Here is a 115,343-nt window from a genome sequence, read left to right on the forward strand (position 1 = left end):
ATCACGCAGATCAGCGGCGCGTCCGCGGTGCCGGTCCCGCTGGACGCCGAGGAGACGCACGACCTCGACGCGATGGCGGACGCGATCACCGACCGCACCCGGCTGGTCTTCGTCTGCAACCCCAACAACCCCACCGGCACCGTGGTCCGCCGCGCCGCGCTGGAGCGCTTCCTGGACCGCGTCCCCTCCGACGTGCTCGTCGTCCTCGACGAGGCGTACAAGGAGTTCATCCGCGACCCCGAGGTGCCCGACGGCGCCGAGGTCTACCGGGACCGGCCCAACGTCGCCGTGCTGCGCACCTTCTCCAAGGCGTACGGCCTGGCCGGCCTGCGTGTCGGCTTCGCGATCGCGCACGAGCCGGTGGCGGTGGCGCTGCGCAAGACCGCCGTCCCCTTCGGCGTCAGCCAGCTCGCCCAGGACGCCGCGGTGGCCTCGCTGCGCGCCGAGGAGGCGCTGATGGACCGGGTGGACGCGCTGGTCGCCGAGCGGGCCCGGGTGTACGAGGGGCTGACCGCGCAGGGCTGGACGGTCCCGGTGACGCAGGCCAACTTCGTGTGGCTGCGGCTGGGGGACCGTACGGCGGACTTCGCGGCGCGGTGCGAGAGCGCGGGGGTCACGGTGCGTCCGTTCGCCGGTGAGGGCGTGCGGATCACGATCGGTGAGACCGGCGCCAACGATGTGCTGCTGCGTACGGCCGAGGCCTTCCGCAAGGAGCTGTAGCCCCCGGCGCTTCCTCCCTTTTGCCCCCTCCCACCCCCCGGTGCGAGGGGGCAAAAGTGTGTACGTCATACTGAGCTTGTGAATGCGTTCACTTTCACAAGCTCATCTAGACAGGAGGCGTGACGTGGACCTGGCACTGGACCCCGTCGTCGTCGCGCGATGGCAATTCGGCATCACGACCGTCTACCACTACCTCTTCGTGCCCCTCACGATCTCCCTCGCCGCCCTGACCGCCGGCCTCCAGACGGCCTGGGTGCGCAGCGGCAAGGAGAAGTACCTCCGGGCGACGAAGTTCTGGGGCAAGCTCTTCCTGATCAACATCGCCATGGGGGTGGCCACCGGCCTGGTCCAGGAGTTCCAGTTCGGCATGAACTGGTCGGACTACTCGCGCTTCGTCGGCGACGTGTTCGGCGCCCCGCTCGCCTTCGAGTCGCTGATCGCCTTCTTCTTCGAGTCCACCTTCATCGGCCTGTGGATCTTCGGCTGGGACAAGCTGCCGCAGAAGCTCCACCTGGCCTGCATCTGGCTGGTCTCGCTGGGCACCATCCTGTCCGCGTACTTCATCCTCGCCGCCAACTCCTGGATGCAGCACCCGGTCGGCTACCGCTACAACAAGGTCACCGGCCGCGCCGAACTCACCGACTTCTGGGCCGTGCTCACTCAGAACACCACGCTCGTGGTGGTCTTCCACACGCTGACCGCGGCCTTCCTGACCGGCGCCGCCTTCATGATCGGCATATCGGCGTACCACCTGGCCCGCCGCAAGCACGTCGCCGTCATGCGCACCTCGCTGCGCCTCGCCCTGGTCACCGCCGTCGTCGCCGGCCTGCTCACCGCGATCAGCGGCGACCGGCTGGGCAAGGTCATGTACCAGCAGCAGCCGATGAAGATGGCCGCCGCCGAGGCCCTGTGGGACGGCCAGTCCCCGGCCCCGTTCTCGATCTTCGCGTACGGCGACGTCGAGAAGGGCCACAACACCGTGGCCGTCGAGGTCCCCGGCCTGCTGTCCTTCCTCGCCCACGACGACTTCAGCTCGTACGTCCCCGGCATCAACGACGTCAACAAGGCCGAGCAGCAGAAGTACGGCCCCGGCGACTACCGGCCCAGCGTCCCGGTCGCCTACTGGGGCTTCCGCTGGATGATCGGCTTCGGCATGACCTCCTTCGCGGTCGGTCTGGCCGGACTCTGGCTCACCCGCCGCAGGTTCTGGCTCGCCGAGGACCGGCGCACCGGCGACGACGAGCCACCGCACCTGATGCTCACCAGGAACACCGCCCTCTCCCCGACGCTGTCCCGCTGGTACTGGCGGATCGGGCTGCTCACCATGGGCTTCCCGCTGATCGCCAACTCCTGGGGCTGGATTTTCACCGAGAACGGCCGCCAGCCGTGGGTCGTGTACGGGCTGCTGCGCACCGAGGACGCGGTCTCCCCCGGCGTCTCCACCGCCGAGATGCTGACCTCGCTGGTCGTCCTCACCGCGCTCTACGCCGTCCTCGCCGTCGTCGAGGTCAAGCTCCTGGTCAAGTACGCCAAGGCCGGGCCGCCCGAGCTCACCGAGGCCGACCTCCATCCCCCCACGAAGATCGGCGGCGACGCCGACGCCGACCGCCCGATGGCCTTCTCGTACTAGGGAGAGACGGCATGCACCTCCACGACGTCTGGTTCGTCATCATCGCCGTCCTGTGGACCGGCTACTTCTTCCTCGAGGGCTTCGACTTCGGCATCGGCGTCCTCACCCGGCTGATCGCCCGTGACCGCCCCGAGCGGCGGGTGCTGATCAACACCATCGGCCCGGTCTGGGACGGCAACGAGGTCTGGCTGATCACCGCCGCCGGTGCCACCTTCGCCGCCTTCCCCGAGTGGTACGCCACCCTCTTCTCCGGCTTCTACCTGCCGCTGCTGGTGATCCTGCTCTGCCTGATCATCCGGGTCGTCGCCTTCGAGTACCGCGCCAAGCGCCCCGACGAGCGCTGGCAGACCACCTGGGAACGGGCCATCTTCTGGACCTCCCTCATCCCCGCGTTCCTGTGGGGCGTGGTCTTCGCCGACATCGTGCACGGCGTGGCGATCGACCGGTCCGGTGACTACACCGGGCAGGTCTGGGACCTGCTCGGTCCGTACGCCCTGCTCGGCGGCCTGGTCACGCTCAGCCTCTTCACCTTCCACGGGGCGGTCTTCGCGGCGCTCAAGACGCTCGGTGACATCCGCGCACGGGCCCGCCGCTTCGCCACCGGCGCCGGTGCGGTCACCGCGCTGCTCGCGGCGGCGTTCCTGGTGTGGACGCGAGGCGACGGCGGGGACGCCGCGAGCCTGGCCACCGCGATCGCCGCCGTCCTGGCGCTGCTCGGGGCGCTCGGCGCGAATCTGCGCGGACGGGAGGGCTGGGCGTTCGCCCTGTCCGGGATCACGGTCGTCGCCGTCGTGGCGACGCTCTTCCTGACGCTCTTCCCGGACGTCATGCCCTCGTCGCTGGACCCGGCGTGGAGCCTGACGGTCGAGAACGCGTCCTCGACCCCCTACACCCTGAAGATCATGACCTGGTGCGCGGGGATCGCGGCACCCCTGGTCGTGCTCTACCAAGGGTGGACGTACTGGGTGTTCCGCAAGCGGATCGGCACCCAGCACATCGCCGAAGCGCACTGAGCGACACGAGGGGCTGTTTCACGTGAAACCCGTCGACCCGCGGCTGCTGCGGTACGCCCGCGCCACCCGCGTCTTCCTCGCCGTCTCCGTCCTGTTGGGCCTCGCCGGTGCGGGGCTGGTCATCGCCCAGGCGATGCTCCTCGCGAAGATCGTGGTCGGCGGGTTCCAGGACGGCCTCGGCACGGGGGAGTTGCGCACCCCGCTGCTGCTGCTCGCCGGGGTCGCGGCCGGCCGCGCGCTGGTCTCCTGGCTCACCGAACGGTGCGCCCACCGGGCCGCGGCGGAGGTGAAGTCCACCCTGCGCACCCGGCTGATCGACCACGCGACCCTCCTCGGCCCGGCACAGCTCACCGACCGCCGGACCGGCGAACTCACCGCCCTCGCCACCCGCGGAATCGACGCCCTCGACGGCTACTTCGCCCGCTACCTGCCGCAACTCGGGCTCGCCGTCGTCGTTCCCGTCGCCGTCCTCGCCCGCATCGTCACCGAGGACTGGGTCTCGGCAGCCGTCATCGCCGGCACCCTGCCCCTCGTCCCGCTGTTCATGGTCCTCATCGGCTGGGCCACCCAGGCCCACATGGACCGCCAATGGCAGCTGCTCGCCCGGCTGTCCGGGCACTTCCTCGACGTCGTCGCCGGCCTGCCCACACTCAAGGTCTTCGGCCGTGCCAAGGCGCAGGCGGCGTCGATCCGGGCCGTCACCGCCGACTACCGGCGGGCCACGATGCGGACGCTGCGCATCTCCTTCCTCTCCTCCTTCGCCCTCGAACTGCTCTCCACGCTCTCCGTGGCCCTCGTCGCGGTCGGCGTCGGCATGCGCCTCGTGCACGGTGAACTCGACCTGTACACCGGGCTGGTCATCCTCGTCCTCGCACCCGAGGCCTACCTGCCGCTGCGCCAGGTGGGCACCCACTACCACGCGGCCGCCGAAGGGCTGTCGGCCGCCGACGAGGTCTTCGCCCTGCTGGAGACCCCGGCCCCGCGGCACGGGGACGCCGCCGCCCCCGACCCGCGGACCGCGGCCGTCGAGGCCGAGGGCCTCACCGTGGCAGGCCGCCTCGGTGCGGTGTCCCTGCGGGTCTCCCCCGGTGAGACGGTGGCGATCACCGGGGCCAGCGGCGTCGGCAAGTCCACGCTGCTGAGCGTGCTCCTCGGCTTCACCCGGCCGACCGCCGGACGCGTCCTGGTCGGCGGCACCGACCTCGGCGCCCTCGAACTCGCCGACTGGCACCGCCACATCGCCTGGGTCCCGCAGCGGCCCCACCTCTTCGCCGGCACCATCGCCGACAACGTCCGGCTCGCCCGCCCGGACGCCGACGACGCGCAGGTGCGCGCCGCCCTCGACGACGCGGGCGCCCCCGAACTCGAACCCGCCCGCCGGCTCGGCGAGGCCGGCTCCGGGCTCTCCGCGGGGCAGCGCCAACGGGTCGCGCTCGCGCGGGCGTTCCTCGCCGACCGGCCGATTCTCCTGCTGGACGAGCCCACGGCGGCGCTGGACGGCGGGACCGAGGCCGCCGTGGTCGAAGCGGTCCGGCGGCTCGCCGTCGGCCGCACCGTCCTGCTGGTCGTCCACCGGCCCGCGCTGCTGGCGATCGCGGACCGCGAGGTGCGGCTCGGCGACGGACCGGTGCGCACGGACATCCGGACCTCCGGGGTGGCGGGGTTCTCCCCGCGTCCGCCGGCGCCCGCCGAACCTGCCGACACGGACACGGACACGGACACCGGCGCCGGCGCGCCCGCCCGTTCCACCGGGACCCGGCCGGGGGAGACCGGCGCGGCGCGGCGCATACGGGCCGCGGCGTCGCCGCTGCGGCCGCGGTTCGTGCTCGCGCTGGTGCTGGCGGCGCTCGCGCTGCTGAGCGCGGCCGGCCTGATGGCGACCTCCGCATGGCTGATTGCGCGGGCCTCGCAACAGCCCCCGGTGCTCTATCTGATGGTCGCGGTGACGGCGACCAGGGCCTTCGGTATCGGACGCGCCGCGTTCCGGTACGCGGAGCGCCTGGTGTCGCACGACGCGACGTTCCGCGCGCTCGCGGACCTGCGGGTGGCCGTCTACCGCCGCCTGGAACGCCTCGCGCCGGCCGGGCTGCGCGACATCCGCCGCGGGGACCTGCTCTCCCGCCTCGTCGCGGACGTGGACTCCCTCCAGGACTACTTCCTGCGCTGGCTGCTGCCCGCCTCCGCGGCCGCGCTCACCGGCGCCGTGGCGGCCGGTTTCACGGCGTGGCTCCTGCCGGAGGCCGGGGCCGCCCTCGCCCTGGGGCTGCTCGCGGCGGGCGTGGCGGTACCGGCACTGTCGTCCGCGCTGTCCCGCAGGGCGGAGCGCGCCCTGGCCCCGGCGCGCGGGGCACTGGCCACGCAGGTGGTCGACGTGCTCACCGGCACGGCCGAGGCGGCCGTCGCCGGGGCGCTGCCCGCACGGCGCGCGAAGGCCGCGGACGCGGACCGGGCGCTGACCCGGATCGCGGCCCGCTCGGCGGCGGGGGCCGCGCTCGGCGCGGGCCTGAGCAGCCTGCTGACCGGGCTGACCGTCGTCGTGTGCGCGTTCGCCGGGGTGCAGGCCACCGCTGCCGGCCGGCTGGACGGCCTGGAGCTCGCGGTGGTCGTGCTCACCCCGCTCGCCGCGTTCGAGGCGGTCGCGGGTCTGCCCCTCGCGGCCCAGCACCGCCGCCGCAGCCTGCGCGCCGCACAGCGCGTCCACGACGTCCTGGACGCCCCCGAGCCCGTACGGGAGCCGGAGCACCCGGCGCGGCCGCCGCGGGCACCGCACCCGGTGGTGCTGCGCGCCCTGACCGCGCGGCACCCCGGGCAGCCGGTGCCCGCCCTCGACGGCGTCGACCTGGAACTGACCGCCGGCCGCCGCCTCGCCGTCGTCGGCCCGTCCGGCGCGGGCAAGACCACCCTGGCCCACGTCCTGCTCCGCTTCCTGGACCCGGAGTCCGGCGCCTACACCCTCGCGGGCACCGACGCGACGACCCTCGACGGCGACGCCGTCCGCCGCATGGTGGGGCTGTGCGCCCAGGACGCGCACGCCTTCGACAGCACGGTCCGGGAGAACCTGCGGATGGCCCGCCCCGGCGCCGCGGACGCCGAGCTGACGGACGCCCTGGCCGCCGCCCGGCTGGACATCGGCCTCGACACCCCCGTGGGGGAGCACGGCACCCGCCTGTCCGGCGGCCAGCGCCAGCGCCTCGCCCTCGCCCGCGCGCTGCTCGCCGGCTTCCCCGTCCTCGTGCTCGACGAGCCCGCCGAGCACCTCGACCTGGCCACCGCCGACGCCCTCACCGCCGATCTGCTGGCCGCGACGGCCGGCCGGACGACCGTCCTGATCACTCACCGCCTCACCGGACTGGCCGAGGTCGACGAGATCGTCGTCCTCGACCGCGGCCGGGTCGTGCAGCGCGGCACCTACGACGAGCTGGCCGTCGCCGAGGGCCCCTTCCGCCGCACGCTGGAGCGCGAACGCGCAGCTGACACGCGGACCGCGGCGCTTCCCGCACCGGCGTGAGGGCCGCTCCCGGCCTACGCTCGCCGTATGGCAGAACGACTCGCCAAGCTGCTCGACGCGGTCGGCTCCGTCACCACGGCACTGCTCGGCAACCCGGGGGCCGGGGCGCTCGACGTCGTCGCGGAGCAGGCCCGTGGGCTGGTGGAGGCCGACGCCGGGCTCGTTCTGCTGCCGACCGCCGAGGCCGGCCTGGAGGTCGTCGCGGCTTCGGCCGACCATCCGGCGGGCCTGGTCGGCACCGTCCTGGAGGGCGACAGCCCGGCCGTCGGGCCCCTGCTGGCGGGGGAGCCGGTCCACATCGAGGACGCGGCCACCGACGACCGCATGGGCGCGACCATCACGCCCCGCTTCGGGCCCAGCATGATGCTGCCGCTGCTGAGCAGCGGGCATGTGATGGGGGCGCTGGCCCTGCCACGGGTGCGCGGCGCCCCGGGCTACACCGAGGACGACCGCATGTTCGCCACGCAGTTCGCCGCGCAGGCCGCACTGGCGCTGCTGCTCGCCGAGGCGCAGCGGGACCGCAACCGGCTGGCGGTGTACGAGGAGCGCGACCGTATTGCCCGCGACCTGCACGACCTGGTCATCCAGCGGCTCTTCGCCACCGGGCTGATGCTCCAGGGCGCCATCCGCAAATCGGTGCCGCCCGAGGCCGAGGCGAGCATCGCGCACGCCGTCGACGAGCTGGACGCCACCATCCAGGAGGTGCGCACCGCGATCTTCGCCCTCCAGCAGGAGCCCGGTGACGACGCCCCGGCGGGACTGCGCGCCCAGGTGCTGCGGGAGACCTCCGTGGTCGCCCGGGGCCTGGGCTTCCCGCCGTCCGTGCGCTTCGTCGGCCCCGTCGACTCACGGGTCGGCGCGCTGAGCGCGCGCAACCTGATCGCCGCGCTGCGGGAGGCGCTGTCGAACGTGCTCCGGCACGCCGGGGCCACCCGGGTCGAGGTGGTCGTGGACGCCACCGCCGTGCTCGGCGACGGGCTGGAGGGGGTCCGGCTCATCGTCTCCGACGACGGGGTCGGCATCCCGGAGACCGGGCGGCGCAGCGGCCTGCGCAATCTGGCCCGGCGGGCCGAGGCGCTGGGCGGCGAGTCCACCTTCGGACCGGGCCCCGACGGCAAGGGCACCACCCTGGCCTGGGAGGCGCCCCTGTGACGGTGGCCTGGGCAGCTCAGCGGTCGCTCAGCGCTTCGAGAGCATCCGCTCGATGACCCGCGCGACGCCGTCGTCCTCGTTGGCGGCGGTGCGGTGCGTGGTGGCCGCCAGCACGTCCGGATGGGCGTTGGCGACGGCGTACGAGGTGCCCGCCCACGACAGCATCCCCAGGTCGTTGGGCATGTCGCCGAACGCGACCACCTCGTCGGCGCTGATCCCGCGGTCGGCGCAGCAGCGGGCCAGTGTGGTCGCCTTGCTGACGCCGGTGCCGCTGATCTCCAGCAGCGCGGAGGGGCTGGAGCGGGTGATCTCCGCGTACTCCCCGGCCGCGGCCAGCGCCGTGCGCAGGAAGACGTCCGGGTCCATCGACGGGTGCTTGGCCAGCAGCTTCAGCACCGGCTGACCGCCTCCGGCCGCCCCGACCAGCTCCTCCACGGGCGCCACGATCGCGTCGGGCACGGGTGAGTACGGCGGGTACTCCGGCTCGTACGCGAAGCCGCCGGTCAGTTCCACGGCGAAGGTCGTACCGGGCACGGTGGTGCGCAGGGCCGTGACCACGGACAGCGCGTCGCGCGCGTCGAGCGGATAGGCCGCGAGCAGCCGCCCCCGGTGCAGGTCGTAGACGGCGGCGCCGTTGGCGCAGATGGCCATGCCGTGGCCGGCGGTGTGCTCGGCGACGACATGCATCCACCGGGCCGGACGTCCGGTGACGAAGAAGACCTCGACACCTGCCGCCTCCGCGTCCGCGAGCGCGGCGATCGTCCGGTCGGAGACGGTCTTGTCGTCGCGCAGCAGCGTGCCGTCCAGATCGGTGGCGATCAGCCGCGGTACGGGGACCGAGAGGAGGGAGTCCGTGGAGGGGGGAGGCTGGGTGGCTGAGGTCACCGCCCCATGGTCGCTTATCCGGCCGCGGATGGCTGCAGCCGGGGACCGGGTGCGATCACCGCCACATTCCGCGCCGCGGCATTGTCAGTGGCGGCTGTCACCATCACGGCATGGCACTCATGACGCGTTGTGAGGAACAGCCCGACCGGGAGCCGGTGCTCCTGGCCGATGCCGTGGCGACCGTCCTGGACGGGATCGGCTTCGGCTCCCGCGGGGAGATTCCCGCCCAGGTCCCCGTCCAGGTCCGCGTCGCCGATCCGGCGGCCGGCACCCCCGCCACCTGCGCCCGGTGCGGCTCCGCCGCCGTGTCGCACCGTACGACCGGTGGCCGCCGGGCCGGCCACGCCGACGTCTGCCCGGCGGGGCCACCGCCGGGCGCGCCGGCGGTGCCGCTCGCCCGGTGGCGGCGGCGGGGGACCGGGCACAGCCTCAGCTGAGCTGCGCGGGGGCCTCGGTGGCGATGCGCTCGAAGACCTTCTCGTCGGCCGCGTAGACCGAGTCCGCCACCGGCCAGTGCAGGACGATCTCGGTGATGCCGACCTCCGCGTAGCGGCCTGCGAAGTCCACGAAGGCGTCCAGGGACTCCAGTGGGCGCTCCGCCGTGGACCCGGTGAGCAGCACCCGCTCCAGCTCGCCCGGATCGCGGTCGATCTCCGCGCACGCGATCTCCAGCTTGTCGAACTGCCGGGAGACCACCGTCGGGCAGTCCTCGACCGGCACGTCGGCCGGACCCCTGGGGTCGCCGTACGTCACCCACGCCTGCCCGTAGCGCGCGGTCAGCTGCATCCCGCGCGGCCCCGTGGCCGCCACGGCGAACGGGATCCGCGGCCGCTGCACGCAGCCGGGGATGTTCCGCACCTCTCGCGCCGAGTAGAACTCCCCCTCGTAGTCCGCGACCGGTTCGGTCAGCAGCCGGTCCAGCACCGGCAGGAACTCCCCGAACCGGTCCGCCCGCTCCCGCGGCGTCCACGCCTCCTGGCCCAGCGCCGTGGCATCGAAGCCGGTCCCGCCGGCGCCGATGCCCAGCGTCAGCCGGCCGTCGCTGACGTCGTCCACGGTGATGAGTTCCTTCGCCAGCGTCACCGGGTGCCGGAAATTGGGCGACGTCACCAGCGTGCCCACGCGCATCCGCTCCGTTGCCGCGGCCGCCGCCGTCAGCGTCGGCACCGCCCCGTACCAGGGGCCGTCCCGGAAGCTCCGCCACGACAGGTGGTCGTAGGTGTAGCCGGTGTGGAAGCCGAGTTGCTCGGCCCGCCGCCACACCTCCCGTCCCTGCGCGGCCCAACGGTAGATCGGCAGAATCACAGTGCTCAGACGCATGGAACGACCATACGGCCCGGCCCTCGGGCCTCTCCCCGTGTCCACCGGCCGACGCCGCCGGTCGTCCCTGCCGAAGCCGCCGATGGGGGAACGCGGCGTCCGTCCGGCCATGCCGCCGCAGCCGTGCACGGCGCGTGCGACCCCGCGCATCCGCCACCGGAAGCCGCGCCGGGGCTTTGGGCACGTCGGGTGGTCCTCGGCGCGGACACCGCCCGAGCGGAGCGGTCGGGAAGGCCACCACGGCCTCCCGCCCCTCAAGCCGGGCCTTGGGACCGTCGGGAAATAACACCGGTGTCCATGACCCGCAACTCGGGAGATTGTCAGGTGAGCGGGCCTCCGAACGGGGCTGAGGGGGCCCCGCTTGGGCCACCCGGGTGGTGTTGATCCGAATATCGCCACTCTCGAGGTGCGCTTCCGGGCATTTCGTGCTCACTTCCGCATCATCGGACTAGTCGCTCCCCGACTCACGAGGAAGTGAGAGGTCATGGCTGCCAACAATTACGCCAAGGCGTTCTGGAACGCCTTCGTCACGCTCCTTCTCAAGATGATCGCCGGTCTCGGCTTCGCCGTCCCGGCGGGCCGTACCACCGCCGCCGTCGCCCCGCGACCGGAGGCCGCCCCGCTCTCCCTGGTGGAGGCGCTGCTCGCCGAGACCGCCAGGGAGGTGAACGCACCACCCACGGGCGCGGCAGCGGAACGCCGCGAACCCGTCCTTCCGCCCCGGGTGCGGTCGGCCCGCCATCTCGTTCCCGCCGCCCGGCCGCGGCCCCGGCCCGACCGGGCGACACGGCAGGCCACCGCGCACCGCGCCGCCCTCGCCCGCCGTGCGGCCGTCCCGTCGCCGTCGGCCGGCTCGCCAGGATCCACCGCGTCGCACGAGTCGTCCGCCGCGCACGCCCTCGTCCCCCGCATCGCCGAGTGCCTGCGCGAGCTGTCGCTGCCGCCCACGATGAAGCAGCGCATCCGCGCCGAAGCCCACGGCGCCTCCCCGGTGGCACGCAGTGGTTCGCGCCGGGTCCGTGAGAACGCGTCCGGTCAGCCGGCGATGGCCGGTGCCGACGAGAGCTCGGCCAGGACCGCGGCCGAGGCGCACGCCCGCACGGCCGACCGCCGCCGCGACTGGGCCCTGTGCGCGTGAGCGTCGCGTACGCGCTGCCGCGGACCGCGGGACCGGTCGTGTCGCCCGGACCATCCGGGAGAGCCGACAGCCCGCACAACCCGCACAGCCCCGACAGCCCCGACAGCCCCGACAGTCCCGTACGGCGCCAAGGGCCGGGCAGGAGAAGCCGGTCAGACCGGCTGACGTGCCACCGCCCGCTGGTAGAGCGTCATGCGGTAGATGCCGGAAACGGTCGCGGAGAGCAGGCCCGTCGCGAGGAACAGCGCGACGACGCAGCCCGCCGTGGCGACCAGGACCGTCACACTGTCCGACTCGACCGCGAGGATGAGTGCGATGATCGCGACGACCACCACCAGGGCGGTTGTCAGGGCCAGGCGTATCCCGCCGGCCACCCAGTTGCCCAGCTCCGACCGGCCCAGTGCCATTGAGCGGCGCAGGCCGGTGAAGAGGCCGGTGCCCTCGACGACGATCACGGGCAGTGCGAAGAAGGTCCACAGCGACCAGGACGTGCCGGCCAGTTCGAAGATCCAGGACACCCCCGCGGTCGACTCCAGGACCCGCAGCACCATCCCCAGACTGCTGCCCAGCAGGCACCACGCCAGCAGCGTCGGCAGTCGCCGCAGTGCCGCCCGCAGCGAGACGCGTACGGCCGGGCGCAGGCCCTGCCCCAGCGCGTGCACGGAGTGCAGCAGCGCCGCGTTGAAGTACGTACTGGTGCAGGACACCAGGAAGAACACCACCAGGAGCGCGATGAACTGCCCCGCGGTGGGCGACTGGTCGAGCCGCGCACGCTCCCAGATGCCCCGCAGCGGCTGAAGCCACGCGGTGAGCAGGACGACCCCGAGGGCCCCCGCGCTCAGCGCGGGAAAGCACAGCAGCGCCGGTCTGCGGCGCAGCACCCGCAGGACCGTCCCGACGATCCCCCGTTGCCCGCTCCCCGAGCCCGGCGAGCCGGCCGAACCGCCCGCGTTCCCCCGACGTTCCCCGTTCCCGACGCTCTCCACGACCGTCCCGCCCCTCCCGTACGAACTCCCCGCCGGCCGCAATGTATCCGGCGATCCCCCGTCGATCACCCGTCCCCTACGGGAACGTCAGTCCCAAGGACGACGGACAACCGCCCCCGAGACTGACGACGGGTGTGGCTCGCACCACTAGGTTCGTGGTGTGACTGTGATCGCTGCTGAAAGCCTGACGAAGCGGTACCCGAGGGTGACCGCTCTGGACCGGCTCACCGTGGACATCGAATCCGGGGTGACCGGGTTGGTGGGCGCGAACGGAGCCGGCAAGTCGACTCTGATCAAGATCCTGCTGGGGTTGTCGCCGGCCACCGAGGGCCGTGCCGTCGTGCTGGGCATGGACGTGGCGACCCAGGGCGCGGACATCCGTGCCGCGGTGGGGTACATGCCGGAGCACGACTGCCTGCCGCCGGACGTCTCCGCGACGGAGTTCGTCGTGCACATGGCCCGTATGTCCGGGCTGCCGCCGACGGCCGCGCGCGAGCGGACCGCCGACACGCTGCGCCACGTCGGGCTGTACGAGGAGCGCTACCGCCCCATGGGCGGCTATTCGACGGGCATGAAGCAGCGCGTGAAGCTGGCCCAGGCCCTGGTGCACGACCCACGCCTGGTGCTGCTCGACGAGCCGACGAACGGGTTGGACCCCGTCGGCCGCGACGACATGCTCGGGCTGATCCGGCGCGTCCACACCGAGTTCGGCATCTCCGTGCTCGTCACCTCGCATCTGCTCGGTGAACTGGAGCGCACCAGCGACCACATCGTGGTGATCGACGGCGGCCAGCTGCTGCGCGCCTCCTCCACCAGCGACTTCACGCAGGCCACCGCCTCTCTCGCGGTCGAGGTGACCGACCACGAGGAGGAGCTGCTGAGCAAGCTCACCGCCGCGGGGCTGAACGCGCACGCCGACGGCCATCTGCTGCTCGTCGACATAGAGGGCGACGAGACCTACGACACCGTGCGCGACGCCGTCGCCGAACTGGGCTCCGGCCTGGTCCGGATGGAGCAGCGCCGGCACCGCATCGCCGAGATCTTCCGGGGAGGGGACGACCGTGACGCAGCTTGAGGGACGCGGGCCTGCTGCCGGCGGCGCCCAGGACGTCATTCACGACATCGGGTACCGCCACTACGACGGGCCGCGGCTGGGCCGGGCGTACGCCAGGCGCTCGCTGTTCACGCAGAGCCTGCGGGGCGCCTACGGACTGGGCCGTTCGGTCAAGTCCAAGGTGCTGCCGATGACCCTGTTCGCGGTGATGTGCGCGCCCGCCGCGATCATCGTCGCGGTGGCGATCGGCACGAAGATGACCAAGTTGCCGATCGAGTACACCCGGTACGCGATCATCATGCAGGCGGTGATCGGCCTCTTCCTGGCGGCGCAGGCCCCCACGGCGGTCTCGCTGGACCTGCGCTTCAAGACGACGCCGCTGTACTTCTCCCGCCCGATCGAGGCGGTCGACTACGTCGCGGCGAAGTTCGCGGCGCTCACCTCGGCGCTGTTCATCCTCACCGCGACGCCGGTGCTGATCCTCTACATCGGCGCGCTGCTGGCGAAGTTCGACTTCTCCGACCAGACCTCGGGCTTCGCCAAGGCCCTGCTGGCCGAGCTGCTGCTGTCGATGCTCTACGCGGGCGTCGGCCTGGTGATCGCGGCGCTCACCCCGCGCCGCGGCTTCGGCGTCGCGGCGATCATCGCCGCGTTCACGCTCCCGTACGGCGCGGTCAGCAGCGTCCAGGCGGTCGCCTCCGTCCAGGGCGACAAGGACGTGGTCGGCTGGCTGGGCCTGTTCTCGCCGATCACGCTGATCGACGGGGCGCAGACCTGGGTGCTGGGCGCGTCGTCCTCCTTCGTCGACGCCGCGGGCCCGCCGAACGCGGCGGCCGGAATGGCCTACGTGGTTGTCCTGCTCGTCGCGATCGCCGGCTCCTTCGGCCTGCTGATGCGCCGCTACCGAAAGGCCGTTCTGTCGTGACCACCTTGTCCATCGACCATGTGTCCCGCTGGTTCGGCAACGTCGTCGCCGTCAACGACGTGACGATGACCATCGGCCCCGGCGTCACCGGTCTGCTCGGCCCCAACGGCGCCGGCAAGTCCACGCTGATCAACATGATGGGCGGCTTCCTGGCCCCCTCGGTCGGCAGCGTGACCCTCGACGGCACGGTGATCTGGCGCAACGAGCAGGTGTACCGGCACATCGGCATCGTCCCCGAGCGGGAGGCGATGTACGACTTCCTGACCGCCCGTGAGTTCGTGGTGGCCAACGCGGAACTGCACGGCCTGCCCGACCCGGGCGCGGCGGCCCAGCGGGCGCTGGCCACCGTCGAGATGGAGTTCGCCCAGGACCGCAAGATCGCCACCTACAGCAAGGGCATGCGGCAGCGCGCGAAGATGGCCTCCGCGCTGGTGCACGAGCCGTCGGTGCTGCTGCTGGACGAGCCGTTCAACGGCATGGACCCGCGCCAGCGGCTCCAGCTGATGGACCTGCTGCGGCGGATGGGCGACGAGGGCCGCACGGTGCTGTTCTCCTCGCACATCCTGGAGGAGGTCGAGCAGCTGGCGAGCCACATCGAGGTGGTCGTGGCCGGCCGGCACGCCGCGTCCGGCGACTTCCGCAAGATCCGCCGTCTGATGACCGACCGGCCGCACCGCTACCTGGTGCGTTCCAGTGACGACCGGGCGCTGGCCGCCGCGCTGATCGCGGACGGCTCCACGGCCGCCATCGAACTGGACTGGCACGAGCGGGCGCTGCGGATCCAGGCGATCGACTTCGCCGGTTTCACCGAACTGCTGCCGCGGGTCGCCCGCGAGCGCGGCATCCGGCTCTACACGGTCTCGCCGTCCGACGAGTCCCTGGAGAGCGTGTTCTCCTATCTGGTCACGGCATAGGGCGAGGAGCTTCCCGTGTTCCCACTGTTCAATCCCACCGTGGCCCGGCTGACCTACCGGGGTCTGCTCGGCCGGCGCCGGGCCCTGGTCCTGTTCGCCCTCCCCGCGCTGCTGCTCCTCATCTCGGCGGCGGTGCGCGCCCTGACCGGCGCGGACGACTCGACCGCCACGTCGGTCCTGGGCGGCTTCGCCCTGGCGACGATGGTGCCGCTGGTCGGCGTCTTCGCCGGCACCGGGGCCGTCGGCCCGGAGATCGACGACGGCTCGATCGTCTACCTGCTGGCCAAGCCGGTCCCGCGGCCGACGATCATCGTCACCAAGCTGCTGGTCGCGATCGGTGTCTCGGTGGTCTTCTCCGCCGTGCCGACGCTGATCGCCGGTTTCATCCTGAACGGCAACAGCCAGGGCATCGCGGTCGCCTTCGCCGTGGCCGCGGCCGTCGCCTCGGTGACCTACGCGGCGGTCTTCCTGCTGCTGGGCGTCGTGACCCGGCAGGCCGTGGTCTTCGGCCTGGTGTACGCGCTGATCTGGGAGTCGCTGATCGGCTCGCTGGTACCGGGTGCCCGCACGCTGAGTGTGCAGCAGTGGGCGCTGGCGCTGGCCCAGCGGATCGCGGGCGAGGGGCAGATCACGTCCGACGTGGGGCTGCCGCTGGCGGTGGTGCTGCTGATCGGCGTCACCGTGCTGGCCACCGCCTACGCGGGGCAGCGGATGCGCGCGCTCACACTGGCCGGCGAGGAGTAGCCCGCCGCGCCGCGGACTCGGCCGCCCGGGTGGTCTTCACCGCCCGGGCGGCCTGGTGTGTTCGGGTCGTCGCGCATCGGATTGTCTGATGTGCTGAGTGACGTCCGAGACTCCGCTGCTCTGCGCCGTCGGTGTGTTCCTGGTCGCACTGGGGTTGCTCATCGCCCTCTTCCGCCCGGAGCTCGCCGAGCGCATCGACCTGCGCCTCGCCACCCGTCGCCGGCGTCGGAGGCGGTTCCTTCCGTTCCCTCGAAAGTGGGCTCCGTCACGTTCCTCCTTGAAGTTTCAAGGGAATGCCGTTACGGTGCAAGAGGTTGAAACGTAAACCAACCCCCCGACGAGGAGTAACCCACCATGGGCCTGTTCAGCCGCAAGACCGACGCCGAGACCGCGGGCACCCCCGACGCCGTGGCCACCGCCGACCTGGCGAACCTGACCGGCGAGTACACGATCGACCCGACGCACAGCGAGATCGGGTTCTCCGTCCGCCACGCCATGGTCACCACCGTGCGAGGCCAGTTCACCGAGTACGAGGGCTCGCTGAAGCTCGACGGTACCAAGCCGGCCAACTCCTCCGCCGAGCTGAAGATCAAGGTTGTCAGCATCGACACCAACCAGGCCCAGCGCGACGAGCACCTGCGCACCGGCGACTTCTTCGACGCCGCCACGTACCCGGAGATCACCTTCCGGAGCAGCTCCGCCGAGCAGGTCGACGCCGAGACCTACCGCATGCACGGTGACCTCACCATCAAGGACACCACCAAGCCGGTCTCCATCGACTTCACCTTCAACGGCTCGGCCACCGACCCGTACGGCAACCTGCGCGTCGGCTTCGAGGGCTCGACCACCGTCAACCGCGGTGACTGGGGCCTGACCTACAACGCGGCCCTCGAGGGCGGCGGCGTCCTGATCAGCGACAAGGTCAAGCTCACCTTCGACGTCTCGGCGATCAAGGCGGCCTGAACCGGCTGAGTGCCTCGGCCGTCCCTGTCGCAAGATGGTGGGGATGGCATCGAACGAACCGGCGCACGACGCCGGTGGCAGGCGACGCCGCGTCGCTCCGGGCGACGCGGCGCGCCTGCTGTTCTCCGAGGCCCGCGCGTGGGTGCGGTCCACTCCCGGCACCCACACCTGGCTGGCCGTCCTCGCGGTGACCAGTGGAATCCTCGCGGCCGTCTCGCCGCACATCCGTGCCTTCCTGCTGCACCACAACAGCACCAACCTGGAGGAGCTGGGCAGCCACCCGGTCCGCGTGCTGATCGTCAGCGCCCTGTGGATCGAGTCCCCGCCGGCCTTCCTGCTGTACTTCGTGCTCTACGAGACGGTGCACGCCCCCGCCGAGCGCCGGCTCGGCACCCGCCGCTGGCTCGCGGTGGCCGCCGTGGCCCACGTCGGCGCGACGCTCATCAGCCAGCAGGCCGTCTTCCTGGGCATCCACGCCGACCGGCTGTCGCCGTCACTGGCGCACACGGTCGACATCGGCGTGAGCTACGGCCTCGCCGGGGTGGCGGGCGTGCTCACGTACTTCCTGCGCCCCCCGTGGCGATGGGCGTACCTCGCCGCCGCCGTGGGATTCCTCGCGTACCCGCTGCTGCAGTCCGGACGGACGTACACCGACCTCGGGCACGTCACCGCCCTGCTGATCGGACTGGCCTGCCGCGGGCTCACACCGCGGGGAACAGCCGCTCCAGCACCACCGCGATACCGTCCTCGGCGTTGGAGGCCGTGACCTCGTCGGCGGCGGACTTCAGCGACTCGTGGGCGTTGCCCATGGCGACGCCGTACCCGGCCCAGTCGATCATCGGCAGGTCGTTGGGCATGTCCCCGAAGGCGATGGTGTCCGCGGCGGTCAGCCCCAGCCGGCGGGCGGCCAGCGACAGGCCCCTGGCCTTGGACAGTCCCAGCGGCAGCAGTTCGACGATGCCGGCCCCGGACATCACGACCCCGACCAGGCCGCCGGCGGCGGCCGTCGCCGCCTCGGCGAGCTCGTCGTCGCTCAGCCGCGGGTGCTGGATGTAGAGCTTGCTGATCGGCGTCGTCCACAGCTCGTCCAGCACCTCGACCTGGCCCACCGGCAGTTCCGACTCGAAGAGCCGGTAGCCGGGGCCGAGGACGATGTCGCCGTCCATGCCGTCGAGGGCGGCCGCGACGGCCAGCCGGCCGGTCGTCGCCTCGATCTTCTCCAGCGCCAGCCGCGCCGTCTGCCGGTCCAGCGTGACCGAGGTCAGCAGCCGCTGCTCGCCGGCGTGGTACACCTGCGCGCCCTGCATGCAGACCGCGAGGCCCTGGTAGCCCAGCGACTCCAGCACGTGCCGGGTGCGGGCGACCGGGCGCCCGGTGACGACGATGTGCGCGGCGCCCGCCTCGGTGGCCGCGGCGAGCGCCCGGCGGGAGCGCTCGGAGACGGTGTGGTCGGGGCCGAGCAGCGTGCCGTCGAGATCGGTGGCCACGAGGCGGTAGGGCAGGTGCGGGAGCTCGGCAGTCACTTGGCGACCGGCTCCAGCACCTCACGGCCGCCCAGGTACGGGCGGAGCACCTCGGGGACCCGGATCGAGCCGTCGGCCTGCTGGTGGTTCTCCAGGAGGGCGACGATCGTGCGCGGGATGGCGCAGAGGGTGCCGTTGAGGGTGGCCAGCGCGCGCGTGCCGTTCTCGTCCCGCATCCGGATGGACAGCCGGCGGGCCTGGAACTCCGTGGTGTTCGAGGTCGAGGTCAGCTCGCGGTACTTGCCCTGGGTGGGGATCCACGCCTCGCAGTCGAACTTCCGCGCCGCCGAGGAGCCGAGGTCACCCGAGGCCAGCTCGATCACCCGGAACGGCAGCTCCAGCGAGGTCAGCCACTGCTTCTCCCACTCCAGCAGGCGCTCGTGCTCGGCCTCGGCGTCCTCGGGGCGGGTGAAGACGAACATCTCCACCTTGTCGAACTGGTGCACCCGGATGATGCCGCGGGTGTCCTTGCCGTACGAGCCGGCCTCGCGCCGGTAGCAGGGCGAGAAGCCGGCGTAGCGCAGCGGCAGCTTCGCGCCGTCGATGATCTCGTCCATGTGGTACGCGGCGAGCGGGACCTCGGAGGTGCCGACCAGGTACAGGCCGTCCTTCTCCAGGTAGTAGACGTCGTCCTCGACCTGCCCGAGGTAGCCGGTGCCGGCCATGGCCTCGGGCTTGACCAGCGTCGGGGTCAGGACGGGGGTGAAGCCGGCCGCGGTGGCCTGCGCGATGGCCGCGTTGACCAGGGCCAGCTCCAGCAGGGCGCCCACGCCGGTCAGGTAGTAGAAGCGCGAGCCGGACACCTTGGCGCCGCGGTCGACGTCGATGGCGCCGAGCAGTTCGCCGAGGTCGATGTGGTCCTTGGGCTCGAAGCCCTCGGCGGTGAAGTCGCGCGGGGTGCCGAGCACCTCCTTGACGACGAAGTCCTCCTCGCCGCCGACGGGGGCGTCGGGGTGGACGATGTTGCCCAGCTGGAGCAGCAGGCGCTGCGCCTCCTCGGCGGCCTCGTGCTGCTCGGCGTCGGCGGCCTTGACCGCGGCCTTCAGCTGCTCGGCCCGCCCCAGGAGCTCGGCCCGCTCGTCCCCCTGGGCCTTGGGGATGAGCTTGCCCAGCGCCCTCTGCTCGGCGCGCAGCTCGTCGAAGCGGGTACTGGACGACCTGCGCCGCTCGTCGGCGGAGAGCAGGGCGTCGACGATGCCGACGTCCTCTCCACGGGCGCGCTGGGAGGCGCGCACACGGTCGGGGTCCTCACGAAGCAGGCGAAGGTCAATCACGGGGACAGGCTACCGGTGGAACGGGCCCGGACGCGACAAGTTAAGTGCTTTATGTAGCGTTATGTCCGATTTCAAAGAACGGACCCGGGAAATGCGGGGCGGCCGGAAATGACGTCGAGGTGACCGTCAACCGAATTCCGAACGTCCCTCCCCCGAGGGCATGTGGCCTGTGGACAACGGCAGTTGGGCCAGGTCCGGCAGGACGGGTTATCCACAGGGGGTCGGGTATTCCACCACCTTGTCCACAGCGGGTGTGGATGGACTGTGGAAGGCGGAGCAGATCATTCCGTCAGCCGGTCGTGGGCCCATGGATTCCCCGGTCAAACCCGACTCACACTCCCTTTCGAGTGAGAATTCTTCCCCCTATCGAGTTGTTCGAAGGTATTGGGGTGACGAATGCCGACCTGAGGGTCTGTGCGGTGGGATGGCGCTCCTGTGACGATTTGTCGATCTGATCCCTACTCGTCATCCCTGCTCTGTCGACTTATCCCCAGCTTGCTCCCAAGGCCTGTGGATAACGCGGTGGACAACCGAGGGGCCCACCGGTTGTTCACCGGCGGACCCCTCGGGACGTGCGGAGCGCAGGGTCAGGCCCGTCCGTCCAGAGCCCTCCCCAGCCAGTCCGCGGCCGCGATGAACTCCTCGTCCGTGGTCCCCTTGCGCTGCTGCGCCGCGACCCGGTCCGCACGCGGGTACGAGCCGAGGAAGCGCACCTGCGGGCAGATCCGCTTCAGCCCCATCAGCGCCTCGCCGACGCGGCGGTCGGTGATGTGCCCCTCGCAGTCCACGGAGAAGCAGTACCGGCCGATGCCCTCGCCCGTCGGGCGGGACTCGATGCGGATCAGGTTGACCCCGCGCACCGCGTACTCCTGGAGCAGTTCCAGCAGCGCACCCGGATGGTCGTCGCCCAGCCAGAAGACGGCGGAGGTCTTGTCGGCCCCGGTCGGCGCGACCGGCCGGGCCGGTCGGCCGACCAGCACGAAGCGGGTCTCGGCGTTCACCGCGTCGTGGATCCCGGTGGCCAGCGCGTCCAGTCCGTACGTCGGGCCCGCGAACTCGCCCGCGAACGCCGCGTCGTGCCGGCCCTCCGCGACCAGCCGCGCGCCGTCCGCGTTGGAGGCGGCCGATTCCCACTGCGCGTCCGGCAGGTGCTCCGCCAGCCAGCGGCGCACCTGCACCTGCGCCGCCGGGTGCCCGGTCACGGTCTTGACGTCCGCCAGCCCCGTGCCCGGCCGCGTCAGCAGCGCGAACGCGATGGGCAGCAGGACCTCGTGGTAGATCATCAGCGGGGTCCCGGCCGCCAGTTCGTCGAGGGTGGCGGTGATGCCGCCCTCCATCGAGTTCTCGATCGGCACGAGCGCGGCCGCGGCCTCCCCGGTGCGTACCGCGTCGAGCGCGGCCTGGACCGACACCGCCGGCACCAGCTCCCGGGTGGCCGCCTCCGGGAGTGTGCGCAGCGCGGCTTCGGTGAACGTGCCCTCAGGACCCAGATAGGTGTAGCGGCTCGCCGGCGACATGAAGGTCAGCCTAGGCCCGGTCCTCACCTTCCCGCCCCCGGCTACCGCTGGGGGAACCGCGGGTTCCGCCCTCCGGGCGGCAGGCGCCCATGTGACGACAGGACCCGGCGGCGACCCGTGGCGCCGCCGACGCGCGGTGCGCTACGCCTCCAGCAGTCGCTGCCCGACGTATTCGCCGGGCGCCGCCCCGCCCGGCACCGCGAACAGCCCGCTCGCCTCGTGCCGCAGGAAGCGGGAGAGCCCGTCGCCCCGGTCGAGCTTGCGCTGCACGGGGACGAAGCCCGTCAGCGGATCGGCCTGCCAGGCCACGAAGAGCAGTCCGGCGTCCGGGGCCCCGTCGTCGCGGAAGCCGTCGTGGTACGAGAAGCCGCGCCGCAGCATCGCGGCGCCGCCGTTCGACTCCGGCGCGGCCACGCGGACGTGGGCGTCGGCGGCGATGGCGAAGGTCCGGCCGTCCGCCTCGATCCTGTTCAGATCGGGCTTGGTGGTCTCCGTGCCGCCGGACAGCGGCGCGCCGTCGGACTTGCGGCGGCCGATGACCCGCTCCTGGCGCTCCACGGAGAGGTGGTCCCAGGTGTCCAGCAGCATCCGGATGCGCCGCACCACCGCGTACGAGCCCCCGGCCATCCACTCCGGCTCGCCGGAGGAGGGCACGAAGACCCGCTGCCCGAAGTCGGGGTCGGACGGCTTGGGGTTGTTGGTGCCGTCGATCTGGCCCATCAGATTGCGGGTGGTGCGGGGAACGGCGGTGGCCCCGGGGGCACGGTTGAAGCCGTTCATCTGCCAGCGCGGCGCCGCCGTTCCCGCCGCCTGCTTCTGCAGCACGCGCAGGGCGTGGAAGGCGACCAGCGGGTCGTCCGCCCCGATCTGGATCCACAGGTCGCCCTCGCCGCGCCGCGGGTCGAGCGCGTCGGCGGAGAAGGCGGGCAGCGGGCCGAGCGCCTCGGGCATCCGCGCCCGAAGCCCCGTCCGTGCGAAGAAGGAGCGGCCGAAGCCGAAGGTGACGGTCAGCGAGGACGGCCCGGCGTCCAGGGCGATCTGGTCGTCCCCGGCGGGCGCCCGGCCCGCGGTCATCGCCTCGGCCGCCGCCGACCAGCGGCGCAGCAGAGCGGCCGCGCCCCCACGTCCGGCGCCCGCGGCCAGGTCGAAGGCGACCAGGTGGCCGTGGGCCTGGGGGGCGGTGACGATGCCGGCCTGGTGCACGCCGTGGAAGGGCAGGCGTGCCGCGCCCACCGAGGCGAGCGCGGCCGGTTCGTCGCGGGCCGCGTTCGCCGCGACGGCGGATCCGCCGCCCACGGCCAGTCCCGCGGCGCCGGCCGCGCCGGCGGTGCCGAGCAGGCGGCGCCGCGAGATGTGCCGGTGGATCGGGTCGTTCGTCAACTGATCTTCACTGTCCTGGTGCGGGTGACCTGGTCGATGTCCGAGGTCCGTACGGTGACCGAGAGCGTCCACTGCCCGGGGATCGGGATCTGCACGTTCTCCGCGCTCCAGTGGCCGGTGTCGATCTTGCCCAGGGTGACCGGGATCGGGCCGATCTTCTGGGCCTTCAGCGTGAAGGAGACCTTCACCTCGGGCACGTCGCGGGCCTGGCCGTCGGGGGCGGTGATCAGCAGGTGCAGCTCGTTCTCGGCGGTGCTGCCGGGGTCGAGCGTCACCTCGGCCTCGCCCTTGCCGTTCGGGCCGCCGGTGTCGAACGGGATCCGCACGTCAAGGGGTTCCGGGACCGAGGTGACCGGGGCGGTCGCGCCCGCCGCCGCGCTCTCCTCGGCCGCCCGGCCCGGCTGCGTACCGGTGAGCAGGGTGGTGACGCCCAGGATCACGACCGCGACCGCGGCCTCGGCCAGCACGGACCTGCGCAGGCCCGCGCGCTCCGGGTCGGCGTCGCGCGCCTTGCGGTCCCGCTCCTTGGCCAGCGCCGCCTCCTGCCGGGCCAGCTGCGCGGTACGGACCGCCGGGTCGCCGCCCCGCCCCGCGGCCACCGGCTGGGCGACGGCCGCCGCGGCCCTGGCGCTCTTCGCGCTGCGCACGGGCTGCACGGCCTTGGCCTTCTCCGCGAGCCGCCCCGTCCAGCGCCGGGAGAGCCAGGCCAGCTCCAGCAGCAGCACGACCAGGCCGATCTTGACCAGCAGCAGCTGCCCGTACCCGGTGGAGACCAGGGCGTCCCACGACCCGAGCTGACGCCACGACTGGTAGACACCGGTGGAGACCAGGGCCGCCACGGCCCAGAAGGCGATCCGGGAGAACCGCCGCACCGCCGACCGCTCCACCGGCAGCCCCCGCCACAGCGCGACGAGCAGCGTGGCCAGGCCGCCCAGCCAGACCGCCATGGCCAGCAGATGCACGATGTCGACCGGCATGGCGACCGACGCCTGGATGCCGACCGAGGCGTGCTCGGCCATGGCCCAGGTCGCGGCGAGGCCCACGGCCACGACGGTGCCGCCGATCGACAGACCCCAGGCGAGGTCCTGGCGCTCCACCGGGTCCTCGCGCTTGGCGAAGCTGCCGAAGAGCACGGCGATGAAGACCGCCGACGCCGCGAGCAGCAGCAGCCGTGACAGCAGCGCGGCTCCGGGCCGGGTGTCCAGCACGTCGCTCACGCCGCCGAGGTCGAGGACGTCGCCGATGGAGCCGCCGCCCGCGTACGGGGCGCGCAGCAGCAGCAGCGCTATCGTCGCGGCGACCATGGTGGCCCAGCCGCCGGCGACCAGCCGGCGCAGCGGGCGCTGCTGGGCGCCCGCCGGCCAGCACACGCCCAGGAAGAAGGCGGAGCCGGCCATCAGGGCGAACCCGAGGTAGGCGGCGTAGCGCCCCACGTCGTACAGGGCTCCGACCAGGCCGCCGCCCGCCTCCTGGGTGGGCAGGCTGACCGTGGTCTTCGAGGGCGCGCCGATGGAGAAGACGAAGGCCCCCGCCACCGGGTGGCTGTCGGCGGAGACCGCCTTCCAGGCCACGGTGTACGTGCCGTTGCCCAGTCCGGGCCGCAGCGCGACGACCGCCGTGTCGTTCCCCTCGCCGCCGTTGCTCGCGGCGCCGGTGTCGGCCCGCCGTCCGTCCGGTCCGAGGACGCGGACGGCGTCGGACGCCAGCAGTACGCCCTCGGAGAAGGTCAGCCGCACCTGCTGCGGCGCGGTCTCGACCACCGAGCCCTGTGCGGGGTCGGTCCTCACCAGCGCGGCGTGCGCGGAGGCGGGCGCGGCGCCGCCGAGCAGCAGGCCGAGCACGGTCAGTGGTACGGCCAGCAGTCGCAGCCCGGCCTTCGTCAGCTCCTTCATGGCGCCCTCCTCAGTCCCCCGGGCGATAGCCCGCCGGCTTGACCGGGACCCGTACGTCGATGGGGTCGGCGTCGTCGAAGCGCAGTTCCACGGACACCTCCTCACCGGCGACGGGCTTGTGCGTGAGCTTCATCAGCATCAGGTGGTTGCCGCCGAGCCCGAGGACCAGCCGCCCGCCGGCCGGCACGGTGAACGAGGTGACCCGCCGCATGGCGTTGCCGGCGGTGGAGTGCAGGGTCACCTCGCCCGCCAGGTCGCTGGTCACCGAGGTCAGCCGGGCGTCGCGGTCACCGGTGTTGGTCACCGTGAAGTACCCGGCCGCCATGTCCGCGAGCGCGGGCTGCGGTATGTAGGCGCCGCTGACCCGGAGTTCGGGACCGTCCGGTGAGGAGTCGCAGGCCGTGGCCCCGAGCCCCGGCCCAAGGGCGAGTAGGGCCGCGGCCGCCGGCAGGAGCGCGCGCCTCACGGCGTCCGCCCTTGGATGATCTTCGGCAGGTCGGCGGCGAACTGCTGCGAGGTGGTGCCGGACATGTAGAGCACGTGCGCCTTGTCGTCCTTCGGCGAGTACGCCACGACCTCGGCGCCGTGCGTGACGGTGATGCTGCCGTCCTTCTCCTTCACGGGCTTGTCCACGGCGATGCCGAGGGAGCGGGCGCCCGCCTGGATCGTGGCGAAGTCGCCGGTCAGGCCGACGAAGGAGGCGTCCATCGCGTCCAGCCAGGCGCCGAGCCGCGACGGGGTGTCACGCTCGGGGTCGGTGCTGACGAAGACCACGGTGAGCGCGGCCTGTTCGGCCTTGGTCAGCTTGGACTTGGCGATGGCGATGTCGCTCATCGTCGTCGGGCAGACATCGGGGCAGTGGGTGTAGCCGAAGAAGAGCAGCGTGGGCTTGCCCGCGGTCTCCTTGACCAGGTCGTACTTCGTGCCGTGCGTGTCCGTGAGGATCATGTCCGGCTTGTCGAAGGGCGTGTCGAGGACGGTCGAGGCCTTCTGTGTGGCGTCGGTGGACACCAGGGGGGCATCGGCGCCGGCGTCCGTCGAGCCGTCCGAGCCGCCGCAGGCGGTCAGGACGAGGGCGAGCGCGGCGGCGGCCGCCGCGGCGACCGCGCGGGTGGTGGTGGTACGCATCAGGGTTCCCCAGGAAGTTCGGTACGACGCCGGGTGACCGCCGCCGCGCACGGCGGCGGTCACCCGGCGATGCTGCGTCAGACGGCGGGGGCGCCGCCACCGGCGCCGCGGCGGCGGCCGGCGAGCACGCCGAAGCCGACGCCCAGCACGCCGACAACGATGCCGACCACGCCCAGGACCCGGGCGGTGGTGTCACTGGAGTCGGCGGACGCGGCCTTCTCGGTGGTGGCGCTCTTGCCGTCACCACCGGCCTCGGTGTCGGCGACGGGAGAGGGGGAGGAGGCGGCGCCGTGGCCGTGGCCGCCGTCCGCGTCGTCGGAGAGCGTCAGCACGGGAGCCGGGTGCTCCGGCTCGGCCTGGCCCTCCTGCTGCTCCTCGATCCAGCGCACGACGTCCTTGTTGTCGTACGTCTGGACGGCCTTGAAGACCAGTTGGTCGGCGTCCTCGGGGAGCGGGCCGAACGAGACCGGGAACTGCTGGAACTCGCCCGGGGCGATCTTCCCTCCGGTCCAGGTGATCTTGGTGACGGCCTCGGTGATGCTGCCGTCGTCGCTCGTGATGGGCTTGGCGAGCTTGTTCTTGACGACCTGAGCCGTCCAGCCGGGGACGGGCTGGAGGGAGACCGACGCGATCGGGTGGTCGGCCGGAAGGTTGACCTCGACCTTGATGGTCGACGCCTTGTCCTCCTCGTTGGGGACCTTGAAGGCCACCGTGCTGTAGCTGCCCTTGGCGGCGGTGCCCGGCTGCACGGAGACGTGCGCGAAGGCGGGCACGGCGGCGGCGAGGACGGCCGCTCCGCTGAGTCCGGCGAGGGCGACGGCGCGGCGCATGGCGATGTTCATGGGTGCAGACACTCCACGGGTGAAGGGGTGAGGGATGACGGATGGCACGCGTGCGGCGCGCGACTCCGTCTCCTCGGATCCGTGGAGCGGGTCGCGTTCAGGCCGCGAGGGCGTGCACCGGAGGCCCGCGCCGGGCGAGGCTGTGCCGCAGCGCCGCGGTGCGCGGCGGCCCGGAGGCGGCGGTCCGGCGGCGCGGCCCACCGGTGACGGACGGCGCGGTGAGCGCTCCCGCCACCAGGGCGCGCACCAGCGCGACCGCCTGCCGCAGGGCGGCGCCGGTGAGTTCGGCGAGACCGCGCATGCCCAGGGCGACCATGCGCCACAGCGCGGCCTCGCCGCGGCGCAGCAGCCAGCCCGCGGCGAGCGCGGCGAGCAGGTGCCCGAGCAGCATCGGCAGGCTGTAGGCCAGCATCGTGCTCTCGGTGTGAGCGTGCGTCATGCCGGTCATACCGGCCATGCCGCTCATGTGGCCCATGCCGCCGAGCGGCAGGGTGTGCGGGTCGATGCCCGCCTGGCGCACGATCTGCTGAGCCGTCGCCGGGGCGAGCGGCAGGGCCTGGTGGGCGCAGATCAGCCGCCCGGCGATCCGCACGATCCCGTCCGGCCGGGGGGCACCGTCCGGTCCGCACACCCCGCCCGCGTTGAACAGCACGTGCAGGGCCAGTTGTCCGGCTGCCAGGCCCGCCGCGATCCCGGGGAGCGAGCGCTCCCGTCCGGCGAGCGGCGCCACCACGGCGAAGACCATCACCCAGCCGGCCACCAGCGACCAGCCGGGCACCGCGTGGCCCGAGGCAACGGAGTGCGCGACCGCGGACAACGCCACACAGACCGCGGTGAACACCGCGGCCCGCAGCAGTCGCAGATCGGCGCCGGCGCGCACAGGAGAGGCCATGACGGGCGTCATCTTCTCACCGTGTCCCCCGTTCGCGTGCGGGGGGTCTCGCATTCCGGCGGTGTGTGCTATGGGTTCCGGCCGCCCGCGTACACCCATGTGCCGGGGCCGGGCATCGGCCGTATGGGCGTCATCACGTCAACACCACGCTTACCGGCCGTGTTTCGGGGCAATACGTATCGGTATGTCGAGCCGCAGCCAGGAGGCTGAGCATGAGCATCTGGTGGTCCCTCCATTTGCGGCGCGAGGCTGCGAGCGTTCCGCTCGCCCGTCGGCTCCTGCTGGGGACGATGGAGACCGCCGGGGTGGACCCAGACATCTCGTACGACTTGTCCGTGGCCCTCAGCGAGGCCTGTGCCAACGCTGTTGAGCACGCGAGTCACGGCGAGTACCGGGTGACCGCCCGTATCGAGGGCGACCGCTGCCGCATCGAGGTGGCCGACTCCGGACCGGGCTTCGCCCCGGACCTGCGCCGCACGCACCACGCCGTACGACCGCTGTCGAAGAAGGACCAGCACGCCGAGCACGGACGCGGGCTGTTCCTGATCGAGGCGCTGGTGGACCATGTCCACTTCCACAACCGGCCCGGTCACGGGGCCGTGGTCAGTTTCGACAAGATCCTCAAATGGCGGGACGACGCCCTGCTCAGGGTGTCGTGACCCGGGCCGTCCCCGCCCGGCGCCAACCGCCCGCCCGCGCGCGGTCCTTGCGCCGGTGCGGGCGGCCCCCCGTCCCGTCGGGACGGAACGGGGGCACCTCCCGCGCGCGTCGGCTCAGCCCCGCAGGCCGGCCATCCAGCGCTCGACCTCGCCGGAGCTGCGCGGCAGGCCCGCGCTGAGGTTCCGGTTGCCGTCGGCGGTGACGAGGATGTCGTCCTCGATGCGCACGCCGATGCCGCGGTACTCCTCGGGGACCGTCAGGTCGTCGGCCTGGAAGTACAGGCCCGGCTCGACGGTGAGGACCATGCCGGGCTCCAGCGTGCCGTTGACGTACGTCTCGGTGCGGGCCGCGGCGCAGTCGTGCACGTCGAGGCCGAGCATGTGGCCGGTGCCGTGCAGGGTCCAGCGGCGCTGCAGACCGAGTTCCAGGACGCGTTCCACGGGTCCTTCGACCAGGCCCCACTCGACGAGCTTCTCCGTCAGCACGCGCTGGGCGGCGTCGTGGAAGTCGCGGTAGGCGGCGCCGGGGCGGACGGCGGCGATGCCGGCCTCCTGGGCCTCGTACACGGCGTCGTAGATCTTGCGCTGGATGCCGGTGTACGTGCCGTCGACCGGCAGCGTGCGGGTGACGTCGGCGGTGTAGAGGGAGTGCGTCTCCACACCGGCGTCGAGCAGCAGCAGGTCGCCGGAGCGCACCGGGCCGTCGTTGCGGACCCAGTGCAGGGTGCAGGCGTGCGGGCCGGCGGCGCAGATGGAGCCGTAGCCGATGTCGTTGCCTTCGACGCGGGCGCGCAGGAAGAACGTTCCCTCGATGTAGCGCTCGGTCGTCGCCTCCGCCTTGTCCAGGACCCGGACGACGTCCTCGAAGCCGCGGGCGGTGGAGTCGCAGGCCTTCTGCAGCTCGCCGATCTCCCACTCGTCCTTGACCAGCCGCAGCTCGGACAGGAACTCCTTCAGCTCGGCGTCGCGCTCCGCGGTGACCTTGTCGGTCAGCGCGGCCTCGACGCCGGCGTCGTAGCCGCGGACGACCCGGACCGGGCCGGTCGCCTCGCGCAGCACGTCGGCGGCCTTGCGCACATCGGCGCAGGGCATCCCGAGCAGCACCTCGGCCTCCGCCAGGCTGTGCCGGCGGCCGGTCCACAGCTCGCCCTGGCCGTCGAGCCAGAATTCGCCGTTCTCCCGGGAGGAACGGGGCAGGAGGTAGGCGGTCGCATCGTGACCGGTATCACCGTTCGGCTCCAGGACCAGGACGGCGTCCTGGGTCTGGTCACCGGTCAGGTGCACGTACTCGGTGGCGGCGCGGAAGGGGTAGTCCGTGTCGTTGGCGCGGGTACGCAGGTTTCCGGCCGGGACGACCAGCCGCTCGCCGGGGAAGCGCGCGGACAGGGCGGCGCGCCGCTTGGCGGCGTACGCGGCCTGCTCCAAAGGCTGCAGGTCACGCAGCTCCGTGTCGGCCCAGCCGGACTTCATCACTTCGGTGAGCTCGTCGGAGACGGCCGGGTACAGGCCGTTCTTCCGCTGCTTGATGGGCTCGTCGCCTTCCGGGGTTTCTCCCCCAGCCTGGCGGCTGGGAGGTGCCCCCAGTTCGCGGTCCTCGGCCACGTCATGCCTCCTCGCTGTAGACCCACCCATCGTAAGTGGGTCAGTCGAAGCGGGCGGCCAGCAGGACGAGGTCTTCGGTGTCCTCGTGCGCGCCGCGGCCGTCCGGCAGCAGCGTGCGCAGCACGTGGTCGGCGAGCAGGGCAGGGTCCTCCCGGACGGCGCGCGGGGCACCCGCCGCGGCGGCGTGCAGTCGCGTGACGGCCCGGTCGGTGGCGTCGCCGGTGCGGTGCAGCAGCCCGTCGGTGTAGAGCAGCAGCGTCTCGCCGGGCAGCGCCCGGAACTCGGCGCCGGGCGCCTCCCAGCAGCTGAGCATGCCCAGCGGCGCCGACAGCGAGGTCTCCACGAACTCCACCCGGCGTTCGCCGACGACCAGCGGCGGGCAGTGCCCGGCCCCGGACAGCGCGATCCGGCCGGTGGCCGGGTCGACGTGGGCGTACAGCGCGGTCGCCGAGCGCGCGGGCTCGGTCAGCCGCAGCAGCAGCTCCAGGTCGGACAGCACCGCGACCGGGTCCTCGCCCTCCAGCACCGCGTACGCCCGCAGGGCCGCCCGCAGCCGTCCCATGGCGCCGACCGTGCCCGTACCGGACCCGGTGACCCCGCCGACGGACAGCCCGAGGGCGCCCTCCGGCAGTGCCATGGCGTCGTACCAGTCCCCTCCGCCGCCGGGGGCCGCGACGTGCGTCACAGCCAGCCGGACCCCGGGGATCCGGGGCAGGCGGGTGGGCAGCAGCTGGGCGCGCAGGCCGGCCGCGGTGGCGCGGAGGTGGTCCAGCTCGACCAGCCGGGCCAGGTGCTCGGTGGCGTGGCGGACGTACAGGCCGATCAGATGGCGCAGCCGCTCGCCCGGCTCGGCGGGCTCGTCGTAGAACCACACGGCCGACCCGAGCCGGCCGGCGCTCTCCGTGGCCAGCCGCACCGCGTAACTGGCGCCCAGGCCCAGCCGCACGGCGACCTCGCGGTGGCGCGGATCCAGGCCCGGTTCGTGGCACAGGTCGGGGTGGATCTCCTCGGCCGGCACCGTGCCGGGCGAGGCGGGCAGCGGGACCGTCTCCAGCGCGCCGAGCTCCGCCGGGCAGAGCCCGAGCCCGGTGACGGTGGCGGGGCCGCCGTGGCCGGCCGGACCGGCCGCGGCCAGCCCGCGCCGCGCGCCGGTCAAGGCGCCGCCCGCGCGCAGCATTTCGCGCAGCGCGTCCTCGACGCAGGCGGTGCGGGCGAGGCGTTCGGACAGTTCGTGCAGGGTCGTCAGGTCGTCGACCCACGACGCCAAGCCGTCCTGTGCCGTGCCCGGTTGACCGGCCGGTCCGTCCGTTTCGTCCGGCCCACCCTGTGCGGACCGGGCGTCCGGGTGGGATTGCTGTTCGACCGCGGGAGCGGCAGTGTGCGCCGACGTCGGAATGGGTGGGTTGATTCCGGCCACTTTCGGAAGTCCCGCCGTGCTCATGGTCGCCGGCTTTCGCGGCCTTTGACGCGATACGGCGGCGGCTCCGCAGAGCAGCGCATTTGTGTCAATAGCATCGCAAACCCCCAAGTCGTTCTGCGCCGCTATCAATGGATTACCTTCTACCGCCTCCTTAGGGGTGTGTCCAGGATTGCCCAGGTAGGTGCGGTGGTGTCGATGCGCCGTAAGGGTTGCGGGACTATGGCTGAAAAAGGGCACCGCGTGCCACAATTGGTTGTCGACTGGGGGGGTTCGACAGTGCGTCATATCCACAGCAGTGGGTACGTACGGGATGGGAGTTGGCGGCCTCAGGAACCCGGCGCCCGGCCAGAGCGTCCTAGACGGCGACGGCCGACCCTCCCCCCACGGCGGGGTGTTGCACAGCCAGCGGGACCGCACACGGAGCACGGAAACGCAGTACGCAGCACACCCTGGACGAACAAGCGCCATGTGTGCGCCACCCCCCGCCACGTTCCACGCTCGGCTCGAGACGTGATGCGCTGCCTCGTAAGCGGTGTGTTCCAGATTACGTTGTGTCATGGGCAGATCCCTGAGCGCCAACGGAAAGGAACGAGCGCGGATGCGTGAGATCCTCGGAAAGCGACGCAAGAGCAGTCCCGAGCTGCTGCGCGCGGCGCTCACCTGCGCCGAGCAGTGGCAGTGGCCCGTGGTGCCCGGAGCCGGGACGGACGGGCGCGGCGGTTGCGCCTGTCTGCGCCCCGACTGCCCGGTGCCCGGTGCCCATCCGCACGACCCCGGTCTCCTGGCGGCCACCCGTGATCCGCGGATGGTGCGCTGGTGGTGGACGCACCACCCGGACCAGCCCGTCGTCCTCGCCACCGGCGGGTGCGTCTGCGCGGTCAGCCTGCCGGCCGTCGCGGGGGCGCGGGCCCTCGGCGTCCTCGCCAAGCGCGGGGTGCGCGTCGGGCCGGTGGTGGCCACCCCGACCCGTGTCGTGGTCCTGGTGGAGCCGTACTCCCTGGAGGAACTGGGGGAGTTGCTCGACCGGCACGAATGGGTGCCGACCTCGCTGCGCTTCCACGGCCAGGGCGGCTACGCCGTGCTGCCGCCCTCGCCCGTCGGGGCCGGCGGTGCGCGCTGGGAGCGGCGGCCGGTCGTGGACCCGGGGGAGCGGGCGCCGTGGCTGCCGAGCGTGCGGGTGATCGTCGACACCCTGGTGCAGGCGGGGCGCACCGCGCCGGACGGCAGCCGGCTCTCGTACTGAGCCCCGGGTGCGAAGCGCCGTTCGCCGTCACTCTTTCGGGTAGGAGCGGGGCCACGGGGCCGTCAACTGCCCGTGGCCCCCGGGTTACCGCCCTTTTCTCCCGCTATGTTCTGCGCATGATGCGCGCGTCGAACCTTCGGATGGCCGCCCTCGTCTGTGTCGTCGTGGCGGCCGCGCTGGTCGTTCCGGCCGCCGCCGGCACGGGGTCCTTCGTCCCCGTCGAACCGGTGTCCGCCGATACCGACGGCGGGTTGCTGTCAAGCGGCTCCGAACTGCTGGGCGGCCGGCCCGAACTGGCCGAATCCGAACGCCAGACCGCATCCTGCGGTCCCGAGTTCGTCTCCCCGCGGGGGCTGCGGGCGCAGACCTGCACCGTCGCCGGGGAGGGCGACACATGGGCGCGCACGTACTGGAGCAACACCACCGGCCGGCGGCTGGACGGCGTGCTGACACTCCTGCTGCCGGACGGCCGTGCCGTGCAGGCACGCTGTGCCATCGACGCGGCGCTGGGGAGCGGGAGTTGCGAGACCCCGCGCGAGCGGACGGTACCGGTGCCGGAGGGCGCCGAGCCCTATGCGGCGGTGGCGGAGATCGCCGAGGAGAACGCGGAACGTCCGCTGCTGCGCAGCGGGTCCGCACAATGAAACGTCCGGTCGCTGGCGACGGGGGATGCACCAGCGACCGGACTGTTCAAACGGTAACAAGACTTCGCCCGAACGCAAATCCGGGTGCGCGGGTTCCAGCCCCTGTTCCACCCCGGACGGGGGTGGCTGTGACCAGGATCACCACGACGATCTTCACACCGTCACACTGCTGTCACTGAGTGTCAACTCAGGGTGATCTGCCGGTTGGTGAGGCCGCTGCGCGCCCGGCGCTCGTCCGCGGTCAGCGGGGTGTCCAGCTCCAGCACCTCGGCCAGCCGCTCGCCGAACGCCGCCGCCGGCTTCTCCACCTCTTCCGCGGTCACGTCCACCGGCAGGTCCCACACCGGGACGACCAGACCGTGCGCCCGGAACGAGCCCACCAGCCGCGTGCCCTCGCCCAGCGACGAGGCGCCGGCGGCGTGCAGCCGCGACAGCGCGTCCAGCAGCCGCTCCTCCGGGTGCGGCATGACCCAGCGCAGGTGGTTCTTCTCCGGGGTCCGGCACCAGTACGCGGCGTCCACGCCGGTCAGCCGCACGGTGGGGATCACGGCCGCGTTCGCCCGCTCCAGGGAGGCGGCGACCTCGCCGGTGGCGGCGTCCGCGTTCTCCAGCCAGAACTCGAACCCGGTGTGCACCACCGGCTCGAACGGCGCGTCCAGGTCCAGCACGTCCTGCAGCCGCGGTCCGACCGGTGCGGGCCGGTTCCCGTCCACCGGGTGGCCCGGCTCCGCCGTCAGCGCGCGCAGCAGCGTCTCGGCGAGGTCGCGGCTGATGTCCCCGGAGGCCGTCTCGTTCTGCAGGCCCAGCAGCACCTGACCGGTGTCCCGGCGCAACCCCGGCCAGGCCATGGGCAGTACGGTCGCCAGCGTCACCATGGGCACGCCCTCGGGCAGCCCGTCCTTCAGCTTCAGCTCCGCCGTCGCCGCGGGCACCAGCTCGCGCAGCGCCACCCAGTCGCACTCGCCCGGCAGGCCCTCGAACGGCCGCCGCACCAACTCGGCCACCGCGTGCGACGCCTCACGTCCGTGGCACGCCTTGTAGCGCCGCCCGGAACCGCACGGGCAGGGCTCCCGGGCCCCGACGACGGGGATCTCCCCGTCGGTGAGCTGCGCGGGTCGGGCGGGGGCCTTCGTCTTCGTCGGGCGCTTCTTCGCCATGGCTCGATCTCTCCCGGTAACGGCGGTGTTCCGGCCGTGAGCCTAGCGCCACGTGCCCTCCTGTCAGGGGAGGTCGCGACCGGGGCGGGGCCCGGGGCCGCCCGGACGGGGGCCGGGGCAGGGCCGGACCGACGTCAGGGAAGGTCCTCGAAGGGGTCCGCGAAGTCGATCGGGATGTCGATCTGCGGCGCCAGGTCGTCGCGCCGCGCGTGGCGGCTGCGCACCGCGAGCATCGCCCAGACCGTGACCTCGCCGGGGGCGTCCCGCACGCCCCAGCGCAGCGACAGGCTGCGGACGATGCCGAGCCCCCGGCCGCCGCGTGCGGTGAGCGAGGGACTGGCCGGAAGCGGGCGGGTCGGACCGCCGCCGTCGGTCACCTCGACCGTCAGCAGCCCGTCCTCGTCGATGCGCCACGCGGCGCGGATCCCGCTGCCGCCGCCCGCCGAGGCTTCGTCCTCGCCCAGCGGGCGCGCGTGCCGGCAGGAGTTGCTCAGCAACTCGGAGAGGATCAGCACCGCGTCGTCGACGACCGGCTCCGGAACCTCGTTCGCACACAGTTCCTTGCGCAGCCTTCGCCGCGCCTCAGCGACACCCGTCGGACCATGCGGCAGGGCCATGGTCGAGGACGTCGGCACCTCCTGGGCCACCACCAACGCCACCCCCGAGACCTCCTTCACCCCACGCCACCGGATGGATGCCCTCTCGTTTCATGCCGGAAACCGGCCAACAGCGATCTCTTGGTGCACACAGAGCGATCGAACGGACACCGAACGCGCCGGGGCGCGCCGCGATCCGGGCCCCCGGGCGGCGTGAGTGGAACGGTGTCCTCCACCGCCCTTGCTTAGCGGCCGAGTTGGGCCAGAACCTGCTTGGGGCGATTGGTGATGACGGCCTCGACGCCGAGCCGCGCGCACAGTTCGACGTCCTCCGGCTCGTTGACCGTCCACACGTGCACGCTGTGCCCGGCCCGGTGCAGCCGCTCCACGTACCCGGGGTTCGTCCGCAGGATGCGGATGCTCGGGCCGGCGATCCGCACCCCCGCGGGCAGCCGGCCGTCGCGATGCCGGGGCAGCACGTACTGCATGAGGAAGGCGGTCGGCAGCTGGGGCGCGGTCAGCCGGACCCGGCGCAGTGAGCGCGAGGAGAAGCTCATCACCCGCACCTGCGGCGGTTCGCCCGCCGGCGGCCGCAGCATGCCGAAACGGTCCAGCAGTTCCAGCAGCCGGTCCTCGACCTGGCCCGCCCAGCGGGTGGGGTGCTTGGTCTCCACCGCCAGCTCCACCCGGCGGCCGGTGTCGGCGATCAGCTCCAGCAGCCGTTCCAGGGTCAGCACCCGGCTCGCCTCGTCCGGGTCGGCGTCGAAGCGGTCCGGCACCTCGGCGTCGGTGTGCTGTCCCTTCCACGACCCGAAGTCCAGCGTCCGCAGGTCGGCGAGCTCCATGGCCGAGACGGCGCCCCGGCCGTTGGAGGTGCGGTTCACCCGGCGGTCGTGGACGCAGACCAGCACGCCGTCGGCGGTGAGACGCACATCGCACTCCAGGGCGTCCGCGCCGTCCTCGATCGCCTTCCGGTACGCGGCGAGCGTGTGCTCCGGGACGTCCTCGGAGGCACCCCGGTGGGCGACGACCTGGATCGCGCGGTCTTGGGTCACCGGGCTATCGTGCCATCCGCCCGGTCGTACCACGGACGCCGCTCGCGACTGTTTACGGTGGTCTGACAACCGGTGGGAAAAGCTGTCCCCATCCTGTCGGCCGTCGTACGTCTCCGTGACCGCAACCGTACGCACGGCATACAACGCATATCCCGGAGGAGATACAGCCGTGAGCACCGAGAACGAGGTCGGTCCGGTCCCGGCAACGCAGCCGGCGCAGCCGTCCGTCGCCGCTGAGCCCGCCGCTCCCGCTGCACCTCCGGCGCCGCCGCAGGCCGCGCCCGCGGCGCCCGCCGTTCCCCCGGCGGCGTCCGACGGTCCTCCCGCGGCCGCTTCGGCGCAGCCGGCCGACGCGCCGCCGGCCGATGCCGCCGCGCCCACGCCGGCGCCTACGCCCGCGTCCGCGCCCCCGGCTGCCGCGCAGCCGCCCGTGCAGCCCCCGGCTCCGCCGCACGCAGCCCCGCACCACGCCGCGCCGCACCACGCGGCCCCCCATCACGCCGCTCCGCCGCACGCCGTCGCGCACCACGCGGCACCGCACGCGGGCCCGTACACCGCGCACCCGGCCGGGCCGCCCGCCGTTCCGCCGACCCAGCCCTTCGGGGCCCCCGCGGGCCCCGGCGGGCCCGCGGGCCCGGTCTGGGGCGACCCCGTGCCGGCCCCCGCGGCGCCGCGCAAGCGCGGCAACGGCGGGCTGATCGCCGCGGTGCTGGTCGCCGCGCTGGTCGCCGGCGGTATCGGCGGCGGTATCGGCTTCTGGGCCGCCGACCGCAACGACGGCAGCGGGTCCACCACGATCTCCGCCGCGGGCAACCCCAAGGACCTCAGCCGGGCCGCCGACTCCGTCGCCGGCATCGCCAGGCAGTCCCTTCCCAGCGTCGTCACCATCGAGGCCAGCGGCAGCCAGGAGAGCGGCACCGGCACCGGCTTCGTGTACGACAAGGAAGGCCACATCCTCACCAACAACCACGTGGTCGCCCCCGCGGCGGACGGCGGCAAGCTCACCGCCACGTTCTCCAACGGCAAGAAGTACGAGGCCGAGGTCGTCGGCCGCGCCCAGGGCTACGACGTCGCCGTCATCAAGCTCAAGGGGGTCAGCCCCGACGAGCTCACCCCGCTCGCGGTCGGCGACTCCGACAAGGTCGCCGTCGGCGACTCCACCATCGCCATCGGCGCCCCCTTCGGCCTTTCCGGCACCGTCACCACCGGCATCGTCAGCGCGCTGCACCGCCCCATCGCCTCCAGCGACGGCGAGGGCTCCAACGCGTCCTACATGAGCGCCATACAGACCGATGCCTCGATCAACCCCGGCAACTCCGGCGGCCCCCTCCTCAACTCCGAGGGCGCCGTCATCGGCATCAACTCCGCGATCCAGTCGACCGGCAGCAACGACGGCACCTCCCAGTCCGGCAGCGTCGGCCTCGGCTTCGCGATCCCGATCGACCAGGCGCGCCGCGTCGCGCAGGACCTGATCAAGACCGGCCAGCCGATCTACCCGGTCATCGGCGTCAGCGTCGACTCCAGCTACAACGGCGAGGGCGCCAAGATCGCCACCGGCCCCAGCGCGGTCACCGCCGGCGGCCCCGCGGAGAAGGCCGGACTGCGCTCCGGCGACATCATCACCAAGTTCGACGACACCGTCGTCGACTCCTCGCCCACCCTCATCGGCGAGATCTGGCAGCACCAGCCGGGCGAGAAGGTCGACGTCACGTACACCCGTGACGGACAGACCCGCACCGCCACCCTGACCCTCGGCGAACGCAAGGGCGACAGCGCCAGCTGACCCGACCCGTTAGGCTGTCCCCGCGCCGCCGCCCCAGGTCCGGGGAGCGGCGCGGGGAGAGTTGCCCGAGCGGCCTAAGGGAACGGTCTTGAAAACCGTCGTGGCAGCGATGTCACCGTGGGTTCAAATCCCACACTCTCCGCAACAGGCCGGCGAAGGCGCTGGACAGAAGGGGTGCCCCAAGACACGGGGGCGCCCCTTCTTCGTGCGCGATGGCACCGTGGTTCCCCGCGGTTTGCCGCCTGATCGGGCACGTCAGGGGCACGGACTCGACGCTAGCGACCGCTGGCTGCCGCTAACTGTCCCGATGTTCTCGCTGCACGCACAGCCAACCAGCAGCAGAGCGCTGCGGGTGCCAGCGGAAGCAAGCTCACGAGCACCTTTGTGGCCCATGCCACGGGACCATGTTCGATTGGAATCCATGAACCTACTGGGCCTTTGACCACCTCGATCACCTGCCCGGGTCGGCTCCTCAAGCGCACCGTCACATGGGACGACCCGGCAGCGGTTTCCGGCTGCACCAGGTCCCCAGTGCACTCGACACGGCTACCGGATCGCCATTCGAATTTCTCGTCGCATGTCACGATTCGGACGCTCTCTGGCGTCCCAGCCAAGCCCAGTCCCAGTGCTCCGGATGCAACCGCATACGCCGTGACGCCCAGGAAGATGAGGGCGATGACGCCCCAGGAAAGGGAAGCAACAGCCCGCCCCAGCACGCCAGCCCCGCCCTTCTGCCTCACCCCGCCGGCAACCAGGGCTGACGGTACCTGCGAGCGTGGGCATACATGCCGAGGGTGTATTCGATCAGATGTTCCGGCTTACGCCTTGATCCGCGAGAACTCGTCTCTGAGGACGCGGACGCGGTGCTCGCCGTCTACGGCCATACCAAGGCCACGGGACACCTGTCGTTCGCGCCGCGTACCCGAGAACAAGTCGCGCAGATCGTGGCCTGGTCCATTGCCTCCGCCACCGCCCACCCCTGCACCGGGTACGCGCGCTCGCCGGTGTTCGTCGAAACGGGTGGGGCCGAACCGCATCGTGACGAAGCCATCGCCTCCTACCTGGGTGCATATGCCTTTGGCCTGTGTGCGATGATCCCGCCCTTACGTTCAGGAGGAAAGCGGCCCATGCCCTCACGTACGCGTCACGTCGTCCTGTCCGCGGCCGTGGCGGGCGCGCTGGCCATCACCGGGTCGGTCGCGCTACTTCCCGCCGCCGCGGCCACCACCGGGGTGACGGCCTCGCTGCCGGCGCGGACCACGTCCGTACCGCCGGCCGACCAGGTGTCGGGGTCCGGTCAGGCGGTCGTCTGGCAGCAGGGAACGTCCGCCGACAGGCTGCCCCACGGCTGGCTGTCCGTGGCGGGCGGCGCCCCGCAGGATCTCGGGGCATTGGCCGACAACGCCGAATACGCCCACCCTGATGCGGTGTCCGTGCAGGGATCGGTGGTGGCGATCGCGACCTCGACCAATCCCAACGGCGACCTCGCCGACCATGTGACCCTGCGCCACTTCGACACAGGTGCCCGGGAGACGCTCGCCGTCGCCTACGACAGGCTCGGCAACTCGCCCGACGAGCGGTACCGGGCCCAGGCCGGCGACGGCATCCTCGTGCAACAGGCCTATTACAACGACGATTCGGCGTACAGCGTGCGCCTGGTGCTGCGCACCTCCGAGGGTGATCGCACCCTGCTGTCGGACGACGAGCAGTACGAGGTGCTGGCGTCGGACGCCGAAGGCGCGTTGGTCCTGCGACGGACCGCGCCCTACTGGGATCACCGGATCGTCTACGTCGACTTCGCCACTGGCACGACGGTCACCGTCGCCGAGCCGAGCACCGATGAGCTGCCGCAGGGCCTGGAGTTCACCCCCTCCCACTTCGGCGTCATCGACGGGGCGACCTTGACCGAGTGGCGGCGATCCGCGCCCGAGGACTATCCGGCGACCGTCACTCTCCCTACCGACAAGGCCCGCTGGATCAGCGACGACACCCTGGCCTGGTACGTGTGGAGCGCCAGCGGTAACGAGCTGTACGCGATGTCCCGGGACGGCTCCACCGCCGCCACCGACATCGGCGGCACGTTCCGCGACATATCGGTGGGCGACGACGGCCGGATGCGCGCGTCGCTGTACCGGCCGGACACGGACGCGGCCATCCAGACCCTCGTCGACGGCCGGGTCTCCACGGCCGACGGCGACGCCACGACGATCCCCGCAGGCCAGGCACGCCTGGACGCCCTGGCCTTGTCCGGCGGCACCCTCTACACCGCCGACGACTCCTACCGCGCCACTGGTGTATTGCTCTCTTCCCGTCTCACCGCCAGCCCTTCCGGGATCGCGGCGACCACGCCGTCACGCGTCCTGGCCTACGAGACCGGCACCGTGCACCAGACGCTGGCCGCCGCCGGGCGCCGAGTGCTGGTCGAGCAGGGCAACGTTTACCAGGTCTACGACAACGGGACGCCGACCGGCGTGCCCCTGGAGCGGAGCGACATCTCGCTGGACCGCGTCGTGGACTTCGACGGTGAGCACTTCCTGCTGTCGGACAAGACGACCACCTACAACGGCACCCTGCTGCTCTATACCGTCGCGACCGGTGCGAGCGAGCGTGTGCCCGACGGCTCGGCCCTGGACGGCGGCGCCCTCTACACCTCGGAGAAGGACGGCACGTCCAACTGGTCCGTCCGGCGCACCGATCTGGCGACCGGCACGACGGCGACGGTCACCACGGTGAACTGTCTGCCCGGACGCCTCCAGGTCCGCGGATCGTGGATCCTGTTGGCGACGTGCGGGGCCGCCTCCTACGAGGGGCTGTTGATCAAGACGGGCACCACCACCAGCCGTACGACGGTGGACGCGTCCGTGCTGGCCCCGGTCCTCGGCACGGACGTCCTGTACACCTTCACGAAGAACGCCGACGCGGGCATCACCCTGAGCGCCCGGGTGCTGAACGTGACGGGTGCCACCGCGCAGCCGCTGTTCACGCTTCCGTCGAAGGCGAACACCGCTGTCGCCGAGCGGTGGGCGGTGGACCGTGAGGCGCCGTGGGCCGCCTGGATGGAGGACGACGGCGTTACCCACCTTGTGTGGGCGGGCGTCCCGTCCCGCACCTCCGCCGCCACAACCGTCCCTGCCGGGTTCAGCCCGAACGGCGACGGCTCGTCCGACACCTGGGCGCCCACGTGGACGTACGACCGGCCGGTGAACTGGACACTGACCCTCAAGTCCGGCAGCACCACGGTACGTACCCTGACCGGGACGGTCTCCGGCGGGAAGGTCGCCCCGGTCTGGAACGGCAAGAACACGGCGGGTGCGTCGGCCGCCGAGGGCGCTTACACCTGGACGCTCGCCGTGACGGACACGGTGACCGGCGAGCCGGCGGCCAGCCTCAGCGGCACAATCGCCCTGCGCAGGAACGTTCCCGCCGCGTCCGTCACCTCGCCCACCCTGGCCAGTGACGCGTCGGCTGGCGCGGTGATCCCGGTCGGCTGGGCGGCGAAGACGGCGGGTGTGACGTCGTACGACATCGGCTGGCGGGTCGCCACCCGCGACAGTAAGGGCACGTGGACGCTCGGTCCGCTCCAGACGTGGCGCACCCGCACCACGGGCAAGTCGGCGGGGTTCGGCGCCTCCGGCAGCCTGGTCACGCCGAAGCCCGGTCTGACGTACCGCTTCTACGCACGCGCTCACGACGACGCCGGTCAGACAGGGGTGTGGAGCGCGGCGGCCGCGACCGGCGTGCCGATCGACGACCGGTCCTCGACGCTGACCTACAAGGGGACCTGGACGTCGGCGTCGGTGACGTCGGCCTGGGCGAAGACCGAGCGGGTGTCCGCCGCGAAGGGCGCCACGGTGTCCTTCACCGGCGACGGTACGAAACTCCGGATCGTGGCGAGCCGCAAGTCGAACGGCGGCCGCTTCGCAGTGCTCGTCGACGGGGTCACCGTGGGCACGGTGAACACCTACGCCTCGACGACGGGGTACCGGAAGGTGGTGTTCACGTACACGCTCGGTTCGAAGATCACCAGCCACAAGGTGCAGTTGAAGGTGCTGTCCGGCAGCGCGGCAGGACGCTCCACCGTCCACCTGGACGCGGTCATGGTCACCCGCTGACCCGTTGATCCGGACGACCAGCCCGGAAGCCATGGAGTTCCCCGACCCCCACGCGGTGGCCGGGGAGCTCCACGCGTTCCGAGGTCCCGTCGGCCCGTCCTCCAGTGGAGGAGCCAAACCGTGCCCCGTGGCGCGGCATCATGCGGTGGGGGCAGGAGCACCCCGAGCGGCCAGTGGTACACCACCGTCCAGCCCTGCATCTGTACACAGACATGTCTGGTTCGACGACGAGGTGATCGAACCGAACCCCCCGCGACTGGCGCCACCAGTCGGTCACCGTGTCCGGCAAGGTGACCCGGATCCATCCCGACGGCACCCTGACCGAGCCCCTCGCCGGGAAGCGCATCTTCGCCAGAACGAATTCCGGCTCCATCGGTGACGCCGGAGCCGTCGTCGCCGACGACGGCACCTACCGCATCACCATCCCCGTCCCCAGCCACAGGACATTGCCCCGCATCCGTGCCCACCTGGTGGAACGCCTCGGCCGGGATGGTTCCCACGGCTGTGCCGTCCTGCAGGGTGATGGTCGCGGCGAGCGACTGGACGGGCGTGGACGGGGCCACGGCCACCTCGAGGGCGATCGCGTCGTTCGCGTCGTGCGTGCTGGTGGTGTAGGCGATGGTCGGCCCGGCAGCCGGGCTCTGCGCGCTCGCGGCGGCGGGCACCATGCTCAGCATTGCCGCGGCGGTGGCGGTGGATGCTGCCAGCAGGGCACGCCTGCTTCTGGAAGATGCATTCACGTGGGGTGCGACACGCGGGGGTGTGGCTCCCTGTGCTGGTGCATGCTGGCGGTTCGGTGGCGTGTACAGCACATCGCGGTGAACAGGCCCGCACGGCGCGCCGGTCCGGGGGACGAGTCGGCCGTGGATGCCCGTACCGGGCACGTCGGTCCGCGGTGAGGGGCGCCGGCGCCTGCGGCGGTGCGGTCCCTGACGGGAGCGAACGGTTCCGTCCCGTCCTTTCGGCGGCGACGCCGCCTGGGCCGGATCCGGTCAGGACGGGCGGGACGGCAGGGGCTGCTCCGTCCAGATGGTCTTGCCCTCCGCGTCGTAGCGGGTGCCCCAGACCTGGGCCAGCTGCGCGGTGATGAACAGGCCGCGGCCGCCCTCGTCGACGGTGCGGGCGTGGCGGAGGCGCGGGGCGGCGGGGCCGGCGTCGCGGACCTCGCAGGTGAGGGTGCGGTCGTTGATGAGGCGCAGCGCGAGCGGTGGGGCGCCGTGGCGGATGGCGTTGGTGACGAGCTCGCTGACGATCAGTTCGGTACTGAAGACGGTGTCCCCCTCGATCCCCCAGGCCGCGAGCTGTTCGCCGGCGAGGTGGCGCGCGGCGGCGACCGCGGCGGGGTCGGCCTGGAGCTCCCAGGAGGCCACCCGGTCGGCGGGGAAGGGCCGGGTGCGGGCGAGGAGGAGGGCACCGGCCCGCCCGGCCAGGTCCACGGGGAGGGAGTAGAGGACGTCGTCGCAGAGGTCCGCGAGGGGCCGCTCGCCGTCCGCGCGGGGGCCGGCGGTCCCGGCGGGTCCGCAGATCAGCCCGGGGCATCCCGCGAGGTGGGCCGCGACGACGGGCGAGCTGGACAGGGCCAGGACGCTGCCCTCCTCCAGCGCCACGTCGCCCGCGGTGAACGGCGAGCCGCTGGTGACGCCCAGCGGCGGGCCGACCGGGATGTCGGGGATCTCCACGGTGCCGTCGGGCCGTGCGACGACCGGGGCGAGGTGACCGGCGCGGGCGACGGTGCACATCCGGGTCAGCGGGTCGTAGACGGCGTACACGCAGGCGGCGCTCAGCGCCTCGCGGTGCAGGGGGTCGCCGGACGGCAGGGACGCGCGCTCGGCGGCCAGCAGAGTGGCCGTGTCGTTGAGACGGGCGAGGAGTTCGTCGGGCGGCAGGTCGAAGGCGGCCAGCGACCTGATGACGGTGCGCAGTTGGCCCATCGTGGCGGTGGCGTGGATGCCGTGCCCGGCGACGTTGCCGATGACCAGGGCGGTGCGCGCGGCGGACAGCGAGATGGTGTCGTACCAGGAGCCCGCGCCGTTCGTGGCGGTAGGAACGTACGCCGTCTCCAGGGCGGTGTGCGTGGCGGGCCGGTGCGGCATCAGATGGCGCTGGACGGTGGAGGCGATGGTGTGCTCGCGGGTGAAGCGCCGCGCGTTGTCGATGCACAGGGCGGTGTGGTCGGCCAGTTGGAGGGCGAGTTCGATGTCGTCCTCGTCGTACGGCTCGACGTCCTGTTCGCGGTAGAGGCTGACGAGGCCGAGGACCCTGCCGTGCAGTGCCAGCGGGACGACCATGAGCGAGCACGCCCCGCCCGCGAGGACGGCTTCGGCACGGGCGGGGTCGGTGGTCAGCCACGGGGGCTCGGAGTCCAGGGTGATCACCCGGGGCCGCAGGTCGGCCAGGGCCCGGGTGAACGGCGTCGGCCCGGGCAGGGTGAGCACGGCGCCCACCGGATGCGCCTGCACCTGGTCGGGCCCGCGGCTGTTGCGGTAGGCGGCCCGCAGCAGGGGCACGCCCGTGGGGAACGGGGAGAGCGGGGGATCGTCGCCGCGGAGCACGGCGTCCACCAGCTCCACGACGGCCACCTCGGCGTACTCCGGGACGAGGGTGCCGACCAGCTCGTCGCAGGTCACCACGGAGTCCATGGTGCGGCCCACCCGTTCGCGCACCGCGTCCAGGACCCGCAGCCGTTCGATCGCCCGTTCCCGGCGGGTGACGTCGACGACCGACACGGCGAGTCCCAGCACCTGGCCGCCCGGGTTGGCCAGCCGGAACACCGACATCGCGTAGTACCCGGGCGACGCCGTGCCGCCCTTGCGGCGGGCCCGCACCAGGCGCTCGCGCAGCGGCGTGCCGGTCTCCAGCACCTCGCGGACCGCGGCCTCGTGCCGTTCCGCGTCGATGATGTCGTAGGAGTCGGCGAACCGGTGGCCGATCAGGGACGTGGGCGGCACGCCCCGCATGGCGGTGGTCGCCGTGTTGACCCGCACCACGCGCAGGTCGGTGTCGAGCAGGTGCAGCCCCACCGGCGACTGGGTGAAGAGGGCGTTGACCATCGCCTCCTCCGCCTCGCCCATCGGCGGGGCCGGGTCGCCGGGTGCCACGTGGTCGTCCTTCCCGCCGGAGCCGGGCACTACTTGCCCCGCGACTCGCCCCGGCTCCGGCCTGAGGGGCGGACGATGTCGAGGACGGCCATCATGCCCATGTCCTCATGGTTCAGGATGTGGCAGTGCAGGACGGTTCGCCCGGTGAAGTCCTGGAAGGCGATGCGTACCACGACGCTGCCGCGGGCGGGCACGTTGACCGTGTCGAACCAGCGGCGTGACGGCGGGTGAGGCCTGCCGTTGGTGCTCATCAGCTGGAACTGGTTGGTGTGGACGTGGAACGAGTGCTCCTCGTCGCTGTCGTTGCGGACCGTCCACTCCTCGACGGTGCCGAGCACGGAGGTGAAGTCGTTGCGCCTCGGGTCGTAGGTCCGCCCGTTGATGTAGAAGACGGTGCCCGCCGTGTTCTCGGTGAAGACCACGGTCTTGCGGGCTGCGATCGTGGCGTGGGACAGGTCCTCGTTCGGGGCGAAGGCGCTCGGGAGCGCGGCCGGCCTGACAGGGGTGCCGGCGGTGACGAGGGTGGCCAGATCGGCGCGCGGGAACCGGTTTCCGGCCTTGCCGGTGTCGTACGCCAGGGTCTCCAGGCGGGTGGTGCCGGGAGAACCGCCCCGGACCAGGACGTCGTAGCGCGCGCCGGCGGCGATGACCAGGGTGTCCGCGGCCCAGACCCGCCGGACGGGGTGGCCGTCCTGGGCGATCACGTGGAAGCGGTGCCCGGGCAGGTGCAGCTTGTAGTAGATGTTGGCGCCGATGTTGGCCAGGCGCCACAGCTGGGTCTCGCCGGGCCGGATGCCGATGACGGGGTTCTCCTGGCCGTTGACCGTGCGGTTGGTGACGGCTCCGATGCTCAGCGGGTGGGTCTTGATCGCGTCGCCCTCGACCTGGAAGTCCTTGAGCGCGATCGTGTGCTCGGTGATGCCGCGCAGGGACGGCGGCAGGTACTGCCGCAGGCCTTCGACGACGATGACGCCCGACTCGCCGCCGGCGACCTGGGCGGCGGACATCATGTCGGCGTGCGAGTGGTACCAGTAGGTGCCGGTGGGATGGTTCCGCGGCAGCCGGTACACGTAGTGGTACGAGCGGTTGTCCTTGATGGCGAGGAAGATGTCGTCCGACGGGCTGCGCGGTGAGACGTGGAGCCCGTGGACGTGCAGGTTGGTGTCCTCGTCGATCCGGTTGATCATGGTGAGGTCGATGCGGTCGCCGGGCCGCACCCGCAGCGTCGGAGGCATGTACATGCCGTTGTACGTGGTCGCCCACAGCCGGCGGTCGCCGACCCGGACCTTGCGCCGCTCCACGATGACGGTGGCCCTGAGGAGTCCGTCGTGGCTCACCAGTTCGGGCGGGTCCTGCAGGCGCGGGCCCGCGACGGCCGGGGAGGCGGGACCGCCCTGCGGGCCGGTTCCGGACAGGCCGTGGCCGCACCCGGCGAGCCAGGCGAGGGCGAGTGCCAGGCCGGTGGCGAGCCGGGCCGCGGCGGATCGGGACCGAGTCACATCTCTCCCTGGGGAAGCCGTGCGGCGCAGCGGGCCCACGCGCGGATCGTCAGACGGAGCCTAAGGAGGGCCGCCTGCGGCTCCGCGGCGCGCCACGCCCCCCGGCGCGCCATCCGCCCCAACGGCAGCACTCCCGGCCCTCGCGGAAGCCGCCGCCCCGGGGCCGGCCGCAGGTTGGCCGAAAGTCGTGGATGAACGTTTCGTCACCTGCCGGGTCCGGGCAGTACGCCCTCTCATGGGGCTGATGCAGTGAATGAGGATGACCTTGGAGGTTTGTCGATAGATCGTCACGCTTGCGAGCGAAATGGACCGGAGGGCCTGGTTGGCGGCTCGGGCGCTGGGCAACTCTGGTTGCGGCGACGTCGCACAGCCGGCGGAGCGGTCGGCCAACCGCCCCGCACACCCCACATCCAGTCCTCTGGAGGGAAAAGACATGGCAAGCACCCGTACCGCCCGAGTCCTGGCCGCGATGGCCTCGCTGCCGCTGGCCGCGGCACTGTTCGCCGGGACGGCAGTGGCCGACAACGGCGCCCTGTCGGGCGGCGGTTCCAACGCGACCGTGGTGAGCAACAGCGGTGGCAGCGTGGGGCGTGACAACTTCGGGAGCGTGACCACGACGCAGCAGGCCGCCACCGGGGCGGGCGCGTCCAACCAGAACAACAACGCGAGCGTGGTCGGCTCGGCGTTCACCGAGATCCACCAGTCGAACGTGAACATCCACTTCGGTCCGCTGTGGTGACCGGGGCCCCTGGGGCTCGCTGACAAGGGGCGACTGCGCGACGGCAACCTCACTGCCGTCGCGCAGTCGCGTTCGGGTGTCCACAGGTTGTGGACAACGCGGCGGCCGCGAGACGCGCCGCGGCTCCGACGCCGGGGACACCGTACCGGCCGGAGCGGGGCCCGGAGCGGGGTGGACACCACGACAGGGCCTAGCGGTGAACCCTGGCGGCGGCCAGTCCGTCAGCTGCGCCCGCACGGTGTGCACGGCGACGCCGCACGACTGCGCGGACCGCGGGGCAGTCGTGGCGGCCAGCCCCTCGGTGCGGTGAATGTCCCGGTCAGGGCAGGTGCGAGGGAGCCGGCCGGGAGGATGCCGCCCGGTGCGGCGGACCGGTCGGGCGGCCCTGCGGCCGTCCCGGAGATCACGGCGCCCGCGTTGCTGCGTACGGCTGACTCCCGGGCGTGGCGCACCGTCCCGCGGGGTGCCGCGCCCTTTCACTCGACCCATGCACGAACACAAGCCGATCATCCGATATGTGACGATCGTGGGGCTGGTGCTCGCCTGTCTGCTGACCGGACCGGTCTCCGCGGAGGGCGCCGTCCCCCGGCTCGCCGCTTCCCGCCCCGCCTCGCTCACGCCCGCCGCGGCGTCGGCACTGGCACCGGGCGGCGACACGGATCCCGGCGACGCACTGAGCGGGTACGACCTCGGCCCGGATCTGTCCGGACTGCTCATGCCGTACGACGCCTACGGCGGCGAGGAGGCCGAGGGAGCCGCGCCCGAGCGGCGGAACTTCAAGGGCTACGGCTTCGACACCTGCCGCGCCCCCTCCCTGGCCACGATGCGTGCCTGGCTGAAGTCGAAGTACCGCGCCATCGGCGTGTACTTCGGCGGCCGCGCCCGCGCCTGCAGCCAGCGCAACCTCAACCGCAACTGGGTCCGTTCCGTGCACCGGATGGGCTGGCGCATCATGCCGATCTACGTCGGTTCGCAGTCGCCCTGCGTGCGGGGCAAGCACCTGCGCAACTACCGGATCGACCCGGACGACCCCGAGGGCCAGGGCGACAGCGAGGGCTGGGACGCCGTGCGCGCCGCCTCCGACCTCGGCTTCGAACCCGGCAGCGCGCTGTACCTCGACATGGAGGCGTACCGCGCGGGCAAGGCCCGCTGCGCCGACCAGACCCTGGACTTCATCCGGGCCTGGGACCGCCAGGTCAGCGACAACGGCTACCTGCCCGGCCTGTACAGCAGCTCGGAGTCCGGCATCCGGCACATCGAGCGGGCCCGCCGGCAGGGCGTCGACGACCTGCCCGAGGCCGTGTGGTTCGCCCGCTGGAAGGGCAAGCCGGCCCTCCGCAGCGAACCGGTGCTGCGCCCCGACGCCTGGGACGGCAACCGCATCCACCAGTACTCGGGAGCCGTCCGCGAGAAGCACGGCGGCAAGCGGCTGGCGATCGACCGCAACCGCCTGGACGGTCCCGTGGCCGTCGTCAGATGACGCGCCGCACGGGACGCCGCGGCTGACGTGCCGCGGAGGACGCGCCATGCCGCCCCTGCGGGGTGACCCCGTAGGGGCGGCGGCGCCGGTCTCCGTCCTCCGGAGGTGGGGCGGACCCCCCTCGTACGACTTCAGGGTGATCCCGCTCCGGCACCTGCGGCGGATCCGCGGGACCGGGCCGCGCTCCTAGCGTGGAGTCATGACCACGCCCGTGTGCACCAGCGCCTCGCAGGCACAGTTCACCCGCTACGTGCAGGCCAGGGGCCCGGCCCTGCTGCGGACCGCGCGCTCGCTCACCGCCAACCCGAGCGACGCCGAGGACCTGCTGCAGACCGCCCTGACCAAGACGTACCTGGCGTGGGACCGGATCGACGACCACCGCGCGGTCGACGGCTACGTCCGCCGCACCCTGGTCAACACCCGTACCTCGCAGTGGCGCAAGCGCCGCGTCGAGGAGTACGCCACCGACGACCTGCCCGAGCCGTACGGCCCGGCGGCGCTGCCCGGCCACGACGAGGCCGAGCAGCAGGCCCAGCGCGACGCCATGCTGCGCGCGATATCCCGCCTCCCGGCACGCCAGCGGGTCATGGTCGTGCTGCGGTACTACGAGGACATGAGCGAGGTCCAGACCGCCGAGGCACTCGGCGTCTCGGTCGGCACCGTCAAGAGCGCCGTCTCCCGCGCCCTGGGCAAATTGCGGCAGGACCCCGAATTGCTCCCGGGGTAGTGACATACCGCGCGGTATGACACCAGAATCGCAGCACCCACCTACCCTCGCGTAGCCGCTTCGATGAGGAGGCGCCCGGTGCTGAGCACAATGCAGGACGTGCCCTTGCTGGTCTCACGGATCCTGACCCACGGCACGACCGTGCACGGCAGGTCGCGGGTCACCACCTGGACCGGCGAAGGCGAGCCGCACCGCCGCTCGTTCGCCGAGATCGGGGCCCGCGCCGCCCGCCTGGCCGGGGCGCTGCGCGACGAGCTCGGGGTGGGCCGTGACGAGCGGGTCGCCACCCTCATGTGGAACAACGCCGAGCATGTCGAGGCCTACCTCGCCATCCCCTCCATGGGCGCGATCCTGCACACGCTCAACCTGCGGCTGCCCGCCGACCAGTTGGTCTTCATCGCCAACCACGCCGCCGACCGCGTCATCCTCGTCAACGGCACGCTGATCCCGCTGCTCGCCCCGCTGCTCCCGGCGATGGAGTCGGTCGAGCACGTCGTGGTGGTCGGTCCCGGCGACACCGCTCCGCTGGAGGGCTGCCGCCCCGCCCTGCACGCGTACGAGTCCCTCCTCGAGGGCCGTCCCGACACCTACGACTGGCCCGAGCTGGACGAGCGTTCGGCCGCGGCCATGTGCTACACCTCCGGGACCACCGGCGACCCCAAGGGCGTCCTGTTCTCGCACCGCTCGATCTACCTGCACTCCATGCAGGTCAACATGACCGAGTCGATGGGCCTGACCGACCGTGACACCACCCTGGTCGTCGTGCCGCAGTTCCACGTCAACGCCTGGGGCCTGCCGCACGCCACCTTCATGACCGGCATCAACATGCTGATGCCCGACCGCTTCCTGCAGCCCGGCCCGCTCGCCGAGATGATCGCCACCGAGCGCCCCACCCACGCCGCCGCCGTACCGACCATCTGGCAGGGCCTGCTGGCCGAACTCGCCGTCAACCCGCGGGACATCAGCAGCATGCGGCAGGTCACCATCGGCGGCTCCGCCTGCCCGCCCTCCCTGATGGAGGCGTACGACAAGCTGGGCGTCCGGCTCCGCCACGCCTGGGGCATGACCGAGACCTCGCCGCTGGGCACCATGGCCCACCCGCCGGCCGGCCTCACCGCAGAGGAGGAGTGGCCGTACCGCATCACCCAGGGCCGCTTCCCCGCCTCCGTCGAGGCCCGCCTGGTCGGCCCCGCCGGGGAGGTCCTGCCCTGGGACGGGGAGTCCGCGGGCGAGCTGGAGGTGCGCGGGCCGTGGGTCGCCGCGGCGTACTACGGCGGCGCCGGCGCCGAACCGCTGCGCCCCGAGGACAAGTTCAGCGAGGACGGGTGGCTGCGCACCGGCGACGTCGGCACGATCACGTACGACGGCTATCTGACCCTCACCGACCGCGCCAAGGACGTCATCAAGTCCGGCGGCGAGTGGATCTCCTCCGTCGAGCTGGAGAACGTGCTCATGGCGCACCCGGCCGTCGCGGAGGCGGCCGTCGTCGCGGTGCCCGACGACCGGTGGGGCGAGCGCCCGCTGGCCACCGTCGTGCTCAAGGACGGCTTCCAGATCGGCTACGAGGAACTGCGCGCGTTCCTCGGCGAGCACATCGCGCGCTGGCAGCTGCCGGAGCGGTGGGCGGTCATCTCGGCCGTGCCGAAGACCTCGGTCGGCAAGTTCGACAAGAAGGTGCTGCGCAAGCAGTACGCGGCCGGCGAGCTGGACGTCACCCGGCTCGGCTGACAGTCCGTATCCCAGGAGGCCCCCGGTCGCGTGCCGGGGGCCTTGCGGTGCGCGGACGCACGAGGCCCCCGGTCCCGCGTCAGGAACCGATCTTGCCGAGCAGGTCGACGATGCGGGACTGCACGTCCGTGCTCGTGGAGCGCTCCGCGAGGAAGAGCACCGTCTCGCCGGACGCCAGGCGCGGCAGCTCCGCCGGGTCGATGTCCACGGCGGTGTAGACGACCAGCGGGGTGCGCTCCATCCGGCCGTTGGCGTGCAGCCAGTCGACGATGCCCTGCCGCCGGCGGCGCACCAGCATGAGGTCCATGACCACCAGGTTCGGGTGGAACTGCGCGGCCACGTTCATCGCGTCGGCCTCCGAGGAGGCGTGCGCCACCTGCATCCCGCGCCGCTCCAGCGTGCCGGTGAAGGCCTGGGCGATCGGCAGGTGCTCCTCTATCAGCAGCACGCGCGGCGGGTGCTGGTCGCTGTCGCGCGGGGCGAGCGCCTTCAGCAGCACGGCGGGGTCCGCGCCGTACGCCGCCTCCCGGGTCGCCTGGCCCAGCCCCGCCGTGACCAGCACCGGCACCTCCGCCTGCGCGGCGGCCTGGCGCAGCGACTGGAGCGCGGTCCGGGTGATGGGCCCGGTGAGCGGGTCCACGAACAGTGCCGCGGGCGGCTCGGCGACCTGGGCGTCGACCTCCTCGCGGGAGCGCACGATGACCGGGCGGTAGCCGCGGTCGGTCAGCGCCTGCCGGGTGGAGACGTCGGGCTCCGGCCACACCAGCAGGCGGCGCGGCTCGTCGAAGGCGGCCTCCGGCTCGCGCGGCGACTCGTCGGTCACGTCGACCGCGCCGTTCGGGCCGTCGAGCGGCTCGGGGCCCTCGGTGTCCTCGGTCGGGGCGCCTATGGCGTACGCGCGGCCGGGGGTGTCGGCACCCCTCGGGGGGTTCTGGGGGGCGCTCTGGCCGTTCGGGGACGGCGCGGGTGCCGGGGCCGGGGCGGCGGGGGTGGCCGCGGTGGCGGCCGGGCGGGCCTCGGACTCACCGGGATTGGCCAGCTTCCGGCGGCGGCCGGTCGGCGTCACCGGGTGGGCGGTCTGCTCGCTGATCTGCTGGGCGAAGGGCACGCCCTGACCGAGGGTGCGCACGCTGATGGCGCGGCCCTGGGTCGTCGACGCCTGGGGGTGCGCCGGCGGCGGGGACGGCTGCACGGGGGCGGGGACGGGGGCCGGCGGTTCCGGCTGCGGGGCCGGGGGCTCGGGACTGCGCTGCGTCTGCTCCGGGATCACCGGCGCGGCGGGGGCGGGCGGCGGCTCCGGCGTGGGCAGCACGACCGGTGCGGGCGCCGGGGTGGGGGCGGGCAGCCGGCGCGGGTCGACGATCGCCGACGGGCGCGGAGTGCTCTCGATGACGCCGCGCGACCGGGGCGCGGAGCCCACGGCCTCCGGCCACTCGGGGGCGGCGGTTCCGTGCCCGGGGCCGCTGCCGTTCGGCCCCGGGGCGTTCCGGCCGTTCGGGGACGGCGCCGGCGGGAGGGCGGGCAGCAGATCCGCCTGCGGCTCCTGCGGGGCGGATGCCGCCGCGCGGCGGGCCCGGCGGCCCGTGGGCTGCTCGGCGCCCTGCTGCTGGACCTGCTGCGGTGGGGCCGGCGCGGGGGGCTGTGGCGCGGGTGCCGGGACGGGGATCTGCGGGGGCGGGGCCGGGACGGGGATCGCGACGGGGCGGACTTCCTGTGCCGGCAGTGCCGGTGGCCCAGGTTGCACCGGCTGTGCCGGTTGCTGTTGCGCCGCATCGGGACGCCGCAGCGCCCGGCGGCGGCCGGTCGGGGTCGCGGAGTCCGTGGTGGGCGCCGCGGGCAGCGCCAGCGCGGAACCGCCGGCGGGCAGTGCGGGCGCCGCGATGCCGTCGCCCGGCCGGGGCGGCGCCAGGGCCGGGGGAGCCGGCGCCGGGACCGCGGGGGCCGCGGGCGCCGTACCGCGCACCGGCTCGGACGGCACCGGCATCACAGTCGTCTCGGACTCCCGCCGGGGCTCCTTCGCCGCCGTCTTGCCGCCGGCCGTGCCCACCGGCACCTCGACCACGTACGCGCTGCCCTGCCCGGGCACGTCGTGCGTCTGGAGCACCCCGCCGTGGCGCTCGACGATGCCGCGCGCGATCGGCAGGTGCACCGGGTTGGCGCCGGCGTGCGGCCCGCGCACCTCGATGCGCACGGAGTCGCCGCGCTGCGCCGCCGCGACCACGATCGTCGAGTCGCCGCTGTTCGCCACGACCGGGACGTTGCCGGCCGCGTCCACGCCCGCCACGTCCGCGATCAGGTGGGACAGCGCCTGCGCCATGCGCTCGGGGTCCACCGTCGCCTCGATCGGCGGGGAGTGCACCGCGTACTGGGCCCGGCCGGGCCCGATCAGCTCGATGGCCGCCTCGACGCCGGACGCGACGACCTTGTCCATGGACGTGGTCTCGCGCTGCAGCTTCTCCTCGCCGCGGTCCAGCCGCTGGAAGGTCAGCACGCTGTCGATCAGCGTGGTGATCCGCGCGTAGCCCGCCGTGAGGTGGTGCAGGATCTGGTTGGCCTCCGGCCACAGCTGTCCGGCCGGGTCGTTGGCCAGCCCGGCGAGCTCGCCGCGCAGTTCGTCCAGCGGGCCGCGCAGCGTGTCGCCGAGCAGCGACCGCAGCTGCTCGTTGCGGGCCGCGACCGCGTCGAAGCGCGAGCGGTCGGTGAAGGTCATCACCGCGCCGACGAGCTGGTCGCCCTCCCGCACCGGCGCCGTGATCAGGTCCACCGGCACCGAGCGCCCGTCCTTGCGCCACAGCACCTGGCCGCGGGCGCGGTGCTTCAGCCCGGAGCGCAGAGTGCCGGCGAGCGGGGTCTCCTCGTACGGCAGCGGGGTGCCGTCCGGGCGGGAGTGGTGGACCAGCGGGTGCATCTCCTGGCCGCCGAGGTCGGTGGCACGGAACCCGAGGATCTGCGCGGCCGCGGGATTGACCAGGACGATCTTGCCGTCGGTGTCGACGCCGATGACGCCCTCGCTGGCCGCGCGCAGGATCATCTCGGTCTGGCGCTGCTGGCGGGCGAGTTCGGTCTCGGTGTCGAGGGTGCCGGTCAGGTCGCGGACGACCAGCATCAGCAGCTCGTCACCGGTGTAGCTGTAGGTCTCGGCGAACGGTGTGCGGGCGTCGTCGAGGTTGGCGCTCGTAACCTCCACCGGAATTTCACTGCCGTCGGTCCGCCGGGCGATCATGCGGGTGGGTTTCGTCCGGCCCACGTCGTCGTCGGGGCGGCGCATGGAGCCGGGGATGCGACGGGCGTCGAACGACGGCAGCAGGTCCAGCAGACCGCGGCCCACGAGCGCCGTTCCGGGGGACTCGAAGGTCTCCAGGGCGATGGAATTCGCGTTGACGACCGTGCCGTTGGCATTGACCAGCAGCAACGCGTCCGGGAGCGCGTCGAGTATTGCCGCGAGGCGAGCAGCGCCTCGGGATGGCCTGCTGCTCACGAGACGCGTCCTCCCTGGAAACCGCACTTGCCGCCGCGCCACCACCCACCAAGGGGCTTCTACCGGTGGCGGCCCATCTTGCCGCCGACCGGAGGGCATGTCACTAGAGCGAGTGTACGGGCAGCCGTTGGACGGGAGGCTCGGGATGCCCATGTCCCGTACGTGTGGGTATCGTTCACCGCCGGGCGGCGCGGATGTGGCATCGGTCACGCCCGCGGGTCGCGACGCGGAGGTTCGGTGAAGGCCCCGTCGGGGGCCGCGCCGGGCGTCGCGGGGAGCACCGGGGCCATCCGCCGCCACCGGTCGGCCTCGCAGCCGTTCGTGCGGTCGTAGCGGTCGTCCACCGGCCTGCCGTCCCAGGTGCCGCGCACCCGAGCACGCTGCGGGCCGCTGTAGATCATCGGGCACAGCGTGCCCTTCGGGGCCGGCCCCACCGGGCCGCCCAGCCGCCGCAGCCGGTCGCAGGCCTCCCGCGCGTCGGGGTGCGTCCCCCTTCCGCCGCCCGGGCCGCATCGGAGGTCGTACGAGGACAGGCCGCCGTTCCCGTCGTCCACGATCACCGTCAGCCGGTCCCCGGCCCGGTCCGGCGGGCAGGCGACGGCAGGTGCGGCGGCGGTCAGCGACAGGCCGAGCGCGAGCGCGGCGGTCAAGGGCATCCGAGCCATTCGCATGCCTCGTCCCTACCTCCCCGCACCCGCCGCGGCCCGGCAACTCACCCGATCGTGGGCGCGCCGCCGCGACGCCCGCCGCAACGCCTTTGCCCTGCCCATGGGCGGCCTAGTAATCTGGTCAGCGATTGGTCCCAGCCCAGTGGGCTGTGTCATCATCTGCGTGCACCCGCTCGCGCGGGACACCTGGAGGCGTCGCCTAGTCCGGTCTATGGCGCCGCACTGCTAATGCGGTTTGGGCTTTACCGTCCATCGAGGGTTCAAATCCCTCCGCCTCCGCTCTCCGGAAGCCCCGGCCACTCGGCCGGGGCTTCTGCCGTTCCGGGGCGGACTCATGACCCCTCCGCTGGCGCGTTTTCGCAGGTCACGCGGGGTGCGGCTAATGGATTTCACCTCACGGCGCAGGTCATGTAATGTTGTTCCCGCAACGCCGACCGGCAAGAAAACGCCGGGAAGCACAAGCACTCGTAGCTCAACGGATAGAGCATCTGACTACGGATCAGAAGGTTGCAGGTTCGAATCCTGCCGAGTGCACACAGCTCAGAAGGCCCCCGGGATCATCCCGGGGGCCTTCTGACATCAACGGCTGACATCAACGCGGTTCGACCGTCGTCTCAGCCGGCCGCGATACTCACCGCGTCGCCGTCGTCACCTTCCCCCTCGTCGTCCAGTTCGAGGGCATCGTCCATGCGGTCGGCCGCGGCCCGCAGGGTCGTCCGCATGACGTGCGCGTAGGTGTCGAGCGTCATGGTGATCGTGCTGTGCCCCAGCGTCTCCATGATGGTCCGGGCGTCGACCCCCTGAGTCAGCAGCAGCGACGCGCGCGTGTGCCGGAGGTCGTGCACCCGGACCCTGCGGATCTGTTCGGTGGCCGCACCCGACCGGGTGCGGTCTCGGTGGGGCGCAGGAACGTCCAGGCGACCGCCCCGGCCCATGGTCGGGGCGGTCGCGCGTCTCCGTCGCTCCGAATGTGATGAACTGTCACAATGCATCCTATTTTGTCATCCCGGTCGAGGGGATTGCTGTGACTGTCTGTCAAGCCGTGAGGGGGGTGGGCGCGCAGGAGACCCTCCCGTCGTCGGCGCCGCCTGATCCTCGAGTGCGTCGCTCGTGGTGGGGTGGGTTGCTGCGGGCGCTGGTGGCGGGTCTCGTGCTAGTGGCCGGCCTGGCCATGCCCATGGTGGCCCCGCAGCCCGCCCAGGCCGTGCCGCCCGGCACCTACGCTTACGTCGCCAACTTCAACGCCAACACGGTGTCGGTGATCAACACCGCGACGAACACGGTGGCGGTCACGGTTCCCGTCGGCGCTGCGCCGTGGGGAGTGGCGGTGTCGCCGGACGGCACCCGCGCCTACGTCACCAACCGCGCCGATGGCACGGTGTCCGTGATCAACACCGCGACCGACACGGTCGTCGCCACCGTCCCCGTCGGCCTTGAGCCCCTAGGGGTGGCGGTGTCGCCGGACGGTACCCGTGCCTACGTCACCAACTTCAGCGCCGACACGGTGTCCGTGATCAAGACGAACACGAACACGGTCGTCGCCACCGTCCCCGTCGGCGATGCTCCCATCGGGGTGGCGGTGACGCCGGACGGCACCCGCGCCTACGTCACCAACGCCAACGCCGACACGGTGTCCGTGATCAAAACGGCGACGAACACGGTCGTCGCCACCGTCCCCGTCGGCGCCTTCCCGTTCGGGGTGGCGGTGTCGCCGAACGGCACCCGCGCCTACATCACCAATTTGAACGACGACACGGCGTCCGTGATCAACACGAACACCAACACGCTCGTGGCCACCGTCCCCGTCGGCGATGCGCCCCAGGGGGTGGCGGTGTCGCCGGACGGCACCCGCGCCTACGTCATCAACGCCGACGCCGACACGGTGTCCGTGATCAAGACGAACACGAACACGGTCGTGGCCACCATCCCCGTCGGCGATGCGCCTCGAGAGGTGGCGGTGTCGCCGGACGGCACCCGCGCCTACGTCACCAACGCCAACGCCGACACGGTGTCCGTGATCAACACCGCCACCAACACCGTCGTGGCCACCATCCCCGTCGACGACCTCCCGTTCGGGGTGGCGATCGGGGTTGTGACCTGCCCAGGCCACGGCAAGCCGGGTCACGGGAAGCCAGGCCACGGCAAGCCGGGTCACGGAAAGCCAGGCCACGACCGGCCAACCACGGCCACCGTCCCGGCCCCCTGTAACCGCACACCGGCATGACGAACGCCCCGGCGCCGACCGCCCACCCTCGGACCGCCGACGCCGGGGCACCCCGTGACCACGCAACCCCACACCCCACACCACGGCCCCCCGCCCAAAGCCTCCGCCGACCCTTCGCACCCGACCGGACCACCGATCAGACCGCGCTACGTGACTCACTTGCCCTGTACGGCCGAACTCGCGCCGACCTGTGCCTGCACGTCTACGTCGCCAACTTCGCGGGCAGTACGGTGCCGGTGATCAACACCGCCACCAGCACCATCACCGCGACCGCCCCAGTCGGCGGCCAGCCGGTCGGCGTCGCGATCACCCCGGCCCGGCGAACCACACCGGGCACTTCGTGCAAGGACGGGACGGCCGCTACACCATCGCCGTGGGCAACGCCGCCGGGGCGGGCTCGACCGACGCCCACCAAGATCAAGCGCGACCAGCACGGCAAGCACTGTGACCACCACGGCCATTGGTGGGGCGCCCCCCTTGCGGAGCCGCAAGTCAGTGCCTGTTGCGTGACATCAGTAGCTGACATCAACGAGGCGTACAACCGCGCACGCCGGCAGGCCCGCAATCGGCGGACGAACCAACGGATCCCTGCGGGCGAACGGTTCGTGAGGTGCTGCACGCGCCTACGCATCAGAAGGTTGCAGGTACGAATCCTGCCGAGTGCACAGCAGGCCGAAGGCCCCCGGAGACGATCCGGGGGCCTTTCGCGTCGGGGCGTACGTCCCGCCGGGACGGCGCGCACCTCAGCAGCACCGCCGCGGTTCTCCAACCCCGCCCGCGCTGCGAGTGTTTGATCATGCGTGACTCCCCTCCACCCGGGCGTGCCTGGTGCGTGCCCGCGTCGCGGCGGCAGATTGCAGGGGTCCCGGGTTCACGCGGAGTTGCCGCTCGGCAGCTCCTGACGGGGATCGTGGGTGACGAATTCCATCCACACGGTTTTCCCTCGCCCGTTCGGAGAAGTGCCCCACGATCCTGAAATATTCTCGACGATGACCATCCCGCGTCCGTTCTCGGCCTTTGACCTGCCCTCTTCCGAAACGGAGAACGGAGAGGGAACCGGGGGCGCGGAATCCGAGTCCCGGACTTCGAGACGCACGCGGTCGGGGTATCGGTAGAGCCGCATGTCCACATCGCTCCCTGCATGGATCAATGCATTGGTCACCGCTTCCGAGACCGTGATCTCCACGTCGTCGGTGATGTCGTCCACGTGCCATCCGCGGAGACTGTCCCGGGCGAACCTGCGGGCGGTGGAGACGTTTCTCAGGTCTCGTGACTGAAGCTCCAGGCGCGCCATTTCGCAACCGGTGCGGCCGTCTTTCGTGTCGGCTCTGACCAGCAGCAGTGCCGCGTCGTCGTATCGTCGGGACGGGTCGGGAACTCCGGAGATCAGCCGGTCCGCCACGTCCTCCACGTTGTCCTGCCCGTCGGCCGCGCACTTGGCGAAAAGGCGGAGCGCGAATTCCTCGGTGTCGCACTGACGGTTCTGGATCAATCCGTCCGAGTACAGGAGAATGAGACTGCCAGGGGACACGGAGAACGTGTAGGATTCCGGCGGCGGCAGCGACGAGGGAACGCCCAGTGGAATTCCCGGAGGCGTGTCCAGCTTGCAGACGCTCCCATCCCTGTCCCTGATCAAAGGTGCCGGGTGGCCGGCTGATGCCACTTCCAGGAAGCCGCCCGCGACGTCGACGCACACGATGCAGCACGTGGCGATGAGGTCGGAACCGAAAGTCAGGAAGAGTTCACTGGTTCGCTCGATGATCGCCGAGGGGCCGTGACCCTCGGACGCGAAGGCGAATACTGCGCTCCGCACCTGTCCCATGACCGCCGCACTGTCGATTCCGTGGCCTTCGACGTCGCCGATGGCGAGTACCACCCGCCCGTTCGAAGCGGCGATCACGTCGTACCAGTCCCCACCCACCTCGGACGATGTGCAAGCGGGAGCGTAGCGGGCGGTGCTGACCATACCGGGGATATCGGGAAGCGACCGGGGAAGCATTTTTCTTTGGAGACTCGAAGCGATTTCGAACTTCCCCTCGGTCAGTTGTATGCGCTCCAGCGCAGATCCCAGGAGGCCGGCCATCATCATGAGCAGTGATTTCTCCTCGGGCGCGAACGTCCTTTCGTCGGAGAAGCCCAGATGGCAGACGCCGGCGATCCCGTTGCTGCCCGGAAGGGGCAGGAAGACCTGGGCGTCGCCGGAAGGCGCGGCGGAGTCGGGACGGGTTGCGTGGACAGGGGTTCCGTTCTCGAGGAAGAGAGGTTTCCCGCTCATGGCCTCGGCCAGCGGGCTCCGCGACTGGATGCTCGCACCGTGGAACAGTCTCACCGTTTCGTGCGAAGCGCCGGTGTGGCCCACCACCCAGGTCCGCCCCTCGACGAATCGTGACAGGACCACCGCACGGCAGCCGAACGGCAGGGAGATCCGGCGATGTGCGGCCGCCACGACGTCCTTCATTCCCGTGGCGGAGTTCAGCTCGCTGGAGAGGCGTCGAAGTTGGTACATGCACGTCATCCCCGTGGAGTCGGGGAGTTCGGGGATGCCCCAGCGTGACGGCGTCGGACCCCGGGTCTCCGCCGGGCCCCCCACCGGGACGATGACGGGGGCCGGCCCGGGGGAGCTCGTCTCCGGGTGTGCCGACAGCTCATCGGCCAGGCGGGCTCCGGCCTTCTTGAGCCACTCCTCTATCCGTGCCTTCGTCTCGCCGTCCGGAATCGGGTCGCGCAGTATCGTGACAGTTCCCAGCACGCGGTCATGGGACATCAGGGGAACGGAAGCCGCGGCATAGGGGAACATGGAGATGTGCTGGTGCTGCTGGTAGAGGTCGGACGAATCCTCGCTTTCGGCAAAAGATATGGATTTCGTACGGAACGTGCGAGCCGAAACGTAGGGCGAGTCGATCGGTATTCGTTCCGGAATGGCGAACACCGCTGGTTGCCGCCCTCCTATCATCGAAGCGCGCAAGTGGCTTCCACCTGCTTCGACCAGGTACACCGTCGCAGCCACCGCATCGAGTGACTTCACGGCATTGCGAACGGTGGCGAGGAGCAATGAAGTGAATTCGTCCACGGATCTGCCATTCGGTAATTCGGCGTTTTGCCGTATATCAGGATAACCCCGACTCCGCAACCCCACCACCGGTGGCTATTTACGCGATCCTGTCACCTCTCTTCGTGTCAATTCCCGCATCGTCCCGGGTGCCGGCGGAGGTGCCGCTGGTGCCGGAAGGGCGATCCGTGCCTGTGTTCGAATTGGGGTCCAGATCTCGTTGCTCTTGGCGAGGCGTTGGGGCTAGGTTCCAAGTGGATAGAACGTTCTATCCATCGCCTGGAGCGCGTGACACCGCGCCCCTGGCGCCCTCTCGACCCGCCAGGAGACAAAAGGTGTTCAAGCACCGTCGTACCAAGAACCGCCGTGTGGGCATTGCCGTCGTGGGAGCGACGGGCGTCGCCCTTGCAGCCGGCCTGGCCGCGACCGCCACGGCCGCCCCCGGGGACAAGGCCGGTACGGCCGAGCCGGCCGCCGCGAAGCCGACCGTCGTACTGGTCCACGGTGCCTGGGCCGACTCCTCCAGTTGGAGCGGCGTGATCAAGCGCCTCCAGGCCGACGGCTATCCGGTCGTCGCCCCCGCGAATCCCCTGCGCGGCCTGACCAGCGACTCCGCCTACCTGGCCGACTACCTGAAGACCGTCCACGGACCGGTCGTCCTGGTGGGCCACTCCTACGGCGGCAGCGTCATCACCAACGCCGCCACGGGCAACACCCACGTCAAGGCGCTCGTGTACATCGCCGCCTTCGCGCCCGACAAGGACGAGACCCTCGCGTCCATCACCGCCGAGTTCCCCGGCAGCCACCTCAGCGACGACCCCGCCGCGCCGGTGCCCACCGCTCTCAACGCCGTCCCGTTCGCCCAGCCCGACGGCGGCACCGGCATCGACCTGACCATCAAGCCCGACAAGTACCGCGACGTGTTCCTCAGCAACCGCCTCAGCCGCACCACCGCCGCGCAACTCGCGGTCAGCCAGCGCCCGATCGCCGCCCAGGCCTTCGGCGAGCCCTCGGGCCCCCCGGCCTGGAAGACCATTCCGTCCTGGTACCTCGTCGCCCACGACGACCACGCCATCCCGCCGGCCGCCGAGCGGTTCATGGCATCGCGTGCGCACGCCCACACCGTCGAGATCAACGCGCCGCACGCGGTCCCGCTCACCGACCCGGGCGCCGTGACGCGCCTCGTCGAGCGGGCCGCCACCGCCCGCTGACCGGTACGCGGCCGCCTCCGCCTCCGCGTCGGGACGGCGGAGGCCGCTCCGTGGAGTCCCCCACGTGCCCGGCGGTCGTCGCGCCGTCGCGGCAGGGCGACCATCGGGTCGGCAGAAGGCTCGGGGTCCGCGGCGTTCGGCTCCTGGAGCGGGTCCCGGACAACGTCGTGGAACCGGGCCCGGTGCATGAGAGCCGCCCCGGAAGAGCCCGCTCGCCGTGGCCAACAGGCGGTCCGTGCCTCGGATCGCTGAGCCGGTGCGGGCCGCCTTTCCGTTCCGAGTCCTCCCTGTACGGGACAGTTCTTTCTCCGTATCCGCTGGTGAGAGCTCAGGCACGGATGTACCCATGGCGGGGTGGCGACCCGGGGCGGCTAGGGTGTGTGCGCGACAGACCGACACATACATGGAGGGGTGGTCACGATGGCCGACATCGACGCGGCGAAGCGGGCGTTCACGCGGTACGACATCGACGGGGACGGTCTCATCACGGCCAGCGAGTACAAGAGCGTGATGGCCCAGCTGGGCGACTTCCACGTGACCGAGACGGTGGCCCAGTCCGTGATCAGCCGGGTCGACACCAACGGCGACGGCAAGATCTCCTGGGACGAGTTCTGGGCGGCGCAGCAGGCCTGAGCCTCAGGCCGTCTCGTCCAGGACGAGTTGGGGGACCTCGGTCGCGCCGCACAGGCGAAGGGTCCGGGCGTGCAGCCGCGGGCAGCGGACCGTGACGCGGTCGGCGGGGCCGAGGGACGCCGCGTGGCGGATCAGGACGCCGGCGCAGCGGGCGTCGATGAAGCCGAGCCCGGTGAGGTCGATGACGCACGGCGGGCCGGCCGGTGAGCCGAAGGCGTGGCGCAGGCCGACCTCGAAATCGGTGCGCGTGGCCAGGTCGGCGTCGCCGCTGAGGGCGAGCGTGCCGCCGAGCCGCTCGACGTGGAGGGCGCCGGACGGCGGCCGCAGGCACATCGGATGGGCGGCGCGCACCCGCGCCAGCAGCGAGGCGTGGAAGCGCCGCTGGTCGTACTCGCAGACGGCGGTGAGCCCGAGACCGGCCAGCACCTGCGTCATGGCGGCCTCGTGGCCGACGAGCCGGTCCCGGTCGAGGCCCGGCCGCAGCGCCCAGGACATGTCGCCCGCGGCGCGCAGCCCGCGGTAGCCGAGGCGGCGGGCGGTGTCGGTGAGGGCGGTCCAGGCGGACGCGGAGTCGTAGCCGGGGACGAGCGGGGTGATGACCAGTGCGCCGCGGCGCACCGCCTCGGAGGCGCGGACGCCGAGCGCGGTGAGCCGGGTGACGGCCTCCGCGGGGGGTGTGCCGCGTCCGCTGAAGAGCAGGACGCGTTCCCCCTGGCCGAGGCCGATGGCGGTGAAGGCGGCGCGGACCTCCCAGCGGGCCTCCTCGTCCTCGAAGCCGAGGCAGGCGTGGTCGCCGGACGCCATGCGGTCGACCGGGACGGTTCGGGGCACGGTGCCGCTGTCCATGGGCCGAACATACGCCCGGCCCCGGCGTCCGGCCGGGCGCTGACCGGCTTTGAGCGGAGGCTTCCGTTCCTGATGAGCGGCTGTCCCCAACTGCCTCTTCGGTGACGGGCTCAGAGCCCCAGAGCCACCGCGAGCCGCCGCCACTCCTCGCGTGGCAGACCGCTGCGGTCCTCGCCGGCGGTCAGCACCTGGACGGCGACGTGGTCGGCCCCCGCGTCGAGGAAGGCGTCGATGCGCTCGTGCACCCGCTGCTCGTCACCCCAGCCGATGAGCGCGTCCACCAGGCGGTCGCTGCCGCCGTTCGCCAGGTCGTCCTCGGTGAAGCCCAGGCGCAGCCAGGCGTTGGTGTAGTTGGGCAGCGTCAGGTAGAGGGAGAGCATGGAGCGGGCGGTCGCCCGGGCGCGCTCGGGGTCGGTGTCCAGGACGACCGTGAACTCCGGGGCGAGCAGCGGGCCGCGGCCGAGGATCTCGCGGGCCTGCGCGGTGTGCTCGGGGGTGACCAGGTACGGGTGGGCGCCCGCGGCGCGGTCGCGGGAGAGCTCCATCATCCTCGGGCCCAGCGCGGCCAGCACACGGCGGTCGGCCGGGACACCGGCCGCGTCCAGCGCGTCGAGGTAGCCGGTCATGGCGGCGTAGGGCCGCTCGTACTGCGCGGCGAGCTTCGCGTGGCTGACGCCGATCCCGAGCAGGAAGCGGCCGGGGTGCGAGGCCTCCAGGGCGGACCAGCGGGCGGCGACGTCCACGGCCTCGTACTGCCAGAGGCTGAGGATGCCGGTCGCGACGGTGATGGACGAGGTCGCCTCGATCAGCGGGGTCGCGTGCTCCACGCCGCTGCTGCCGCCGAGCCAGAGGGCGCCGTAGCCCAGCTCCTCCAACTCGGCCGCGGTCTCGGCGAGTTCCTTCGCCCGGGAGGGGTCGGGGTCGCGCAGGCCGCTGTTCCACAGCCCGTACCGGCCGATCGCCTGCGCCTGCGTGCTGCTGCCGCTGAAGCCCATGGGCCGTCTCCCACCACCAGGTCGACTGAAGTCCGATGTCCGTCGTACCAAACGCGGCCCGGCGATCCGCGCATTCCCCCGCCGGGCGGCGTGTTCGCGGCCGCACACCCCCGCGTCCCGTGCTCCCCGCGGCCCCTGGCGGGCCGTCATCCGGCCTGCGGGCGGTTCTCAGACAATTCAAAGGCACCGCCAAGGGTGCTCTCAGCGGCGGCTCACAGGATTCCCCCATGACCGCGTCTCCTTCCTCCGCCGCCGACCTCACACGTCCGGACGGCTCCCCCGTACGTGTCCTCGTCGTGGACGACGAGACCGCCCTGGCCGATCTGCTCTCCATGGCCCTGCGTTACGAGGGCTGGGACGTCCACACCGAGAGCACCGGCGCCGACGCCCTGCGCGCCGCCCGCGAACGGCGGCCGGACGCCGTGGTCCTGGACGTGCTGCTGCCCGACATGGACGGCCTGGAGGTCCTGGCCCGGCTGCGCCGCGACCTGACCGACGTACCCGTGCTGTTCCTCACCGCCAAGGACGCCGTCGAGGACCGCATCGCCGGGCTCACCGCGGGCGGCGACGACTACGTCACCAAGCCCTTCAGCCTGGAGGAGGTCGTCGCCCGGCTGCGCGGCCTGCTGCGCCGGGCCGGCGTCGCGGCCGCCCGCCAGGAGTCCCTGCTGGTCGTCGGGGACCTGGTACTCAACGAGGACAGCCACGAGGTCAGCCGCGACGGTGCCGGCATCCACCTCACCGCCACCGAGTTCGAGCTGCTGCGCTACCTGATGCGCAATCCGCGCCGGGTGCTGAGCAAGGCGCAGATCCTCGACCGCGTCTGGTCGTACGACTTCGGCGGCCAGGCCAACGTCGTCGAGCTGTACATCTCCTACCTGCGCAAGAAGATCGACGCGGGACGCGCGCCGATGATCCACACCCGGCGCGGCGCCGGATACCTGATCAAGCCGGGCGAGACGACGTCAGCCGCGGTGCGACCGTCGGCGACGCCGCCGGGCAGGCGCTCCTGACCGACGACGGCCGCCGCACCCGGATGGCCGCCTCGGTCGGCTCGCAGAACGCGGCGAGCCACCGACCGGCAAGGCCGTGACGGCCGTCGGCGGCTTCGTCGGCAGGGAGCAGTTCCCGGCCCTCGCGGGGTTCCGGGCGTAGGTGGCACCGGGCCGGATCCACTGGTTCATCGCCTCGGGCGGCATGGGTGGCGGCGGCCGGGGCGGCAATGGCAAGGGCACCGCTGCGCGGATCGGCTCACGGGTCGAGGAGGACTCCGGTCCACGACCCCGGGCGGCGTGACCGTCCACGACCTGACCGACCCGAGCTGACCCGGGTCGTGGACGCGGGAAGGGCGGCGGCCCGGCGGCCGCCGCCCTTCCCCCGTGGGCAGGTCAGTCCTCGGAGGGCGCCAGCCGGGCCGGGAAGCCGCCCGTCGCCAGGGGCCCCCAGCGCTCGGGGGTCACCCGGACGAGCGACTTGCCCTGCTTGAGCATCGCGGCGCGGTACTCGTCCCAGTCCGGGTGCTCGCCGGCGATGTTGCGGTAGTACTCCACGAGCGGCTCGACCGACTCCGGCGGGTCGATCACCTCGGCGGTGCCGTCGATCTGGACCCAGGGCCCGTCCCACTCGTCGGAGAGCACGATCACGCTCGCTCGCGGGTCGCGGCGCGCGTTGCGGGTCTTGGCCCGCTCGGGGTACGTGGAGACCACAAGTCGCCCGGAGTCGTCGACGCCGCAGGTCACGGGGGAGCCCTGGGGGCGCCCGTCCGAGCGGGTGGTCAGCAGCAGCGCGCGGTGACGCGGTCGGACGAACTCCAGCAACTGATCGAGCTGCACGGCGGTGTTGGTCGCGATGTAGGCCATGACAGCAGCCTATGTCGCCGCCGGCTACAGGGCAGGGAGGGCGGTGCCCTGCACGGCCTGGATGTCGAGCTCGACCTTCACGGTGGTGCCGACGGCGACGATGCCGGCCTGCACGACCTGGTTGTAGTGCATGGCGAAGTCCTCCCGCCGCAGTTGCGCCGTCGCGCGGAAGGCGGCGCGCACCCCTCCCCACGGGTCGGGGCCGGTGCCCAGGTAGGCCAGGTCCAGGTCCACCGGGCGGGTCACGCCGCGCATGGCCAGCTCGCCGTGGACGGTCCAGCGGTCCTGGGCGGCCTGCTCCAGGGAGGTGCTGCGGTAGGTGACGCTGGGGTGCGCCGCCACGTCCAGGAAGTCGGCGGAGCGCAGGTGCGCGTCGCGGGTGCCGTTGCCGGTGTCGATGGACGCCGCGTCGATCACGGCCTGCACGCCGGAGTGCAGCGGCTGCTCGGCGATCTCGATGCTCGCCGCGAAGCCCGTGAAGCGGCCGTGCACGCTGGACAGCCCGAGGTGCTGGGCGACGGCGCGGATCTCGGAGTGCGCGGGGTCGACGGTCCACACACCCGGCGGGGGCAGTTCGACACCGCCGGAGCGGGCGAGCGTCAGCGTGCCGACATCGGCCGATCCCGAGGCGGTGACCAGGGCCGTCGCCGCCGTCGGGCGGTAGCCGACGGCCGTCACGATGACCGTGTACGCGCCCGGGGCCAGTGCGGCGGTGCGCACCGCGCCCTCGGCGTCCGCGGCCTCGCGGGCGATCTGCTGACCCGCCATGTCGGTGACCGTCAGCACGGCGTGCGGCACCGCCCAGCCGTCCTTGGTCCGCACCCGCCCCCGCAGGCCCGTCTTGCCGGTCGTGGTCATGCTCATCGCTCGCCTTCCGTCGCGTGTGTGTTCCCCGGGGGAGCGGGGCCCGGGACGTGCCCGGGCCCCCGCGGGAGCCACCCGGTGTGGTCCGGTCCTGGCAGCGCGGCCGTCCCCTGCCTGCGCCCTCCGGACCGGACCCGGGTTCCCCCGGCCGGCCGGTCCGCGCGTCTCCGCAGGCGCACGACCCGGCCGTTCTCGAGCGGGCCCGCTCACCCCTCGGGGTGGCCGAGCTCCACGTCGACGTCCTTGGCGCTCTCGTCGCCGACCGTGATGGTGGTCGCCACCGGCGGGAAGCCACTGGCTATGAGCGAGTACTCGCCCGCGTCCAGGTCGCCGAAGGCGTACGCGCCGTCGCCGCCGGTCGTGGCGGTGGCCACGACGTTGCCGGCGGCGTCCACGAGGGTGACGCGGGCCTCGGGCAGCGGCAGCCGGGTCGCGCCGCCGAGGACGGTGCCCTGGACCCGGGCGCCGAGCCGCAGCGCGACGTCGACGTGGGTCGGGCCGGTGCCGGCGACCTCGACGGGCAGGGCGACCGGCCGGAAGCCGGTGGCGTTGACCGCGAGGGTGAAGTCGCCCGCCGGGAGCTCGTCGAAGCCGAAGCCGCCGTCCTGCCCGGTGCCGCCGCTGGCCAGCACCTCGCCGCGGATGTCGGTGACGACGACCACGGCGCCGTGGACCGGGATGCCGTCCGCCTCGGAGGTGACGGTGCCGGTGAGGCCGCTGGTGCCGGCCAGGACCACGTCGTGGGCGACCGGTTCCTCGCCGACCACGACCGTGGCGGCCTGCGGCTGGTGGCCGTCGGCCGCGGCGATCAGGACGTACGAGCCGGCGCCGGGCGCGGTGAGCGCGTAGCCGCCGTCGGGGCCGGTGGCGGCCCGGCCGAGCTGCTTGCCGGTGAGGGAGATCAGCGTGAGCGTGGCGTGCCCGACGCCGGTGCCCTCGGAGTTGCGGACCTGGCCGTGGATCATGGGTCCCTCCTGGACGGGTACGGGAGCCGGTGCGGGTTCGGGGGCAGGGACGGGGGCGGCCTGCGGGACGCCGGCCGGGGCAACGGCCACCGGCTCCGGCGCGGCGGGCACGACGGCCGCCGGCTCCGGCCGTCCGGACACGCCGGCCGCCTGCTGCAGACCGCTCGACGTCCGCAGCGGCACCTCCTTGATGAAGAGCACCAGCAGCAGCGCGAGGAACGCGACCGGGGCCGCCACCAGGAAGACGTCGCCCGCGCCGTGGCCGTACGCGGTCTCGATGACGTGGCGGATCGGCGCCGGCAGCGACGCGAGGTCCGGGATGGCGCCGTCGGAGGAGCCGGTGGAGTCCACGCCCAGTGCGGACAGCCCGTCCGTGGTGTAGCGGGTGACCCGGTTGGCGAGCACCGCGCCCAGCGCGGAGACGCCGACCGCGCCGCCCAGGGTGCGGAAGAAGGTGACCATGGAGCTCGCCGCGCCGAGGTCGGCGGCGCCCACCTGGTTCTGCACGGCGAGGACGAGGTTCTGCATCACCATGCCGAGGCCCAGGCCCAGCAGCGCCATGAAGATCGCCATGTGCCAGTACACGGTGTCGTACCGCAGCGTGCCCAGCAGGCCCAGGCCCGCGGTGAGCAGCACGCTGCCGGAGACCAGGATCGCCTTCCAGCGGCCGGTCCTGGTGATGACCTGGCCGGAGACGGTGGAGGAGACGAACAGGCCGGCGATCAGCGGAATGGTCAGGACGCCGGACATGGTCGGCGACTTGCCGCGCGCCAGCTGGAAGTACTGGCTCAGGAAGACAGTTCCGCTGTACATCGCCAGGCCGACGAAGAGCGAGGCGGTCGAGGTCAGGCTGATCGTCTTGTTGCGGAACAGCCGCAGCGGCATGATCGGCTCGCGCGCGCGGGACTCGACCAGCACGAAGACCAGGCCGAGCAGCACCGCGCCGCCGGTCATGACCCAGGTCTGCCAGGAGATCCACTCGTACTTGTCGCCGGCGAAGGTGACCCAGACCAGCAGCAGGCTGACGGCGGCGGTGACGAACGTGGCGCCGGCCCAGTCGACCTTGGCCTGGCGCTTGACGACCGGCAGGTGCAGGGTCTTCTGCAGGACGACCAGCGCGAGGACCGCGAAGGGCACGCCGACGTAGAAGCACCAGCGCCAGCCGAGCCAGTCGGTGTCCACGATGACGCCGCCGAGCAGCGGGCCGCCGACGGTGCCGACCGCGAAGGCCGCGCCGAGGTAGCCGCTGTACCGGCCGCGCTCCCGCGGCGAGATCATCGCGGCCATGATGACCTGGGTCAGCGCGATCAGGCCGCCGACGCCGACACCCTGGATGATCCGGCAGGCGATCAGCATGCCCGCGTTCTGGGACACGCCCGCGATCAGCGAGCCGACCACGTAGATCACCAGCGCCAGCTGGACCAGCAACTTCTTGCTGAACAGGTCGGACAGCTTGCCCCACACCGGGGTGGTGGCCGTGGTGGTGAGCAGCGCGGCGGTGATGACCCACGTGTACGCGCTCTGACCACCGTGCAGATCGGAGATGATCTTCGGCAGCGCGTTGGAGACGATCGTGGAGGACAGGATCGCCACGAACAGGCCGAGGATCAGCCCGGTCAGGGCCTCCATGATCTGCCGGTGCGACATGGGGGCCGCGTGTCCGCTCTGGGCGTCGGTCCCCCGCACACCGGCAGGTGATGCGGTTGTTGCCATCGTCATCCTCTTCACATCGTGATCGTTTGCGTACGGGGGCGGCAGTCGGCGGTGAAGGCCGTGCGCAGCCGTTCCAGCAGCCGGCAGAGCTCCATGACGTCCTGGTCGGACCAGTCCCGCAGGTGGTCGGCGAGCGAGGCGGTGACTCCGTCCAGTGCGGCGCGGAGCATGTCCGTGCCGCCGGGGGTCAGCCGCAGCAGCCGGGACCGCCGGTCGTGCGGGTCGGGCAGCCGGTCGATCCAGCCGCGCTCCGCGAGGTGCGCGACATGGCGGCTGGTGACCGACATGTCGATGTCCAGCAGCTCCGCCAGCCGGCTCATCCGCAGTTCGCCGTGGCGGCTCACGACCGCGAGCACGCCCAGCGAGGCGGGCGGGCAGTTCGCCGGGCACGAGCGGCTGAGCTCGCGGGCCACGGCGGGAATGGCGCGCAGTTGGCCTGCGAGCTCCCCGTACAGCTCCTGCGATGCCATGGGGACCGCCGCCTTCTCTCCGGACTATTGGTTGCCTTGAGCAACCGTAATATTGATTGGTTGCTGCAGGCAAATTCTTATGGGTAAAAAGCTCCAAAAGGAACGGCCCGCCTCCGGTCAAGGAAGCGGGCCGTGCGACGAAAGGCGCAGGTCAGGCGGATGCCTCGGTGAGCAGCTCCAGCTCCTGGGCGGTCAGCTCCAGCTCCGCCGAGGCCAGCAGCGCCGGCAGCTGCTCCGGCGTCCGGGCGCTGGCGATCGGGGCCACGACCGTGGGACGGGACCGCAGCCAGGCCAGCGCCACGCTCGCCGGCTCCGCGCCGTGCGCCGCCGCCACCTCGTCCAGCGCCGCCAGCACACGCGGGCCGCGCGGGGACTCCAGATAGGCGCCGGCCGCGCCCGCGCGGGGGCTGTCCACCGCGACGCCGGGCCGGTACTTGCCGGTGAGGAAGCCGCGCGCCAGGCCGAAGTACGGGACCGAGGCCAGCCCGTGCGCCCGCACGACCTCGCGCAGCGGGCCCTCGTAGTCCCGCTCCACCAGGTTGTAGTGCTGCTGGAGCGCCACGTACTTCGCCAGGCCCTCCCGGGCGGAGAACTCCAGCGACGCGGTCAGCCGCTCCGGACTGATGTTGGACGCGGCGATGTACCGCACCTTGCCCTCGCGGACCAGGGCGTCCATCGCGCCGATGATCTCCTCGACCGGCGTCTCCACGTCGTCGAAGTGGGTGTAGTACAGGTCGATGTGGTCCGTGCCGAGCCGGCGCAGCGACTCCTCCGCCGCGGCCTTGATCGTCGCGGCCTTCAGGCCCTTGAAGTCCGGGTGGGAGCCGACCTTCGTGGCGACGACGATGTCGTCGCGCCGCCTGCGTTTGCCGAGCCAGCTGCCGATCAGCAGCTCGGACTCGCCGCCCCTGTGGCCGGGGACCCAGGACGAGTACGCGTCCGCGGTGTCGACGAAGTTGCCGCCGGCCGCCGTGTACGCGTCCAGTACGGCGAAGGAGGTCTCCTCGTCCGCCGTCCAGCCGAAGACGTTGCCACCGAGGGAGAGGGGGAAGACATCGAGTTCAGTGGTGCCGATGAGTGCCATGCAACGTGCGACACCGTTTCGACGGGCGGTATTCCCGTACCCGTTCCCCGGTTGTCCGGGCCCCAGGGGTGACCGGTGCGACAGGACTTCGCTAGGGTCCTGCACCATGACTACCCCTGACAACAATTACGACCCGGCCGGCAACACCCAGATGTTCCGTGCCTTCGTCGATGAGGAGCCCGCGCAGGTCCAGACCTCGGGCGGCAGCCGGACGGGACTGATCGTCGGCATCATCGCGGCCGTCGTGGTCGTGGCTGCCGTCGCCTGGTTCGCCCTGTCCTGACCCACCACCGGTGCCCGGGGCCCCCGGTCACCTGAACAGTGCCGCCAGTTCGACGCGGGAGCGCACGCCCAGCCTGCTGAAGATGTTCCGCAGGTGGTACTCGACGGTGCGCGTGCTGAGCACCAGCCGGTCGGCGATCTCCTGATTGGTGGCCCCCTGGGCCACCAGCTCGGAGATGCGGGTCTGCTGCGCGGTCAGCTCCCGTGCCCCGCCGGGTGCCCGGTCCACCGGTCCGACGCGGTCGCCCGCCGCCCGTAGTTCGGCGGTGGCCCGCTCGGCCCACGGGCGCGCGTCGAACTGCCGGAAGACCGCCAGCGCCTCGCGCAGCAGACCCCGCGCCTCGCCGGGGCGGCGCGTGCGGCGCAGCCGGGAGGCGTAGAACAGCTCGGTCTTGGCCAGTTCCAGGACGGTGTCGTCGTCCTGGTGCAGCCGCAGCGCCTCGCGGAAGTGCCCGACGGCCGCGGCGTCGTCCTCGGCCAGCAGGCCGTGGCAGCGATGGGCCTGCGCCAGTCGCAGCGTGCTGCGGTTGCCCGCCGCCCAGTCCTCGTAGCCGCGCAGCGCGCCCTCGGCCTTCGTGCGCTGCCCGCAGCGCACCGCCGCCTCGACGAAGTGCGGTGTGGCCAGCCCCCGGATCGCCAGGTTGACCTGCCCCGCCCCGGCGCGCATCCGCCCGAAGCGGGAGAGCGCGTCGGCCGGGCGGCCCGCGGCGAGGTCGGCGCAGGCCGACGCCCAGGAGTTGAACGCCTCGGGCCGGCCGAGACCGCGGGACGCAACCGCGTGCCCGGCGGCCCCCATCCGCGCCGCGGCCGTGGCGCTGTCGCCCTGCAGCGCCGCCAGCAGCGCCAGTACGGACAGATGGTCCACGGCCAGATTGCGCTGCCCGGTCTCCTGCGCGAGCCGTACGCCCTCCTCGGCGGCCTCCCCCGCCGCCGCGTAGCGGTCCAGCGCGAGCGCGCACAGCGCCTCGTACACCAGCGCCGCGGGCACCAGGGCGGTCGCGCCCTGGCGCCGCGCCCGGTGCGCGGCGGCCGAGGCGAGCGCCAGCGCCCGCCGCGCGTCCCCCAGGGTGTACGCCGCCTGGCTGGCCCAGATCGCCGATTCGGGGTCGCCGGCCGCCTCGGCCAGCCGGACCACCCGGCGCAGCGCCCAGTGGGCCTCCCGGTGCCGGCCGGCGAAGGTCGCGGCGAGGCCCGTGAAGTGGTCGAGGACCAGCCGCTGGGCGGGGGTCTCGTCGTCGCGGCGCATCGACCGCGCCCGCTCGGCGAGAGCGAAGTAGGCGGTGAAGTCGCCGGCCAGACAGCATGCTTCACCGGCCAGCATGAGCGCCCGCAGGGCGAGGGCGCGCTGGGCCTCGGGGAAGCGGCCGACGGCGCCGGTCAGTTCGCGGCAGGCCGCGGCGGGCACGCCGTCCCGCAGCTGGATCTCGCCCTGGACGAGCGCCCGCAGTGCCTCCGACGGAGCGGGGCCGCCGCCCGGTCCCGCGCGGCGCAGCAGTTCCCGTGCCCACCGGGTGTCCCCCGAGGTCCGCGCGTCGGCGGCGGCCGCGAGCAGCCAGCGGTCGCGGGTGGCGGGATGCGCGGTGGTACCGGCGCCGTGTTCCAGGGCTTCGGCCGCCGCGGCGTGGCCGCGGTCGCGGCGGGCGGCGGTGGCGGCCTCCTCCAGTTGCCGTTCGGCCGCCGGTGAGGGCCCGGTGGCGAGCGCGAGGCGGTGCAGGGCCCGGTAGAGCCGGGCGGAGCAGGGGTCCAGGACGGCGGCCAGCGTGGCGTGCGCCGCCGTGCGGTCGGCGGGGGAGAGCACCGCGGCCAGCGAGGCCCGCAGCAGCCGGCCCGGTACGGCCGTCGTGCCGTCCCGGGTGACCAGGAGCCCCGCGGCGTGGGCGCTGTCCAGGGCCCCGGCGTCCAGGCGCAGCCGGCGGGCGGCGGCCCGCAGCAGCGCGGCGGGCAGCGGGCCGCCGGCCACGACCAGCGACACCAGGGCGCGGGCGGCCGGGCTCAGCGCCCGGAAGCGGTCGCGGTGCCGCTTCCGCAAACTGCTGCCGGCCGGGAGCGCGGGCGGGTCCGGCAGCGGACCGGCGGCCGCGGCGTCGGCGAGGTCGGTCAGGGCGAGCGGATTGCCCCCGGCCAGGGTCAGCACGGTGGCGGCCACCGGGTCGGGCAGCGCTGTCGCGGACGGACGCCCCGCGAGCAGGCGACGCGCGGCGGCCGGGCCGAGCGGCCGCAGGCGCAGGTGGTCGACGCCCTCCAGCCCTGCGGCGGCCGGGTCCCCGTCGCCGTACGCGTCGGCAGCGAGCAGCAGCGCGCAGGACGTGCCGGTGAGCCGGCGCGCGGCCATGCCGAGCGCCCGCAGCGTCGGGGTGTCCAGCAGATGGGCGTCGTCCACGCACCACAGCAGCGGCGCCGGGGCGCACAGCGTGGCGGCCAGCCGGAACAGCGCCGTGCCCAGGGCGAGTTCGCCGTCCGGCGGGGGACGGCCGGCGAGCACCGCGGTGAGCACCGCCGCGTGCGCCGCGGCCAGCTCGGGGAGCCGCCCGGCGACCGGCAGCAGCATCCGCTGCAGCCCGGCGAGCGGGACGGCCGTCTCCGCGGGGGTGCCGGCGGTGCCCAGTACCGTGAACCCCGCGGCGGCCGCCGTCGCGGCGGCCGCGCCGAGCAGGGCGCTGCGCCCGGAACCGGGTTCCCCGGACAGCAGCAGGGCGCGGCCGCGGCCGGTCCGGGCCGCGTCCAGCAGGGCGGTCAGGGCGGCTCGTTCGCGTTCCCTGCCGTACAGCCCGGACGGCCACGCAGCGTCCGCACTCCGCTCGGCCTCCATGTCGCCAGTGTCGACTGGCCGGGTCGGGAGAGGGAAGAGATGTGCGCGATGTTCCGAACATGACAGAAATCGCGCGGCGGGACGGCCGGGAACGCCACTGGTGATTCCACCGGTCCGCCACGCGCCCGTCGCTCCGAGACTCCTGCCGACCCCCACACGACAAGGAGTTGTGATGCGACGCATCTGGGCCATCCTCCTCACCCTGGCCGCCGCGCTCGGCCTCGGCACCGTCGCCCTGCCGGGCACCGCGAACGCCGCCACCCACACCCCCGTGGTCTTCGTGCACGGCTACACCGGGAGCGCGAGCAACTGGGACTACGCGGAGTCGGTGTTCGTGAGCGCCGGCTACAGCCGCGGCGAGCTGTTCGCGTACGAGTACAACTGGAGCCAGTCCAACAAGACCAGCGCCGCCGGGCTGGCGAGCTACGTGCGCCAGGTGCTCTCCCGCACCGGCGCGACCAAGGTCGACATCGTCAACCACTCCATGGGCGGCCTGGTCACCCAGTGGTACCTCACCCAGCTCGGCGGCACCTCGTCGGTCCGCCGGGTCGCCTCCATCGCGGGCGCCAACCACGGCACCACGTACGCCTCGGCCTGCGTGATCTACACCTCGTGCGTGGAGATGCTCCCCGGCTCCGCCTTCGTCCGCACCATCAGCAGCGGTGACGAGACGCCCGGGGCCACGGTCTACGCGACCTGGTACTCGCCGTGCGACGGCATCATCATCCCCTACACCAGCACCCCGCTCAGCGGCGCCACCAACCACCTGGTCGCCTGCACGACGCACATCGGGTTCCTCTCCGACCTGAGCACGATCAGCGACATCCGCTCCTACCTCGCCGCCTGACAGGCGGTACCCCGGTGCGGTGGGACGGGCCCCGCGGGACCCGTCCCACCGCGGCGCCGCGTGCTGACGGGACCCGGACGGTGACGTCGCGGGTCCCGATCGTGGCCGACTCCAGGCCGAGCAGGCCGCCGACCTGGGTGCCGAGGACCGGCGTGCCCGTCGCGGCCGGACCGCGGGCCGGGAGGACCGGGCCCGCTCCCGCGCTGTCCCAGTGCGGCCCAGGGCGGCGAAGGCGCCGAGACGGACGACGGCCGCCGAGGGTGCGGCGAGCGCGCCCCGGCGACCGGTCGGTATGTGCACTGTCATGTCGGTGCGGTGACGAACCGTCAGTACGTGAGGAGCCGAACCGGCCAGGTCGTGGCGGCCGGTTCGGCAACTGCCTAGTGCTCCGCGGTGAGTCCCTCGCGCAGCTGCGCCAACGTGCGGGTCAGCAACCGGGAGACGTGCATCTGGGAGATGCCGACCTCCTCGCCGATCTGCGACTGGGTCATGTTGGCGAAGAAGCGGAGCATGATGATCCGCCGTTCCCTCGGGGGGAGTTGGGCGAGCAGCGGCTTGAGCGACTCGCGGTACTCCACGCCCTCCAGGGCGGCGTCCTCGTAGCCGAGCCGGTCGGCGAGCGAACCCTCGCCGCCGTCGTCCTCGGGCGGCGGGGAGTCCAGCGAGCTGGCGGTGTAGGCGTTGCCGACCGCGAGGCCGTCGACCACGTCCTCCTCCGACACGCCCAGCGCGACGGCGAGTTCGGCGACCGTGGGCGAGCGGTCCAGCTTCTGCGCGAGCTCGTCGCTGGTCTTGGTCAGCGCCAGCCGCAGTTCCTGCAGCCGGCGCGGCACCCGCACCGACCACGAGGTGTCGCGGAAGAAGCGCTTGACCTCGCCGACGATGGTGGGCATCGCGAAGGTCGGGAACTCCACACCGCGGTTGCAGTCGAAGCGGTCGATGGCCTTGATGAGACCGATCGTGCCGACCTGGACGATGTCCTCCATCGGCTCGTTGCGGCTGCGGAAGCGAGCCGCCGCGTACCGCACCAGCGGGAGGTTGAGTTCGATGAGCGTGTCCCGTACGTAGGCCCGCTCGGGGCTGTCGTCCGTCAGCTCGGAGAGCCGCAGGAACAGCGAGCGGGACAGCGTTCGGGTGTCGACGACGGCGGGTTCGGCGATGTCGAGGCTGTCGTCAGGAGCATCGTGCGGCGCTTCGGTGTTCAGCACCTTCGGACTGCCCACTTCTACGGACATGCCACCCCCTTGAGGTCGCGGACGGGTGTCGCGGGCGACGGTTCGTTCCTCCACTGGAATACCGGAGGCCGGACCGCGACAAACGCTGTTCCCGCAGAATGTCACATGTCGGCAACACGCTGTAGCGCCATGTCGACTTATTTCCGCAGGGAGGGTCGCTCGCAAAGGTTACGATTCGAGCTGATTTGCGGATCGCAGCCGAGCGAAGCTCCGGGACAGCAAACGCGACACATGCATCTGCGAAACCCCCAGTTCCGCACTGATCTGGGACTGGGTCAGGTTCCCGAAGTAGCGCAGCAGGAGAATCCGCCGCTCGCGCTCGGGCAGCTGCACCAGCAGGTGCCGCACGAGGTCGCGGTGCTCGACCCCGGTCAGCGCCGGGTCCTCGTAGCCGAGCCGGTCCAGCAGGCCCGGCGAGCCCTCCCCGCCCTCCTGGGCCGCCTCCAGCGAGGTCGCGTGGTACGCCCGCCCCGCCTCCAGGCAGGCCAGCACCTCGTCCTCGGACAGCTTCAGCCGCTCGGCGATCTCGGCGGTGGTCGGGGTGCGCCCGTGGGCCACCGTCAGATCCTCGATGGCGCCGCTGACCTGCACCCACAGCTCGTGCAGACGGCGCGGGACGTGCACGGTGCGGACGTTGTCCCTGAAGTAACGTTTGATCTCACCGACCACGGTCGGCATCGCGAAGGTCGGGAACTGCACGCCGCGTTCCGGGTCGAACCGGTCGATCGCGTTGATCAGCCCGATGGTGCCGACCTGGACGACGTCCTCCATCGGCTCGTTCCGGCTGCGGAAGCGCGCCGCCGCGTAGCGCACCAGCGGCAGGTTGACCTCGATGAGGGCGGCCCGCACCCGTGCGTGGTCCGGGGTCCCCGGCTCCAGCCCGGTCAGTTCCTCGAACAGCACCTGGGTCAGTGCCCGGGCCTCGATCGCGTTGGTGTTGGTGGTCCCGGAGCGGGTCCCGCCGGGCCGGCCGACCTGCCGGGCCTGGCCGTCCTGGGGCTCCGGGGCGTCCTGGGCGGCGTGACCGTCAGGGCCTTCCCCGGCCCCGGGGCCCTCGTGGGCGTCCGGGCCGACGGTGCCGTCGGCGCCGGGAGCGGCGTTGCCGGGGGCCCGCCCCTCGTGGCCGTCCGCGGCCTCGCGGGCGCTGTGGATCCTGCCGTCCCGGCCGCCGCCTCCCTCACCCCGGGTGTCCTCGGTTGTACCGGTCCCGCTGTCGTCGCCGGGAATTGCTGGTGACGCCGTACGGGCCGACACGGGCATGCCACTCCTCATCGGTCCACTCATCCGGCAAAAGCGGTCATAGCATCACAATTCATGTGCACTGTGTGCAAGCGAGGCGCGGTGCTAGACGAAAAAGCCCTCCGCCCGGCGGGCGAAGGGCTGTTCGGGACCGGGGCCGGCGGGGGCCGTCACTCGAACACGTAGTCCGCGACCACCCACGTGGCGAATTCGTGCCACAGGGCCACTCCTGCCTGGTGGGCGGGGTGCCAGAGGTAGGCGCCGAGGTCGCTCTCGTTGGCGACCGAGGCGTTGAGGGCGAAGTCGTAGGCGATGGGGCGCGACGAGATGTTCCAGCCGAGTTCCCAGGAGACGAGTTCCGGGACCAGGTCGCCGAGCTCCTCGAAGGCGCGCACGCCGGCCACCACTCGTGGGTCGTCCCGCTCGACGCCCTCGTTGAGCTTGAAAAGGACCAGGTGGCGAATCACGGCGCTGACTCCTCGGGGTCGCGGCCGATCAGTTGATCAGCGCGGTCATGAACTCACCGACGCCCTTGGCGGCGTCCGATATGCCCTGGAAGCCTACCTGTACAAGATCAGCAGCACGCCCGGGCGACGTGATGATCGTATAGAGCACGAAGACCACGAGGACGTACATGGTGACTTTCTTCGCCTGCGCCATGGCTGGAGTGTATCCACCGAATGGGCTAATCAGGCGGTCTCATCTGCCCTCGCTCCCGGCTCTTGCCCGCCGCTCGCGGAACGCGGCCGCGGCACCTCGCGGACGGTGGGAAACGGCCTTCCCGAGGCCTTTCCGCGCCCTGCCGGGACGGCCGTGCGCGGGGCCCGCGCTTCCCCGGCGCACCCGCTGCCGACGGGCTGTCAGATCCCGCCGCGGAGGGCGGGTCGGTGCGTGGTCACCCGGATGCGGACGCCCGGTGGCCCGGACCTTCCCCCGCTCATACGGTGCGTAATTGACTGATCACCACACAGAAGTGCGCCTCGTCCCCCCACGACCGCGCTCCCCAGCGGAGGTTTCCTTGACCGTGCGTCACATATCCCGGCGCTTGTCCCTCCCCCGCGTCGCGGCCGCCGTCGTCGCCCCGGCGCTGCTCGCGCTCGGGCTCCCCGCCGTCCTGCCGGCCGCGGCCGCCGGAGCCGGCGCCCCCGTCCTTCCGCTGACGCTGCAGAGGACCGTGACGACGGCCGGTGACGGCTTCGCCCACGCCGGCGGCGGCAGTGGCACCGGCTCGCGGCTCGCGGCGGCACCTCCGGAGGGCAGCACGCTCGACGCGGGCGTCGTCTTCTTCTCCTCCGACAGCCCTCCCGTCGACCCGGCCGGCGACGCCAGCCCCTACCGCTTCGGCGACGGACAGACGTCCGTGACCCTCCCCGACGCCGACGTCACCACCACGACCGTGGGCCGCCGCACCATCGCCGTGGCCCAGTTGCCGGCCGTCTTCGCCGGCCGCGCCGCCGACACCACGTTCACCGGAACGATCGACGGCGGCTCCGCGACCCGCTGGCGGCTCGCCGCCACGTACACCGGGGGCGCCGCCCAGGGCGCGGTGCCGAAGCGGGTGGTGCTTGTCGCCGGTCCCAGCGCCCTGGTGGACGGCGGTGACACCCCGCGCGCCGCGTCGCCCCAGATCGCGGCGGGCGCGGCCAGGACCGTACGGGTCGGCGGGCTGCTCGACGATGCCGTCGGCACCGGGGCCGCCCCGGTCGGGGTCCGGGTCGACAGCGGCGCGACCAGGGGGTCGCCGGTGGCCATCGGCGCAGGTGAGTTCGCCGCCGTCGGCGACAGCGCCTGGCAGCCGGGGGCGACCGCCGTGGACGGCCGGTTCGCCGGCGGCAAGGGTGCCGCGGGGATCGCCCTCGGCTACGGCTTCAGCTACCCGCAGGCCGCCCAGCCGGAGTTCAGGACGTCGAGCATCACCGACGTCGACGGCGGCGACCTGGCCCCCGGCGACGCGGTCGCGGTCTCGCGCTCCGTGGTGAACACCGGCGGAGCCCCGGCGACGGGCGTCGTCCTCACCGACACCCTCACCGACCTCACCGGCGTGACGGACGTCCGGGTCGACGGCGCCCCGCCGGCGCCGGACACGGTCACCGTCACGGCGTCCTCGGTCACCGTGCGGCTCGGCACCGGAGCAGGCGCCGCCTCCGGTGGCACCCTCGCCGCCGGGGAGACCGTGACCCTGTCCTACACGGCGCGGGTGGCCGCGGCCCCGTCCGGTCCGACCGCCACCTCCTCGGTCACGGTGGCCTTCGGCAACGGGGCGGCCGGACCCAGCGACCTGAGCCTGGGCATCGCCACGCCCGCCCTCACCCTGAGCCCGGCGAGCCTGGACTTCGGCAGCCGGCCGGTGAACACCACCAGCGCGGCCCGGACGTTCACGCTCACCAACCACGGCGGCACGGCCCGGACCGTGAACGGAGTGTCCCTGTCCGGAGCGGACGCGGCGGACTTCGCGCTCGGCGCCGGCACCTGCACGGGCAGCCTCCCGCCGCGGGCCCGCTGCACGGTCCGTGTGACCTTCCGGCCCACGGCGACCGGCGCGCGCACCGCCGCGCTGGACGTGGACACCTCCGCGGGCCCGCGCGGCGCGGCCCTGGCCGGCGTCGGTGTCGCCGGCACGAGCAGCGCCGACGTGCAGATCACCCTCAGCGCGCCGGAGGCCGTCGCGCCGCGCGGCCCCCTCACGTACACGGTGCGGGTGGTCAACAACGGCCCGGACACCGCCACCGGCGTGGCCGCCACGCTGGAGCTCCTCGGCCCCGGACCGCGCTTCGAGGACGACCCGCGGCCCGGTCCCGGCTCGATCCCGGACATCACCTGGTGGGGGGCGAGCACCCGCGCGCCCGGCGGTGTGCGGTTCCTCAGCGGTGGCGGGCCGCACCCGTCCATCCAGCGGGTCGTGTGGACCATCGGTGATCTCGCCCCCGGCCGGACGGCGACCTTCGAGGTCGACCTGACCGCGCCGTCCGGTCTCGGCCGGATCACCTCGACGGCCCGGGCCGTCACCACCACCCTCGACCCCGAGCCCGACAACAACATCGCCACCGTCGCCCCCCGGGTGACGCGGGACGACGAGGACTGACGATGACTGACGAGGACTGACGGGGACCGACGACGACCGATCCGTCCGGGGAGCGGATACGACGAGGGGCCCGGCAGCCGAAGCTGCCGGGCCCCTCGTTCTCCTGCTCAGAGCGGTAGCGGTGGGATTTGAACCCACGGAGGAGTTGCCCCCTCACACGCTTTCGAGGCGTGCTCCTTAGGCCGCTCGGACACGCTACCGAGGGAGAGCTTAGCGGACGTCCGGGTGTGCTCCGAAATCGTTTGTGCGAAAGAAGCGGGTGAGCAGGTCACCGCACTCCTCCGCGAGCACCCCGGAGATCACTTCAGGGCGGTGGTTCAGGCGCCGGTCGCGGACCAGGTCCCACAGCGAACCGGCCGCGCCCGCCTTCTCGTCGAGGGCGCCGTAGACGACTCGGTCCAGCCGGGACAGGACCACGGCGCCCGCGCACATGGTGCAGGGCTCCAGGGTCACCACCAGCGTGCAGCCGCCGAGCCGCCAGGAACCGGCCGTCCTGGCGGCCTCACGGATCGCGATGACCTCCGCGTGGGCGGTCGGGTCGCCGACCGCCTCCCGCTCGTTGCGGCCCCGGCCGATGACCGTGCCGTCCGCGGACAGCACGACCGCGCCCACCGGCACGTCGCCGGTGCGCGGGGCGAGCGTCGCTTCGTGCAGAGCGAGCCGCATGGGCCCGGCCCAGGGGTCGCGGATCGGGTCGGTCAGCGGACCGCCTCCAGTACGTCCGCACAGCCCAGGGAGTCGGCGATCTCGCCGAGGGCCTCGCCCGTCAGCGCGCCGTCGCCGCTGAGCGCCAGCAGTTCCTTGTCGCTCATCCCCAGGTCCACGAGCAGCTCGGCGTCGCCGAGCGGGCCCACGGGCACGTGCACCTCCGTCGGCCCCGGCACCACGTCGTCGTCGAGTTCCTCGCTGTCACCCTCCTCGGTGCCGTCGAGGTCGACGATCTCGTCCAGGTCCTCCGGGTCGCGGCCGAGCAGCTCGTCGGTGAGCAGGATCTCTCCGTAGGAGCTGCGGGCCGCCGCGGCGGCGTCGGACACGTAGATCCGGGGGTCCTCCTCACCGTCGACGCGGACGACGCCGAACCAGGCGTCCTCCTGCTCGATGAAGACCAGGACCGTATCTTCCTCGGTCGAGGCGGAGCGGGCCACCTCGGTCAGGTCGCCGAGGGTTTCCACATCGTCGAGATCGGTCTCGCGCGCTTCCCAACCGTCCTCGGTGCGCGCGAGCAGTGCGGCGAAATACACCGTGACTCTCCCACAGGTCTCAGGCCGTCCGGACTTTCGGGCGGGAGCCGGATGATCAGCTCGGGGGTCCCCGCCCACACTCGGCATCGTGGCAGAAACCTCGGCTTTGCGAAGGGTCTTCCGCGCGTGCCGCGTGCCAGGGCTTCCGGCTTTTTCCCTGCGGCGGCCTGCGGGGACCCGCGGGAACCCTTCCGGCGCGGGCGGTTCGCCCGTCCCGGTGGCCTACCAGCGGAAGGTGCGCATCCGCATCTGCTGGCGCGCCCGCGCCGCGCGCGCCCTGCGCGGCTGCACCCGGTCGCGGAGCTCCTTGGCCTCGTTCAGTTCGCGCAGGAACATCGCCCGCCGCCTTCTGCGCTCGGCATCGCGCTCCTGCTGCGTACGGGCGTCGCTCGCGTCGGCGCCACCATTGTCGTGCTCCGCCATGGGGCACCACCTCAAGTGATCCGCGGGGCCCGGTCGGGACAGTCCGGGCGTAGGGGCTCGCCTTCCCCTTCCAGTGTGGTTTCAAAGCCGCCCCTTGCACAGCGGCTCCGGGCGCCCGTTTCTGCCCCGCGGCGGCGGCGACGTTAAAGTCGGGGGCATGCGGATCCATGTCGTCGACCACCCCCTGGTGGCGCACAAACTCACCACGCTGCGCGACGAGCGCACCGACTCGCCGACCTTCCGACGGCTGGCCGACGAGCTGGTCACCCTGCTCGCCTACGAGGCCACCCGTGACGTGCGCACCGAGCAGGTCGACATCACCACGCCGGTGGCGGGGACCACGGGCGTACGGCTCTCCCACCCGCGGCCGCTGGTCGTGCCGATCCTGCGAGCCGGTCTCGGCATGCTGGAGGGCCTGGTGCGCCTGCTGCCGACGGCCGAGGTCGGCTTCCTCGGCATGATCCGCGACGAGGAGACGCTGGAGGCCAAGACCTACGCCACCCGCATGCCGGAGGACCTGTCCGGACGCCAGGTGTACGTGCTGGACCCGATGCTGGCCACCGGCGGCACCCTGATCGCCGCGATCGACCTGCTGATCGAGCGCGGCGCGGACGACGTGACGGCCGTGGTGCTGCTCGCCTCCCCGGAGGGCGTCGAGGCCATGGAGCGGGCGCTGGCGGGCAAGCCGGTCACCGTCGTCACCGCCGCCGTCGACAGCCACCTCAACGAGAGCGGCTACATCGTCCCCGGTCTCGGCGACGCGGGCGACCGCCTCTACGGCACCGCGGGCTAGCGGGCTCCTTCACCGATACGTCAGGGCGGTACCGGACCCCCGCGGGGGTCCGGTACCGCCCTGACGTCCGTGCCGGGCCTACGGGAGCGTCAGCAGCCGGCGGGCCGGGGGGCCGCGCTCGGCTTGGCCAGGACGACGAGGTTCCGCTCGACGACCCGGTCTGCGGCCAGGGTGGTGAAGCCCTTGCCGAGCATGAGGTCGACGGTGTTGGCCGCGTGCTTGCTCTTGGGGGCCGCGGGCTTGTAGGTGGTGGTGCCCTTGAACTGGGCGCCGACCAGCTTCATGGCCGCCTCCGCCTTCGTGCCGGAGCCGCCGAGGAGCAGGGCGGCCGCGGTGACCTTGCGGTCGTACTCGGGGTCGGCGTTGCCGAAGGTGCCGATCTTGAAGCCCCGGGCGGCGAGCTGGTCGGCGGTCTTCTTGGCGAGGCCGCTCTTGGCGGTCGCGTTGTAGACGTTGACCGTGAGCTGCCCGGGTTCGGGGAACACGATGGGTTTGGTGCCGGAGGTACCGGGCGCCGGGGCGACCGCCTTGCAGGCCCGCTCCTTGGAGGCGTTGGCCGCTTGCGCGGGCTTCCCCTTCGCCGCGGCGTCGCCGTCGAAGACGTCGACCAGCTGGAGCGTGCCCCAGCCGGCGAGGCCGAGCACGGCGACGGTCGTGACCAGTACCGTCACGATCCGGAACTTGCTCCGTGGACGGCGCATTCGTGGGTACTGGTTCCCGGTGACACGGTACTTCCCGCCCATGCCAGGGGGCGTCAGCATGCTCATGTGCGCAGCGTAGTGCGGGATTCCGACTTGGCCTACTAAACGATCAACCAATCGCGGCCAATCGGGACGACTTGAACCCGAAAGGGTCAACAATCGGCTGAACGGATGTCAGGACCGGCTCGCCGGGACCCGTTGGCCCATCCGGGGCGCCCGGGACCGGTCCGGGCTCAGTCCATCTCCAGCACGCGCGCGTGCAGCACCTGCCGCTGCTGGAGCGCCGCGCGCACGGCGCGGTGGAGCCCGTCCTCGAGGTACAGGTCGCCCTGCCACTTCACGACGTGCGCGAACAGGTCCCCGTAGAACGTCGAGTCCTCGGCGAGCAGGGTCTCCAGGTCGAGTTGCCCCTTCGTGGTGACCAACTGGTCGAGGCGTACCGGACGTGGGGCGACGTCCGCCCATTCACGGGTGCTTTTCCGGCCGTGGTCGGGATACGGCCGCCCGTTTCCGATGCGCTTGAAGATCACACGGAAAGCCTACCGGGCAAGGGCGTACGGGCGCAGCAATGGCGCAGGAGTGCGATGGTGGGCAAATACGGTGATAGCGGGAGCAGCGGAGCAGCCCATGACCACGCCGACGACGCCCGACGCCGCGCGGGCCATCGCCCAGGGGTACGCCTTCACCGGACCGGCGCTCGATCTGGGGGCGCTGCTGTGGGACGGGCGGTGCCTGCCGGACGCCCCCGTCCGCGTCCCGCTCGGCATGCTCAGCCGGCACGGGCTCGTCGCCGGCGCGACCGGCACCGGGAAGACCAAGACGCTCCAGCTGATCGCGGAGCAGCTGTCCGCCCAGGGCGTACCCGTCTTCCTCGCCGACGTGAAGGGCGACCTCTCCGGCGTCTCGGCGCCCGGGGCGGCGGGCGACCGCGTGGCGCGGCGCGCCGCCGAGGTCGGGCAGGACTGGTCGCCGCAGGGCTGCCCCGCCGAGTTCTACGCCCTCGGCGGCATCGGCCCCGGCATCCCGGTGCGGGCCACGGTGACGAGCTTCGGCCCGGTGCTCTTCTCCAAGGTGCTCGGGCTCAACACGACGCAGGAGCAGTCGCTCGGCCTGATCTTCCACTACGCGGACGGCAAGGGCCTGGAGCTGGTGGACCTCAAGGACCTGCGGGCCGTCGTGGCCTTCCTCACCTCGGAGGAGGGCAAGGGCGAGCTGAAGGGGACCGGCGGGATCTCCCCGGCGACCGCCGGGGTCATCCTGCGCTCGCTGACGGCGTTCGAGGCGGAGGGCGCGGGCCCCTTCTTCGGGGAACCGGAGTTCGACACGGCGGAACTGCTGCGGACGACGGAGGGGGGCGGGCGCGGGACCGTGTCCGTGCTGGAACTGGCCGCCGTGCAGGACCGCCCGCGGCTCTTCTCGACCTTCCTGATGTGGCTGCTGGCCGACCTCTTCGAGGACCTGCCCGAGGTCGGCGACCTGGACCGGCCGAAGCTGGTCTTCTTCCTCGACGAGGCGCACCTGCTGTTCACCGGGGCGAGCAGGGCCTTCCTGGAGGCGATCACGCAGACCGTGCGGCTGATCCGCTCCAAGGGGGTGGGGATCTTCTTTGTGACGCAGACGCCGAAGGACGTGCCCGCCGAGGTGCTGGGCCAGCTCGGCAACCGGGTGCAGCACGCGCTGCGCGCCTTCACCCCGGAGGACGCCAAGGCGCTCAAGGCGACGGTGCGGACCTTCCCGACCTCCCCGTACGACCTGGAGGAACTGCTCACCGGTCTCGGCACCGGCGAGGCGGTGGTCACCGTGCTCAGCGAGAACGGCGCCCCCACCCCGGTCGCCGCCACCCGGCTGCGTGCTCCGCGCTCGCTGATGGGACCGGTCGCCCCGGAAGCGCTGGACGCGGCGGTCAAGGGGTCCGCGCGGTACGCGCGCTATGCACAGGCTGTGGACCGGGAGTCGGCGTACGAGCGGCTGAGCGAGCGGCCCACGCCCACGCCCACGCCCATGCCTGCTCCCGCCCCCGCGACGCGGAAGCGTGAGGAGCGGCCCGGGGAGGAACCGGGGGTGGTGGAGCAGGTGATGGGCAGCGGTGTCTTCCAGTCGCTGGCCCGCTCGGTGGGCACCCAGATCGGGCGCGAGATCAGCCGGTCCCTCTTCGGCACGTCCAAGCGGCGGCGGCGCCGGTAGGCCTACGCCTTCCCGGCCTTCTTCGCGGCGGCCTCGGCGGGCTTCGCCGGCCGGGCCGCCTTCGCCGCGCGCTTGGCCTCCTGCTTGAAGGCCCGCACCTTGTCCAGGGACTCCGGGCCGGTGATGTCGGCGACGGAACGGAACGAGCCCTCCTCGCCGTAGAGGCCGGCGGCCTCGCGCCAGCCGTCGGGGGTGACGCCGAGCTGCTTGCCGAGCAGGGCCAGGAAGATCTGCGCCTTCTGCTTGCCGTAGCCGGGCAGGTCGCCCAGCCGGGTCAGCAGTTCCCTGCCGTCGCCGACCCCGCGCCAGACCGCCTCGGCGTCGCCGTCGTAGTGCTCGACGAGGTACTGGCACAGCTGCTGGACGCGCTTGGCCATGGAACCCGGGTACCGGTGCACGGCCGGCTTCTCGGAGAACAGCGCGACGAAGGCCTCCGGGTCGTAGGCCGCGATCTCGTGGGCGTCCAGGTCGTCGCGGCCCATGCGGGTGGCGATGGTGTGCGGGCCGGTGAAGGCCCACTCCATCGGGATCTGCTGGTCGAGGAGCATGCCGGTGAGTGCGGCGAGCGGGCTGCGGCCGAGCAGCGCGTCGGCCTCGGGCTGCTGGGACAGCCGGAGTGTGGTTGCCATGGACCGATGATCCCGCGTGCGGCGGGGCGCCGCTCCCGCGTCACCCGAACGGCCCAGTGCCGATGGCCGACCGGGCGGTGCGGGCGGACCGTGTGAGGTGTCCACCACCGACGCGATGGGAGCCTTGTGATGAGCCAGCAGACGCAGTCGGTCAAGCCGCATCACCATTCGGGCTGGGCGACGGGCGGCACCGTGTTCGCGGGAGTCCTGATGATGGTCTCGGGTGTCTGGGCCATCCTCGAGGGCATCTCCGCCATCGCCAAGGACGACGTCTGGGTCCGGCTGGGCCACTACATCTTCAAGTGGAACCTGACGGCCTGGGGCTGGATCCACCTCGTGCTGGGAGTCCTCGTCCTCATCGTCGGCACGGCCCTGCTCTCCAGCGCGCCCAGGTGGGCGCGGGTCGCGGGTGTGGCGCTGATCGCGTTCAACATCCTGGTGAACTTCGCCTGGCTGCCGTACACGCCGTTCTGGGCCTTCCTGATGATCGCGATCGACATCTTCATCATCTGGGCCCTGTGCCGCGGCTGGGGCGACCACCCCGACCATCACGACCACCTGGGCGGGGACGGTCACCACGGCAGGGACGACAAGCTCGGCCACCCGGTCTGACGGCCCCGTACCCAGCGCGCCGCGGTCCCGGAGGCGTCCCCACGCCGCCGGGGCCGCGGCGTCATGGGCGGGATGTCACCCCTTCGTGTGGCATGACCGGTACGCCGGATAGCGTCCACCCGCGCGGGTAGCGCTGAACGCGTGACGCAGCCATTTGAACTGCCCGACTTCTACATGCCGTACCCCGCGCGCCTCAATCCCCATCTGGAGGAGGCGCGGGAGCACTCCCGCACCTGGGCGCGGGACATGGGGATGCTGGAGGGTTCGGGCATCTGGGACACCGCCGACCTCGACGCGCACGACTACGCGCTGCTGTGCGCCTACACCCATCCCGACTGCCCGGCACCGGAACTTTCCCTGGTGACGGACTGGTATGTGTGGGTGTTCTTCTTCGACGACCACTTCCTGGAGACGTTCAAGCGGTCCCAGGACCGCCGCGGCGGCAAGGCCTACCTGGACCGGCTGCCCGCCTTCATGCCGATGGACCTGGCGCAGGGCATGCCCGAGGCCGCGAACCCGGTCGAGGCGGGGCTCGCCGATCTGTGGCGGCGCACCGTCCCGGCCATGTCGCTGGACTGGCGCCGGCGGTTCGCCGAGAGCACCGAGCACCTGCTCAACGAGTCGCTGTGGGAGCTGTCCAACATCAACGCGGGCCGGGTGCCCAACCCCGTGGAGTACATCGAGATGCGCCGCAAGGTCGGAGGCGCGCCCTGGTCCGCGGGTCTGGTGGAGTACGCGGCCGGAGCCGAGGTGCCGGCCGCGATCGCCGGGTCGCGTCCGGTGCTCGTGCTGCGGGACGCCTTCTCCGACGCGGTGCACCTGCGCAACGACCTGTTCTCGTACCAGCGCGAGACGGAGGAGGAGGGCGAGCTCAGCAACGGCGTGCTGGTCCTGGAGAGCTTCCTGGGGTGCACGACCCAGGAGGCGGCGGAGTCCGTCAACGACCTGCTCACCTCGCGCCTGCAGCAGTTCGAGAACACCGCGGTCACCGAACTGCCGCCGCTCGTCGCCGAGCACGGGCTCGACCCGGCGCAGTGCGCGGCCGTGCTGGGGTACGTCAAGGGCCTGCAGGACTGGCAGTCCGGCGGCCACGAGTGGCACATGCGCTCCAGCCGCTACATGAACGGCGGCGGCGCGGGGGCGCCCGCCCGCACCGGCTGGTCGCCGTTCGCGCTGCCCGGCGGGATCGGCCTGTCGGCCGGCACGGTGCGGACCACCGGGCGGGCCGAGGCCGCCCGCGTCCGGGCCTTCACCCACGCGCCGCGGCGCACCGGGCCGGTCCCGCCGCCCGACTTCCTGATGCCCTTCCAGGTCACGCTCAGCCCGCACCTGGACGCCGCCCGGCGCACCATCGTCGACTGGGCGCACCGGATGGGCCTGCTGGAACCGCAGCCCGGCGTCCCCTTCTCCTTCGTGTGGGACGAGCGCAAGCTGATCGCGTTCGACCTGCCGCTGTGCGCCGCGGGCATCCACCCGGACGCGTCCCCCGAGGAGCTGGACATCACCTCCGGGTGGCTCACCTGGGGCACCTACGCCGACGACTGGTTCCCGGCCGTCTTCGGCCGCACCCGCGACCTGGCCGGCGCGCGCGCCGCCAACGACCGCCTGTCGGCCTTCATGCCGGTCGACGGCACGCCCGCGCCCTGCCCGGTCAACGCCCTGGAGCGCGGACTGGCCGATCTGTGGGCGCGCACGGCCGGGCCGATGCGGCCCGAGGCCCGCCGCCGCTTCCGCGCCGCGATCGAGAGCATGACCGCGAGCTGGCTGTGGGAGCTGGCCAACCAGGCGCAGCACCGCATCCCCGACCCCGTCGACTACCTGGAGATGCGCCGCCGCACTTTCGGCTCCGACCTGACGATGAGCCTGTGCCGGCTCGGGCACGGCCAGGTGGTGCCGGACGAGGTCTACCGCAGCGGGCCGATGCGGTCGCTGGAGAACTCCGCCGCCGACTACGCCTGCCTGATGAACGACGTCTTCTCGTACCAGAAGGAGATCGAGTACGAGGGCGAGATCCACAACGCCCTGCTGGTGGTGCAGAACTTCTTCGGCTGCGACGAGCCGGCCTCGCTCGCCGTGGTCCACGACCTGATGACCGGGCGCATGAAGGAGTTCCAGCACGTCGCGGCGAACGAACTGCCCGTGCTGTACGACGACTTCGCCCTCGGTGCGGAGGCCCGGGCGGTCCTGGACGGCTATGTGCGCGAACTGGAGAACTGGCTCGCGGGCATCCTGGCCTGGCACAGCGGCTGCCACCGCTACGAGGAGGAGGAACTGCGCCGGCCGCCCGGTTCGCCCCGGATGCCCTCCGGCGCGCACGGACTCGGCACGTCGGCGGCCCGGTTGGTCACGCTGCTCGGGGCGCGGTAGCGCGGCGGCGGGGGGGAAGGGGGGCGGCCCGTGCGGGGGCCGCCCCCGGAGGCACGGACGAGTGCCCGTGCGACACACGTCGGTTGCCGCGCGGGGGGCCGGACGGTGGCGGGCTGCGGAACGGAGGGCCTCGGCCGGGCCGGTGGGGGAACGCGCGGTTCGCCGGAGGGGGCGATGGTGGCGCGGGTCTCCGGGCGCCTACGGTGGACCCGCAACTGCGGCCCGGCGGTGAGGAGTTCCATCCATGAACGCGTCCATTACCCAACGCGTCGCGCTGCGGGACCGGTTGCTCGACCGGTTCCTGCTGCACGGCACCGTCGTGTCCGTGGAGCGGGTGGCCGCCCGCATGCGGCGGCTGCGGATCGAGGGCCCGGGGCTGGGCGGGACGGCCTGCCGGCCGGGGCAGCAGGTGCGGGTGCACGTGGACGGGCTGACCCGGCGGACGTACTCGGTCTGGCACCACGACCCGGCGGGCGCGATCGAGCTGTGCGTGATGGAGCACCCGGAACCGGGACCCGGCGCGCGCTGGGGCGCGGCGGCGGAGGTCGGGACGCGGGTCCGGCTGGGCCGGCCGGAAGGGTCGTTCGTGCTGCGGCCGGAGGCCCGGCACCACCTCTTCGTGGGCGAGGAGACGGCCATGCCGGCGCTGGGCGCCATGCTCGCCGCGCTGCCCGGGGACGCGTCCGTGCACGGCTGCGTGGAGACGGCGACCGCCGAGGACCGGCTGCCGCTGGCGCACGCGGACCGGCTCGCCTGGCGGCTGCGCGGCGGCACCTCCGCCGCGGCCTCCGAGGGACTTGCCGAGGCCGTCCGGGCGCTGGACCTGCCGGAGGACCCGGCGGGCGGTGCCGCCTACGTCGCGGGGGAGGCCCGCACCGTGCAGCTGGTGCGCGGCGTGCTGGTCCGCGAACGCGGCTGGGACCGCCGGGCGGTGCTGACCAAGCCGTTCTGGAGCCCGGGCAAGCGCGGCATGGAGTGAGCGGCGGGGCGGCCCGTCAGTCCGCGTCGCGGATCCACGCCTCGTAGGACATCACGTCGCCGGCCCGTACCCGGTACGCCGCCACGTCCTTGGTGAAGGTGGTCTCGATGCCCAGGACCCCGCCGGTGCGCGGGTCGAGGATCACCATGATGCGGGTGACGCCGGTGTCGAGGACGTACGCCTGTCCCGGACGGCCGAGGCGGTCGGTGATCGCGCCGACCGGGCGCAGGTCCTTCGCGGCGGCCAGCAGGGCGTCGATCGCCGCGATGTCCCGGGCGCCGGGCGTCCAGTCGCCCAGCAGCGAGGGCAGCACGTCGAGCAGCTCCTGCGTGCGGGTGCAGGCGCAGCCGTAGACGTCGCGCAGGTAGCCGCGCCACTCGCCGGCGTCGTGCGGCGGCTCGGAACCGGACAGCCCGTACGGCGGCAGCGTGCCGGGCGGGTACGACGCGCGGTGCAGCACCTTGCCGTCCGCGACGGTGCGGGGAGCGCCGCCGGGGTCGGTGATGACGGGCGCGCCCGGGTGCAGGGGGTCGGTGGCGACGACCAGTTCGGTACCGCTGCCGTCGGCGTTCCACCGGGTCAGGCGCTCCTCCGGGACGGTGACGGGCGGCCGTGCGCCGGGACCCTCCTCCATGCTCATGCTCCACGACATCACGTGCGTGCCGCCCCGTGTCCCTGGCGCCGTGTCCCCGCCCGCGGCGGCGTCCCGGGCCGCCCGCGCGATGTCGGCCAGCGGCACCGCCGGGGAACCGGCCTCGGGCCGCAGCGCGACGGGCGCCGCGACCGCGTGCGTGCTGCCCGCGTCCGACAGGGTGAAGGCCAGGACGGCGGTGACGGCGACGGCCGCCGCCACGCCGGCCGGCACCACGCGCGGCACGCGCCGGCGCCGCCGCGCCGGCGCCGGCCGCATCAGCCGGCGCAGCGCGTGCTCGGCGCGCGCGTCCAGGGGGCGGTCGGCCCACCGCGGATCGCCCGCCGGTACGGGGTCGGCCTGCCTCAGCAGCTCCAGGTCCCGCTCTTCGGTCATCGCCGTGACTCCCCTTCGCCCGTGTTCCGCGTGGCCGGTGCGGCCTGTACGCCGTGGGGCGCCGCGCCCGCCGCCACCGACATCCCCATGCGGTCGATCTGCTCGCGCAGCCTGCGCCGCGCGCGGTGCAGCCGCATGGCGGCCGCGCTCCGGCCGCAGCCGAGGGCGACCGCCAGCTCGCCGACGTCGAGTTCCTCCCAGGCGGTCAGCCGCAGCGCCTCCCGGTCGGTGTCCGGCAGCCGTTCCAGCGCCTCGTGCACCCACGCCCCGGGGCGCTCGGTGTCGGGGCTCGGCACGAGGTGCGTGCCGTGCGCCGTCTCGTGGTTCCCTACCCGGTCCAGCAGCCTGCGGCGGCGGCTCCGGCCGCGCACGGTGTTGGCGAGGCAGTTGCGGGCCACGCCGTACAGCCAGGGCAGCGGCTGCCCGGGGAGTTCGCGGCGGCGCCGCCACGCGACGGCGAAGACCTCCGCGGCGACTTCCTCCACCTCGTCCTGCTCCTGGCCGTCCAGCCGCCGCGCGATGTAGCGGCAGATCGCCCAGTAGTGCTCGCGGTAGGCCGTGGCGAACGCCTCGCTGTGCGTCTCGTCCGTGCTCATGACCGCTTGGTGTCCGACATGGCCCCGATCATCACACCCGTCCGGTGTGATCTTTTCGCCGGTCCTCGCGGGCGTCCTCCCGTGACGCACCGGGCGGTCCCGGACACCTAGCGGGCATGAGGCTCAAAGACGTACGCGGGACCGCGGTGGTGCGGTGGCTGACCACCACGGACCACAAGACCATCGGCACGCTCTACCTGGTCACGGCGTTCGCGTTCTTCTGCGCGGGCGGTGTGATGGCGCTGCTGATGCGCGCCGAACTCGCCCGGCCCGGACTGCAGGTCCTGAGCAACGAGCAGTTCAACCAGCTGTTCACGATGCACGGCACGGTGATGCTGCTGATGTTCGCCACCCCGCTCTTCGCGGGCTTCGCGAACTGGATCATGCCGTTGCAGATCGGCGCGCCCGACGTCGCCTTCCCCCGGCTCAACATGTTCGCGTACTGGCTCTACCTGCTGGGTTCGCTCATCGCGGTGAGCGGCTTCCTGACCCCGCAGGGCGCGGCCGACTTCGGCTGGTTCGCCTACTCCCCGCTGTCGAGCGCCGTGCACTCGCCGGGTGTGGGCGGCGACCTGTGGATCATGGGCCTGGCGCTGTCGGGCTTCGGGACGATCCTGGGCGCGGTCAACCTCATCACCACGATCGTCTGCATGCGCGCCCCCGGCATGACGATGTTCCGGATGCCGATCTTCACCTGGAACGTGCTGCTCACCGGCGTGCTGGCGGTGATGGCCTTCCCGGTGCTGGCCGCCGCGCTCTTCGCGCTGGAGGCGGACCGGACGTTCGGGGCGCACATCTTCGACCCGGCCAACGGCGGGGCGCTGCTGTGGCAGCACCTGTTCTGGTTCTTCGGGCACCCGGAGGTGTACATCATCGCGCTGCCGTTCTTCGGGATCATCAGCGAGGTGATCCCGGTCTTCTCCCGCAAGCCGATGTTCGGCTACACCGGGCTGATCGCCGCGACCGTCTCCATCGCGGGCCTGTCGGTCACGGTCTGGGCGCACCACATGTACGTGACGGGCGGGGTGCTGCTGCCCTTCTTCTCCTTCATGACGCTGCTCATCGCGGTGCCCACCGGGGTGAAGGTCTTCAACTGGATCGGCACGATGTGGAAGGGCTCGCTGAGCTTCGAGACCCCGATGCTCTGGGCGACCGGCTTCCTGGTCACCTTTGTGTTCGGCGGTCTCACCGGGGTGCTCCTCGCCTCGGCGCCGCTGGACTTCGAGGTCTCCGACACCTACTTCGTGGTGGCGCACTTCCACTACGTGGTCTTCGGGACGGTGGTCTTCGCGATGTTCTCGGGACTGCACTTCTGGTGGCCGAAGTTCACCGGCAAGATGCTCGACGAGCGCCTGGGCAAGATCACCTTCTGGACGCTCTTCACCGGCTTCCACGGCACGTTCCTGGTCCAGCACTGGCTGGGCACCGAGGGGATGCTGCGGCGCATCCCGGACTACCTGGCCGCCGACGGCATCACCACCTTGAACACCGTCTCGACGATCAGCTCCTTCCTGCTGGGGCTCTCCCTGCTGCCGTTCCTCTACAACGTCTGGCGCACGGCGAAGTACGGGAAGAAGGTGGAGACCGACGACCCGTGGGGCTGGGGGCGTTCCCTGGAGTGGGCGACCTCCTGCCCGCCGCCGCGCCACAACTTCCGCTCCCTGCCGCGCATCCGGTCCGAGTCGCCCGCGTTCGACCTGCACCATCCCGAGGTGGGGACGTCGGAAACGGTATCGAGCCTGCCGGGAGCGACACTCCCGGCCGGTCGCGGCGGCGCCTAGGTTCGACGGCATGACGACGCACGAAGCCACCACGGCGACCCGCTCGCGCACCCACACCTGGCAGACCCGCCCCGAGCCGGCCTCCGAGATCCCGGGGATGACCGGCCGCGAGATCCTCCAGGGCGCGCTGGACGGGAGGTTCCCGGCCGCCTCCATCATGAGCACGCTCGGCTTCCGGCTCGTCGGGGTCGGCGACGGACGCGCGGTCTTCGAGGGCGACCCCGGCGACCACCTGATCAACCCGATGGGCACCGTGCACGGCGGGTTCCTCGCCACCCTGCTGGACTCGGCGCTCGGCTCCGCCGTGATGAGCCGGCTGCAGGCCGGATCGGCGTACACCACCGTCCAGCTGGGGGTGCACATGATCCGGCCGGTGCTCGCGGGGACGCCCACCCTGCGCTGCGAGGGCACCGCGCTGCACGTCGGCCGGACGACGGCCACCGCGCAGGCGCGCGTCGTCGGCACGCACGACGGCAAGCTCTACGCGCACGGCACGACGACCTGCGCGGTGCTCCGCCTCAGCTGACCGACGCCACCGCCGCCTCGGCCACGGCCAGGGCCGTCGCCATGATGCTGAGCTGCGGATTCACCTCCGGGCAGCTGGGCAGCGCGGAGGCGTCGGCGACATGGACGCCCGCCACGCCGCGCAGCCGGCCGTCCGGCCCGGCGGGCGCGGTGCGCGGGTCGGCGCCCATCGCGACGGTGCCGGTGGGGTGGAACGCCGACAGATGGAGCTGCCGTACCGTCACGCGGTCGAGTGTGTCGCGGAGTTCGGCGGGAGTGCGGGCCCTCGGCGCGGCCGGGATGCCGGTGAGGACCTCCCGCGCGCCCGCGGCGAAGAGCAGGTCGCCCATGGCGCGCACCGCGCGCAGCAGACGCCGGGCGTCACGCGGGTCGATGTCGTAGCGCAGCAGCGGGCGACCGCGGCCCTGTACGCGCCCGCCCGGCCGGTCCGCGATCATCGCGCCGAAGGTGGCCAGGCGGCCGGAGTCCTCCAGCTCCGCACGCAACTCCCGCCCGACGCCCGGCAGGACGAAGGAGCCCATGCCCGGCGGCGGGGCCGTGGCCTCGATGAGGATGCCGTCCGCGTGCAGTTCCTCGACGCCCGCGCTCTGCAGCACCGCAGGGCCGCCGTCCGCGACGGGTTCGTCGAAGCGCCCGGCCACGCTGGTGGCCGGGTGCACGGCGAGGTTGCGACCGGTGCGCGGATGCCGGCCGAGCCCGGAGCGGCGCAGCAACGGCGGGGTCTCCAGCGCGCCGGCGGCGACCACCACCAGCGGGGCCATGATCTCCAGCATGCTGCCGTCGGCGCGTCGTACGGCGACACCGCGGGCCCGCGGGCCGCCGGGCCGGTCCGGATCGGTCAGCACCCGGCGCACCGAGGCGCCGGTGACGATCCGCGCCCCGGCCGCGCAGGCCTGCGGCAGCACGGACAGCTGGACGCTCTGCTTCGCGCCGGCCGGGCAGCCCACCACGCACTGGCACGAGCCGCGGCAGCCGGGCGCGTTGCGCCGCAGCGGACCGGCCCGCCAGCCGAGTTCACGGGCGCCGAGCAGCGCGAGCGTGCCGTTGCGGCCCAGCACGCCGAGCGGCTGGGTGGCCACCCGCAGGGTGCGTTCGACCTCGTCCAGGCGCGCGCCGAAGGTCTCCGCGTCGGCGAGGGCGCCGAGCCCGTGCTCCTCGCGCCAGCGGGTCAGCACATGGTCCGGGGTGCGGTAGCAGGTACCGGAGTTGACGACCGTGGTGCCGCCGACCGCGCGGCCGGTGGGCACGACGAGCGGCGGGCTGCCGAGGGCGACGGTCGCACCGCCGTCCCGGTACAGCTCGGCGAAGCGGTCCAGCGGGGCCCGGCGTCCGAACTCCGCGGTGGTGTGCCGGCGGCCCTCCTCCAGGACCAGGACCCGCAGCCCGGCCCGCGCCAGGGTCCGCGCCGCCATCGCGCCGCCCGCGCCGGACCCGATCACCACGGCGTCCGCCCGTGAGCGGTCCGGCCACCGGGCGGCGGGCACGCAGTCCAGCGGCGGGTCCTGCGGGGCGGCCGGTGCGACGGCCGGTGCGCCCGTGCGCAGCATCCGCTCGGTCCCGGCGGCCAGCAGCACCGGCACCTTCACCACGTCGAGCAGCGGCAGCAGCGCGGGCCGGGCCGCGATTCCGGTCACCAACGCCTCCCGCTGACCCGGTGTCAGCCGCTCCAGTCCGTGCCCGGTCCGGGTCCTGGCGTACCCGTCGACCGCCGCTGCCGCCGCCCGGAACCCGTGCCGCGCCGGTGCGGGCATCGTCGCGAGCAGGCCCTCCAGCCGCGCGGCCACCCCCGCGGTCCAGTCGCCGTCCCCGTCGGCCGCGAGCAACGCCGCCACCAGGCCCTCCACCACGCTCACCGGTCGCCGACCTCCGCGTGGGCGGTGCCGTCGAGGGTCCACTCGGCCTCGGTGTGCCAGCGGCCCGCGGCACGGCGTTCGAGGAGGACGTGGGCGTCGGCGGTCTCGCTGTTGCGGCAGACGGCGGCGGCGCCGTCGGGGTCGGCGTAGTCGAGGGCGAGGGTGCGCTCTGGGTACTGGACGACCCGTACGGTGACGCGCCGCCGGCCGGCGCGGCCGGTGACCGTCCACTGCGGGAGGCCTATGTCGGCGGTGAAGCGCCGCAGGCCCGCGCGGCCGAGGGCGGCGCGCAGTCCGCCGCGCGGCCAGTCACGGCCGTCCTTGCGCAGGCGGAGGAAGACCAGCGGGGGAAGCCGGTCCAGCCCGGGGCGGGTGGAGACGGCGGCCACGATCTCCAGGACGTCGCCGCCGCCGAGGTCCGCGTGCAGCCAGGCCCAGCGGCGGGCGTTGCCGTGCCCGTAGATGCGGGCCGACGCCCCGGGCGCCCGGCGCAGGTCCAGTTCACCGGAGCCGTGGCGGACGCGGCCGGTGTAGCGGGCCCGGGGGGACGGCACGATCTGCGCCGCCGGGAGCAGCGGCCGGCGCCACGACCAGCGCGGGAAGGTGTAGAGCGGTTCCGCGTCGCCGGGTTCCTCGGTGAGGTCCCAGGACAGGGCGCCCGCGGTGCCGCGCAGCCGTCCGGGCAGGGCCTCGACGCCGCCCGCGGTGAAGCCCTCCGGCTGCTCCGCCGTGCCGGCCGTGCCCGCCGTCGCTTCCGGCCACGGGACGGGCCCGAAGCGGGCGTGCTCGACGGGTTCGGCGCCCTTGGCGGGGAAGACGGCCGCCCAGCCGTGCGCGTGGGCGCCGCCGCCGTCGGCCGGGGTGACCACCTCGTGGTGCAGCCACAGTCCCGCGCCGGTGGCGGGGTCGGTGGCGGTGGTGTACCAGACCTCGGTGCGGCCGGGGGAGCCGCCGGAGCGGGGCGCCCAGTGCGCGCGGGCCTCGTCGCGGACCGGGAAGCGGAAGCTCGTGAGGAACGGCCCGAGCGCGGTGGCGGTGCGGAAGCGCAGCGTCCCGGTGCCTGCCGGTTCCGCGGAGCCGTCCCGGGTGAGCGTGAACGGCAGGACGGTCGTCGACCGCAGCGGGTGCCGCGGGGTGACCGACTTCCAGCCGTCGAGGACGCACCTTCGCCCGTCGAGGGCGAACTCCAGCCGGTAGTGGATGCGCCGCCGGGCCAGCGGTGAGATCTCCAGGGTGCCGGTGGCCTCGGGGTCGTCGGCGCGGCCCGCGATGCGCAGCCGTCCGGTGACCCGGGCGGGCGTGGTGCGGTGGGGGAGCAGCAACCGGTCGCAGCGGACGGCGAGTTCCATCCGCACCGGCCGGTCCTCGTCCTCGCCGGACAGCCGTACGGTGCCGGACATCGTCTCGGCGAAGACGGTGCCGCGCCGGGCGCGGGGGCCGCTCACCGGGTCGCCGCCTTCAGCCCGGCGCGCATGATCCGTTCGGTGGCGGTCAGATAGGCCTCCGCCGCCTCGCGGGCCGCCGCGGGGTCGCCCTCCTCGACCGCGGCGACGACCGGTTCGAGCCGCCCGTGGGCCTCCTCCGGGTCCTGGAACGGACCGGAGAGGTGACGCCGCATCGGCAGATAGGCGTTGAAGAGGGTGTTGGTGAGCAGTACGTAGACCCGGTTGCCCGTCGCGTGGGCCAGCGCGCGGTGCACCTCGGCGTCGGCGAGCTGCACCGCGTCCGGCTGCTCGGCCTCGCGCACGGCCTCGATCCGTGTCCGCAGCCGGGCCCGGTGCGCGGCGGTGGCCCGCGAGGCGGCCGTACCGGCGATCAACGTGCCGACTCCGCGCCGCACTTCGAAGATCTCGCCGAGCCAGCGCGCGTCGTGCCGGACCAGCATGGGCAGCAGGTCGGCGCCGCCGAGCCGCTCGTAGTCGCGCACGCGGGTGCCGATGCCGTGCCGGGTCTCCAGCAGCCCGGCCTGCACGAGCCGCCCGAAGGCGTGCTTGAGCGTGGTGCGGGTGACGCCGTACCCCTCGGCGAGCTGACGTTCGGGTGGCAGCAGACTGCCGGCGGGGTGGCGGCCGGCGAGGATCTCCTCGCGCAACCGGTCCTCCAGGACGTCCACGATCGACTCGCGCGGCAGCGCTTCCATCTCACCCTCCAGTGGCTCAGTGGCTCATCCACTCAATCCAATCGTCCGACGCCCCGTCAAGACCCGGGCGGCGCACGGTCGTCACCCGCACGGCCGTGCCCGGCCGCTCTCCGGTCGCCGTTCCCCGGACCGCGGCTTACGTTCGCGATGGCGCGCCCTCGTCCTCATCCCACGGCCGAAAGGCACAGAACAGACATGACGCCCACGTGCGCACGTCCGCCCCGGAACCGCAGCAACGTGAGTCGGGCGATCGCGGTGGCGCTGGCCGCCGCGGCCCTTCCCACGGCCCTGGCCTGCGGCGGCCCCACCCGCACCGACCGGCCGAACGCCACCGCCCCCGCCGCGGCCTCCTCCTCCCCCGCCACCGGGCCCGGCGAGGGCACGGCCCCGCCCGGCGGCGCGGCCTTCCCCCAGCTGAGCGGCGACATCACCAAGCGGCTCGACTCGGCGATCCAGGACGTGCTGAAGGAGACGGGCGTGCCCGGCGTGATCGCCGGTGTGTGGGCGAACGGCAAGGGCTCGTACGTGCGCGCCTTCGGCGTCTCCGACAAGCAGTCGAACGCCAAGATGACGTCCGACCTGTACATGCGCATCGGCAGCGTCACCAAGACCTTCACCGTCACCGGGCTGCTCCGGCTGGTCGACCAGGGCAAGGTGAAGTTGGACGACCCGGTCGGGAAGTACGTGGACGGCGTGCCCGACGGCGACAAGATCACCCTGCGTCAGCTGGCCGACATGCGCAGCGGGCTGTTCAACTACTCCGAGGACGCGGGCTTCGACAAGACGCTCAAGGAGGACCCCGAGCGCACGTTCCTCCCCGCCGAACTGCTGGCCTACGCGTTCCAGCACCCCTCGAACTTCCCGCCCGGGCAGCGGTTCCAGTACTCCAACACCAACACGGTGCTGATCGGCATGGTGATCGAGAAGGTCGCCAAGCAGCCGCTCGCCGGCTATCTGCAGCGCAACGTCATCTCGCCCGCCCGGCTCGGGCGCACGTCCTTCCCCAGGAACGCCTCCCTGCCCGACCCGCACGCCCGCGGCTACACGACGGACACGACGGACGGGCAGGAGGCCGACGCCACCGGCTGGAACCCCTCATGGGCCTGGGCCGCCGGCGCGATGGTCTCCGACCTGCGGGACATGCGCACCTGGGCGCACACCCTGGCCACCGGGACGATCCTCTCCCCCGCGAGCCAGAAGGCACGCCTGGACTTCCAGCCCACAGGGCTCCCGGGCACCGGATACGGCCTCGGCATCTTCGACAACCACGGCTGGATCGGCCACAACGGCTCCCTGCCGGGCTACCAGGCCGTGGTGGTCTACCTGCCGGAGGCGGAGGCCACGCTCGTCCTGCTGCTCAACTCGGACACCGCGCACCAGGGCAGCGAGCCCAGCACCCTGTTCGCCCAGGCCGTCACGAAGATCGTGTCGCCCGGCCACGTCTACACGCTCCCGGCGATGGCCAGCACCCCGCCCACCCCCGTCCCCAGCTCATCGCCCGGCACGGCCACGCCTTCCGCTCCTTCCGCCCCCTCCGCCTCCCCGAGCGTCGTCCCGCCCACCTCCGGGCCGACCGTCCCCGTCGTCCCGCCCACCCCGGGCACGACCTGACCGACGGCGTACCGCGGCCTGCGGTCCCGCCACGGGACGGCCTGCTCCAGCTGGGCGGCGACGCCCAGCAGCAGGTCCTCCCGGCCCTGGGCGGCCACCAGTTGCACCCCGATCGGCAGCCCCTCGCGGCTCAGTCCCAGCGGCAGGCTGACCGCCGGGTTGCCGGAGACGTTGAACGCCGCGGTGAACGGGCCGTACGCGAACAGCCGCCGCAGCCAGGACCGCACGGTGTGGCCCGGGTCGTCCTGGGCGAGCGTGCCGTGCGGTGCGGGCAGGGCGCCCAGCGTCGGGGTGACCAGCAGGTCGTACGTGGTGAAGAAGCGGCCGACCGCGCGCGTCACCCGGTGCTGGGCGTCGACGGCCGCCATCAGCTCCAGCGCGGTGCACGCCTCGGTCTCGGCGAGCACCGCGCGGGACACCGCCTCCAGCCGCGACCGGTCCAGCCGGGGCGCCGCGCGCAGCACCGCGCCGCCGCTCGCCAGCGCGACCAGGACCGAGGCCTCCACCAGGTCCTCGCCGTCCAGAGCGGGGGATGCCTCGGTCACTGTGTGCCCGATCCACTCCAGGACCCTGCCCGCGTCCACCGTGACGGCGGCGACCCGCGGGTCGACCGGGTCGCCGGTCCAGGCCGCGGTGGTCAGGGCGATCCGCAGCCGTCCCGGGTCCGCGCGCACCGCGTCGGCGTAAGGGCGCGGGACCGGCGGCAGGGTCACCTTGTCCCCGGGCACGGGCGCGCCGACCGCGTCGAGGAGGGCGGCGGCGTCCCGCACCGTCCGGGTCAGGGCGAACTCGGTCTGCTGCCCGAAGGCGGCCTCGCCCGCGAGCGGCCCGGACGGTGTGCGGCCCCGGGTCGGTTTCAGGCCGACCAGGCCGCAGCACGATGCGGGGATGCGGATCGAACCGCCCGCGTCGTTGGCGTGGGCCACCGGCACCGCGCCCGCCGCCACCAGGGCGGCCGCGCCGCCGCTGGAGCCGCCGACGCCGCGTGCCGGGTCCCAGGGGTTGCGGGTCGGCCCGTACCGCAGCGGTTCGGTGGCGAAGCTCAGCCCGAACTCCGGCGCCGTGCTCTGGCCGAGCGCCACCAGACCGGCGTCCCGGAACCGGCCCATCAGGTCGTGGTCGGCCTCCGCGACGGCGCCCCGGACGGCGCGGCTGCCCAGGGTGAAGGGCACACCCCTGACGAACGGGCCGCCGTCCTTGACCACGAACGGCACGCCCGCGAGCGGCCCGTCGCCGGCATGGGCGGGTGCAGGGTCGAACAACGGCAGCGTGAGGGCGTTGAGTTCGGCCCCCGCCTCGGCCAGGGCGCGCCGCGCGGCGGCCTCGACCCCGGCCGCGGACACCTCCCCCGCGCGGATCAACTCGCGCAGCCCTACGGCGTCCTGTTCCGCGTACTCGTACGGCTCCAACACCCCTGCCCTCCGGCTCGTGCCCGGCGGTCAGACTGGCACGCCGCGGACCCGCCCGACCACGGGGTTTCCGCGGGTCGCGGGGTACGACCCTCCGGCGCGAGCGCGGCGGGGACGTGAGGGCGCAGGCCCGCGGTGCGGTGGCCCACGAGGTGCAGGGGCGGCGTGCGTCCGGGCCGCGGGGCGGGACGGTCGGCCGTTCGCCGGCGCGGGAGCGCGGCGACGACGGGCGGCAGCCGGGGCTTCCCCCGGGGGCCGGGGACGTGACGGCCCCGGGTCCGCGACGCCACCGTCCGCGACGGGCGGGGGCCGGGGTTGCCTGGGATGGGGGTGGCCCTGGCGGCGATGTGGACGGTGACGTGGCCGGTCGGCGTCGCATGGCGAAGGCCGTCGACACGTGTCCGGGCCGGCGGCCCGGGCGTCGGGGAGGTGATGGCTCCGGCCCCGGGTGCGGTCGCTCACGACGGCCGGGGGCCGCGCGCGTTGGGCCCGTTCATGGGCCGAGGCGGCGGCGCGGCGGTCAGACGACCTTCCAGCGGACCAGCGCGCCGAGGGTGAGCGCGCCCGGGATGAGCGGAATCCAGACGGTGACGATGCGGAAGCCGAGCACGACCGAGGTGGCGGCCGCGACGGAGGCGCCGGAGGCGACGAGGGCGAAGACGAGCGCGGCGTCGACGGAGCCGAGGCCGCCCGGGGTGGGGAGGGCGGCGGCCGCGATGCTCGCGGCGACGTACGCGACGGCGACGTGGCCGATCGGCACCGGCATGGCGAGGGCCATCGACACCGCGACCAGGCCGGCCGCCTGCAGGGCCGGGAAGGCGAGCGCCCCGGCCCACAGGGCCAGCGCCCGCGACGGCCGGGCGTGCAGCGTGCGGGCGTCGGTGAGCGCGGTGGCCAGGAAGCTCCGGACGGCGGTGCGCACCTTCCGCACGGCCAGCAGGGCGATCACCGCCGCCGCGCAGACGCCGGCGACCACGGCGGCGGTGGTGCCGACCGGGAAGGAGAGGCCGTTCGGCAGCAGGCCGTGCAGCCGCAGCGCGTGCGGGAAGACGGCTATCAGCAGCACCAGCAGCGCCCCGCGCCCCACGCATTCGGCGAGGAAGTACAGGGCGATGGCCGCCGCCGAACGGGCCGGGGGCAGGCCGCAGGCCCGCATGAAGCGGAGGTTGACCGCGCTCGCACCGATGCCGGCGGGCAGCAGGTGGTTGGCGGCGCCCGCGGCGAACTGCGTGGCCAGCAGGCGTCCGGCGGGCAGCCGTTCCAGGACGACGCCCTGCCGCATCAGGGACACCGCGACCCAGCCCAGTCCGGTGGCGGCCATCGCGGCCACCAGCCAGGCGCGGTCGGCGTCGAGCAGCTGCCGGCCGCCGGAGGCGATGAGCGGCCAGTGCAGGACGACCCAGTAACCCACCAGCACGATGGGGGCCGTGCAGGCGATCTGGCGGACGGGTATGCGCCGCAGTGCGGCTCGGATGTGCTGGATGGATATGGCCATGATCTTTAGCCCCCGCGCCTCACGCGCCTGTCCGCAGGTACTGTCGTCCCTTCTTGCCCTGCCGACACGACTTTCCGGTGTCCTCCCGCTGACGTGCGGCCGCTGTGCGGATGGCGGGAAGACGCCGCTCAGCCGCGGAAGGCGCGCCGGTAGGCCTGCGGGCTGGTGCCGACGACGCGCTTGAAGCGCTCACGGAAGGCGGTGGGGGAGCCGAACCCGGCCTGTACGGTGATGCGGTCCACCGAGTGGGACGTGGACTCCAGCAGGTACTGGGCCCGGCGGACCCGGGCGCGGTGCAGCCACTGCAGCGGGGTGGTGCCGGTCTGCTCGCGGAAACGGCGGTTGAGGGTGCGTGCGCTGGTGCCGGCGTGCGCGGCGATGTCCTCCAGGGAGAGCTCGCGGTCGCAGTGCTCCTCCATCCAGCGCAGCAGCGGCTCCATCGTGGCCCCGGCGGGCGCCGGCGGCTGCTCGTGGACGATGAACTGGGCCTGGCCGCCCTCCCGTTCCAGCGGCATGACCGAGAGCCGGGCGGTGTCGGCGGCGACGGCGGAGCCGTGGTCCTTGCGGATCATGTGCAGGCACAGGTCGAGCGCGGCGGCGGCACCCGCCGAGGTGAGGAACTGCCCGTTGTCGACGTAGAGGACATCGGGGTCGACGGTCACCTCCGGGTGCAGGGCCGCCAGTTGGGCGGCCGCCAGCCAGTGGGTCGTCGCCCGCAGGCCGTCCAGCAGCCCGGTGGCGGCCAGGACGAAGGCGCCGACGCACACCGACGCGATGCGGGTGCCGTTCGCCGCGGCCTCCCGCAGCGCCCGCAGCACCCCCTCCGGGACCGGCCGCGAGGGGTCCGCGGTGCCGGGCACGATGATCGTGTCGGCGTCGGCCAGGCCCTCCAGTCCGTACGGGGCGCGCAGTGTGAACGGACCGGCGCCGACCTCGGGGTCGGGGGCGCAGATCCGCAGCCGGTAGGCGGGGCGGCCGTCGGGCAGCCGGGTGCGGGAGAAGACCTCGATCGGGGCCGCCAGGTCGAAGGCGATGACCTGGTCGAGCGCGAGGACGGCGACCGTGTGCATGGCGAGAGTGTAGAGGTGCGACGAGTTCTGGCCAAGGCGTGTATCAGGGATACAGCCGAGCTCCCCAGCTGGATACCGTTGGCGAGAATCCGTTGGGATATGGCAACAGCGCCACTTCTGCCGTGCTTCCCACCGCTCTAGCGTCGGAGGCGTCCGATCGATGTCCACCGCTGTGGAGGGGTGCCGATGCACGCCCAGTTCGTCCTGTTCGACGGCTTCGACCCACTCGATGTCCTCGCGCCCTACGAGACGCTGGGGGTAGGCGGTGCCGAGGTCTCGCTCGTCTGCGCCGAGGGCCCGCGCGAGGTGCCCAGCGGGGTCCGCGGGGTGTCCCTGCGGGCGGGCGCGGTGCTCGACCCGGACCGCGCGGACCTGGTCGTCGTGCCCGGCGCGGCGGGCCGGGTCCCGGCCGGGGACGAGGAGGAGGACGGCGCGGACGACACCGTCGCGGCCCGCCTGGCCCGCACGCTCGGCACCCCGTTGCCGGGCCTGCTCAAGGCGGCCATGGACCGGCCCGGCACCACCGTCGCCACGGTGTGCGGCGGCTCGCAGGTGCTGGCCGGGGCGGGCCTGATCGGCGGGCGGCACGCCACCACCCACGCCCTCGGCCTGGACGCGCTGTGGAACGCCGGGGTGAAGGTCGTCGACGCCCGCGTGGTCGACGACGGCGACCTGGTCACCGCCGCCGGCGTCACCTCGGGGCTGGACCTCGCCCTGTACCTGCTGGAGCGGGAGTTCGGCCCCCGCGTCGCGCACGCGGTGGAGCGGTTGCTCGCCCATGAGCGCCGCGGCGTGGTCTGGCGCGCCGCGGGCGCCGTTCCGGCCGGGGTGTGAGGACGCCGCCCGTGACCAAGTTCCTTCTCGCGGTCCACGTTCTGGCCGCGATCGTCGCCGTCGGCCCGGTCACCGTGGCCGCGAGCATGTTCCCCCGCATGGTCCGCCGGGCACCGCGGTCGGCACCGCTGTTGCACCGCATCTGCCGGGTGTACGCGGGTCTCGGTGTGGCCGTCCCGGTGTTCGGGCTCGCCACGGCCGGCAGCATGGGCGTCCTCGGGGACGCCTGGCTCGTCACCTCCATCTCCCTGACGGCCGCGGCCGCCGGGGTGCTCGGCCTGCTCGTCCTGCCGCGACAGGAGGCGGTGCTCGCCGCGCTCGACCAGGGGAGAGACCCGGGCGGGACCGTCGGGCGCCTCGCCATGCTCACCGGTGTCTTCAACCTGCTCTGGGCGACGGTCACCGTACTGATGATCGTCCGCCCCGGTTCGACGACGGGAGCGTGACCGCGGTGCGCCCGCTGCGGATCGCCTCCGCCGTCGAACTGCTCTCGCTGGCGGTGCTGCTCGCCAACCTCGCCACCGTCCATCTGCCGCCGGTCTCCTCCCTCATGGGTCCGGTCCACGGCTGCGCCTGGCTCTGGGTCGTCATCGCCGTCCACCGGGCGGACGGTTCGGCCACCGGAGCCCGGATCCGCGCCCTGGTCCCGGGCGTCGGCGGTCTGCTGGCGCTGCGCAGGCTGCCCGCGCCGTGACCGCAACACCCCCGCCCGGAACGGGTGGTGGCGCCCCGTCGCGGCCGCGGCCAGGCTTCCGTCATGGAACCGACGCTCGGCCGGGCCGCCGCCCGCCTCTTCCCCGGCACGCCCGGCCACCACGGGGTGCTGCCGCCGCTGCTGGTCGTCCTGACCTTCGTCACGGGCGTGGTGGACGCCGTCAGCTACCTCGGCCTCGGCCGGGTCTTCGTGGCCAACATGACCGGCAACGTGGTCTTCCTGGGATTCGCGCTGGCCGGTGACCACGCGCTGTCCGCGGTGGCGTCGGTGGCCGCGGGGGCGGCGTTCTTCGCCGGGGCGGCGGCCGGCGGGCGGCTGGTGCTGCGGGTCGCGCACCCCGTACGGCTGTTCACGCTGCTGGTGGCCGCGCACGCGGTGCTGGTGGCGGCCGCGATCGGCGCCTGCGCCGCGGGCACCTCCCGGTACGTGCCGATCGCGCTGCTCGCGTTGGGGATGGGCCTGCAGAACGCCGTGGTCCGCAAGCTCGCCGTGCCCGATCTGACGACCACCGTGCTCACCCTCACGGTGACGGGGCTCGCCGCGGACCGCCCGGGACCGGCCACGCCGCGCCGGGTGCTGTCGGTGGCGGCGATGTTCGCGGGGGCCCTCACCGGCGGCCTGCTGCAGATCCGCTGCGGCAACGCCGTCGCGCTCGCCCCGGCGCTGCTGCTGCTCGCCGCCGTCGCCCTCGCGGCCCTGCCCGGCTCGCGGGAGTGAACGGGGCGTCAGGAGCGAGGCGAGGAGGCACCGGACGCCGGGCCGGGGGAAACCCGGCGCCCGGAGTTCTTTCCCCACACACCCGCGGCCGTTCCGCCGCGACCGTCGGCTGCCCCGCCTCCGGCGTCCCAAACGGCCGCACGGCCCGTGCGGCACGTTGCGCCGCACGGGCGGAGCCCGCCGCCACGCCGGGCGCAGCGCCCCGGGGGCGCCGGCGCCGGCTGGTAGCTTCGCCACCCTCCGCAGACGGCCCCTCGGGACGGAGAACTGGGTGACTCAGCGCCGCGACGACACCGACAACCGGCCGTGCGACGGCCCGGCCGACGCGCACGACGACGCCGCGGCCCTGGGCAGGCGGGGCTTCGTCGCCTCGGCCGCGCTGGCCGCCGCGGCGCCCGTCGTCCTGGGCGCCCCGTCCCACGCCGCCGCGCCTGCCGCGCCCGCCGCCGCGCCGGTGCGGCGCGGCACGGTCGCCCGGCTGCTGGAGATCCCCGCGCCCGGCCGTGACGTGCGCTGGATCCGGCAGGCCCTGCAGGTGGCGGTGCAACTGGAGCTGTCGACCATCCCGCCGTACCTGTGCGCCTGGTGGTCGGTGAAGGACCGCCGCGGCGCGGTGGCCCGCAGGCTCCGGAGCATCGTCATGGACGAGATGTTCCACATGGGCCTGGCCTGCAACATGCTCACCGCCGTCGGCGGCCGCCCCTGGATCGCGGGCGCGGTGCCGGCGTACCCGGGGCCGCTGCCGGGCGGTGTGCGCAGCGAGCTCACGGTGTACCTGTCCGGGCTCACCAAGGGATACGTCCACGACGTGATGATGGGCATCGAGATGCCCGAGAACCCGCTGCTGCGCTCGCTGGGCGGGCCGCCCACCATCGGCGACTTCTACGACGGGCTGCTGGAGGCCTTCCGCGGCGTCCGGCCCCGGCTCACCGCCCGCGGCCAGATGACCCAGCGGGTCGGCGGCGACGGGCTGCGGCCGATCCGCACGCCGGCCGACGTCGAGTGGGCGATCGAGATCATCAAGGAGCAGGGCGAGGGCACGTCCTCCTCGCCCCAGGCGCACCTGTCCCATGGCGCCCTCGGCCACTACTACGCCTTCGCCGAGATCTACCACGGGCGCGCCCTGCGCCGGGTCGGCGGGCTGTGGGAGTTCACCGGCGACCTCGTCCCGTTCCCCGAGGTCCGCCCCATGGGTGTGGTGCCGGCCGGTGGCTGGGCCCGTCCGGCGCGTGAACCCGGCCGTCTGCTGCAGCACTTCGACGTCCGGTTCAGCGAGATGCTGCGCGGCCTCCAGACCGCCTGGGGCACCGGCGACGCCCACGCGCTGGACACGGCGGTCAAGGTGATGCGGCAACTGGAGGAGCCCGCCGTCCGGCTCATGGAGATGCCCCTCCCCGACGGCAGCGGCCGCACCTACGGTCCCCAGTTCCACGTCGTGCACCCCGCGGGAGGCCGCCTCGCCACCGCCCACGGCGGGCCGCCGGTCCACTGACCGCCGCCCGGGCCGCTGGACGAAGCGGACAATCGGGGCCTCCCGAGGGGGCGTTCATCGCGCGTTCACCAGGTCCGATGCGGTGATGTGACATCGGCCACACAGGTTACGGAGCGTCAGTGCCCGCCGCTCCCGGGTGCCGGGTGCCGGAGCGGAGCCGACCCGGTGGAAGCTGTGGGGGTCCCGGCCTGATAGAGAGCGGGTGGCGACCTTCGGTCTCGTCGGCCGAGCCGTCAATCTCGGCCGTTGTCCGATCGGTTCCGGTTCACCGAGAGCACTTCCCTGCATGAAGGGGCCTTCGTGACCAAAGTGAAGTTTGTGTAACCCACGTGAAGGCGTTGTGTTTGATGCCTTAGATTTTCCGTACCTGAGTCGCTTGCGTCGCTTTTTTGGTCAATCGTGTTTGACCCGGTTCGTGTGGGGGCCTTTTTCATGTCGAGTTTCTTGGACTCGTCCTGGTCATGGCTGGTGGAGGCGGTGGGTGAGACGTCCTGGCGGGACGTGATGCCGCTGGGCCTCGCCGGTGTGTTCGTGTGGGGACTCTGGCTCTACCGGGCGGTGCTGTCCCGGTTCGCGAGACCCGTGGTGAACAACTTCCGTACCACCACCTCCGTCGTGGTGCCCGCCTACCGGGAGGACCCCGACATCCTCCTGGACTGCCTGGACACCTGGCTCGCGCAGAACCCGATGGAGGTGATCATCGTTCCCGACGTGGAGGACCACGAGGTGCTCCGCCGGCTGTCGCAGGTGACCGACCCCCGGGTGCGCGTGATCGCCTTCGAGCACCGCGGCAAGCGGTCCGCGCTCGGCGTGGGCATACGCGCGGCCAGCGGTGAGGTGGTCGTCCTGGTCGACTCCGACACCCGCTGGGAGCCCGGACTGCTGGACGCCGTGCAGATGCCCTTCGTCGACCCCGCGGTCGGCGGCGTCGGCACCCAGCAGAACGTCTATCTCCGCGGGTCCAGTGTCTGGCGCCGCATAGCCGACTGGCTGGTCAACCTCCGCTACTACGACTACGTCCCCGCCATGGGCCGGGCCGGCGCGGTGGCCTGCCTCTCCGGGCGCACCGCGGCCTACCGCCGCGCGGCGATCACGCCCGTACTGACCAACCTGGAGGACGAGTTCTTCCTCGGCCGCCGCTGCATAGCCGGCGACGACGGACGGCTCACCTGGCTGGTTCTGGCTTCCGGCTACAAGACGGTCCACCAGTCCTCGGCCCGCGCGCTGTCGATGTTCCCCTCGTCCTTCCGCGCGTTCGTCAAGCAGCGGGTGCGCTGGAGCCGCAACTCCTACCGCTGCTACCTCACCGCGGTGTACAAGGGCTGGCTGTGGCGCCAGCCGCTGGTCACCAAGATCACGGTGCTGCAGATCCTGCTCACCCCCGTCACCATGGGCATGGCCGTCGGCTACCTGGTCTTCAGCCGCCTCGACCTGAGCGTCCGCGGCATCGTGCTGGCGCTGATCTGGCTGCTCGTCGGCCGCGGGGTGCGCGGCTACTCGCACCTGCGCAAGCACCCCCACGAGGTGCTGCTGCTGCCGCTGCTGGCCCTGGTGGTCATCATGATCTCGCTCCCCATCAAGCTGTACGCCTTCGCCACGATGAACAAGCAGGGCTGGCTCACCCGCAGCAGCGACACCATCGGCGGCGAGGGCCAGGACTCCGCATCGCTCGGCACGACGCAGACCACCGCCACCTCCGGCTTGGGGGCCCTCCAGTCATGAACCGCCCGATACCCGCGCGGCGCGTCCGCCTCGCGCTGCGGGCCGCGGCGGCGCTGCCCCTCACAGCGCTGCTGCTCGCCCCGGCCGTGCCCGCCCTCGCCGACGACTCCGGGGACACGACCTCGCAGTACACCGCCGAGGAGTCCGAGACGCAGACCGCGCTGGTCGCCGGTGAGGACCACCGGCTCGACCAGATCCGCGCGATCGCCGCGGTCGCGTCGCTGAAGGACCTGAAGTACACCAAGCCGTACCGGCTGGAGACGACCGGCGGCTACACCCTCGTACTGACCCGGCGCAGCCAGGTGTACACCGTCGCCGACCTGCTGAAGCTCGCGCCGCAGACGTTCGTGCGCAAGCCGGACGGTTCCTACCTGCTGACCGAGAACATCTATCTGAACTCCGGCGCCAAGCTGCGGCTGTCCAACCCCGGCGGGCTGAACCTGCACCTGGCCAGCAGCCGGCTGGGCTTCGTCTCCATCGTCTCCTTCGGCGGCCGGATCATGTTCGACGGCGCCCCGCAGGCGCACTTCAAGGTCACCGGCTGGGACCCGCAGAAGAACAAGCCCGACACCGACCCCCGGGACGGGCGGGCCTACATCCGCGCCATCGGCGGCCAGTTCTCCATGACCTACGCGGACATCTCCGACCTGGGCTTCTGGAGCGGCCGGACCGGAGGGCTCAGCCTCACCGGAACCGACCGCCCCAACACCGGCAGCCTCGACGGCCCGGACTCCACCGACGAGGAGGACTCCGGGCAGCTCAGCAGCAGCGGCGTGCTGGCCGGACCCGCGGGCAACCTGAGCAACCCGGACAGCCGCTTCACCGTGCCGAAGCTGTCCTACGTGTCGGCGGACATCAGCCACTCCACCGTGACCGGCAACGCCTACGGGCTGTTCGCCTCCGGCGCCACCGGGGTGACCATCGACTCCACCACCATCCGCGACAGCCTGCAGGACGGCCTCGTGCTGCACCGCTACGTCACCAACGCCGTCGTCGAGAAGACGGTGTCCCGGGACAACGGCGGTGACGGCTTCGTCATGGCCCGCGCCACCCAGCAGGTTCGCGTGACCGGCTCCAAGTCGATCGGCAACGGCGGCAACGGCTTCACGATCAGCGGCCAGCCGCTGGCCCACGGCCCGTCCGCCTCCGGCCAGTCCGTCAGCAACTACGGCTCCAACTCGGTGTCCAGCAGCACCGCCAAGGACAACGGCCACTACGGCATCGAGGTGCTCGGCGGCACCGACGTCGGCGTGCAGGACAACACCGTCAACGGCGGGGACATGGGCATCGTGGTCCGCAAGGACGCGGAGAAGGTCGCCGTCACCGGCAACCACCTGATCGGCCAGTCCCGGCAGGGCATCTCCGTACGCGACGGGGTGACCGGCGCCAAGGTCACCGGCAACATCGTGGAGAACGCCGACACGGCCGTGTACGTGCGCGACTCCGTCGCCGAGGTACGCGGCAACACCGTCGAGAACGCGGGCAACCACGGCGTCTCGCTGGTCGGGGACATCGGGGGATCCACGATCTCCTACAACGTGATCGCCGGCGTCGGCCCGAGCGCCGTCGACCGCACCCGCGCCAGCGGCGACGCCACGGTGAAGGAGAACCAGACCTTCGCCTGGTACGACACCAGTTCGTTCTGGGTGAAGTTCAAGCACTACGCGAGCCCGATGACCCTGCTGTGGGCGGCCATCCTGTTGCTCATCGTCGTCTCCGCGGCCCTCGGCCAGCGCGGCCGGCGCACCCGGCAGCTCGGCCGCCACCCCTACCTGGACAAGCGCCCGCTGCCCAAGGACAACGTCCGCGAGATCCAGCTCGCCGGTCAGGACCGGGTCCCGGTGATGGCCGAATGAAGCAGGGAACGCGGGCCATGTGGGTCTCCGGGGCCGCCCTCGTCATTGCCGTCGTCGCGCTGATCGTCGCGGTGGCCTCGGGCGGCGGCGGGGACGCCTCCCGCACCGGCGCCGCGGGCGACACCGTGCGCAGTGCCTCGCCGTCCGCCCCGCAGGCGCCGGCCGAGGAGCCGACCGCGCCCGCCACCGGGCCGCTCGGCGCGCCGTCACCGTCACAGCCGCCGTCCTCGCCGGAGCCCACCGACACCGCCACCGCCTCCGCCGGCTCGGTCACCTGCCCGGCGCCGACCGTCATGGTCGGCGACGCCAAGTCGCTGGACGACGCCCTGGAGAACGCCATGCCCGGCGACGTCATCGGGCTCGCCGACGGCACCTACAAGGACAAGTTCACCGCCGAGACCGCGGGCACCTCCGACCGCCCGATCTGGGTCTGCGGCGGCCCCGGCGCGGTGATCGACGCCGGTGACGTCGCCGGCGGCTACGCCTTCCACCTCGACGGCGCCAGCTACTGGCGGCTGGTGGGCTTCACCGTGCGCAACGGCCAGAAGGGCGTGATGGCCGACCACGTCGAGCACGCCGTCATCCAGGGCCTGACGGTGGAGCACATCGGCGACGAGGCCATCCACCTGCGGAACTTCAGCAGCGACAACGTCGTCCGCGGCAACACGGTCCGCGACACCGGCCTGCGCAAGCCCAAGTTCGGCGAGGGCGTGTACATCGGCAGCGCCGAGTCCAACTGGTGCACGGTCAGCAAGTGCAAGCCGGACAACAGCGACCGCAACGTGGTCACCGGCAACCGCATCAGCGCCACCACCGCCGAGTCGATCGACATCAAGGAAGGCACCACCGGGGGCACCGTCACCCGCAACACCTTCGACGGTTCCGACCTGTCCGGGGACCACAACGACTCGTGGGTCGACGTCAAGGGCAACAGCTGGACGATCTCCTTCAACACCGGAAGCCACGCGGCCGCGGACGGCTTCCAGACGCACGAGATCCTCAAGGGCTGGGGCCGCGGCAACACCTTCAAGGGCAACGTCGCGCACGTGGACGGCCCGGGCTACGGCTTCAACCTCACACCCGTCAACGGCAACAAGGTGACCTGCGACAACAAGGTCACCGGCGCGGGGAAGGGCCTGACCAACACCGACTGCGCCGACTGACGCACCGCGTCCGGCCCGCCGCCCCGCCACACCCCCGGACCCGCCGTCGTGCGGGGCCCGTCCTGAGGGCGGGCCGCCGCGGCCGCGGACCACGCCCCGGGGCGCCGTGATCCGCGGCGCCCCGCACCACCCCCGACACGCGAAGACACCGAGACACCCTGGAGCGATCATGGCAGCCATCACCCTCGCGGAGGACGTCGCCGGCGCCAGACCCGGCGAAGCCGACGGGACGGCCCCCCGCCTCACCGTCATAGGCACCGGATACCTCGGTGCCACGCACGCCATCTGCATGGCCGTCCTCGGCTTCGACGTGCTGGGCGTGGACGTCGACCCGGTCAAGATCGAGCGGCTCGCCGGGGGCGAGGTGCCCTTCTTCGAGCCCGGTCTGCCCGAACTGCTCGCCAAGGCCCTGGACTCCGGGCGGCTGCGCTTCACGACCAGCTTCGAGGAGGCCGCGGAGTTCGGCGACGTCCACTTCATCTGCGTGGGCACGCCCCAGCAACGGGGTTCCGACGCGGCCGACATGACCTACGTCGACGGTGCGGTGACCGAACTCGCCCGTCACCTGCGCCGGCGTGCCCTGGTCGTCGGCAAGTCCACCGTCCCGGTGGGCACCGCGGCCCGGCTCACCGAGCTGGTGCGGACCACGGCTCCGGCCGGCTCCGAGGTCGAACTCGCCTGGAACCCCGAGTTCCTGCGCGAGGGCTACGCCGTGGACGACACCCTGCGCCCGGACCGGCTGGTCTTCGGCATCGCCTCGCCCTGGGCCGAGGAGCAGCTGCGCGCCGCCTTCGCCCCGGTGATCGCGCGGGACACCCCGGTGGTCGTCACCGACCTCACCACCGCGGAACTGGTCAAGGTCGCGGCCAACTCCTTCCTCGCCACCAAGATCTCGTACATCAACGCCATGGCCGAGGTCTGCGAGGCCACCGGCGGAGACGTCACCGGCCTCGCCGAGGCGCTGGCGTACGACGACCGGATCGGCGGGCGCTTCCTCAAGCCCGGCCTCGGCTTCGGCGGCGGCTGCCTCCCCAAGGACATCCGGGCCTTCGCGCACCGCGCCGAGGAGCTCGGCGTCGGCCAGGCCGTCGCCTTCCTCCGCGAGGTGGACGGCATCAACAAGCGCCGCCGCGCCCGCACCGTCGACCTCGTGCGCGAGATGGCGGGCGGCGATCTCACCGGGGTGCGGGTGACCGCCCTGGGCGCCGCCTTCAAGCCCAACTCCGACGACATCCGCGACGCGCCCGCGCTGGACGTGGCGCGCACCCTGCACGAGCTCGGCGCCCACGTCACCGTCGTCGACCCGGCCGCCACCGAGAACGCGCGGCGCAGCCACCCGGAGCTGTCCTACGGCACCGACGCGCTCTCCGCGGCGACCGGCGCCGACGTCGTCGTCCTGCTCACCGAGTGGACCGAGTTCCGGCAGATCGACCCCGAGGCGATGGGCGCCGTGGTCGCCTCCCGCCGCATCGTGGACGGCCGGCACGCCCTGGACCCGGTCCAGTGGCGCACCGCGGGCTGGGAGTACCGCGCCCTCGGCCGCCCCTGAGCCACGACCCGGCGGGCCCCACGAGCGGGGGCCCGCCGGGGCATCACCCTCCCGCCGGGCGGGCGCCGGGCCCGGTGGGTGGTCCGCCGGTGCCGGGGACCGCGCTGCCCCGGACGCGGCTGCCGCGGCGGTCGCCGGACCCGGCCGCGCGGGCTCGGGACGGGGCCCTGGCCGGTGGCCCTGCCCTTCCGCCGCTCTGCCGTGTGGACGTCCGCGGTGTCGAACCGCCGCGCCCGTCCGACCGGGCGGACCCGAGCGGTGGATCCCGCGGCGACGCGGTCGACGGGGAGCTCGATGTGGCCTGAGCCGTCCGGCGCGGAGGCGAGCGGGTGTTTGCGCTGTGCCGGGTAGCCGTCGCCCGCCGTCAGCCGCGGCGTGAGGTACTGGCCCGGCAGGTGCCCGGCCCAGCCGGGCACGGCGAAGCGGGTCGGCGGGGCGAACGCGGGTGCGGCGAGGCCGGGGGTCCTACCGGTCGCCGAGACCCCCGGGAGCCGTGCCCGTCCGGTCCTCGCGGACGCCGTGGCCGCGGAGTCACGCAACGACACTGCTCCGCGTCGAGCGGCTCCTCAGGCGGTGGGGCAGGAGCGTCGGAGGCCGTTCGCCCGTTCGCCCGTGTGGCCGGGGGGCCCGGAGGGGCGGCAGGGGCACGTGTGTCCCGGCGAACCCCCGTCTTCTTGATGGCCGGTCGGGGCGACCGTACTCTGCGGTCTGTTCACTTCTGATCCACCGGCGATGGGGAGTTGACGCCTTGTCCGGAACGCCTTCCGCACCGCCGACCGACGAGGACGTCCTCCGGGCCGTCGAGCGGCACCTGTCCGAGCGCAGCGGCGGCCCCGTCCGGTTCGGCGCCCCCACCGCCGTGCGGATCTCCTGGCACTCGCTGCTGGACTGCCGGATCGTGCGGACCACGGAGACGCGCACCGAGAGCGCGCGGACCCACAAGGGCCGGATCGACCTGTCGAAGCGCGCGGTCTACACCGAGCTGACCACCCACAAGGTCGACCCGCCGCCGGAGGCCGGCCGGTCGCGGCGGATCGAGCTCGTCCAGCGGGACTCCATACGCGAGCGGGCCTGCGAGTGCGGCAACGGGACATGGCACTGCAAGCGGTGCGAGGGCCGCGGCGACATCCCCTGCGAGACCACCGTCGTCTGCGCCGGCTGCCGCGGCCTGGACCCCTGCACCGCGTGCGAGGGCACCGGCCGCGCCCGTGACCGCGCGTCCGCGCGCCGCGGCGCGGCGGACGGTACGCCCGCGGTCCCGGCCGCGGCCTCGCCCGAGCGGGTACGGTGCGCGAAGTGCCGCAGCCCGCGCGCCGCCTGCCCCAAGTGCGCGGGCCGGGCCCGTACGGAGTGCCCCAAGTGCG

95 protein-coding genes, 4 tRNA genes and 2 pseudogenes (2 of these 101 cut by a window edge) are annotated in these 115,343 nt (G+C 72.9%); 51 read left to right on the forward strand and 50 right to left on the reverse strand.

Features of this window, described 5'->3' with window-relative positions:
- From hisC to ACIP98_RS16130, 5 genes and pseudogenes are all read left to right on the forward strand, one after another.
- On the forward strand, nt 1–720 hold the 3' portion of the coding sequence (gene hisC / locus ACIP98_RS16110) for a histidinol-phosphate transaminase (protein WP_319663403.1). It extends 354 nt beyond the left edge of the window; 720 of the gene's 1,074 nt are visible here — the last part of the coding sequence; the start codon falls outside the window, past its left edge; the stop codon is at nt 718–720.
- 124 nt (nt 721–844) lie between these two features.
- Nucleotides 845–2,350 carry a cytochrome ubiquinol oxidase subunit I gene (locus tag ACIP98_RS16115; protein WP_401976360.1) on the forward strand — a complete coding sequence of 502 codons (1,506 nt, stop codon included), beginning with the start codon at nt 845–847 and terminating at the stop codon, nt 2,348–2,350.
- An 11-nt stretch (nt 2,351–2,361) separates the two neighbouring features.
- Nucleotides 2,362–3,363 (forward strand): cytochrome d ubiquinol oxidase subunit II, encoded by a 1,002-nt coding sequence (gene cydB / locus ACIP98_RS16120; RefSeq protein WP_319663406.1) that lies wholly within the window; start codon nt 2,362–2,364, stop codon nt 3,361–3,363.
- Between the two features lie 22 nt (nt 3,364–3,385).
- Entirely contained in the window at nt 3,386–6,871 is a 3,486-nt protein-coding gene (gene cydD / locus ACIP98_RS16125) for a thiol reductant ABC exporter subunit CydD (protein WP_401976361.1), read from the forward strand.
- A gap of 51 nt (nt 6,872–6,922) precedes the next feature.
- A pseudogene (locus tag ACIP98_RS16130) lies at nt 6,923–8,023 on the forward strand (GAF domain-containing sensor histidine kinase); the annotation flags it as partial.
- A 27-nt stretch (nt 8,024–8,050) separates the two neighbouring features.
- On the opposite strand, the gene ACIP98_RS16135 reads toward ACIP98_RS16130, so the two are convergent.
- Complete coding sequence (locus tag ACIP98_RS16135; protein WP_319663408.1) at nt 8,051–8,908, reverse strand: Cof-type HAD-IIB family hydrolase; 858 nt, start codon at nt 8,906–8,908, stop codon at nt 8,051–8,053.
- A gap of 110 nt (nt 8,909–9,018) precedes the next feature.
- Here ACIP98_RS16135 and ACIP98_RS16140 point away from each other — a divergent pair, with 110 nt between their 5' ends.
- Nucleotides 9,019–9,345: a hypothetical protein gene (locus ACIP98_RS16140; protein ID WP_319663410.1), complete on the forward strand. Its 327-nt coding sequence runs from the start codon at nt 9,019–9,021 to the stop codon at nt 9,343–9,345.
- On the opposite strand, the gene ACIP98_RS16145 is transcribed toward ACIP98_RS16140, so the two are convergent.
- On the reverse strand, nt 9,338–10,228 hold the full coding sequence (locus tag ACIP98_RS16145) for an LLM class flavin-dependent oxidoreductase (RefSeq protein ID WP_401976363.1): 891 nt from the start codon (nt 10,226–10,228) through the stop codon (nt 9,338–9,340). The genes ACIP98_RS16140 and ACIP98_RS16145 overlap by 8 nt on opposite strands.
- 484 nt (nt 10,229–10,712) lie before the next feature.
- Between ACIP98_RS16145 and ACIP98_RS16150 the strand changes: the two genes are divergently transcribed.
- Entirely contained in the window at nt 10,713–11,366 is a 654-nt protein-coding gene (locus tag ACIP98_RS16150; protein WP_319663412.1) for a DUF6344 domain-containing protein, read from the forward strand.
- 152 nt (nt 11,367–11,518) lie between these two features.
- Here ACIP98_RS16150 and ACIP98_RS16155 read toward each other — a convergent pair whose 3' ends face one another.
- A complete protein-coding gene (locus ACIP98_RS16155; protein ID WP_401976365.1) occupies nt 11,519–12,247 on the reverse strand; it encodes a DUF6159 family protein in 729 nt (242 codons plus the stop codon).
- A 265-nt stretch (nt 12,248–12,512) separates the two neighbouring features.
- On the opposite strand from ACIP98_RS16155, the gene ACIP98_RS16160 reads away from it, so the two are divergent.
- The 6 genes from ACIP98_RS16160 (at nt 12,513) to ACIP98_RS16185 (ending at nt 17,718) form a co-directional block, all read left to right on the forward strand.
- Nucleotides 12,513–13,427, forward strand: a complete 915-nt coding sequence (locus ACIP98_RS16160; RefSeq protein WP_401976367.1) for an ABC transporter ATP-binding protein — start codon at nt 12,513–12,515, stop codon at nt 13,425–13,427.
- Nucleotides 13,414–14,331: an ABC transporter permease gene (locus ACIP98_RS16165; protein ID WP_319663415.1), complete on the forward strand. Its 918-nt coding sequence runs from the start codon at nt 13,414–13,416 to the stop codon at nt 14,329–14,331. Before ACIP98_RS16160 ends, ACIP98_RS16165 begins: the two co-directional genes overlap by 14 nt.
- Entirely contained in the window at nt 14,328–15,245 is a 918-nt protein-coding gene (locus tag ACIP98_RS16170) for an ABC transporter ATP-binding protein (protein ID WP_319663416.1), read from the forward strand. The genes ACIP98_RS16165 and ACIP98_RS16170 overlap by 4 nt, the downstream gene beginning before the upstream one ends.
- A 24-nt stretch (nt 15,246–15,269) precedes the next feature.
- Entirely contained in the window at nt 15,270–15,989 is a 720-nt protein-coding gene (locus ACIP98_RS16175) for an ABC transporter permease subunit (protein WP_401976575.1), read from the forward strand.
- A gap of 354 nt (nt 15,990–16,343) precedes the next feature.
- Nucleotides 16,344–16,952 carry a YceI family protein gene (locus ACIP98_RS16180; protein WP_401976369.1) on the forward strand — a complete coding sequence of 203 codons (609 nt, stop codon included), beginning with the start codon at nt 16,344–16,346 and terminating at the stop codon, nt 16,950–16,952.
- Nucleotides 16,953–16,995: 43 nt separating this feature from the next.
- Nucleotides 16,996–17,718 (forward strand): rhomboid-like protein, encoded by a 723-nt coding sequence (locus ACIP98_RS16185; protein WP_401976371.1) that lies wholly within the window; start codon nt 16,996–16,998, stop codon nt 17,716–17,718.
- Here the strand turns inward: ACIP98_RS16185 and ACIP98_RS16190 are convergent.
- The 9 genes from ACIP98_RS16190 to ACIP98_RS16230 form a co-directional block, all read right to left on the reverse strand.
- Nucleotides 17,654–18,475 carry an HAD family hydrolase gene (locus tag ACIP98_RS16190; RefSeq protein ID WP_401976372.1) on the reverse strand — a complete coding sequence of 274 codons (822 nt, stop codon included), beginning with the start codon at nt 18,473–18,475 and terminating at the stop codon, nt 17,654–17,656. The two genes, ACIP98_RS16185 and ACIP98_RS16190, sit on opposite strands and share 65 nt — an antisense overlap.
- On the reverse strand, nt 18,472–19,749 hold the full coding sequence (gene serS, locus ACIP98_RS16195; protein WP_319663420.1) for a serine--tRNA ligase: 1,278 nt from the start codon (nt 19,747–19,749) through the stop codon (nt 18,472–18,474). The genes ACIP98_RS16190 and serS overlap by 4 nt, the downstream gene beginning before the upstream one ends.
- 587 nt (nt 19,750–20,336) lie before the next feature.
- Nucleotides 20,337–21,266, reverse strand: coding sequence for a prephenate dehydratase (gene pheA / locus ACIP98_RS16200; RefSeq protein WP_401976374.1), 930 nt, complete (start codon nt 21,264–21,266; stop codon nt 20,337–20,339).
- A 141-nt stretch (nt 21,267–21,407) separates the two neighbouring features.
- The gene (efeB, locus tag ACIP98_RS16205) at nt 21,408–22,646 is read right to left on the reverse strand and encodes an iron uptake transporter deferrochelatase/peroxidase subunit (RefSeq protein WP_401976376.1); all 1,239 of its coding nucleotides are present in this window, start codon (nt 22,644–22,646) and stop codon (nt 21,408–21,410) included.
- Nucleotides 22,643–24,538, reverse strand: a complete 1,896-nt coding sequence (locus ACIP98_RS16210; protein WP_401976379.1) for a copper resistance CopC/CopD family protein — start codon at nt 24,536–24,538, stop codon at nt 22,643–22,645. Before ACIP98_RS16210 ends, efeB begins: the two co-directional genes overlap by 4 nt.
- A 10-nt stretch (nt 24,539–24,548) precedes the next feature.
- The gene (locus tag ACIP98_RS16215) at nt 24,549–25,004 is read right to left on the reverse strand and encodes a copper chaperone PCu(A)C (RefSeq protein ID WP_319663424.1); all 456 of its coding nucleotides are present in this window, start codon (nt 25,002–25,004) and stop codon (nt 24,549–24,551) included.
- Entirely contained in the window at nt 25,001–25,666 is a 666-nt protein-coding gene (locus ACIP98_RS16220; protein WP_401976382.1) for an SCO family protein, read from the reverse strand. Before ACIP98_RS16220 ends, ACIP98_RS16215 begins: the two co-directional genes overlap by 4 nt.
- A 77-nt stretch (nt 25,667–25,743) precedes the next feature.
- Nucleotides 25,744–26,508: a YcnI family protein gene (locus ACIP98_RS16225; protein WP_401976384.1), complete on the reverse strand. Its 765-nt coding sequence runs from the start codon at nt 26,506–26,508 to the stop codon at nt 25,744–25,746.
- A 97-nt stretch (nt 26,509–26,605) separates the two neighbouring features.
- Nucleotides 26,606–27,412: a hypothetical protein gene (locus ACIP98_RS16230; protein WP_401976386.1), complete on the reverse strand. Its 807-nt coding sequence runs from the start codon at nt 27,410–27,412 to the stop codon at nt 26,606–26,608.
- A 200-nt stretch (nt 27,413–27,612) separates the two neighbouring features.
- Between ACIP98_RS16230 and ACIP98_RS16235 the strand changes: the two genes are divergently transcribed.
- Nucleotides 27,613–28,059: an ATP-binding protein gene (locus ACIP98_RS16235; protein WP_319663428.1), complete on the forward strand. Its 447-nt coding sequence runs from the start codon at nt 27,613–27,615 to the stop codon at nt 28,057–28,059.
- 114 nt (nt 28,060–28,173) lie between these two features.
- Here the strand turns inward: ACIP98_RS16235 and ACIP98_RS16240 are convergent, their stop codons facing one another.
- Nucleotides 28,174–29,643 (reverse strand): aminopeptidase P family protein, encoded by a 1,470-nt coding sequence (locus ACIP98_RS16240; RefSeq protein WP_401976578.1) that lies wholly within the window; start codon nt 29,641–29,643, stop codon nt 28,174–28,176.
- Nucleotides 29,644–29,701: 58 nt separating this feature from the next.
- Nucleotides 29,702–31,102: a PP2C family protein-serine/threonine phosphatase gene (locus tag ACIP98_RS16245; protein ID WP_401976388.1), complete on the reverse strand. Its 1,401-nt coding sequence runs from the start codon at nt 31,100–31,102 to the stop codon at nt 29,702–29,704.
- A gap of 577 nt (nt 31,103–31,679) precedes the next feature.
- Here ACIP98_RS16245 and ACIP98_RS16250 point away from each other — a divergent pair.
- Together ACIP98_RS16250 and ACIP98_RS16255 are read left to right on the forward strand one after the other, a co-directional pair.
- Nucleotides 31,680–32,324 carry a bifunctional DNA primase/polymerase gene (locus ACIP98_RS16250; protein ID WP_319663430.1) on the forward strand — a complete coding sequence of 215 codons (645 nt, stop codon included), beginning with the start codon at nt 31,680–31,682 and terminating at the stop codon, nt 32,322–32,324.
- A gap of 116 nt (nt 32,325–32,440) precedes the next feature.
- Entirely contained in the window at nt 32,441–32,968 is a 528-nt protein-coding gene (locus ACIP98_RS16255; protein WP_319663431.1) for a hypothetical protein, read from the forward strand.
- A gap of 182 nt (nt 32,969–33,150) precedes the next feature.
- Here ACIP98_RS16255 and ACIP98_RS16260 read toward each other — a convergent pair whose 3' ends face one another.
- The 3 genes from ACIP98_RS16260 to ACIP98_RS16270 form a co-directional block, all read right to left on the reverse strand.
- Nucleotides 33,151–34,125, reverse strand: coding sequence for a DUF5926 family protein (locus ACIP98_RS16260; RefSeq protein ID WP_319663432.1), 975 nt, complete (start codon nt 34,123–34,125; stop codon nt 33,151–33,153).
- A gap of 134 nt (nt 34,126–34,259) precedes the next feature.
- A complete protein-coding gene (locus ACIP98_RS16265; protein ID WP_401976391.1) occupies nt 34,260–34,784 on the reverse strand; it encodes an ATP-binding protein in 525 nt (174 codons plus the stop codon).
- A gap of 182 nt (nt 34,785–34,966) precedes the next feature.
- Nucleotides 34,967–35,776 carry a glycerophosphodiester phosphodiesterase gene (locus ACIP98_RS16270; protein ID WP_319663435.1) on the reverse strand — a complete coding sequence of 270 codons (810 nt, stop codon included), beginning with the start codon at nt 35,774–35,776 and terminating at the stop codon, nt 34,967–34,969.
- Between the two features lie 169 nt (nt 35,777–35,945).
- Between ACIP98_RS16270 and ACIP98_RS16275 the strand changes: the two genes are divergently transcribed.
- The 3 genes from ACIP98_RS16275 to ACIP98_RS16285 all read left to right on the forward strand — a co-directional run bounded on the left by ACIP98_RS16275 (nt 35,946) and on the right by ACIP98_RS16285 (nt 41,671).
- Nucleotides 35,946–37,559, forward strand: coding sequence for a S1C family serine protease (locus tag ACIP98_RS16275; protein WP_401976393.1), 1,614 nt, complete (start codon nt 35,946–35,948; stop codon nt 37,557–37,559).
- A gap of 55 nt (nt 37,560–37,614) precedes the next feature.
- Nucleotides 37,615–37,701: transfer RNA gene (locus ACIP98_RS16280), tRNA-Ser, on the forward strand.
- 985 nt (nt 37,702–38,686) lie between these two features.
- The gene (locus ACIP98_RS16285) at nt 38,687–41,671 is read left to right on the forward strand and encodes a hypothetical protein (protein WP_401976395.1); all 2,985 of its coding nucleotides are present in this window, start codon (nt 38,687–38,689) and stop codon (nt 41,669–41,671) included.
- Between the two features lie 992 nt (nt 41,672–42,663).
- Here ACIP98_RS16285 and ACIP98_RS16290 read toward each other — a convergent pair.
- A complete protein-coding gene (locus tag ACIP98_RS16290; RefSeq protein ID WP_319663770.1) occupies nt 42,664–44,769 on the reverse strand; it encodes a SpoIIE family protein phosphatase in 2,106 nt (701 codons plus the stop codon).
- A 29-nt stretch (nt 44,770–44,798) separates the two neighbouring features.
- A complete protein-coding gene (locus tag ACIP98_RS16295; protein ID WP_401976398.1) occupies nt 44,799–46,268 on the reverse strand; it encodes a multicopper oxidase family protein in 1,470 nt (489 codons plus the stop codon).
- 433 nt (nt 46,269–46,701) lie between these two features.
- Here ACIP98_RS16295 and ACIP98_RS16300 point away from each other — a divergent pair, with 433 nt between their 5' ends.
- The 4 genes from ACIP98_RS16300 to ACIP98_RS16315 all read left to right on the forward strand — a co-directional run bounded on the left by ACIP98_RS16300 (nt 46,702) and on the right by ACIP98_RS16315 (nt 50,942).
- Complete coding sequence (locus ACIP98_RS16300) at nt 46,702–47,007, forward strand: hypothetical protein (RefSeq protein WP_319663772.1); 306 nt, start codon at nt 46,702–46,704, stop codon at nt 47,005–47,007.
- 487 nt (nt 47,008–47,494) lie between these two features.
- Nucleotides 47,495–48,487, forward strand: a complete 993-nt coding sequence (locus ACIP98_RS16305; protein WP_319663773.1) for a DUF1906 domain-containing protein — start codon at nt 47,495–47,497, stop codon at nt 48,485–48,487.
- Nucleotides 48,488–48,686: 199 nt separating this feature from the next.
- Nucleotides 48,687–49,214: a SigE family RNA polymerase sigma factor gene (locus tag ACIP98_RS16310; protein ID WP_401976400.1), complete on the forward strand. Its 528-nt coding sequence runs from the start codon at nt 48,687–48,689 to the stop codon at nt 49,212–49,214.
- Between the two features lie 78 nt (nt 49,215–49,292).
- Entirely contained in the window at nt 49,293–50,942 is a 1,650-nt protein-coding gene (locus ACIP98_RS16315; RefSeq protein WP_319663775.1) for a long-chain fatty acid--CoA ligase, read from the forward strand.
- Between the two features lie 79 nt (nt 50,943–51,021).
- On the opposite strand, the gene ACIP98_RS16320 is transcribed toward ACIP98_RS16315, so the two are convergent.
- Both ACIP98_RS16320 and ACIP98_RS16325 read right to left on the reverse strand, forming a co-directional pair.
- Nucleotides 51,022–54,420: a PAS domain-containing protein gene (locus ACIP98_RS16320; RefSeq protein ID WP_401976402.1), complete on the reverse strand. Its 3,399-nt coding sequence runs from the start codon at nt 54,418–54,420 to the stop codon at nt 51,022–51,024.
- A gap of 206 nt (nt 54,421–54,626) precedes the next feature.
- Nucleotides 54,627–55,076, reverse strand: a complete 450-nt coding sequence (locus ACIP98_RS16325; RefSeq protein ID WP_401976404.1) for an SSI family serine proteinase inhibitor — start codon at nt 55,074–55,076, stop codon at nt 54,627–54,629.
- Nucleotides 55,077–55,276: 200 nt separating this feature from the next.
- On the opposite strand from ACIP98_RS16325, the gene ACIP98_RS16330 reads away from it, so the two are divergent.
- Together ACIP98_RS16330 and ACIP98_RS16335 are read left to right on the forward strand one after the other, a co-directional pair.
- Nucleotides 55,277–55,367: transfer RNA gene (locus tag ACIP98_RS16330), tRNA-Ser, on the forward strand.
- A gap of 182 nt (nt 55,368–55,549) precedes the next feature.
- A tRNA-Arg gene (locus tag ACIP98_RS16335) sits at nt 55,550–55,622 on the forward strand.
- 80 nt (nt 55,623–55,702) lie between these two features.
- Here the strand turns inward: ACIP98_RS16335 and ACIP98_RS16340 are convergent.
- On the reverse strand, nt 55,703–56,080 hold the full coding sequence (locus tag ACIP98_RS16340; protein ID WP_401976406.1) for a tyrosine-type recombinase/integrase: 378 nt from the start codon (nt 56,078–56,080) through the stop codon (nt 55,703–55,705).
- 131 nt (nt 56,081–56,211) lie between these two features.
- Here ACIP98_RS16340 and ACIP98_RS16345 point away from each other — a divergent pair, with 131 nt between their 5' ends.
- Together ACIP98_RS16345 and ACIP98_RS16350 are read left to right on the forward strand one after the other, a co-directional pair.
- On the forward strand, nt 56,212–57,312 hold the full coding sequence (locus tag ACIP98_RS16345; RefSeq protein ID WP_401976408.1) for a beta-propeller fold lactonase family protein: 1,101 nt from the start codon (nt 56,212–56,214) through the stop codon (nt 57,310–57,312).
- Nucleotides 57,309–58,106, forward strand: coding sequence for a hypothetical protein (locus ACIP98_RS16350; protein WP_401976409.1), 798 nt, complete (start codon nt 57,309–57,311; stop codon nt 58,104–58,106). The genes ACIP98_RS16345 and ACIP98_RS16350 overlap by 4 nt, the downstream gene beginning before the upstream one ends.
- Nucleotides 58,107–58,183: 77 nt before the next feature.
- On the opposite strand, the gene ACIP98_RS16355 is transcribed toward ACIP98_RS16350, so the two are convergent.
- Nucleotides 58,184–60,382 carry a SpoIIE family protein phosphatase gene (locus ACIP98_RS16355; RefSeq protein ID WP_319663781.1) on the reverse strand — a complete coding sequence of 733 codons (2,199 nt, stop codon included), beginning with the start codon at nt 60,380–60,382 and terminating at the stop codon, nt 58,184–58,186.
- Nucleotides 60,383–60,696: 314 nt separating this feature from the next.
- Here ACIP98_RS16355 and ACIP98_RS16360 point away from each other — a divergent pair, with 314 nt between their 5' ends.
- On the forward strand, nt 60,697–61,572 hold the full coding sequence (locus ACIP98_RS16360; protein WP_401976412.1) for an alpha/beta fold hydrolase: 876 nt from the start codon (nt 60,697–60,699) through the stop codon (nt 61,570–61,572).
- A gap of 420 nt (nt 61,573–61,992) precedes the next feature.
- Nucleotides 61,993–62,205: an EF-hand domain-containing protein gene (locus ACIP98_RS16365; protein WP_319663783.1), complete on the forward strand. Its 213-nt coding sequence runs from the start codon at nt 61,993–61,995 to the stop codon at nt 62,203–62,205.
- Nucleotides 62,206–62,208: 3 nt separating this feature from the next.
- Here ACIP98_RS16365 and ACIP98_RS16370 read toward each other — a convergent pair whose 3' ends face one another.
- The gene (locus tag ACIP98_RS16370; RefSeq protein WP_319663785.1) at nt 62,209–63,051 is read right to left on the reverse strand and encodes an MEDS domain-containing protein; all 843 of its coding nucleotides are present in this window, start codon (nt 63,049–63,051) and stop codon (nt 62,209–62,211) included.
- A gap of 110 nt (nt 63,052–63,161) precedes the next feature.
- The gene (locus ACIP98_RS16375) at nt 63,162–64,046 is read right to left on the reverse strand and encodes an LLM class F420-dependent oxidoreductase (protein WP_319663787.1); all 885 of its coding nucleotides are present in this window, start codon (nt 64,044–64,046) and stop codon (nt 63,162–63,164) included.
- A gap of 227 nt (nt 64,047–64,273) precedes the next feature.
- Here ACIP98_RS16375 and ACIP98_RS16380 point away from each other — a divergent pair, with 227 nt between their 5' ends.
- A complete protein-coding gene (locus tag ACIP98_RS16380) occupies nt 64,274–65,059 on the forward strand; it encodes a response regulator transcription factor (RefSeq protein WP_319663788.1) in 786 nt (261 codons plus the stop codon).
- Nucleotides 65,060–65,434: 375 nt separating this feature from the next.
- On the opposite strand, the gene ACIP98_RS16385 is transcribed toward ACIP98_RS16380, so the two are convergent.
- From ACIP98_RS16385 to ACIP98_RS16405, 5 genes are all read right to left on the reverse strand, one after another.
- A complete protein-coding gene (locus ACIP98_RS16385; protein WP_319663789.1) occupies nt 65,435–65,905 on the reverse strand; it encodes a PPOX class F420-dependent oxidoreductase in 471 nt (156 codons plus the stop codon).
- Nucleotides 65,906–65,929: 24 nt separating this feature from the next.
- Nucleotides 65,930–66,763: a YceI family protein gene (locus tag ACIP98_RS16390; protein ID WP_401976580.1), complete on the reverse strand. Its 834-nt coding sequence runs from the start codon at nt 66,761–66,763 to the stop codon at nt 65,930–65,932.
- 212 nt (nt 66,764–66,975) lie between these two features.
- The gene (locus ACIP98_RS16395) at nt 66,976–69,447 is read right to left on the reverse strand and encodes an MFS transporter (RefSeq protein ID WP_401976416.1); all 2,472 of its coding nucleotides are present in this window, start codon (nt 69,445–69,447) and stop codon (nt 66,976–66,978) included.
- 11 nt (nt 69,448–69,458) lie between these two features.
- Nucleotides 69,459–69,917 carry a MarR family transcriptional regulator gene (locus tag ACIP98_RS16400; RefSeq protein WP_319663792.1) on the reverse strand — a complete coding sequence of 153 codons (459 nt, stop codon included), beginning with the start codon at nt 69,915–69,917 and terminating at the stop codon, nt 69,459–69,461.
- Nucleotides 69,918–70,068: 151 nt separating this feature from the next.
- Entirely contained in the window at nt 70,069–71,001 is a 933-nt protein-coding gene (locus tag ACIP98_RS16405) for an aldo/keto reductase (protein ID WP_401976418.1), read from the reverse strand.
- A 106-nt stretch (nt 71,002–71,107) separates the two neighbouring features.
- On the opposite strand from ACIP98_RS16405, the gene ACIP98_RS16410 reads away from it, so the two are divergent.
- Nucleotides 71,108–71,284 carry a hypothetical protein gene (locus ACIP98_RS16410; protein WP_319663794.1) on the forward strand — a complete coding sequence of 59 codons (177 nt, stop codon included), beginning with the start codon at nt 71,108–71,110 and terminating at the stop codon, nt 71,282–71,284.
- Between the two features lie 27 nt (nt 71,285–71,311).
- Here the strand turns inward: ACIP98_RS16410 and ACIP98_RS16415 are convergent, their stop codons facing one another.
- On the reverse strand, nt 71,312–74,092 hold the full coding sequence (locus tag ACIP98_RS16415; protein ID WP_401976421.1) for an AAA family ATPase: 2,781 nt from the start codon (nt 74,090–74,092) through the stop codon (nt 71,312–71,314).
- A gap of 172 nt (nt 74,093–74,264) precedes the next feature.
- On the opposite strand from ACIP98_RS16415, the gene ACIP98_RS16420 reads away from it, so the two are divergent.
- Complete coding sequence (locus tag ACIP98_RS16420) at nt 74,265–74,939, forward strand: alpha/beta fold hydrolase (protein WP_319663798.1); 675 nt, start codon at nt 74,265–74,267, stop codon at nt 74,937–74,939.
- 380 nt (nt 74,940–75,319) lie between these two features.
- On the opposite strand, the gene ACIP98_RS16425 is transcribed toward ACIP98_RS16420, so the two are convergent.
- The 4 genes from ACIP98_RS16425 to ACIP98_RS16440 form a co-directional block, all read right to left on the reverse strand.
- Nucleotides 75,320–76,174: an RNA polymerase sigma factor SigF gene (locus ACIP98_RS16425; protein WP_319663801.1), complete on the reverse strand. Its 855-nt coding sequence runs from the start codon at nt 76,172–76,174 to the stop codon at nt 75,320–75,322.
- A 168-nt stretch (nt 76,175–76,342) separates the two neighbouring features.
- Entirely contained in the window at nt 76,343–77,326 is a 984-nt protein-coding gene (locus ACIP98_RS16430) for a SigB/SigF/SigG family RNA polymerase sigma factor (RefSeq protein ID WP_401976581.1), read from the reverse strand.
- A gap of 257 nt (nt 77,327–77,583) precedes the next feature.
- Complete coding sequence (locus ACIP98_RS16435; protein WP_319663803.1) at nt 77,584–77,880, reverse strand: Dabb family protein; 297 nt, start codon at nt 77,878–77,880, stop codon at nt 77,584–77,586.
- A 28-nt stretch (nt 77,881–77,908) separates the two neighbouring features.
- Nucleotides 77,909–78,073 (reverse strand): hypothetical protein, encoded by a 165-nt coding sequence (locus tag ACIP98_RS16440; protein WP_319663804.1) that lies wholly within the window; start codon nt 78,071–78,073, stop codon nt 77,909–77,911.
- A 385-nt stretch (nt 78,074–78,458) separates the two neighbouring features.
- Between ACIP98_RS16440 and ACIP98_RS16445 the strand changes: the two genes are divergently transcribed.
- Entirely contained in the window at nt 78,459–80,495 is a 2,037-nt protein-coding gene (locus tag ACIP98_RS16445; RefSeq protein WP_401976425.1) for a choice-of-anchor D domain-containing protein, read from the forward strand.
- Nucleotides 80,496–80,608: 113 nt separating this feature from the next.
- Here ACIP98_RS16445 and ACIP98_RS16450 read toward each other — a convergent pair.
- From ACIP98_RS16450 to ACIP98_RS16465, 4 genes are all read right to left on the reverse strand, one after another.
- Nucleotides 80,609–80,695, reverse strand: a tRNA-Ser gene (locus tag ACIP98_RS16450).
- Between the two features lie 10 nt (nt 80,696–80,705).
- The gene (gene tadA / locus ACIP98_RS16455) at nt 80,706–81,161 is read right to left on the reverse strand and encodes a tRNA adenosine(34) deaminase TadA (RefSeq protein WP_319663807.1); all 456 of its coding nucleotides are present in this window, start codon (nt 81,159–81,161) and stop codon (nt 80,706–80,708) included.
- Between the two features lie 32 nt (nt 81,162–81,193).
- Complete coding sequence (locus ACIP98_RS16460; protein ID WP_319663808.1) at nt 81,194–81,736, reverse strand: tRNA adenosine deaminase-associated protein; 543 nt, start codon at nt 81,734–81,736, stop codon at nt 81,194–81,196.
- A gap of 222 nt (nt 81,737–81,958) precedes the next feature.
- Nucleotides 81,959–82,159 (reverse strand): hypothetical protein, encoded by a 201-nt coding sequence (locus ACIP98_RS16465; protein WP_401976428.1) that lies wholly within the window; start codon nt 82,157–82,159, stop codon nt 81,959–81,961.
- Nucleotides 82,160–82,316: 157 nt separating this feature from the next.
- Here ACIP98_RS16465 and upp point away from each other — a divergent pair, with 157 nt between their 5' ends.
- Nucleotides 82,317–82,952 (forward strand): uracil phosphoribosyltransferase, encoded by a 636-nt coding sequence (upp, locus tag ACIP98_RS16470; RefSeq protein WP_319663810.1) that lies wholly within the window; start codon nt 82,317–82,319, stop codon nt 82,950–82,952.
- A gap of 89 nt (nt 82,953–83,041) precedes the next feature.
- Here upp and ACIP98_RS16475 read toward each other — a convergent pair whose 3' ends face one another.
- Both ACIP98_RS16475 and ACIP98_RS16480 read right to left on the reverse strand, forming a co-directional pair.
- Nucleotides 83,042–83,719, reverse strand: coding sequence for a LytR C-terminal domain-containing protein (locus ACIP98_RS16475; protein WP_319663812.1), 678 nt, complete (start codon nt 83,717–83,719; stop codon nt 83,042–83,044).
- 167 nt (nt 83,720–83,886) lie between these two features.
- Nucleotides 83,887–84,183 (reverse strand): type II toxin-antitoxin system VapB family antitoxin, encoded by a 297-nt coding sequence (locus ACIP98_RS16480; RefSeq protein WP_319134963.1) that lies wholly within the window; start codon nt 84,181–84,183, stop codon nt 83,887–83,889.
- Nucleotides 84,184–84,280: 97 nt separating this feature from the next.
- Here ACIP98_RS16480 and ACIP98_RS16485 point away from each other — a divergent pair, with 97 nt between their 5' ends.
- Nucleotides 84,281–85,837, forward strand: a complete 1,557-nt coding sequence (locus tag ACIP98_RS16485) for a helicase HerA-like domain-containing protein (RefSeq protein WP_401976432.1) — start codon at nt 84,281–84,283, stop codon at nt 85,835–85,837.
- Nucleotides 85,838–85,839: 2 nt separating this feature from the next.
- Here the strand turns inward: ACIP98_RS16485 and ACIP98_RS16490 are convergent, their stop codons facing one another.
- Nucleotides 85,840–86,466, reverse strand: coding sequence for an HhH-GPD-type base excision DNA repair protein (locus tag ACIP98_RS16490; RefSeq protein ID WP_401976435.1), 627 nt, complete (start codon nt 86,464–86,466; stop codon nt 85,840–85,842).
- A 129-nt stretch (nt 86,467–86,595) separates the two neighbouring features.
- Here ACIP98_RS16490 and ACIP98_RS16495 point away from each other — a divergent pair, with 129 nt between their 5' ends.
- From ACIP98_RS16495 to ACIP98_RS16505, 3 genes are all read left to right on the forward strand, one after another.
- Nucleotides 86,596–87,078 (forward strand): hypothetical protein, encoded by a 483-nt coding sequence (locus ACIP98_RS16495; RefSeq protein WP_401976437.1) that lies wholly within the window; start codon nt 86,596–86,598, stop codon nt 87,076–87,078.
- Between the two features lie 141 nt (nt 87,079–87,219).
- Nucleotides 87,220–89,445 (forward strand): family 2 encapsulin nanocompartment cargo protein terpene cyclase, encoded by a 2,226-nt coding sequence (locus ACIP98_RS16500; protein ID WP_401976439.1) that lies wholly within the window; start codon nt 87,220–87,222, stop codon nt 89,443–89,445.
- Nucleotides 89,446–89,689: 244 nt separating this feature from the next.
- Nucleotides 89,690–90,424 carry a siderophore-interacting protein gene (locus tag ACIP98_RS16505; RefSeq protein ID WP_401976442.1) on the forward strand — a complete coding sequence of 245 codons (735 nt, stop codon included), beginning with the start codon at nt 89,690–89,692 and terminating at the stop codon, nt 90,422–90,424.
- 16 nt (nt 90,425–90,440) lie between these two features.
- Here ACIP98_RS16505 and ACIP98_RS16510 read toward each other — a convergent pair whose 3' ends face one another.
- The gene (locus ACIP98_RS16510; protein ID WP_401976444.1) at nt 90,441–91,451 is read right to left on the reverse strand and encodes a CU044_5270 family protein; all 1,011 of its coding nucleotides are present in this window, start codon (nt 91,449–91,451) and stop codon (nt 90,441–90,443) included.
- Nucleotides 91,448–92,047 (reverse strand): sigma-70 family RNA polymerase sigma factor, encoded by a 600-nt coding sequence (locus ACIP98_RS16515; RefSeq protein ID WP_319663823.1) that lies wholly within the window; start codon nt 92,045–92,047, stop codon nt 91,448–91,450. The genes ACIP98_RS16510 and ACIP98_RS16515 overlap by 4 nt, the downstream gene beginning before the upstream one ends.
- A gap of 116 nt (nt 92,048–92,163) precedes the next feature.
- Between ACIP98_RS16515 and ctaD the strand changes: the two genes are divergently transcribed.
- Together ctaD and ACIP98_RS16525 are read left to right on the forward strand one after the other, a co-directional pair.
- A complete protein-coding gene (ctaD, locus tag ACIP98_RS16520) occupies nt 92,164–93,828 on the forward strand; it encodes a cytochrome c oxidase subunit I (RefSeq protein ID WP_401976447.1) in 1,665 nt (554 codons plus the stop codon).
- A 10-nt stretch (nt 93,829–93,838) separates the two neighbouring features.
- Nucleotides 93,839–94,354, forward strand: coding sequence for a PaaI family thioesterase (locus ACIP98_RS16525; RefSeq protein ID WP_401976449.1), 516 nt, complete (start codon nt 93,839–93,841; stop codon nt 94,352–94,354).
- Here ACIP98_RS16525 and ACIP98_RS16530 read toward each other — a convergent pair.
- Genes ACIP98_RS16530 through ACIP98_RS16540 form a run of 3 tightly spaced genes read right to left on the reverse strand, consistent with a single transcriptional unit; the run spans nt 94,347 to nt 98,346 of the window.
- Nucleotides 94,347–96,206, reverse strand: a complete 1,860-nt coding sequence (locus ACIP98_RS16530; RefSeq protein WP_401976451.1) for a GMC family oxidoreductase N-terminal domain-containing protein — start codon at nt 96,204–96,206, stop codon at nt 94,347–94,349. The two genes, ACIP98_RS16525 and ACIP98_RS16530, sit on opposite strands and share 8 nt — an antisense overlap.
- Nucleotides 96,203–97,651: a hypothetical protein gene (locus ACIP98_RS16535; RefSeq protein WP_401976454.1), complete on the reverse strand. Its 1,449-nt coding sequence runs from the start codon at nt 97,649–97,651 to the stop codon at nt 96,203–96,205. Before ACIP98_RS16535 ends, ACIP98_RS16530 begins: the two co-directional genes overlap by 4 nt.
- A complete protein-coding gene (locus ACIP98_RS16540; RefSeq protein ID WP_319663828.1) occupies nt 97,648–98,346 on the reverse strand; it encodes an FCD domain-containing protein in 699 nt (232 codons plus the stop codon). The genes ACIP98_RS16535 and ACIP98_RS16540 overlap by 4 nt, the downstream gene beginning before the upstream one ends.
- Before the next feature lie 195 nt (nt 98,347–98,541).
- Between ACIP98_RS16540 and ACIP98_RS16545 the strand changes: the two genes are divergently transcribed.
- On the forward strand, nt 98,542–99,957 hold the full coding sequence (locus tag ACIP98_RS16545) for a serine hydrolase domain-containing protein (protein ID WP_401976457.1): 1,416 nt from the start codon (nt 98,542–98,544) through the stop codon (nt 99,955–99,957).
- A 77-nt stretch (nt 99,958–100,034) separates the two neighbouring features.
- On the opposite strand, the pseudogene ACIP98_RS16550 reads toward ACIP98_RS16545, so the two are convergent.
- The 3 genes and pseudogenes from ACIP98_RS16550 to ACIP98_RS16560 form a co-directional block, all read right to left on the reverse strand.
- Nucleotides 100,035–101,369: pseudogene (locus tag ACIP98_RS16550) on the reverse strand (amidase); the annotation flags it as partial.
- A 517-nt stretch (nt 101,370–101,886) separates the two neighbouring features.
- Nucleotides 101,887–102,861 (reverse strand): lysylphosphatidylglycerol synthase domain-containing protein, encoded by a 975-nt coding sequence (locus tag ACIP98_RS16555; protein WP_319663830.1) that lies wholly within the window; start codon nt 102,859–102,861, stop codon nt 101,887–101,889.
- Nucleotides 102,862–102,989: 128 nt separating this feature from the next.
- A complete protein-coding gene (locus tag ACIP98_RS16560; protein WP_401976460.1) occupies nt 102,990–103,931 on the reverse strand; it encodes a GlxA family transcriptional regulator in 942 nt (313 codons plus the stop codon).
- Between the two features lie 186 nt (nt 103,932–104,117).
- On the opposite strand from ACIP98_RS16560, the gene ACIP98_RS16565 reads away from it, so the two are divergent.
- The 10 genes from ACIP98_RS16565 to ACIP98_RS16610 all read left to right on the forward strand — a co-directional run.
- Nucleotides 104,118–104,765: a DJ-1/PfpI family protein gene (locus ACIP98_RS16565; protein WP_401976463.1), complete on the forward strand. Its 648-nt coding sequence runs from the start codon at nt 104,118–104,120 to the stop codon at nt 104,763–104,765.
- A gap of 11 nt (nt 104,766–104,776) precedes the next feature.
- The gene (locus ACIP98_RS16570; protein ID WP_319663835.1) at nt 104,777–105,211 is read left to right on the forward strand and encodes a hypothetical protein; all 435 of its coding nucleotides are present in this window, start codon (nt 104,777–104,779) and stop codon (nt 105,209–105,211) included.
- Nucleotides 105,208–105,459, forward strand: a complete 252-nt coding sequence (locus tag ACIP98_RS16575) for a DUF3817 domain-containing protein (RefSeq protein ID WP_319663836.1) — start codon at nt 105,208–105,210, stop codon at nt 105,457–105,459. Before ACIP98_RS16570 ends, ACIP98_RS16575 begins: the two co-directional genes overlap by 4 nt.
- A gap of 63 nt (nt 105,460–105,522) precedes the next feature.
- Nucleotides 105,523–106,197, forward strand: coding sequence for a YoaK family protein (locus tag ACIP98_RS16580; RefSeq protein WP_401976466.1), 675 nt, complete (start codon nt 105,523–105,525; stop codon nt 106,195–106,197).
- 271 nt (nt 106,198–106,468) lie between these two features.
- Nucleotides 106,469–107,689, forward strand: a complete 1,221-nt coding sequence (locus ACIP98_RS16585; RefSeq protein ID WP_319663838.1) for a ferritin-like protein — start codon at nt 106,469–106,471, stop codon at nt 107,687–107,689.
- Between the two features lie 432 nt (nt 107,690–108,121).
- The gene (locus ACIP98_RS16590) at nt 108,122–109,411 is read left to right on the forward strand and encodes a glycosyltransferase family 2 protein (RefSeq protein WP_319663839.1); all 1,290 of its coding nucleotides are present in this window, start codon (nt 108,122–108,124) and stop codon (nt 109,409–109,411) included.
- The gene (locus tag ACIP98_RS16595) at nt 109,408–111,267 is read left to right on the forward strand and encodes a right-handed parallel beta-helix repeat-containing protein (RefSeq protein WP_319663840.1); all 1,860 of its coding nucleotides are present in this window, start codon (nt 109,408–109,410) and stop codon (nt 111,265–111,267) included. The genes ACIP98_RS16590 and ACIP98_RS16595 overlap by 4 nt, the downstream gene beginning before the upstream one ends.
- Complete coding sequence (locus tag ACIP98_RS16600; protein WP_319663841.1) at nt 111,264–112,430, forward strand: right-handed parallel beta-helix repeat-containing protein; 1,167 nt, start codon at nt 111,264–111,266, stop codon at nt 112,428–112,430. Before ACIP98_RS16595 ends, ACIP98_RS16600 begins: the two co-directional genes overlap by 4 nt.
- A 169-nt stretch (nt 112,431–112,599) precedes the next feature.
- On the forward strand, nt 112,600–113,979 hold the full coding sequence (locus tag ACIP98_RS16605; RefSeq protein ID WP_319663842.1) for a UDP-glucose/GDP-mannose dehydrogenase family protein: 1,380 nt from the start codon (nt 112,600–112,602) through the stop codon (nt 113,977–113,979).
- Between the two features lie 748 nt (nt 113,980–114,727).
- A protein-coding gene (locus tag ACIP98_RS16610; protein WP_319663844.1) for a hypothetical protein crosses the window boundary here: on the forward strand, nt 114,728–115,343 show its 5' portion. The gene runs 503 nt beyond the window's last position; only the first 616 of its 1,119 coding nucleotides appear in the window; its start codon is at nt 114,728–114,730; its stop codon lies off the right edge, out of view.

Origin of the sequence: Streptomyces sp. NPDC088354 (assembly GCF_044753585.1) — a bacterium.
GTDB lineage: Bacteria > Actinomycetota > Actinomycetes > Streptomycetales > Streptomycetaceae > Actinacidiphila.

Coding starts and splice junctions, on each gene's coding strand:
- cydB (WP_319663406.1), top strand. CDS start 2,362: ATGCACCTCCACGACGTCTGGTTCGTCATCATCGCCGTCCTGTGGACC.
- ACIP98_RS16140 (WP_319663410.1), top strand. CDS start 9,019: ATGGCACTCATGACGCGTTGTGAGGAACAGCCCGACCGGGAGCCGGTG.
- ACIP98_RS16145 (WP_401976363.1), bottom strand. CDS start 10,228: ATGCGTCTGAGCACTGTGATTCTGCCGATCTACCGTTGGGCCGCGCAG.
- ACIP98_RS16150 (WP_319663412.1), top strand. CDS start 10,713: ATGGCTGCCAACAATTACGCCAAGGCGTTCTGGAACGCCTTCGTCACG.
- ACIP98_RS16180 (WP_401976369.1), top strand. CDS start 16,344: ATGGGCCTGTTCAGCCGCAAGACCGACGCCGAGACCGCGGGCACCCCC.
- ACIP98_RS16185 (WP_401976371.1), top strand. CDS start 16,996: ATGGCATCGAACGAACCGGCGCACGACGCCGGTGGCAGGCGACGCCGC.
- pheA (WP_401976374.1), bottom strand. CDS start 21,266: ATGTCGCCGGCGAGCCGCTACACCTATCTGGGTCCTGAGGGCACGTTC.
- ACIP98_RS16210 (WP_401976379.1), bottom strand. CDS start 24,538: ATGAAGGAGCTGACGAAGGCCGGGCTGCGACTGCTGGCCGTACCACTG.
- ACIP98_RS16220 (WP_401976382.1), bottom strand. CDS start 25,666: ATGCGTACCACCACCACCCGCGCGGTCGCCGCGGCGGCCGCCGCCGCG.
- ACIP98_RS16225 (WP_401976384.1), bottom strand. CDS start 26,508: ATGAACATCGCCATGCGCCGCGCCGTCGCCCTCGCCGGACTCAGCGGA.
- ACIP98_RS16230 (WP_401976386.1), bottom strand. CDS start 27,412: ATGACGCCCGTCATGGCCTCTCCTGTGCGCGCCGGCGCCGATCTGCGA.
- ACIP98_RS16235 (WP_319663428.1), top strand. CDS start 27,613: ATGAGCATCTGGTGGTCCCTCCATTTGCGGCGCGAGGCTGCGAGCGTT.
- ACIP98_RS16245 (WP_401976388.1), bottom strand. CDS start 31,102: ATGAGCACGGCGGGACTTCCGAAAGTGGCCGGAATCAACCCACCCATT.
- ACIP98_RS16250 (WP_319663430.1), top strand. CDS start 31,680: ATGCGTGAGATCCTCGGAAAGCGACGCAAGAGCAGTCCCGAGCTGCTG.
- ACIP98_RS16255 (WP_319663431.1), top strand. CDS start 32,441: ATGATGCGCGCGTCGAACCTTCGGATGGCCGCCCTCGTCTGTGTCGTC.
- ACIP98_RS16260 (WP_319663432.1), bottom strand. CDS start 34,125: ATGGCGAAGAAGCGCCCGACGAAGACGAAGGCCCCCGCCCGACCCGCG.
- ACIP98_RS16285 (WP_401976395.1), top strand. CDS start 38,687: ATGCCCTCACGTACGCGTCACGTCGTCCTGTCCGCGGCCGTGGCGGGC.
- ACIP98_RS16300 (WP_319663772.1), top strand. CDS start 46,702: ATGGCAAGCACCCGTACCGCCCGAGTCCTGGCCGCGATGGCCTCGCTG.
- ACIP98_RS16305 (WP_319663773.1), top strand. CDS start 47,495: ATGCACGAACACAAGCCGATCATCCGATATGTGACGATCGTGGGGCTG.
- ACIP98_RS16310 (WP_401976400.1), top strand. CDS start 48,687: ATGACCACGCCCGTGTGCACCAGCGCCTCGCAGGCACAGTTCACCCGC.
- ACIP98_RS16325 (WP_401976404.1), bottom strand. CDS start 55,076: ATGCCCTTGACCGCCGCGCTCGCGCTCGGCCTGTCGCTGACCGCCGCC.
- ACIP98_RS16340 (WP_401976406.1), bottom strand. CDS start 56,080: ATGCATTGTGACAGTTCATCACATTCGGAGCGACGGAGACGCGCGACC.
- ACIP98_RS16350 (WP_401976409.1), top strand. CDS start 57,309: ATGACGAACGCCCCGGCGCCGACCGCCCACCCTCGGACCGCCGACGCC.
- ACIP98_RS16365 (WP_319663783.1), top strand. CDS start 61,993: ATGGCCGACATCGACGCGGCGAAGCGGGCGTTCACGCGGTACGACATC.
- ACIP98_RS16370 (WP_319663785.1), bottom strand. CDS start 63,051: ATGGACAGCGGCACCGTGCCCCGAACCGTCCCGGTCGACCGCATGGCG.
- ACIP98_RS16375 (WP_319663787.1), bottom strand. CDS start 64,046: ATGGGCTTCAGCGGCAGCAGCACGCAGGCGCAGGCGATCGGCCGGTAC.
- ACIP98_RS16380 (WP_319663788.1), top strand. CDS start 64,274: ATGACCGCGTCTCCTTCCTCCGCCGCCGACCTCACACGTCCGGACGGC.
- ACIP98_RS16385 (WP_319663789.1), bottom strand. CDS start 65,905: ATGGCCTACATCGCGACCAACACCGCCGTGCAGCTCGATCAGTTGCTG.
- ACIP98_RS16390 (WP_401976580.1), bottom strand. CDS start 66,763: ATGACCACGACCGGCAAGACGGGCCTGCGGGGGCGGGTGCGGACCAAG.
- ACIP98_RS16395 (WP_401976416.1), bottom strand. CDS start 69,447: ATGGCAACAACCGCATCACCTGCCGGTGTGCGGGGGACCGACGCCCAG.
- ACIP98_RS16400 (WP_319663792.1), bottom strand. CDS start 69,917: ATGGCATCGCAGGAGCTGTACGGGGAGCTCGCAGGCCAACTGCGCGCC.
- ACIP98_RS16405 (WP_401976418.1), bottom strand. CDS start 71,001: ATGGCACTCATCGGCACCACTGAACTCGATGTCTTCCCCCTCTCCCTC.
- ACIP98_RS16410 (WP_319663794.1), top strand. CDS start 71,108: ATGACTACCCCTGACAACAATTACGACCCGGCCGGCAACACCCAGATG.
- ACIP98_RS16415 (WP_401976421.1), bottom strand. CDS start 74,092: ATGGAGGCCGAGCGGAGTGCGGACGCTGCGTGGCCGTCCGGGCTGTAC.
- ACIP98_RS16420 (WP_319663798.1), top strand. CDS start 74,265: ATGCGACGCATCTGGGCCATCCTCCTCACCCTGGCCGCCGCGCTCGGC.
- ACIP98_RS16425 (WP_319663801.1), bottom strand. CDS start 76,174: ATGTCCGTAGAAGTGGGCAGTCCGAAGGTGCTGAACACCGAAGCGCCG.
- ACIP98_RS16440 (WP_319663804.1), bottom strand. CDS start 78,073: ATGGCGCAGGCGAAGAAAGTCACCATGTACGTCCTCGTGGTCTTCGTG.
- tadA (WP_319663807.1), bottom strand. CDS start 81,161: ATGCGGCTCGCTCTGCACGAAGCGACGCTCGCCCCGCGCACCGGCGAC.
- ACIP98_RS16465 (WP_401976428.1), bottom strand. CDS start 82,159: ATGGCGGAGCACGACAATGGTGGCGCCGACGCGAGCGACGCCCGTACG.
- upp (WP_319663810.1), top strand. CDS start 82,317: ATGCGGATCCATGTCGTCGACCACCCCCTGGTGGCGCACAAACTCACC.
- ACIP98_RS16475 (WP_319663812.1), bottom strand. CDS start 83,719: ATGAGCATGCTGACGCCCCCTGGCATGGGCGGGAAGTACCGTGTCACC.
- ACIP98_RS16485 (WP_401976432.1), top strand. CDS start 84,281: ATGACCACGCCGACGACGCCCGACGCCGCGCGGGCCATCGCCCAGGGG.
- ACIP98_RS16490 (WP_401976435.1), bottom strand. CDS start 86,466: ATGGCAACCACACTCCGGCTGTCCCAGCAGCCCGAGGCCGACGCGCTG.
- ACIP98_RS16495 (WP_401976437.1), top strand. CDS start 86,596: ATGAGCCAGCAGACGCAGTCGGTCAAGCCGCATCACCATTCGGGCTGG.
- ACIP98_RS16505 (WP_401976442.1), top strand. CDS start 89,690: ATGAACGCGTCCATTACCCAACGCGTCGCGCTGCGGGACCGGTTGCTC.
- ACIP98_RS16510 (WP_401976444.1), bottom strand. CDS start 91,451: ATGACCGAAGAGCGGGACCTGGAGCTGCTGAGGCAGGCCGACCCCGTA.
- ACIP98_RS16515 (WP_319663823.1), bottom strand. CDS start 92,047: ATGAGCACGGACGAGACGCACAGCGAGGCGTTCGCCACGGCCTACCGC.
- ctaD (WP_401976447.1), top strand. CDS start 92,164: ATGAGGCTCAAAGACGTACGCGGGACCGCGGTGGTGCGGTGGCTGACC.
- ACIP98_RS16525 (WP_401976449.1), top strand. CDS start 93,839: ATGACGACGCACGAAGCCACCACGGCGACCCGCTCGCGCACCCACACC.
- ACIP98_RS16540 (WP_319663828.1), bottom strand. CDS start 98,346: ATGGAAGCGCTGCCGCGCGAGTCGATCGTGGACGTCCTGGAGGACCGG.
- ACIP98_RS16545 (WP_401976457.1), top strand. CDS start 98,542: ATGACGCCCACGTGCGCACGTCCGCCCCGGAACCGCAGCAACGTGAGT.
- ACIP98_RS16555 (WP_319663830.1), bottom strand. CDS start 102,861: ATGGCCATATCCATCCAGCACATCCGAGCCGCACTGCGGCGCATACCC.
- ACIP98_RS16560 (WP_401976460.1), bottom strand. CDS start 103,931: ATGCACACGGTCGCCGTCCTCGCGCTCGACCAGGTCATCGCCTTCGAC.
- ACIP98_RS16565 (WP_401976463.1), top strand. CDS start 104,118: ATGCACGCCCAGTTCGTCCTGTTCGACGGCTTCGACCCACTCGATGTC.
- ACIP98_RS16580 (WP_401976466.1), top strand. CDS start 105,523: ATGGAACCGACGCTCGGCCGGGCCGCCGCCCGCCTCTTCCCCGGCACG.
- ACIP98_RS16590 (WP_319663839.1), top strand. CDS start 108,122: ATGTCGAGTTTCTTGGACTCGTCCTGGTCATGGCTGGTGGAGGCGGTG.
- ACIP98_RS16595 (WP_319663840.1), top strand. CDS start 109,408: ATGAACCGCCCGATACCCGCGCGGCGCGTCCGCCTCGCGCTGCGGGCC.
- ACIP98_RS16600 (WP_319663841.1), top strand. CDS start 111,264: ATGAAGCAGGGAACGCGGGCCATGTGGGTCTCCGGGGCCGCCCTCGTC.
- ACIP98_RS16605 (WP_319663842.1), top strand. CDS start 112,600: ATGGCAGCCATCACCCTCGCGGAGGACGTCGCCGGCGCCAGACCCGGC.